This is a genomic window from Cupriavidus taiwanensis, from assembly GCF_900249755.1.
In the GTDB taxonomy this organism is placed as follows: Bacteria; Pseudomonadota; Gammaproteobacteria; order Burkholderiales; family Burkholderiaceae; genus Cupriavidus; species Cupriavidus taiwanensis_D.
In genome coordinates, this window is record NZ_LT976853.1 from 1,292,785 (window position 1) to 1,382,512 (window position 89,728).

An 89,728-nucleotide genomic window follows, 5' to 3' on the forward strand; every position below is an offset into this window, starting at 1 on the left:
GCGTTCGAGGCCTTCAACTGGCCTGCTGCACCGTTCACCCTCCGATATTCAGCAACGCCAGCACCCCCAGCACCAGGAAGATCCCCGCCGCAATCTTGTGCACCAGCGCGATCGGCATCTTGTTGGCGAACCTGTCGCCCAGCAGCACAGCCGGTGCATTGGCGATCATCATGCCGAAGGTGGTGCCCATCACCACCGCCAGCACCGCATCGCTGAAGCGCGCCGCCAGCGCCACCGTGGCGATCTGGGTCTTGTCGCCCATCTCGGCAAAGAAGAAGGCGACCAGCGTGGTGCCGAGGATGCCGATGAAGCCCTTGACGGGCCTGGCCTGGTCGGCGTCGTCGAGCTTGTCGGGGATCAGCATCCATGCGGCCATCGCGATAAAGCCCAGGCCCAGGATCCAGCGCAGCAGGCTTTCGCCGACTACGTGCGTGATCCAGCCGCCGAGCGCGCCGGCAAAGCCGTGGTTGAACAGCGTGGCGATCAGGATGCCGAGGATGATGGGCACCGGCCTGCGGTAGCGCGCGGCCAGCACCAGCGACAGCAATTGCGTCTTGTCGCCCATTTCTGCAAGGGCGACGATGCCTGTGGAGACGAGGAAGGCTTCCATATTGGTCTTGTGGGGTAACCGGGCCGCAATGCATCGCGAGATGCCAATGACGCAACCCTTTCCCGGCCCGGCCAGAAAGGGATGGTCATCGGTCTCGCCAGGCATGGACGCTGCCTGGGCCGCGTGGCCAGGCGGGTCCGGAGCTGCGCACGCCATAACCGCAAGCGGTCAAGTCTGTTGACGTACGCCCCTGTCCCCCGGATTTCCGCATTGCGCGGCGCGGTGAGAGCAGGGCGGCTACTCCCCAATGGAAGCGGCGATTATAACCGCGGCGGCGGTGGATCGTCCACCGCCGCCGCGTTCGGCAGGCGATCAGGCCGGCACCGGCGCGTTGTCGCTGGTCTGGCGGCCGCGGAAATCGGTCCAGCACAGCGCCTTGAAGTCATAGAGCTTGCAGCGGCGCGCGGTGTCGAAGTACCAGCGCCACGAGAAGTTCTCGATGATGATGCGGCCCGGCAGCGCGTGCTCCAGCAGCGCCTGCGCGCGCTTGAGGCGGTACAGCGGCACGCTCATGTCGACGTGGTGCGCGGTGTGTTCCATGATGTGATGCAGCGCTGCGCCTATGCCGTGGCGGAAGCGCAGGTGCACGGTGGTCGAGACGAACGGCTGGGCCCGCGCCCACATCGCCTTGGTGTCGTACCAGGCGACGCTGGTGTGGGTATGGTGCACGTACAGCACGAAGCCGACGGTGACGTTCCATACCAGGAAGGGCAGCACGAAGCCGGCACCGATCAGCATCCAGACGGACTGCTCCGTGGCCAGCGCCAGGCCCGCCAGCGCGCCGATCCAGGCCAGCCCGAACGCCGCCACCAGCACGCAGTCGCCGGTGAAGATCGGGCGGCGCGTCGCCATCTGGCGCTTGCTGGGGAAGAACAGCTTGCACCACCAGATCTCCACCAGGTAATACAGGCCGGGGCCGAAGCCGGTGCGGTAGATGCGCTCCATCACGCGGCGCCAGCGCGGCAGCGCGTTGAATTCCTCGAGCGAATAGGGCGCCCAGACGAAGTCGAAGCCCTTCAGGTTGGTGTAGCCGTGGTGCACCACGTTGTGGCCGACTTCCCACAGGCTATAGGGCGTCAGCGACGGCAGGAAAGTCAGCCGGCCCAGCCACTTGTTCAGGCCGCGGCGCGGGGTCAGGCTCTGGTGGCAGGCATCGTGGCCGATGATAAACAGGCGCGCGATCACCAGCCCCGCCAGCACGCCCAGCGCCAGCTTGGCGGCCCAGTGCGGTGCCAGCACCACGCCGGCCAGCACGGCGCCGAACAACAGGTAATCGAAGGCGAACAGCATCAGCGCGCGCGGCGTGCTGCGCTGGCCCAGCGGGATCAGCCAGCCGCGGATGATCTTGCGCGAGGGCAGCGGCGCGTCTGGCGCGATCGGTTCCGGCAGGGGCGCGTCATGCGGGGCGTGGGGGTGCGCGCGGGGGTGCGCGGTGGCTTGCGGGGCGGCAGGCCCGGCGGGGGAATCTGCGGTGTGAGAGGCGGTCATGCAGAACCTTCTGATTGCGGTCGATGGGTATGGCTGCGCGGCAACGCAGAACGGCCGCGGCGGAACCGCAAGGTTAGAAGGCTTTGTCGAGGACAGTCTTGACGGTCGTCAAGCCGGTGGGATGGCGGAAGCGGTAAAGAAGCGCCCGCCGCAGGGCGGCGGGCGCTGGTGAGCAGTCGTGTGGCGGATCAGGCTGCCGGCACGCTGGCGGCCTCGCCCATCACGTAGACGCTGTCGATCACGCGGTCGTCGCCCAGCATGGCAAAGGCGAACAGCTCTTCTTCCAGCGTTTCCGAGCGGTTGCTGCGTCGTGCGATCAGCGGCGTGGCCTTGGGGTCGAGCACGATGAAGTCGGCCTCGCAGCCAACGCTGAAGCTGCCGACGCGGCCGGTCCAGCCCAGCGCCTCCGCCGCGGCGCGGGTGGCAAGGTAGAACATGCGCAGCGCGGTCAGGTAGTAGCCGCCCATGCGCGCCACCTTGTGCGCGGCGTTCATGGTGCGGAACATCGAGAACGAGGTGCCGCCGCCGACGTCGGTGGCCAGCGTCACGTTCAGGCGGTTGGCATCGGACTGGTGGAAGTCATAGAAGCCGCTGCCCAGGAACAGGTTGGAGGTGGGGCAGTGCGCCACCGCGGCGCCGCTGTCGGCCAGCCGGCGGCGGTCGTCCTGGTCCAGGTAGATGGCGTGGCCGTACATCGCACCCGGGCGCAGCAGGCCGTAGCGGTCGTAGACGTCCAGGTAGCTGCGCGCATCGGGGAACAGCTCGGCCACCCATTTGACCTCGTCGCGGTTTTCGGCCACGTGGGTCTGGATAAAGGCGTCGGGGTAGGCCCGCGCCAGCTCGCCGCACGCGGCCAGCTGCGCCTCGGTCGAGGTGGGGGCGAAGCGCGGCGTGATGGCGTACGACAGGCGTCCCTTGTTATGCCAGCGCGACAGCAGGTCGGCGGAGTCCTGCGCGCCGCTCTCGGCGGTGTCGCGCAGGAATTCGGGGCAGTTGCGGTCCATCATCACCTTGCCGGTGACCATGCGCAGGTTGCGCGCCTCGCTTTCGGCAAAGAGCGCGTCGGCCGAGGCCTTGTGCACCGTGCTCCAGACCACCGCGCTGGTGGTGCCGTTGCGCAGCAGTTCCTCGGTGAAGAAGCCGGCGACGCCGCGCGCGTAGTCGGGGTCGGCGAAGCGGCGCTCTTCGGGGAAGGTGTAGGTGTCGAGCCAGTGCAGCAGGCCCGGCGACGGCGACGCGATCATGTCGGTCTGCGGGTAGTGCACGTGGGTGTCGATAAAGCCGGGCACGATCAGCTTGCCGCGATGGTCGACGACCTCGGCGCCGGCCGGAATGCGCTCCGCCAGCTCGGTGTAGTCGCCGGCGGCGGCGATGCGCCCTTCGGTGACGATCAGCACCCCGTCGTCCCAGTACTGATACGCGTCCTCATGGAATTGCGGGTCGCGCAGGAAATGCAGCACGCGGCCGCGAATGGCACGGGTACGGGAGTCAGTGGTGGGGTGGGTCGTCATGGCTTGTCTCTCGTGACCGGCCCGCGCGGCACCGCGAAGGGTGCAAGCAGCAGGCCGGGCTATTGGCATGCGCCGCGCTCAGGCCGCGGGGGCCGTTGCGGGCGGGGACTTGGGCGGAGCGGACCAGAAGTGGTCGACTTCCGCCAGGAACTCGGCCTTCTGCATGGCAGGCAGGAAGGCCGCTTCAAAACTGTTGCGCGCCAGCTTGTGCGCATCGGCCGCATCCAGCGGCAGCGCGTCGAAGGTGGCTTCCCAGTTCGCATTCATATAGCCGCCGAAGTAGGCCGGGTCGTCCGAATGCAGCGTGACCGCCACGCCCGCATCCAGCATGCGCTTGAGCGGGTGGTCGCGCAGGTCGGGGTAGACCTTGAGCTTGACGTTCGACAGCGGGCACACCGTCAGCGCCACGCGCTCGCGCGCCAGGCGCGCAACCAGCGCGGGATCGTCGATGGCGCGCACGCCGTGGTCGATGCGCTCGGCCTTCAGGATGTCGAGGGCATCGGCGACGTACTGCGCCGGGCCTTCCTCGCCCGCGTGCGCGACCAGGTGCAGGCCCAGCTCGCGCGCCCGGGCGAACACGCGCGCGAATTTCTCGGGCGGGTTGCCTTGTTCCGACGAATCGAGCCCGACGCCGACGAAGCGGTCGCGGTACGGCAGCGCCGCGTCCAGCGTGGCGAACGCGTCTTCTTCCGGCAAATGGCGCAGGAAGCACAGGATCAGGCTGCTGGAGAAGTCGTACTCGGTGCGGGCCTGCGCCAGGGCATCGGCAATGCCGTCGATCACCACGCCGATCGGCACGCCGCGCGCGGTATGGGTCTGCGGATCGAAGAAGATCTCGGCGTGGCGGACGTTGTCGGCGACGGCGCGCTTGACGTAGTCCATCGTCATGTCGAAGAAATCTTCCTCGGTCAGCAGCACGCTGGCGCCGGCGTAGTAAATGTCCAGGAACGACTGCAGGTCGGTGAAGGCGTAGGCGGCGCGCAGCGCCTCGACGCTGGGGTAGGGCAGCGCCACCTGGTTGCGCTGCGCCAGCCGGAAGATCAGTTCCGGCTCGAGCGTGCCTTCGATATGCACATGCAGTTCGGCCTTGGGGGTGCGGCGGATCTGGTCCGCCAGCGCGGCATCGATGGTCATGGGGGCCTCGTGTTCTCTATGCCCGCCGGCCAGGGCCGGCGGCACGGGTTCTCAGGGATGCACCGCCTCCGGCAGGCCTGCACGCAGCGCGGCCAGGCGCTGTTCGCGGACCTGCAGCAGCTGGGCGACGATAGCAACCGCAATCATAGCCGGTGCCTTGTCGGTTATCCCGGGAACCCCCATGGGGCATGTCATTTCCGCAAACCTGGCCGGGTCGATGCCGTGTTCGGCCATGCGGTGTTCAAAGCGCGCGCGCTTGGTCTTGGAGCCGATCAGCCCGAAGTAGGCGAAATCGGTGCGCTTCAGGATTTCTTCGCACAGGGTCTGGTCGAGCGCATGGCTGTGCGTCATCACCAGGAAGTAGCTGCCCGCGGGCGCCTGCGCGACCACGGCCTCGGGCGTGTCGCTGGCCTCGGCCTCGACGTTATCCGGCAGCCCGCCGGGGAACAGCGTGTCGCGCTCGTCGACCCAGTGCACGCGGCACGGCAGCGTGGCCAGCACCTTGACCAGCGCATGGCCGACATGGCCCGCGCCGAACAGCACGACGTGCATGGTGTCGGGCACCAGCGTATCGGTCCAGCTGCCGTCGGCGTGCAGCGTTACGCCGGGGATCACGGCATGGCTGTCGCCATGGGTGATCGCGCCGCTGGCCGGCACCTGCCGCTGCAGTGCCTTGCCGGCAGTGAAATTGCATTCGATCGCGTCGAGCCAGTGCAGGTCGGCTGCGCCCAGCACCTCGAACGCAAGCTGCACCACGCCGCCGCAGCACTGCCCCAGCGCCGGCCCGAGCGGAATGCGCTCGATCCGGCGTTGTTCACCGCGCACCAGCATCTCGCGCGCGATGTCCATGCCGCGCCATTCCAGGTGGCCGCCGCCGATGGTGCCGACCAGGTCGTCGGCGCTGACCAGCATGCGGATGCCGGCCTCGCGCGGCGCCGAGCCCTTGACCTCGACGATGGTGACCATCGCCACCGGCACGCCGGCACGCACCATGCGGGCGGCGTCGGCGAAGCGGAAGGGTTTGAGCGGTGCGTCCTGCATGGTCGGGGGCCTTGTGGTGATGCGTGGTATCGCTGGTGTGATCGCTGGTGTGATCGCTGGCGTCAGGGGTGGCGCGCGCCTGCTTCTGCCACCGGCCCCTCGCCTGTCAACGCAGTCGAGGGGGGAAAGTCCGGGGCTTCCGCAGGCGCGCGCTTCCTTGCCACCTTTCAGGCCGCCGGAGCAGCCACCTGAGCAGCCACCTGAGCAGCCCCTTGCGCCACCGCCGCGCGCACGGCGTCTGCCGCGTCGAGGATTGCCTCGCTGGTGGCCGGGGCCTTCAGCGGCGGGTTGATGCGGTAGTCGCCCAGCGCGGCCACGGCGTCGCGGATCGCGAAGAACACCGAGAACGGCAGCAGCAGCGGCGGCTCGCCGACGGCCTTGGAGCGGTGGATGCTGTCCTCGACATTGCGGTTGTGGAACAGGCGTACGTTGAAGGCCTCCGGGCAGTCGTTGACCGTCGGGATCTTGTACGTCGACGGGGCGTGCGTCATCAGCTTGCCGTCCTTGTTCCACCACAGTTCCTCGGTGGTCAGCCAGCCCATGCCCTGGATGAAGGCGCCTTCGACCTGGCCGATGTCGATCGCCGGGTTCAGCGAGCGGCCGGCGTCGTGCAGCGCGTCGGCGCGCAGCAGCTTCCATTCGCCGGTGAGCGTGTCGACCAGCACCTCGGAGCACGCGGCGCCGTAGGCGAAGTAGTAGAACGGGCGGCCCTGCAGCGTCTTCTGGTCCCAGTGCAGCTTGGGCGTGGTGTAGAAGCCGTCGGACCACAGCTGCACGCGCGCCACGTAGGCTTCGCGCGTTAGCTCGCCGAACGACAGCCGCAGTTCGCCGGCGCTGACCAGGTCATCGTTGAAGCGCACCTCGGACGGCGCCACGCCGGCCTTGCGCGCGGCAAACTCGGCCAGGCGCTCGCGGATCTGGCGCGCCGCGTCCTGCGCGGCCTTGCCGTTCAGGTCGGCGCCGGTCGATGCCGCGGTGGCCGAGGTGTTGGCCACCTTGCTGGTGTCGGTCGCGGTCACGCGCACGCGCTCCATGCGGATGCCGAGTTCGTGCGCCACCACCATCGCCACCTTGGTGTTCAGGCCCTGGCCCATCTCGGTGCCGCCGTGGTTGACCAGCACCGAGCCGTCGTTGTAGACGTGCACCAGCGCGCCGGCCTGGTTGAAGTGGGCCACGTTGAACGAGATGCCGAACTTCACCGGGGTGATGGCGATGCCCTTCTTCAGCACCGGGCTGGCGGCGTTGAACGCGCGCGTGGCCTCGCGGCGGGCGCGGTATTCGCTGCTGGCTACCAGTTCGTCGATCAGCTCGTGGATGACGTTGTCTTCCACGGTCTGGCCGTAGGGCGTGACGTTGTTCTCGGTCTTGCCGTAGAAGTTGGCGCGGCGCACGTCCAGCGAATCCTTGCCGACCGCGCGGGCGACGTTGTCCAGGATGTACTCGACCGCGAACGCGCCCTGCGGACCGCCGAAGCCGCGGAACGCGGTGTTGCTCTGCGTGTTGGTCTTGCCGCAGTAGCCGTCGATCTGCACGTTCGGCAGCCAGTAGGCGTTGTCGAAGTGGCAGATGGCGCGGGTCATCACCGGGCCCGACAGGTCGGCCGAGAAGCCGGCGCGCGACACCATCTCGACCTTGACGCCTTCGATATGGCCCTCGTCGTCGTGGCCGACGCTGTAGTCGAACACGAAGTCATGGCGCTTGCCGGTGATCATCATGTCGTCGTCGCGGTCCGGGCGCAGCTTGACCGGGCACATCAGCTTCCACGCCGCCAGCGCGGCGCAGCAGGCGAACAGCGCCGACTGCGATTCCTTGCCGCCGAAGCCGCCGCCCATGCGCCGGCATTCGACCAGCACCTGGTGCGCGTGCCAGCCCAGCATGTGCGCGACCGCGTGCTGCATCTCGGTCGGGTGCTGGGTCGAGCACCACACATGCATGCCGTCGTTCTCGCGCGGCGCGGCGTACGAGATCTGGCCTTCCAGGTAGAACTGCTCCTGGCCGCCGAGGTGGATCGTGCCGCTGTCCTGGTGGGCCGCGCCGGCAATGCGCGCGGCGGGCTCGCCGCGAGTCAGGTGCATCGGTGGCAGCACGTAGCTGCCGGCCTCGTGCGCGGCCTGCGGCGACAGCACCGGCGGCAGGTCTTCGTAGTCGATCACGCCAAGGCGGGCGGCGCGGCGGGCGGCGTCATGCGAGGTCGCCACCACGATGAAGACCGGCTGGCCGATGAACTGCACCACGCCGCGCGCCAGGATCGGGTCGTCGTGGATGATCGGGCCGCAGTCATTGGTGCCGGGAATGTCGTCCACGGTCAGTACGTCGACCACGCCGGGCGCGGCGCGCACCTTGTCAAGCGAGACCGACTTGATGCGCGCGTGCGCGCGGCTGCTCATGCCGAGCGCGGCGTGCAGCGTGCCGGCCAGCTCGGGGATGTCGTCGGTGTAGGTGGCGGTGCCGGCCACGTGCAGGTGGGCCGATTCGTGCGGACGCGAGATGCCGACCTGCGGTACCTGTTCGGCGGCGGCGTCGAGCAGGAAGGGTTCGGTTTGCTTGTTCATGCCGATGCTTTCCTTGTTCTGTGGCTCAGGCCGTGGCGGTTGCGGCTGCGGTTTCAGTGGTGCCGGCGCCAGGGGCGCGGACATTGACGGCTGCGGCGGGCAGTGCGTCGGCGTTGGTTTCCAGCCAGAACCGGTACAGCAGGTTGGCGGCGCCGCGGCTGCGGTACGACGCGGTCGCGCGCATGTCGGACAGCGGCGTGTAGTCCTGCGCCAGCGCGGCCATGCCGGCACGCGCGGTGGCTTCGTTCCACGGCTGGCCGGTCAGCGCGGCCTCGGTGGCGGGGGCGCGCTTGGGCGTCGCGGCCATGCCGCCGAAGGCGATGCGGGCCTGCGTGACGATGCCGTCCTGCACCGTGATGCCGAACGCGGCGCACACCGCGGAAATATCCTCGTCAAAGCGTTTGGACAGCTTGTAGGTGCGGAAGTGCTGCGGGCCGGCGACCGGCACGCGCAGCGCGGCGACGAACTCGCCCAGCTGCATCGCGGTCTTCTGGTACGCCAGGTACAGGTCTTCCAGCGGCAGCGTGCGACGCGTCTCGCCGTGCTGCAGCACCACTTCCGCGCCCAGCGCGATCAGCGCCGGCATCGAGTCGCCGATCGGCGAGCCGTTGGCGATATTGCCGCCCAGCGTGCCGGCATTGCGGATCGGCAGCGAGGCAAAGCGCTTCCACAGTTCTTCCAGCTCGGGATGCGCGGCGTTGAGTGCGGCGTAGGCCTTTTCCAGCGTCACGGCGGCGCCGATCTCGACCATGCCGTCGCGTTGCTCGATGTGGTTCAGGTCTTCCACCTGGCCCACATAGAGCAGGTTGCCCAGCTCGCGGAATTGCTTGGTGACCCACAGGCCCACGTCGGTGCTGCCGGCCAGGATGCGGATATCGGGCTGCGCCGCCTTGATCGCGCCGAACTCGGCCGCGGTGCGCGGGGCCAGGAACTCCTGGCCCTGGGCGCGGTAGCGGAAGGTCTCGCCGCGCTTCAGGTTGCGCAGGGTGTCGGCGATCTGCTTCGGGTTGAGCTTGTCGGCGCTGGGGGCGGGCAGGGCCATCATGCGCTCGCCGGCATCGATGATCGGGCGGTAGCCGGTGCAGCGGCACAGGTTGCCGGTCAGCGCGTCGCAGATGGTCTGGCGCGAGGGGGCTTCGCCGCCCGGGGTGTGCTGCTGGTACAGCGCCCACAGCGACATCACGAAGCCGGGGGTGCAGAAGCCGCACTGCGAGCCGTGGCACTCGACCATGGCTTCCTGCACCGGGTGCAGGTTGCCGTCGGCCTGGCGCAGGTCCTCGACCGTGATCAGGGCCTTGCCGTCGAGCGTGGGCAGGAACTGGATGCAGGCGTTGACCGCCTTGAATTCGACGTCGCCGCCGTCCTGCAGCTCGCCGACCACGACGGTGCAGGCGCCGCAGTCGCCTTCGGCGCAGCCTTCCTTGGTGCCGGTGCAGCGCGCGTCTTCACGCAGGTACTGCAGCACGGTGCGGGTAATGGGGGCGTCGGATACTTCCTTGACCTGGCCGCGGTGGAAAAAGCGGATGGTTTGCGTCTCCATGGTCTTCTCTCTCTTGGGGATGGCGGAAACATAGCATCGCTACGTTTCATGCAATATTCGACCCAGGTGATATGCGCCATCAGCGGGCATGCCCGTCGGTGCCCGTCCGCACCGAGCGGTATGCGGATTTGACCGATTGTGGGGTGCCTGTCATACACTATGCGCCGTTCCCATCCCCCACGCCACCCATCCGGCCCCCGCCGGAGGGCCGCCATCGCCATGCACGGACGCGACCATCTCGATACCTATTTGCTGCGGGTGCTCCATACCCTGCTCACCGAGCAGAGCGTGACCCGCACCGCCGTGCGCCTAGGCCAGTCCCAGCCCGCCATCAGCAACACCCTGAAGCGCCTGCGCGAGATCACCGGCGACGCCATTTTGGTGCGGGGCAAAAACGGCATGGTGCCCACCGAGCGCGGCCGCGAACTGCTGGCGCTGGCCGAGCAGAGCCTGGCGGCGATGGACCGCATCGCGCGCCCGCCGCAGCAGTTCGACCCGGCCACCACCACGCGCACCTTCCACCTCGGCGCGCCCGACTACCTGGACGCCTTCTTCCTGCCCAATATCGTCGAGCGCGTGCGCCGGCTGGCGCCGGGCGCCAAGCTGTTCGTGCATCCGATGACGTCGTCGTCGGACTTCCTCGACGACCTGGAACAGGGGCAGCTGGATATCGTGGTCGGCAACTGGCTGTCGCCGCCGGAGCACCTGCATATCTCGCCACTGTTCGACGACGAGGTGGTGTGCATGCTGGGCGCGCAGCACCCGCTGGCGCGCAAGGGACTGACGCTCAAGCATTACCTGGAAATGCCGCACCTGGCGCCGGCGCCCTATGCGTCGATGCAGCGCAGCATGATCGACCAGGCGCTCGCCGAGCAGGGCTACAAGCGCAATATCCAGGTCACGCTGCCGTACTTCGGGCTGGTGCCGTATGTGCTGATGAAGACCGACATGGTCTTCACCACCGGCCGGCAGTTTGCCGCGCACTATGCGCAGTACCTGCCGATCCGGATGGTGCCGTCGCCGGTGTCGTTCCCGCGCATGCGCTTCTACCAGCTATGGCACGAGCGCTGCCACGCCGCGCCGGACGTGATGTGGATCCGGCGCATGATCGCGGAGGTGGCGGCGGATCTGCCGCAGTTGCCGAGGCTGGAGGCGGAGGCGGGGTGAGCCGCGACGCGGGCGGCTGGTGCTACTTTGACTGGGAAGTGGGGAAGAACAGCCGCTCCCCCTCCACCTTGTACCCCGCGATCGCGTCCTGTCCTTCCTTCGACGTGATCCACTCCACCAGCTTCATCGCATCCTTGTAGTTGGTGCCCGGATGCCGGGCGGGGTTGACCGCGATGATCCCGTACGGGTTGAACATCTTCGGGTCGCCTTCGATGGCGATCGCCAGCCCGGTCTTGGCCCGGTAAGCGCCGTAGGTGGCGCGGTCCGACAGCGTGTAGGCCGGCATCTGCGCCGCCATGGTCAGCACTTCGCCCATGCCCAGGCCGGCGTTGACGTACCACGGCTGGCCCCTGGGCTCGATGCCGAGCTGCTTCCAGTAGTCCTTTTCCATCACGTCGGTGCCGGAGTTGTCGCCGCGCGAGATGAACTTGCTGCCGCTGGCGGCGAGCTTGCGCAAGCCGGCCAGCACGTCCTTGCCGCCCTTGATGCCAGCCGGGTCGCTGGCCGGCCCGACCACGATGAAATCGTTGACCATCACGTCGCGCCGGTTCACGCCGTAGCCGGCGGCGACGAAGGCGTCTTCCATCTTGCGCGCGTGCACCAGCAGCACGTCGACATCGCCCATCTCGCCCATCTTCATGGCCTTGCCCGAGCCCACGGCGATCACCTTCACGGTGACGCCGGACTTTTGCTCGAAGCGCGGCAGCAGGTACTTCAGCAGGCCCGAGTTCTCGGTGCTGGTGGTGGTGGCCAGCTTCAGCTCGCCGGCATGCGCGGCGGACAGCAGGCCGATGCAAAGGAGCGCCATGGCGATGCGGCGCGCGTGGCGGCGCAAAGACTGGACAGGGCTTGGCATGTGGATCTCCTCGATGTTATGTTTTACTGAACATAATTGCTTTTGCCTTCCGATCTCATGGAGAATGCGGCAAAACAACATAAGAATGGGGTATTCATTGTGGTTCAGTCGAGTTCGACAAGTAAATATGTAGCGGAGAACCTATGACCTTCCGCTTCGACCTGTTTCCGGTGGTCGCCCCCGACGACAATCCGCGCGCCAATGCCAAGGTGTTCCAGCTGCTCAAGGCCGTGCGCGAGACCGGGTCGCTGCACCGCGCCGCGCGCGAGATCGGGCTGTCGTACCGCCACGCCTGGGGCGTGATGCGGTCGTGGGAAGAGATGCTCGGGCGCAGCGTGCTGGATATGGAGCGCGGGCGCGGCGCCTCGCTGACGCGCTTCGGCGAGCGCCTGCTGCGGGCCGAGCTGCGCCTGCGCGAATCGATCGAGCCGGCGGTGCAGCGCGCCATGGCGGAGTTCATCGCCGACCTCGATGACGCGCAGCAGCCGCAGGCATGCGTGCATTTCACGGGCAGCCATGATCCGGCGGTGGAGGTGCTGGCCACCGCGCTGGGCAACGCCGCCAGCCCGCTGCAGCTCGACACGGTGTTCTGCGGCAGCGTGGAAGGGCTGATCTGCCTGCAGGAGCGCCAGTCGGAACTGGCCGGATTCTATGTCTCGCCGGTGCAGACCGCGGGCTCGGTGGCGCACGTGACCTTGCGCAAGTGGCTGCGGCCTGGCTCGGTGCGGCTGCTGCGGCTGGCGTGGCGCGAGCAGGGGCTGATGCTGGCGCGCGAGGTGCACGACTTGCGCGGACTGGCGCGCAGCCAGGTGCGCTTCGTCAATCGGCAGCGCAGTTCGGGCACGCGCATGCTGTTCGACCAGCTGCTGGCGGCCGAAGGCCTGTATCCCGACCTGATCAACGGCTACGACGAAACCGAGTTCAGCAATGAAAAAGTGGCGGAAGCCGTGCACAGCGGCCGCGCCCAGGCCGGTTTCGGGCTGCGCATGAACGCCGAGGCCCATGGGCTGGCGTTCGTGCCGCTCACGCGCGAGGCCTATTACCTGGCGCTGCGCAAGAACGACCAGACCGCCGGCTGGATGGCCGCGCTGCTGGCGCTGCTGGCCGATCCGGCCTTTGCCCGGCGCATCGAGGCGCTGCCCGGCTACACCATGGCCGAGCCGGCGGGCATCCTGACCCCGCAAGAGGCGCTGCCGTGGTTCGGGCCGGACGGCAAGGAAGGGAGCTGAGCGCCGTCCGCCCCGTCCGCCCCGTCCGCCCCGTCCGTATTACACTCCCAGCCAGGGCGCGCCGATGTCTGCACCGGCCCGCGCCGGACCCTTGCAAGGAGCGCCATGCTGGAAACCGCCGCGCTGGCCGCGGGCATGTCCTGGGCCAGCGGCTTTCGCCTGTATCTTGCCGTGCTGGCCGCCGGGGTGCTGGCGCGGCTGGGCTGGCTGGAACTGCCGCCCGGGCTGCAGCCGCTCGAATCCTGGTGGGTGATCGGCGTGGCCGCGGTGCTGGCCGTGGCCGAGTTCGTCGCCGACAAGGTGCCGGCCTTCGATACCGTCTGGGACGGCATCCATACCTTTATCCGCATTCCCGCCGGCGCGATCCTGGCCGCGGCCGCGTTCGGCCAGCTCGATCCGCAGTGGGTGGTGGCGGCGGGCCTGATCGGCGGCACGCTGGCCGGCACCGCGCATGCGGTCAAGGCCGGCACGCGCGCACTGATCAACGTGTCGCCGGAACCGTTTTCCAACTGGACGGCCTCAGTCACTGAAGACCTGACCGCCACCGGCAGCCTGCTGCTGGCGTTCTTCGTGCCGGTGCTGTTCCTGGTGCTGCTGGCGATTTTCCTGGTGGCGTCGGTGTGGCTGCTGCCCAAGTTGTGGCGCGGCGTGCGCCGCCTCCATGCCAGCCTGCGCGGCGGCACCCGGCATGACGCGCCGCGCTAGCGCCGCGGGCCTTCCCGCCTGCTTTTCCGCATTGCCCGACTGACCCGAGGCGCAACGGCGCCAGCAACCAAGAACACACCAACCGATGCCCTCCGAGTCTGCCATCGACGTCCCCGCCACTGCCGCCCAACCCGCCGCACTGCACGCTGCCGCTGGCGGCAAATTCTCCGCCTGGCGCCAGGCGCTGCGCATGGCCCGGCGCGACTGGCTGGCGGGCGAGCTCTACCTGCTGCTGTTTGCGCTGGTGCTGGCCGTGGCCGCGCTGACCAGCGTGGGCTTCATGGCCGACCGCATGCGGCTGGGCCTGGAGCGCGATGCGCGCCAGATGATCGCATCCGACGTGCTGCTGGTGGCCGACCAGCCCTTCGATGCCGCCTTTGCCCGGCGCGCGCGCTCCGCCGGCCTGGCGGTGGCGCAGACCGTGACCTTCCCGAGCATGGCCACCGCCGAGGGCAAGGCCCAGGCCGGCGCCGAGCCCACCAGCCAGCTGGCCGCGCTCAAGGCGGTGACCGACGGCTATCCGCTGCGCGGCAAGCTCAGGGTGGCCGGCGCGCCGGGCGGGCCGGACGCGCCCGCCGCTGGCATTCCCGGGCCGGGCACGGTATGGGTCGACGAGGCGCTGCTGGGCGCGCTGGGCGTTGCGGTGGGCGACAGCCTGCGGCTGGGCAGCCGCAGCTTCCGCATCGACCGCATCATCACGCAGGAACTCGACCGCGGCACCGGCTTCATGAACTTCGCGCCGCGCGTGCTGATGCCGCTCGCGGAGCTGGACAGCACCGGGCTGATCGGCTGGGGCAGCCGCGTCACCTACCGGCTGCTGGTGGCCGGCCCCGACGCCGCCGGCGCGGCCTTCCAGAAGTGGGCGCAGGACGAGATCGAACGGCGCCAGCTGCGCAATACGCGGGTCGAGTCGCTGGAATCCGGCCAGCCGCAGATGCGCGCCACGCTGGACCGCGCCGAGCGCTTCCTGTCGCTGGTGGCGGTGCTGTCGTCGATGATCGCGGCGGTGGCGATCGCCATGTCGGCGCGCCGCTATATGCAGCGCCACACCGATGCCTGCGCGGTGTACAAGTGCCTGGGGCTGTCGCGCGGGCAGATCCTGCGCGCGTTCGGGCTGGAATTCCTGCTGGTCGGCGCGGCCGGCGCGCTGGCCGGCGTGCTGCTCGGCTACCTGGCGCACTATGGCCTGCTGCTGTCGCTGGGCGGGCTGCTCAAGGTGTCGCTGCCGCAGCCGTCGCTGCTGCCGGCGCTGGTGGGCGTGCTGGCCGGGCTGGTGCTGCTGGCCGGGTTCGCGCTGCCGCCGCTGCTGGCGCTGACGCGGGTCGCGCCGCTGCGGGTGCTGCGGCGCGATATCGGGCTGCCGCCGGTGTCGGCCTGGGTGGCCTACGCGCTGGGACTGGGCGCCTTTGTCGCGCTGCTGCTGGTGGCGGCGCGCGACCTGCGGCTGGGCCTGACCACCGCCGGCGGCTTTGTCGCCGCGGGCATCGTCTTCGGCGTGCTCGCGCTGGCCCTGCTGACGCTGCTGTCGCGGCTGCTGCGCGGACGACTGCGCGGGCGCGCGGCGGTGGGGTGGCGCTTTGCGCTGGCGGTGCTGGAGCGCCGCCGCGCGGTCACGGTGCTGCAGACCGTGGCGCTGGCGGTGGGACTGATGGCGCTGCTGCTGCTCGGCATGACGCGCAACGACCTGGTCGATTCCTGGCGCAGCGCCACGCCCGCCGACGCGCCCAACCGCTTCATCATCAATATCCAGCCGGACCAGCGCGAGCCGCTGCGCCAGATGCTGGCCGGCGCCGGCATCACGGACCTGCTCTACCCGATGGTGCGCGGGCGCCTGACCCATATCGGCGAGCGCGCCATCCGCGGCGACAGTTTCGAGGACGGGCGCGCGCGCAACCTGGTCGAGCGCGAGTTCAACCTGTCCTATACCGATGCGCTGCCCGAGGGCAACCGCGTCATCGCCGGGCGCTGGTCCAACGGCTCCGACGGCGCCGAGGCGGGCGCGTCGGTGGAAGAGGGCATTGCCAAGACCCTGGGCATCCGGCTCGGCGACACGCTGCGCTTCGACGTGGCCGGCCAGCCCGTGCAGGCGCGCGTGACCTCGCTGCGCAAGCTCGACTGGGGCTCGATGCGGGTCAACTTCTTCGTGATCCTGCCGCCGCGGGCGATGCAGGGCATGCCCGAGACCTACATCACGTCGTTCCACCTGCCGCCCGCCAGCGCCGCGCTGGGCAACCGGCTGACCGCGGCCTTTCCCAACATCACCGTGGTCAACACCGACATGATCCTGCGCCAGATCCAGGACATCCTGGACCAGGTGATCGCGGCGGTGGAGTTCCTGTTCGTCTTTACGCTGGCTGCCGGGGTCACCGTGCTGTACGCCGCGCTGTCCGGCGCGCGCGACGAGCGCATGCGCGACGCCGGCCTGCTCAAGGCGCTGGGCGCCTCCGCGGCGCTGGTGCGGCAGACGCAGTATGCCGAATTCCTGGTGGTGGGCGGGCTGGCCGGCCTGCTGGCCAGCATCGGGGCGATCGCGGTGGGCTGGGGGCTGTCGCAGTACGTGTTCGACTTCCCGTACCGCTTCAATGCGTGGATCGTGCCGGTCGGCGTGGTTTCTGGCATGCTGTGCGCTTTTGCCGGCGGCTGGCTGGGCCTGCGCGCAGTGCTGCGCCAGCCCGCGCTGGCGACCTTGCGCGATGCCTGAGTGGCTGCGCTGTTTGAGTGTGTAATGAGTACTGAATCCGACGACAAGCCCGGCAACGCCGAGGTCACTGCATTTGAACTGGTGGGCGGCGAGGCGCGCGTGCGCGAGCTGGTCGACCGCTTCTACGACCTGATGGACCTGGAACCGCAGTTCGCGGGGCTGCGCGCGCTGCACCCGCCGTCGCTGGACGGCTCGCGCGACAAGCTGTTCTGGTTCCTGTGCGGCTGGCTGGGCGGCCCCAACCACTTTATCGAGCGCTTCGGCCATCCGCGCCTGCGCGCGCGCCACATGCCGTTCGAGATCGGCGTCAGCGAGCGCGACCAGTGGATGCGCTGCATGGCGCTGGCGATGCAGGACATCGGCCTGCCCGAAGACCTGCAGCTGCGCCTGATGCAGGCCTTCTTCCAGACCGCCGACTGGATGCGCAACGTGGCGCGCTGAGGCGCCGCGGCTTCGGTTTTCACCTCGAGAGGTTTTCCGCATGACCGCCCAACTGCCTGAAGACGCGCAGCGTGTGCTGGATTTCTGGTTCGACCGGTCCGGCTCGGCCGCCTGGAATACCGCGCGGCCGCAATGGTTCACCAAGTCGGACGCATTCGACGCACAGATCCGCGCCAACTTCCTGTCCGACTGGCAGGTCGCGTGCGACGGCGCGCCCGACGACTGGTCGGTCACACCCGAGGGCGCCTGCGCGCGCGTTGTGCTGCTGGACCAGTTCCCGCGCAACATGTTCCGCAACGATCAGCGCAGCTTCGGCACCGATGCGCAGGCGCTGGCGCTGGCCAAACGCATCGTTGCCGCCGGCATGGACCGCGCGTTGCCGACCGACTTCCACCGCATGTTCTGCTACATGCCGTTCGAGCATTCCGAAGCGCTGGAAGACCAGGACGAGGCGGTGCGGCTGATGACGCAGCTGCGCGACGTGAGCGGCGGGAAAGTGGATGTGGTGGAGTGGGCCGAAAAGCACCGCGTGATCATCGCGCGCTATGGCCGCTTCCCGCATCGCAATGCGGTGCTGGGCCGCCAGAGTACGGCGCAGGAACTGGCGTTCCTGCGCGAGCCGGGCTCGTCGTTCTAGGCCAGTTGCACTGAACACGTCATTCCCGCTTTCGCGGGGACGACGGGCGCAACGCCGGATTCAGGTCTGCTCGCGCGCCTGCTGCCACTTGTCGACGCGCACGCGCGGCGCCGCCGCCAGTTGCGCCAGCAGCCCGGCGGGCGTGTCGCCCACGTGCAGCAGTTCTGCGTGCACCTGCTTCAGGAAGCCTTCGCGCACCGCGTGCGACAGGAAGCCCAGCATGCCGTCGTAGAAGCCGGCGACATTGAGCAGCCCCACCGGCTTGGCGTGATAGCCCAGCTGCAGCCAGGTGAAGGTCTCGAACAGTTCCTCGAAGGTGCCCACGCCGCCGGGCATGGCGACAAAGGCGTCGGCGCGGTCGGCCATCATCTGCTTGCGTTCGTGCATGTTGCGCACCACGTGCAGCTCGGTCAGCCCGCGGTGGCCGACCTCCTTCTGCATCAGCGCTTCCGGGATGATGCCGATGACACGGCCGCCATGTTCCAGCACGGCATCGGCGACGATGCCCATCAGGCCCACCTTGCCGCCGCCGTACACCAGCGCCAGCCCGCTTTCGGCCAGGGTGCGGCCGAGCAGGCGCGCGCCTTCGGCGTATTCGGGTCGGTTGCCGGGACTGGACCCGCAATACACGCAGACGGATTTCACTTCGTTTCCTTTGCCGCGCCGGCGGCCTTGGCGGCCGCGTAGTCGCGCGCCAGCTGGTCGAATGCCTCCCGCGCCCGGCCGCGCAGGTAAGGGGCCAGGATCGAGAAGATGTGGTAGCTCGAGCCGTGCAGGTAGCCGCGGATCTGCTCGGGATCGTTGTACTGGCGCGGATGCTGCACGAACTGGAACGACAGCCAGTAGGTGGCGACCACCACCATGTTGGTGCAGATGGCCTCGACCTGCTCGGGCGTGGCTTCCATCTCGCCGTCCTCGATGAACTGGCGGCAGATCTCGTGCGCAAAGCGCTGCTTCTGCTCGACGATGCGCTTGAAGTTGGTCTCCAGCATCCGGTTGCGCGCCAGCAGGTCGTTGATGTCGCGGTACAGGAAGCGGTAGTTCCACAGGAACTCGGACATGTACTGCAGGTAGCCCCAGCTTTCGTCGAGGGTGGCCTTGTGGTCGTCCGGCATCTTCAGGCGGCGCTCCATCTCCTGCTCGAAGCGCACGAAGATCGAGTTGATGATGTCGTCCTTGTTGCGGAAGTGGTAGTAGAGATTGCCGGGGCTGATCTCCATCGCTTCCGCGATCGTGGTGGTGGTGACGTTGGGCTCGCCGACTTCGTTGAACAGGCGCAGCGAGACGTCGAGGATGCGGTCCCTGGTGCGGCGGGGGCCGGTTTGCGGTTTCGGTTCCATGGGCGTCCGGGCGATCGGTGCGATCGGTAAGTCGGGGGGCAGGGTAGCGATTATAAGCAATCGGCCTGCCTGGCCCCATCCCGCCCGGACGGGGGCAGGTCTCGCGCCCGGCGCGGGTCAGCCGGCCAGCGCCCGCGCCCACCGCACCACGTGCGGCCCGGCAATGGTGGCCCAGGTGCCGCCGCACAGCACCAGCGCCAGCATCACCGCCGCGCTGCCGAAGTCCTTGGCGCGCTTGGACAGGCTGTGCCGTTCCAGCGAGATGCGGTCGACCGCGGCCTCGACGCTGGAGTTGAGCAGTTCCACGATCAGCACCACCAGCAGCGTGCCCAGCAGCAGGATGCGCTCCACCGCCGTCACCGGCAGCAGGAAGGCGCACGGCGTCAGGATCACCACCAGGGTCAGCTCCTGGCGGAACGCGCTTTCCTCGAGCACCGCATAGCGCAGCCCCGACAGCGAATTGATCGCCGCATGCCAGGCGCGCGCCAGGCCCCGGTTGCCCTTGTGCGGATTCTGGTCGACGGAGTAGTCAGCGCTCTGCATTGCCGGCGGCGGCCTCTGCATTGGCGGGTCGGACGGCAGTTCCGGATGCGGTTTCGGCATGGGTTTGCGGGGCGTGAGGCTGGGGTGTTGCCTGGTGTGTTGCCTGGTGTGTTCCAGATGGGGCCGCCGCGCCGCCCCGGCCTGGCCTGGCAGCGGCGAACGGCCGCAGGTGGGCCAGGAACTGCTCGGACGCGGCGCGCCACGAGAACCGCTCGGCATGGGCACGGGCGGTGGCGCGGTCGATGCGCAGCGCTTCCAGGCAGGCTTCGCGCAGGTCTTCGTGCATCACGCCGGCGGGGCTGTCGCCCAGCACGTCGATCGGTCCGGTGACCGGGTACGCGGCGACCGGCAGCCCGCTGGCGAGCGCTTCGAGCAGCACCAGTCCGAAGGTGTCGGTGCGGCTCGGGAACACGAACACGTCAGCGGAAGCATACACCCGCGCCAGCTCGGGCTGGCTCAGCACGCCCAGGTAGTTGGCGCCCGGATAGCGCGCGCGCAGCGCCGGCAGCGCCGGGCCGTCGCCGACCACCCATTTGGAGCCGGGCAGGTCCAGCGCCAGGAAGGCCTCGACGTTCTTCTCCACCGCGACGCGGCCCACGTACAGGAAGATCGGGTGGGCGGTGTTGAGCACATTGGCGCGCTGCGGCGTGAACACGTCCAGGTCTACGCCGCGTGTCCACAGCACGGCGTTGCCGATGCCGTAGCGGCGCAGGTCGTCCAGCACCACCGGTGTCGGCGCCATCACGGCCTGGGCGGGGCCATGGAACCACTTCAGGAAGCGATACGTCCACGCCAGCGGAATGCCGAAGCGGGCCTGCACGTATTCCGGGAAGCGCGTGTGGTAGGCGGTGGTGAAAGGCAGCTTGCGGCGCAGCGCATGGCCGCGCGCGGCCAGCCCCAGCGGGCCTTCGGTGGCGATGTGCAGCGCGTCCGGGCCGAACGCCGCGATGCGCTGCCGCACGCGTGCGCCCGGCAGCAGCGACAGCCGGATCTCGGGATAGGTCGGGCACGGCACCGTGCGGAATTCCAGCGGCGTGATCATGTCGACCGTGTGGCCCATTGCCTCCAGTTCACGGCGCGTTGACTTGAGCGTGCGCACCACGCCATTGACCTGCGGTTCCCAGGCATCGGTGACGATCAGGATCTTCATGCGGCCTCCTTGGGCGCGGTGGAAGGGCAATGCGGATGGCGCCAGGCGCGCGGCGACAAGCCAAGGGCGCAAACGTCCCGGCTCAGCCGGCCACGGCAGCGCGGCGCCGGCGGCGCATGGCGGGCGCGGGGGCGTCGAGCAGCTCGGTCCAGTAGACGATCTTCAGTTCGCCTTCCAGGGTTTCGACCAGCGCCGACAGGCTTTCGACCCAGTCGCCGTCGTTGCAGTAGAGCTGGCCGTTGACCTCGCGGATCTCGGCCTTGTGGATGTGGCCGCAGACCACGCCGTCGCAGCCGCGGCGGCGCGCCTCGTCGACCATCGCACTCTCGAACGCGCCGATGTAGTTGACCGCGTTCTTGACCTGGTGCTTCAGGTACTGAGACAGCGACCAGTACGGAAAGCCCAGGCGTGCACGCAGGCTGTTGAAGTGCCGGTTCAGCGCCAGGATCATCGTGTACAGCGAATCGCCGACATAGGCCAGCCAGCGCGCGTGCTGCACCACGCCGTCGAACAGGTCGCCATGCACCACCCACAGGCGGCGCCCGGTGGCGGTGACGTGGATCGCCTCTTCGCGCACGGTGATGTCGCCGAAGGCCATGCCGTCGAACTGGCGCGCGGCTTCGTCGTGGTTGCCGGGCACGTAGATCACCTCGGTGCCCTTGCGCGCCTTGCGCAGCAGCTTCTGCACCACGTCGTTGTGGCTTTGCGGCCAGTACCAGCCGCGGCGCAGCTGCCAGCCGTCGATGATGTCGCCGACCAGGTAGAGCTGGTCGGACTCGTTGTGCTTGAGGAAGTCCAGCAGGTAGTCGGCCTGGCAGCCGGGCGTTCCCAGGTGGATGTCGGACAGCCAGATGGCGCGGTAGCGCTGGATCGGGTGCGGCTCGGGCGGGTAGGTCTGCTGCGCTTCGTGCGGCGGCGCCAGCGTGGCGCCATCGAGCGCCGGGGCCATGAAGGCGGTCACCGGCGCGGCGGGGCCGCTGTCAGCGCTGCGGCGCAGCCACGGCGCCAGTTGCGAGGCCTTAGACAGATACCCGCGGGCAGATCGGATTGCTTGCACCATGCCAGTCCCGGTTGCGGCGATGGCTGCATTCAGCCAGCCCGCGGTGACGGCACGGTGACGAAAACATGACTGACATATGAATCGTTGCTGCCGCGGCACAGCGCGGGCAGGGCCGGGCTCAGCGGCCGCGCGCGGACAGCTCGGCCAGCGCGTCGAGCACGGCGCGCACCGCGGCCGGATGGCGCAGCAGCGACACATGGCCGATGCCGGACAGCGCGATATGGCCGGCGCCGTCGAGCCACCCGGTGCAGGGCGGCCCGGCGATCGAATCGTGCCAGCTGAAGATCGAGATCATGCGGGCGCGCAGCCGCGGGGTCTCTGCAGCCGCCAGCGCGCGCAGCCAGGGGCTGCCGCAACGCATCTGGCGCGCATTGTGGCCGCCGCCAAAGCGCGCCAGCGCGCTGCCGTGGTGCGGGCTGCCCAGCGTCACGATGCCGGCGCAGGCGTCTTCGTCGCCGGCCAGCCGCAGCGCGGCGCGCGCGGCCAGTCCGCCCATGCTGTGGCAGAGCAGCAGCGGCGCGCGCCCGCTTTCGGCGCGGATGCGCCGCATCGCCGCCAGCAGCGCGTGCGCGTAGTCGTCGATATCGCCGAACACGGGTTCCAGGTCGATGCCCTGGCAGCGGTAGCCGGCGGCGGCCAGCGCCGGCTGCATGTCGAGCCACACGGCCTGGCCGCAGGCATAGCCATGGACCAGCAGCACCGGCGGGGCATCGCGTCCGGGCCGGGCGTTGTCGGCCGGCGCGAACGGGGCCCGGGCGCGGAACGGCTGCAGCCAGTCGAACATGCGCAGCACCGCCAGGCATTCGGCGGCGTAGCAGCGCAAGGCCTCGGCCAGCCGCAGCGGCCGGCGGGTGGCGGCAAGTTCGGCGGGCGGCGCGGGCGGATGATTGCCGCGTCCGACCCACAGGCCGCGCCCGCTCAGCGCGAAGGCAAGGGCAATGCCGCTGGCGAAGCCGCCCAGGATCAGCCCCGCGCCCGCGGCGAGCGCCCCGGGCCACGGCCAGGCGGCGGTGCGCACCAGCGCCGCGGCAATGCCGAGCGCCGCGGCTGCCTGCACGGTCACCGCGACGCGGCGGATGCCGGCGGCGCCCAGGCTCATGGCTTGGTGCGCAGGTCGGTCAGGCGCGTGCCGGCCAGCCGGTCATGCAGGAACTGGCGGCGCGGATCGAGCCAGGCCAGCAGGATCCAGACCAGCAGGCCGGCGCACAGCACGCCGACGAACGGGCCCTTGACCAGCCCGAGCAGATGGCCGACGGCGGCCGACGGCGGCAGCCACAGCCACGCCAGCACGTAGCGCAGCGCCGCCTGCGGCCAGCGCGGCGGCACGCCCGCGGCGTTCTCGACGCGCATGCGCCAGGTCTGCATTGCCAGGGTCTGGCCGTTGCGCTGCCAGAACCAGGTGAAATACAGCCCCATCACCAGGAAGCTCCACAGCTGGATCACCAGCGGCCCGTCCACGCCCAGCTTCTGCAGCAGCGGCCGCAGCAGCAGGTAGGCGGCAGTGGAGGCGCTCAGCACGCCGAACAGCAGCACGCCTTCATAAAGCATGCAGGCGATGCGGCGGCGCAGCGGCGGGGCGGCCGGCGCGGCGGCGGGGGTGGCAGGGGGTGCGGGTTCGAGCGTGGCAGCGGGCATGGATGGCGGTCTGAACAGGGCGCCGGCGCGCGGCATGCGGATGCCGGTGCGGGCCTGGCGGAGCAGGCCCGCGTGCGCTGGCCGGCGTCAAACGGCCATTATGCCAAACGGCCTGCGAATGAATGGCTGCGAATTACTGACGCACGGTGGCGTCGGACGCCGCGGCCGCCGCTTCGGTGGGAGCGTGGGCGGCCGCGGAAGCCGGCGCGGCAGCGGCGGGGAGCGCTGCGCTCGCGGGCGTTGGCGGGGTCGCGGCAGGGGTGGCGACGGCAGGGGCGGAGCCGGCGGCCGCTGCCGCGGTGGCCGGCTGCGCCGCGACCTCGCTGGCAGGCGTGCCGGTGGGGTGGCCACCGTGGCCCGTGCCCGTCTTGTGCTCGTGGCGCAGCTGGCGGCCGGTGTCGCTGGGCAGGCGCTTGCCGCTGGGCAGCGCGCTGACCGCGCCGGGGCGGCGCGGCACGTGGTCGGCGGCGGCCAGCTTCTTCTTCTGTTCTTCGGAAAGCTGCTGGTACTTGTCCCAGGCCTCGGCCTTCTTCTGGGTCGGCAGCGAGCGCGTGATCTGGTAGTTCTCGCGCGCCAGCCGGCGTTGCTGCGGGGTCATCCTGACCCACTCCGCCATGCGCGCCTGCAGCCGTGCCTGCTCGGCCGGCGAGTATTTCGGATAGCGCGCGGCGATGCGCAGCCACTTGTGTCGGTTCAGCTCCGGCATGCTGTCCCACAGCGGCTGCAGCGGCGCCAGGATGCGCTGGTTGACGGGGCTCAGGTCGGCCCAGGCGGGCCTGGCGCTGACCGGCTGGGCCGGCTGGGCGGGAGGGCTGGTGGCGGCTCCGTCCACCGTGGATGCACCCTGTGCCTGGGCCGCGGCGGGAAGCAGCGCCCAGCATGCGGCTGCGCCGGCGCCGGCCAGCAAGGCGGCCAGCCGGCGGCGCAGGGCGTCGGGGCGGGGGAGCGGGCGCATCATGCTACTGCCCGTGTTTCAGGAACACGTGGAAGCCCTCGTCGGCATAGGCCGTGGGCGGCAGGTCGTCGAGCAGCATGGCGGCGTCGATATCGGCCAGCTCCTCGATGCGCTTCTGTTCCTGCCAGTGGTAGATGCCCACCAGGCCGGCGCCCAGCGCCACCAGCGTCCACACCAGGCCGAGCCGGCGCAGCCAGGCGCCGGCTCGGTGCAGCGGCGAGGCGTCGTCGTCGAACAGCGGCGCGTGCGCGCCCGGCATGGCCAGCTGCGGCACCAGCACGGGCGCCTCGGCCTTCTTGCGGGCGACCGCGATCCGGCGCGCGGCGGCGAGCCGTTCGGAAATGTCGGCCGGCAAGGCGTCGGCGCCGGCGTCGAGTGCCGCGCGAATCTCATGGGCAAAGCGGCGTTCGCGGATGTCTTTGTCGTTTCTGCTCATAGTCGGACCCCCCGTGCGCGCAGGGCCTGCGCAAGTGTGTGCGTGGCACGGGAACAGTGCGTCTTGACGCTGCCTTCGGAGCAGCCCATCACGGCCGCGGTTTCGGCGACGTCCATATCTTCCCAGTAACGCATCAGGAACGCCTGGCGTTGACGCGTGGGCAGGCGCTGGATCTCCTGCTCGATGATGTGCATGACCTGGGCGCGCTCGACCTTGTCGGCGCTGCTTTCGGCCGATGCGGAGCCGGCCTGTGCCTCGAGCGTCTCCAGCAGGTCGTTGTCGTCGCCGCCGTCGCGGTCGTCGCGCAGGCTGGAAAACAGCGAGACCCAGGTATTGCGCACCTTCTGGCGCCGGAACCAGTCATGGATGGTGTTCTGCAGGATGCGCTGGAACAGCGGCGCGAGTTCCGCGGCACCCTTGTCGCCATATTTCTCGGCCAGCTTGATCATGGCGTCCTGCACGATGTCGAGCGCGGCTTCGTCGTCGCGGACGGCGAACACGGCCTGCTTGAAGGCGCGCCGCTCGACGCTGGCAAGAAAGGCGGACAGTTCCTGGTCGGTGGCCATTCAGGCGGTTGGGGCTTGTTGCGCCGGGACCCGGGGCCCGGTTCTGGTGAATGTGCTTCCGGGGGCGCGCGGCGCCCCAATGTGCTGCGATGCTAGCAAAAATTCGCCGCGCTGTACCGTTTTGTATGGCGTGGCATACATGACGGCATGCAAACGAAATGACAAATCGGGGGAACTTCCGGGTACCGGCGCTACAAAGAACCGTAGACCGCGCTGGTGCATTGCAGTATCATCGTCGGTTCACACGACATCAGTGGTTGTCTCATCCGGCCGCTTATGAGGCGGTCTTCCATGCAGACGCGCACCGCTTGAACCCGAGCCACAAGCCCGGCAGAGAGCATCCAAACAATTTTTTGCCGAAAATTGCAAAGGACTGAAATGAACATGCCCAGCGCGGAATTCTCCCACGCCGACAGCAATTCATCTGCCGCACCCGAAATGATCGGGGCGGAAATTCTCGTTCACGCACTTGCCGAAGAAGGCGTCGAGTACGTCTGGGGCTACCCCGGCGGCGCAGTGCTGTACATCTACGACGAGCTCCACAAGCAAACCAAGTTCGAGCACATCCTGGTGCGCCACGAGCAGGCCGCGGTCCATGCCGCGGATGGCTACGCACGCGCAACCGGCAAGGTGGGCGTGGCGCTGGTGACCTCCGGTCCCGGCGTGACCAATGCCGTCACCGGTATCGCCACCGCGTACCTCGACTCGATCCCGATGGTGGTGATCACCGGCAACGTGCCGACCCACGCCATCGGCCAGGACGCCTTCCAGGAGTGCGACACCGTCGGCATCACCCGCCCGATCGTCAAGCACAACTTCCTGGTCAAGGACGTGCGCGACCTTGCCGCGACCATCAAGAAGGCATTCTTCATTGCCTCAACCGGCCGTCCCGGCCCGGTGGTGGTGGACATCCCCAAGGATGTCTCGCGCAATGCCTGCAAGTACGAGTACCCCAGGTCGATCGACATGCGCTCGTACAACCCGGTCAACAAGGGCCACTCGGGCCAGATCCGCAAGGCGGTGGCGCTGCTGCAGAATGCCGAGCGTCCGTACATCTACACCGGCGGCGGCGTGGTGCTGGCCAATGCCAGCGACGAGCTGCGCCAGCTGGCGGCGCTGACCGGCCACCCGGTGACCAACACGCTGATGGGCCTGGGCGCGTTCCCCGGCACCAGCAAGCAGTTCGTCGGCATGCTCGGCATGCACGGCACGTATGAAGCCAACATGGCGATGCAGAACTGCGACGTGCTGATCGCCATCGGTGCCCGCTTCGACGACCGCGTGATCGGCAACCCGTCGCACTTCACCTCGCAGGCGCGCAAGATCATCCATATCGACATCGACCCGTCGTCGATTTCCAAGCGCGTCAAGGTCGACATCCCCATCGTCGGCAACGTCAAGGACGTGCTGCAGGAACTGATCGCCCAGATCAAGGCCAGCGACATCAAGCCCAAGCGCGAGGCGCTGGCGAAGTGGTGGGAGCAGATCGAGCAATGGCGCTCGGTGGACTGCCTGAAGTACGACCGCAGCTCCGAGATCATCAAGCCGCAGTACGTGGTCGAAAAAATCTGGGAACTGACCAAGGGCGATGCCTTTATCTGCTCCGACGTCGGCCAGCACCAGATGTGGGCCGCGCAGTTCTACAAGTTCGACGAGCCGCGCCGCTGGATCAACTCCGGCGGCCTGGGCACGATGGGCGTGGGCCTGCCGTACGCGATGGGCATCAAGAAGGCATTCCCGGAAAAGGAAGTCGTCACCATCACCGGCGAGGGCTCGATCCAGATGTGCATCCAGGAACTGTCGACCTGCCTGCAGTACGACACCCCGGTGAAGATCTGCTCGCTCAACAATGGCTACCTGGGCATGGTGCGCCAGTGGCAGGAGATCGAGTACGACAACCGCTACTCGCATTCCTACATGGACGCGCTGCCTGATTTCGTCAAGCTGGCCGAGGCCTATGGCCACGTCGGCATGCGCGTCGAGAAGACCGCCGACGTCGAGCCGGCGCTGCGCGAGGCGTTCCGCCTGAAGGACCGTACCGTGTTCCTGGACTTCCAGACCGATCCCACCGAAAACGTCTGGCCGATGGTCCAGGCCGGCAAGGGCATTTCCGAAATGCTGCTCGGCGCGGAGGACCTGTAAATGCGACACATCATTTCGGTCCTGCTGGAAAACGAACCGGGCGCGCTGTCGCGCGTGGTGGGCCTGTTCTCGGCCCGCGGCTACAACATCGAGACGCTGACCGTGGCACCCACCGAGGATGCCTCGCTGTCGCGCATGACCATCGTCACCTCCGGCTCGGACGACGTGATCGAACAGATCACCAAGCACCTGAACCGGCTGGTGGAGGTGGTCAAGGTGGTCGACCTGACCGAAGGCGCGCACATCGAACGCGAGCTGATGCTCGTCAAGGTGCGCGCGGTGGGCAAGGAGCGCGAGGAAATGAAGCGCACCGCCGACATCTTCCGCGGCCGCATCATCGATGTCACCGAGAAGACCTACACCATCGAGCTGACCGGCAACGGCGTCAAGCTCGATGCGTTCCTGGACGCGATCGACCGCACCGCCATCCTGGAGACCGTCCGTACCGGCGGCTCGGGCATCGGCCGCGGCGAGCGCATCCTGAAGGTCTGACCGGCCCGGGCTCAACCGACGGCGCACCCGACGGCTTCACGCAGTATCCCCGGGGCGGCGCGATCCGGGCGCACACGATGCGCGCGAGGATGCCGCTCCTCTCATACAAAAGACAGAGATTGAAGGAATGATCATGAAAGTGTTTTACGACAAGGACGCCGACCTCTCCCTGATCAAGGGCAAGAACGTCACCATCATCGGCTATGGCTCGCAGGGCCATGCCCACGCGCTGAACCTGAAGGATTCGGGCGTCAACGTGACGGTCGGCCTGCGCAAGAGCGGCGCGTCGTGGAACAAGGCCGTCAACGCCGGCCTGCAGGTCAAGGAAGTGGCCGACGCCGTCAAGAACGCCGACGTGGTCATGATCCTGCTGCCGGACGAGCAGATCGCCGACGTGTACAAGAACGAAGTGCACGCCAACATCAAGGAAGGCGCCGCGCTGGCCTTCGCCCACGGCTTCAACGTGCACTACGGTGCAGTGATCCCGCGCGCCGACCTGGACGTGATCATGATCGCGCCGAAGGCCCCGGGCCACACCGTGCGCGCCACCTACACGCAAGGCGGCGGCGTGCCGCACCTGATCGCCGTGCACCAGAACAAGTCCGGCGCCGCCCGTGACATCGCGCTGTCGTACGCCACCGCCAACGGCGGCGGCCGTGCCGGCATCATCGAGACCAACTTCCGCGAAGAAACCGAAACCGACCTGTTCGGCGAGCAGGCCGTGCTGTGCGGCGGTACTGTCGAGCTGATCAAGGCCGGCTTCGAGACGCTGGTGGAAGCCGGCTACGCGCCGGAAATGGCCTACTTCGAGTGCCTGCACGAACTGAAGCTGATCGTCGACCTGATCTACGAAGGCGGCATCGCCAACATGAATTACTCGATCTCCAATAACGCCGAATATGGTGAATACGTCACCGGCCCGCGCGTGGTGACCGAGGAAACCAAGAAGGCGATGAAGCAGTGCCTGAAGGACATCCAGACCGGCGAATACGCCAAGAGCTTCCTGCTCGAGAACAAGGCCGGCGCCCCGACCCTGATCTCGCGCCGCCGCCTGAACGCCGAGCACGAGATCGAAGTGGTCGGCGAGAAGCTGCGCGCCATGATGCCGTGGATCGCCAAGAACAAGATGGTCGACCAGTCGAAGAACTAAGCTTTAGCGCTGCCTGATGGCCCGCGCCGCACGGCGGCGGGCCGAAGCCGTTCAGCGTTCCGTGCCTTGCCCTTCTATCATCGGAAGGGGATTGCCGGGACCTGAACGGCTTTTTGTTATCCTTGTCGAACTTTTTGGGCAAGGCGTGCCGCAGACTGCTCTCGCGGCACATGCGTGCCGCGGCGATGCCGCCTTGCCTTGGCCCGTATCCACCGAAACACGTACTGCATGAACTATCCTCATCCGCTGATCGCCCGTGAAGGCTGGCCGTTCCTGGCCGGCGCCTTTGTCATCTCGCTGCTGGTGCACGCCAGCGCGGGCTTCTGGTGGGCGTTGCCGCTGTGGATCATCACGGTGTTCGTGCTGCAGTTCTTCCGCGATCCGCCGCGTCCGATCCCGTCGCAGCCCAATGCCGTGCTCGCGCCGGCCGACGGCCGCATCGTCGTGGTCGAGAAGACCATGGACCCGTACGCCAACCGCGAGGCGCTGAAGATCAGCGTCTTTATGAACGTCTTCAACGTGCACTCGAACCGGGTCTCGGTCGACGGCGCGGTGGAGAAGGTCGAATACTTCCCCGGCAAGTTCGTCAATGCCGACCTCGACAAGGCGTCGACCGAGAACGAACGCAACGCCGTGCTGATCCGCCGCGCGGCCGACGGCCAGCTGGTGACGCTGGTGCAGGTGGCCGGCCTGGTGGCGCGCCGCATCCTGTGCTACACCAAGGTCGGCGACAATCTCTCGCGCGGCCAGCGCTACGGCTTTATCCGCTTCGGCTCGCGCGTCGACGTGTACCTGCCGCTCGATGCGCGCCCGCGCGTGACCATCGGCGAGAAGGTGTCGGCCTCGTCGACCATCCTCGCCGAACTCGACGTGCAGTGAGCCGCGGCCCGACCGGAGGACTGTGATGGTTGCCTTCCATCGACGTAACAAGCGCAGCAACAGCGGCAACGTGACCCACCTGCGGCCGTTCCGCCACAACCAGCTGCGCGGCGCCGACGACGACTTCGACGACGAAGCCGCCGACGACCACGACATCGTCTACCAGCGCCCGCGCCGGCGCGGCATCTACCTGCTGCCCAACGCCTTCACCACCGCGGCGCTGTTCGCCGGTTTCTTCGCCATCGTGCAGGCGATGAACATGCGCTTCGACGCCGCCGCCATCGCCATCTTCGCGGCCATGGTGCTCGATGGCATGGACGGGCGCGTGGCGCGCATCACCAATACGCAGAGCGCGTTCGGCGAGCAGTATGACTCGCTGTCGGACATGACCTCGTTCGGCGTCGCGCCGGCGCTGGTGATGTACGAATGGATCCTGCATGACCTGGGCAAGTGGGGCTGGATTGCAGCCTTTGTCTACTGCACGTGCGCGGCGCTGCGGCTGGCGCGCTTCAACGCCAATATCGGCGTGGTCGACAAGCGCTTCTTCCAGGGGCTGCCCAGCCCGGCGGCCGCCGCGCTGGTGGCCGGCTTCGTCTGGCTGGTGATCGACAACAAGCTGCCGGTCAAGGAGCTGTGGATGCCGTGGGTGGCGTTCGGCATCACGCTGTACGCCGGGCTGTCGATGGTGTCCAACGCGCCGTTCTACAGCGGCAAGGCGCTCGACGTGCGTTACCGCGTGCCGTTCGGCATGATGGTGGTGGTCCTGGTGCTGTTCGTGGTGGTCTCGACCGATCCGCCGGTGGCGCTGTTCGGGCTGTTCGTGGCCTACGCGATTTCCGGCTATGTGCTGTGGGCCTGGCGGGCCCTGCACGGCAAGCCGGCGATCGAGAAGAAGCCGCGCGAGTAAAACGCAGAAGGGCGCCCAGGCGCCCTTCATGCATTGCGGAATTCACCATTGTTTTCATGCTGCGGCCGTCCGGTCGTGGCACTCTGCAGTGTTTTTTCCACTCACCGTCAGGAGGATGTCATGGGCATGTTCGACTTCATCAAGGAAGCGGGAGAAAAGCTGTTCGGCACCGGCGAGGCCAAGGCCGCGCAGGCCGCGGCCGCGGCGGATGCATCGGCGGAGAAGGTCGATGCCGCCAATCGCGCCGCCGGCGACGCGATCGAGGCGTATATCAGGAAGATGGGGCTGGACGCGACCGGGCTGATGGTGCAGGTCGACGGCTCGCAGGGCCTGGTCACCGTGTTCGGCGTGGCGCCCGACCAGGCCACGCGCGAGAAGATCATCCTGTGCGCCGGCAATGTCGAGGGCGTCGACAAGGTCGAGGACAAGATGTCGGTCAACGTCGAGTCGGCCGAGTCGCAATGGCATACCGTGGTCAAGGGCGACACGCTGTGGGCGATCGCGCAGGCGGCCTACGGCAACGGCGCGGAATACAACAAGATCTTCGAGGCCAACAAGCCGATGCTGAGCCACCCGGACAAGATCTACCCGGGCCAGAAGCTGCGCATCCCGCCCAAGGGCTGAGGCAATTCCATTCCGCGGCCGGCGGCGCGTGCGGCAAAACCCTGTGTTGCACGCGCGCGCCAAGTCCGCTATAGTCGCAGCCATGATTTCGCGCCAAGTCCTAATCGCCCGCACCACCCTAGGTGGCCTACTAGGCCATCAGGTCGGGACGCGCGCGCGCTAAGGACGGACTTACCCCTTAGCGCGAAATCCGCAAGGAATTTTCCAACGCCCCGGCCTGCTCCATGCACGCCGGGGCGTTTTGCATTCCACAGCCGTGGAGCGCGGAACAGGCGGTAAAGCCCCGGACGCAGCATGCCGGGGACAGCACACGACAAGCAATCAGGAGCTCCACACCATGTCTGACAAACTCATCATTTTCGACACCACCTTGCGTGACGGCGAACAATCGCCCGGCGCGTCGATGACGCGCGAGGAAAAGATCCGCATCGCGCGCCAGCTGGAACGCCTGAAGGTCGATGTGATCGAGGCCGGTTTCGCGGCGAGCTCCAATGGCGACTTCGAAGCGATCCGCTCGATCGCGCAGGTGGTCAAGGACTCCACCATCTGCTCGCTGGCCCGCGCCAACGACAAGGACATCGCCCGAGCCGCCGAGGCGCTCAAGCCCGCCAACTCGTTCCGCATCCACACCTTCATCGCCACCTCGGCGCTGCACATGGAGAAGAAGCTGCGCATGACGCCGGACCAGGTGTACGAGCAGGCCCGCCTGGCGGTGCGCTTTGCGCGCCAGTTCACCGACGATATCGAGTTCTCGCCGGAAGACGGCAGCCGCTCGGACATGGACTTCCTGTGCCGCGTGCTCGAAGGCGTGATCGCCGAGGGCGCGACCACCATCAACCTGCCCGATACCGTGGGCTACGCCGTGCCGGAAGGCTATGCCGCGCTGATCCGCTCGGTGCGCGAGCGCATTCCCAACTCGGACAAGGCGGTGTGGTCGGTGCACTGCCATAACGACCTGGGCATGGCGGTGGCCAACTCGCTGGCGGCGGTCAAGATGGCCGGCGCGCGCCAGATCGAATGCACCATCAATGGCCTGGGCGAACGGGCCGGCAACACCAGCCTGGAAGAAGTGGTGATGGCGGTCAAGACCCGCCGCGACTACTTCAACCTGGACCTCGGCATCGACACCACGCAGATCGTGCCGGCGTCGAAGCTGGTATCGCAGATCACCGGCTTCGCGGTGCAGCCGAACAAGGCCGTGGTCGGCGCCAACGCCTTCGCGCATGCCTCGGGTATCCACCAGGACGGCGTGCTCAAGGCGCGCGATACCTACGAGATCATGCGCGCGGAAGATGTAGGCTGGACCGCCAACAAGATCGTGCTGGGCAAGCTGTCGGGCCGCAACGCCTTCAAGCAGCGCCTGCAGGAACTGGGCATCGAGCTGGAGAGCGAGACCGAGGTCAACGCCGCCTTCACGCGCTTCAAGGAGCTGGCCGACCAGAAGTCCGAGATCTTCGACGAAGACATCATGGCCATCGTCTCGAACGAGGCCCAGCATGACGCCAACGAACACTTCCGCTTTATCTCGCTGTCGCAGCGCTCCGAGACCGGCGAGCGCCCGCATGCGCGCGTGGTGTTCAGCATGGACGGGCAGGAGCAGAGCGGCGAGGGCGAGGGCAACGGCCCGGTCGACGCCACGCTGCACGCGATCGAGTCGCGCGTGGCCAGCGGCGCCGAGATGGTGCTGTACTCGGTGAACGCCATCACCGGCGGCACCGAGGCCCAGGGCGAAGTGACCGTGCGCCTGTCCAAGGCCGGACGCATCGTCAACGGCGTCGGTACCGACCCGGATATCGTCGCGGCCTCGGCCAAGGCCTACCTGGCCGCGCTGAACAAGCTGCACGACAAGGCCGTGCAGAAGATCAACCCGCAGATCTGACCCAGGCTCCAGCGCAGACGACGGAAGGCCTACCCGGCCTGAACGTACGGACCAGGCCCGCCATGCCCAACCCGGGGATGGCGGGCTTTTTCATGTGCGGGCCGGCGGCGCATCAGAAAAGGCGGCGCTCGTCGGGGTCGTAGAGCGGATCGGGCGTGATCTGGGTCCGGCGCAGCACGCCGGCATCGTCGAAATAGAAATGGAACAGCGACGGCCAGACGTCTTCGTGGCGGAAACGGTAGGACCAGACCTCGTTGCGCATGCGCGGGTAGTAGCTGACCGGCAGCCGCGTCATGCCGAAATGCTCGGCCACGTCGCGCTTGGTCCAGGTGTTGACCTGCGCCTTGTACAGCTCCGGGGTCGACAGCATGTTGCGGAACGCGGTCAGGTTGCCGTTGCGGTCGAAGTCGGCGCCATAGGCATACTGGCCCATCGGCTGCTTCGAGTAGATCCAGCGCGTGGTGCCGTCGCGCAGCGGGAACACATCGGTGGGCGGCCCGAACATCGCCTGCACCGCGGCTTGCGGCTGGCCTACCAGGCGGCTGCCTTCCTGCTCCGGCATCAGCGTGGCGCAGGCGGACAGCAGGGCAACGCCCAGCGCCAGCACGAGACGGCGCACCCCCTTGGCGATGACGGAATTCATGGCTGGACCTCGTTCGATGTCTTGGGTGTCGATACCGCAAGTGTAGTGCCGCGGCGGGCGGTGTGTGCGCCAGACGCTGCTTTCGTGCGGATCTTCCGATAAAAGGGGCGGTTCTCCGTGGAACCGGCGGCGCAGCAGCGGGCGGCGCCGGGGTTTGCCCGCAACCGGACGCTGCCGTACCATCCAGCGCTTTCCAGGAGAGACGAATGACGGTTGCGGCGTGGTGGCGGGGGTGGCTGGGCGGGTTGTTGCTGGCGGCAGCGGCGGGCGCATCGGCGCAGGAGCCGATCCGGCTGGGCATGATCGACGGCCTGTCCGGCCCGTTCGCCAATGCCGGCGAAGCGGTGGCGCGCAACCTGCGCCTGGCGATCGAGCGCATCAATGCGCGCGGCGGCGTGAAGACCGCCGAGGGCGCGCGGCCGCTGGAGCTGGTCACCTTCGACAGCAAGGGCAATGTCGATGAAAGCCTGATCCAGTTGCGCGCGCTGACCGACAAGCGCATTCCCTTTGTGCTGCAGGGCAACAGCTCGGCGGTGGCGGGTGCGCTGGTGTCGGCGATCAACCGCCACAACGCGCGCCAGCCGGACGCGCGCGTGCTGTTCCTGAACTATTCGGCGGTCGATCCCAGCCTGACCAACGAGAACTGCAGCTTCTGGCATTTCCGATTCGATGCCAGCGCCGACATGCGCATGCAGGCGCTGACCGAGGTCATCCGCCAGGACCAGTCCGTGCGCCGCGTGTACCTGATCGACCAGGACTACAGCTTCGGCCACCAGGTGGCGCGCTCGGCGCGCGAGATGCTGGCGGCGCGGCGGCCCGATATCCAGATCGTCGGCGACGAGTTCCACCCGATCGGCAAGATCAAGGACTTCGCGCCGTATATCGCCAAGATCAAGGGCAGCGGCGCCGACGCGGTCATCACCGGCAACTGGGGCAACGACCTGACGCTGATGGTCAAGGCCGCGCGCGAGGGCGGGCTGCGGGCCAAGTTCTATACCTTCTACGGCAACGGTCTGGGCGCGCCGGCGGCCATGGGCGATGCCGGGGTCGGGCGCGTGATGGCGGTGGCGGAATGGCATCCCAACGTGGGCGGGGCGGCTTCCGACGCGTTCTACCAGGAATTCCGCGCGCGCTACCCCGAGCCGAAGGACGACTATGTCCACCTGCGCATGCAGATGATGGTCGAGATGCTGGCGCGCGCGATCACGCAGGCCGGCTCCACCGATGCGGTGAAGGTGGCGCGCGCGCTGGAGCACATGCGCTACGTCAACGACTTCCACGAGGCCACCGTGCGGGCCGACGACCACCAGGTGCTGCAGCCGCTGTACGTGTCGGTGATGGAGCGCCAGGGTGGCGCGGTGCGCTTCGACAACGAGGGCTCGGGCTACGGCTTCCGCACCGTGCGCAAGCTCAAGGCCGCGCAGACCACGCTGCCGACCACCTGCAGGATGGAGCGTCCGTGAGCGGCGGGGCGGCGGGTACTCCTGCGCCGGCTTTTCGGCTATAATCCGCGGCTGTCGTCGTCTGGCCCCGGCCCGGTGGCGGCAGCAGCCAGTCATTAATGGCACGACGCATGCGGCGCATCCCGCGCTGTGGCGTTCGCAAGTGAAAGGAAATCATCATGGCAGTCGCCGATATCAACAAGTCCGAAGTCATCAAGCAGTTCGCACGTGGCGCCAACGACACTGGCAGCCCCGAAGTGCAAGTGGCCCTGCTGACCACCCGCATCAACGAACTGACCCCGCACTTCAAGGCCAACATGAAGGACCACCACAGCCGCCGCGGCCTGCTGCGCATGGTGAGCCGCCGTCGCCGCCTGCTGGACTACCTCAAGTCGAACGATGCCGACCGTTACCGCGCCCTGATCGAAAAGCTGGGTCTGCGCAAGTAAGGTTGCGTCCGATGGCAGCGCGATTCCTGGGTTTGCACGGTTTCGCGTGAGGCCTCGATGCCTGCTTCAGCATTGCTGGGCAGGCATTTTGCATTTCTGGCGGGGCGAATCCGCTGCGCCGGCAATGCAGGCTGTACCTGGAGTGATTTTCGCTTCACGCCGCCCGGCCATTTCGATGGTGCGGGCGCCGTTGCGGCAAGCTGCGCAACGGAGTAAGTTGTTCTTTTTATTCAACACCCCGGATCGGGCAAGGAAACAGGGCTTTGTGTCATTCCAGCACGGCATCGGCAACGCCGGTGCCGCGCTGGAATGGCATAGCACTTCCCTGAGACTGCGACCGGCAACCCGGCAGTTTGCCTGCGGCTGAGAACGCAGGCGTCGCAGGCCGCGCGCGTGTCATTGCGTGAATCGCGCGGCCAGCATGCAAGTCAAGGAATGCTCATGTCCATGTTCAACAAGGTCGTCAAGGAATTCCAGTGGGGCCAGCACACGGTCCGCATGGAAACCGGCGAAATCGCCCGCCAGGCCGGCGGTGCCGTGCTGGTCGATGTGGAAGACACCGTGGTGCTGGCGACCGTGGTCGCCGCCAAGAACCCGAAGCCGGGCCAGGACTTCTTCCCGCTGACCGTCGACTACATCGAGAAGACCTACGCCGCCGGCAAGATCCCCGGCGGCTTCTTCAAGCGCGAAGGCCGTCCGTCGGAAAACGAGACCCTGACCTCGCGCCTGATCGACCGTCCGCTGCGTCCGCTGTTCCCGGAAGGCTTCTATAACGAGGTCCAGGTGGTGGTCCACGTGGTCTCGCTGAACCCGGACGTGCCCGCCGACATCCCCGCGCTGATCGGCGCCTCGGCCGCGCTGGCCGTGTCGGGCATCCCGTTCAGCGGTCCGGTCGGCGCCGCGCGCGTCGGCTACAAGGACGGCCAGTACCTGCTGAACCCGACCCGCTCGCAGCTCGCCACGTCCGACCTGGACCTGATCGTCGCCGGCACCGAGCGCGCCGTGCTGATGGTGGAATCGGAAGCCAACCAGCTGTCCGAAGACGTGATGCTGGGCGCCGTGGTCTACGGCCACGAGCAGATGCAGGTCGCCATCAACGCCATCCATGACCTGGTGCGCGAAGGCGGCAAGCCGGAGTGGGACTGGGCCCCGGCGGCCAAGAACGAGCCGCTGATCGCCAAGGTCACCGAAGTCGCGCTGCCGCTGCTGCAGGAAGCCTACCAGCTGCGCCAGAAGTCGGCGCGCAGCCAGAAGCTGAAGGAAGTGTCGGCCAGCGTCGCCGCCGCACTGGCCGAAGCCGGCGTCGAAGCCGACAAGGTGGAAGTCGGCAACATCATGTTCGACCTGGAAGCCAAGATTGTGCGCGGCCAGATCCTGAACGGCGAGCCGCGCATCGACGGCCGCGACACCCGCACCGTGCGCCCGATCGAGATCCGTTCGTCGGTGCTGCCGCGCGCGCACGGCTCGGCGCTGTTCACCCGTGGTGAAACGCAGGCGCTGGTGGTGGCCACGCTGGGCACCAAGAGCGACGAGCAGATCATCGACGCGCTGGCCGGCGAGTACCGCGACCGCTTCATGCTCCACTACAACATGCCTCCGTTCGCCACCGGCGAGACCGGCCGCGTGGGCAGCCCGAAGCGCCGTGAAATCGGCCATGGCCGCCTGGCCAAGCGCGCACTGATCCCGGTGCTGCCGAAGGACGATGAGTTCGCCTACACCATCCGCCTGGTTTCGGAAATCACCGAATCGAACGGCTCGTCGTCGATGGCTTCGGTCTGCGGCGGCTGCCTGGCGCTGATGGACGCCGGCGTTCCGGTCAAGGCGCACGTGGCCGGCGTGGCCATGGGCCTGATCCTGGAAGGCAACAAGTTTGCCGTGCTGACCGACATCCTGGGCGATGAAGACCACCTGGGCGACATGGACTTCAAGGTGGCGGGTACCGACAACGGCATCACCGCGCTGCAGATGGACATCAAGGTCCAGGGCATCACCAAGGAGATCATGCAGGTCGCGCTGGCGCAGGCCAAGGAAGGCCGCCTGCATATCCTGTCGAACATGCAGGAAGCGATGGGCCACGCCCGAACCGAGCTGTCGGCGCACGCGCCGCGCATGATCACCATGAAGATCCATCCGGACAAGATCCGCGAAGTGATCGGCAAGGGCGGCTCGACCATCCAGGCGCTGACCAAGGAAACCGGCACCACCATCGACATCCAGGAAGACGGCACCATCACCATCGCCTCGACCTCGACCGACGGCATGGCCGAAGCCAAGCGCCGCATCGAGGGCATCACCGCGGAAGCCGAAGTGGGCAAGATCTACGCCGGCACCGTGCTGAAGCTGCTGGACTTTGGCGCCATCGTCAACATCCTGCCGGGCAAGGACGGCCTGCTGCACATCTCGGAAATCGTCAACGAGCGTGTCAAGGACATCAAGGACTGGCTGAAGGAAGGCCAGCAGGTCCGCGTCAAGCTGATCCAGGCCGACGAGAAGGGCCGCCTGCGCCTGTCGCTGAAGGCCGCGCTGGCCGAAGAGGGCGGCAGCATCAGCCCGATCAACGCCGGCGAAGCCGCCGCGCCGGCAGCGCCGGCCGGTGGTTCGGAACAGCAGTAAGCCCACGGGCAGTGTTGCCCGACGGCGCCTCCGGACGGGGGCGCCACCAGAAAACGGCTGGATCATGTCCAGCCGTTTTTTTGTTTACACTGCCGGCACCCCTATCGAGCGCAAGCTCACACCGACCCGACAGAAGACAAGGAGCAGCAAGCATGCAAGCCATCGAGATCCGCGAATACGGTGCCCCCGAAGTCCTACAGCTGACCGAGCGTCCCGACCCGGTGCCGGGCGCGGGCGAGATCCTGATCCGCGTGGCTGCCGCCGGCGTCAACCGTCCGGATGTGTTCCAGCGCACCGGCAACTACCCGGTGCCGCCGGGCGCGTCGGACCTGCCTGGCCTCGAAGTGGCGGGCGTGGTGGTGGGCGGCGACCTGGACCATGCCGACAACCGCTTCGGCCTGAAGGCCGGCGACCGCGTCTGCGCGCTGGTGCAGGGCGGCGGCTACGCGCAGCTGTGCACGGCGCCGCTGGCGCAGGTCCTGCCCGCGCCGCAAGGCCTGAGCGATATCGAGGCCGCGGCGCTGCCCGAGACCTTCTTCACCGTGTGGAGCAATGTGTTCGACCGCGGCTACCTGGGCCAGGGCCCGCGCGGCAAGGACGAGACCCTGCTGATCCAGGGCGGCTCGAGCGGCATCGGCACCACCGCGATCCAGATCGCCAAGGCGCTGGGCTTCAAGGTGTTCGTCACCGCCGGCACCGACGAAAAGTGCAAGGCCTGCGAAGACCTCGGCGCCGATCGCGCGATCAACTACAAGACCCAGGACTTCGTTGCCGAAGTCGCCGCGCTGACCGGCGGCAAGGGTGTCGACGTGATCCTCGACATGGTCGCCGGCCCGTACCTGGCGCGCGAGCTCAAGTGCATCGCCGACGATGGCCGCATCGTCATCATCGCGCTGCTGGGCGGCGCCAAGGCCGAAATTCCGCTGGGCGATATCCTGCGTCGGCGCATCACCGTGACCGGCTCGACGCTGCGCCCGCGCCCGGCATCGTTCAAGGGCAGGATCGCCGCGGCGCTGCACGAGCAGGTGTGGCCGCTGCTGGCGGCCGGCAAGATCAAGCCGGTGATCCACCAGGTGTTCCCGGCCGCGCAGGCGGCCGACGCGCACCGGCTGATGGAGTCGAGCGAGCATATCGGCAAGATCGTGCTGACCTGGTAAACCGGCGGGCGTAGCGCCTTGCCCCTGCCACACGCTACAATAGCGGGTTTGATTTGGGAGGGGCACCTCGTGAGACAAAAGCTCGTCATCGGCAATTGGAAGATGCACGGCAGCCTGGCTGCCAACGCGGCGCTGCTGGAAGGCATCCAGGCTGGCGCTGGTGTGACCGGCGCGACGCTGGCGGTCTGCGCGCCATTCCCCTATCTTGCACAATGCCAGGCGCTGCTGAATGGCTCCAGGGTGGCCTGGGGGGCACAAGACGTATCGGCGGAGGCGCGCGGCGCCTTCACCGGCGAAGTCGCGGCATCGATGCTGGGCGAATTCGGCTGCACCTACGTGCTGGTCGGCCACTCCGAGCGCCGCACCTACCATGGCGAGACCGACCAGGCCGTCGCCGCCAAGGCGCTGCGCGCGCTCGAGTTCGGCATCGTCCCGGTGGTTTGCGTGGGCGAGACCCTGGCCCAGCGCGAGGCGGGCGAGACCGAGGCGGTGGTCGGCAGGCAGCTGCAGGCCGTGCTGGACACGCTGACGGTGGAGCAGCTGGGCCGCGTGGTGCTGGCCTACGAGCCGGTGTGGGCCATCGGTACCGGCAAGACCGCGACCAGCGCGCAGGCGCAGGCGGTGCATGCCTTCCTGCGCGGCCAGGTGGCCGCGCGCGATGCCGGCGTGGCCGGGCGCATGGCGATTTTGTACGGCGGCAGCGTCAAGCCTGACAATGCGGCCGAACTGTTTTCGATGACCGATATCGACGGGGGCCTGATTGGTGGCGCCTCGCTGAAGTCGGAAGATTTTCTCGCGATCGGCAACGCCTGAATGCCGGCCGTTCCGATCGACCGATCAGGCAAGTAAGCTTATTTAAATCAAATGGCAATCTTCAAGACTTTGTTGGTGGTGCTGCAGGTGTTGTCGGCGCTGGGCGTAATCGGCCTGGTGCTGATCCAGCATGGCAAGGGCGCCGATGTGGGCGCGGCCTTCGGCTCGGGCGCCTCCGGCAGCCTGTTCGGCGCCACCGGCTCGGCAAACTTCCTGTCGCGCACCACCGCCGTGCTGGCCACACTGTTCTTTGTCTGCACGCTGGCGCTGACGCTGCTGGGCAACTACAAGCCCGCGGCATCGCTGGGCGTGATGGGCGCGGCGCCGGCATCGGCGCCCGCCGTCGCCGGTGCCTCGGCGCCTGCCGCAGCTCCGGCCGCGGACGCGTCGGCGCCGGCAGCCCCTGCCGTTCCGAAATAATCCGATTGCCTTGCGGCGGATTCCTGAGTTTTTTTGCAGTTGTGCGTTGAACAAAGCAAGAAATTTGGGTTAGAATGCAAGGCTTGAAACGATTCCCCAGCGATGGGTTCCACGCAAAGACGTAAGCCTTTGCAACGGACCTGAAGGGCCTGAAAACCCGGCGCCAGGCAATATTGTTTCTCCCCCAGCCGACGTGGTGAAATTGGTAGACACGCTATCTTGAGGGGGTAGTGGCGAAAGCTGTGCGAGTTCGAGTCTCGCCGTCGGCACCAAACAACTTGATCGGAGTCCCTGGCCGGGCAATGCACCCGCGCATGGGGCTCCGGCAGTCCGCAAGGCGGCGCGCCATGATTCTCATGGCTTAGCGCCTGGGGTGGGCAACAGGACGCCGCTTCAGCTGGTGCTGTTGACAACATTCCAGATAAGGCTGGCCGTACCTTGAATCTCGAAGCCTACTTCCCCGTTCTCATCTTCATCATCTTCGGTGTCGTGCTTGGCGTGGCACTGATGTCGATCGGTCGGATCCTCGGTCCGAACAAGCCCGATCCCGCGAAGCTGTCGCCGTACGAGTGCGGCTTCGAAGCGTTCGAGGACGCGCGCATGAAGTTCGACGTGCGCTACTACCTCATCGCCATCCTGTTTATCCTGTTCGATCTCGAAACCGCCTTCCTGTTTCCGTGGGGTGTCGCCCTGCGGGATATCGGCTGGCCGGGTTTCATCGCCATGGGCGTGTTTCTGCTGGAATTCATCGTGGGCTTCGTCTACATCTGGAAAAAGGGCGCGCTCGATTGGGAGTGATGTGAAATGGCAATCGAAGGCGTTCTCAACGAAGGCTTTGTCACGACTACCGCTGACAAGCTGATCAACTGGACCCGCACCGGGTCGCTGTGGCCGATGACCTTCGGCCTGGCCTGCTGTGCCGTGGAAATGATGCATGCCGGCGCCGCGCGCTACGACATGGACCGCTTCGGCGTGATTTTCCGCCCGTCGCCGCGCCAGTCGGACGTGATGATCGTGGCCGGCACGCTGTGCAACAAGATGGCCCCCGCGCTGCGCAAGGTCTACGACCAGATGGCGGAACCGCGCTGGGTGATCTCGATGGGCTCGTGCGCCAACGGCGGCGGCTACTACCACTACTCGTATTCGGTGGTGCGTGGCTGCGACCGGATCGTGCCGGTGGATATCTACGTGCCGGGCTGCCCGCCCACGGCCGAGGCGCTGATCTACGGCGTGATCCAGCTGCAGAACAAGATCAAGCGTACCAACACCATCGCGCGCAAGGGCTGAAATGGCGAAGCTCGATACCCTGAAGGCCGCGCTCGAGAAAGCTCTCGGCAAGCGCGTGCAGAAACTGGTTGAAGCGACCGGCGAACTGACGCTGGTCGTCAAGGCCGACGACTACCTGGAAGTGGCGCAGATCCTGCGCGACGACCCCTCGCTGCGCTTCGAGCAGCTGATCGACCTGTGCGGCGTCGATTATTCCGAGTACGGCGACGGCGCATGGGACGGCCTGCGCTTTGCCGCGGTCTCGCAGCTGCTGTCGGTCACGTACAACTGGCGCCTGCGCCTGCGCGCGTTCGCCAGCGACGATGACTTCCCGGTGCTGCCGTCGCTGATCAACGTGTGGAACTCGGTCAACTGGTTCGAGCGCGAAGCCTTCGATTTCTACGGCATCGTGTTCGACGGCCATCCGGACCTGCGCCGCATCCTGACCGACTACGGTTTCGTCGGCCACCCGTTCCGCAAGGACTTCCCGGTTTCCGGCTTTGTCGAGATGCGCTACGACCCCGACCAGAAGCGGGTCATCTACCAGCCGGTCACGATCGAGCCGCGCGAACTCACGCCGCGCGTGATTCGCGAGGACAAGTACGGCGGCGTGGAGTACTGAGAACGCGTCATGGCAGATATCAAGAATTACACCCTGAACTTCGGCCCGCAGCACCCGGCCGCGCACGGCGTGCTGCGCCTGGTGCTGGAACTGGACGGCGAAGTCATCCAGCGCGCCGACCCGCATATCGGCCTGCTGCACCGTGCCACCGAAAAGCTGGCCGAGCAGAAGACCTGGATCCAGAGCGTGCCGTACATGGACCGCCTCGACTACGTGTCGATGATGGTCAACGAGCACGCCTACGTGATGGCGATCGAGCGGCTGCTGGGCCTGGAAGTGCCGGTGCGCGCGCAGTACATCCGCGTGATGTTCGACGAGATCACCCGCCTGCTGAACCACCTGATGTGGATCGGTTCGCACGCGCTCGACGTTGGCGCGATGGCGGTGTTCCTGTACGCCTTCCGCGAACGCGAGGACATGTTCGACATGTACGAGGCGGTGTCGGGCGCGCGCATGCACGCGGCCTACTACCGTCCGGGCGGCGTGTACCGTGACCTGCCTGACACGATGCCGCAATATCGTGCGTCCAAGGTACACAACGAGCGCGCCATCAAGGCCATGAACGAGGCCCGTTCGGGCTCGCTGCTGGACTTTATCGAAGATTTCACCAACCGCTTCCCGAAGTACGTCGACGAATACGAGACGCTGCTGACCGACAACCGGATCTGGAAGCAGCGCCTGGTGGATATCGGCGTGGTCAGCCCGGAACGCGCGCTGCAGATGGGCTTTACCGGCCCGATGCTGCGCGGCTCGGGCATCGAGTGGGACCTGCGCAAGAAGCAGCCGTACGAGGTGTACGACAAGCTGGACTTCGACGTGCCGGTGGGCGTGGGCGGCGACTGCTACGCGCGCTACCTGGTGCGCGTGGAAGAGATGCGCCAGTCCAACCGCATCATCCGGCAGTGCGTGGACTGGCTGCGCCGCAACCCGGGCCCGGTGATCACCGGGAACCACAAGGTGGCGCCGCCCTCGCGCGTGGACATGAAGTCCAACATGGAAGAACTGATCCACCACTTCAAGCTCTTCACCGAAGGCATCCACGTGCCCGAAGGCGAAGCGTACGCGGCGGTGGAACACCCCAAGGGCGAGTTCGGCATCTACGCGATCTCGGACGGCGCGAACAAGCCGTACCGCCTGAAGATCCGTGCCCCCGGCTTCCCCCACCTGGCCGCGCTGGACGAAATGGCCAAGGGACACATGATTGCTGACGCGGTAACGATCATCGGCACGCAAGACATCGTCTTCGGCGAGATCGACCGCTAATCACGGACCGCCGGCCCGGACGACGATCCGGGCGCTTTCCGAGGGGCTGCGCCGGGCGCAGCCGCCCGGAAGACCCGCGGCGGACCGGCAAGGCCTAAGGCCCGCCGGCGGAACGGCAGCGACGGCTGCAAACCTGCGGAGAGACGCCCGGTGGCGCTGTCTCCGGCGTTTTACTGCAATGACCATGCTATCAGCAGAAGCTCTCAAGGAAATCGATCGCGCGATCGCGAAGTATCCGGCCGACCAGAAGCAGTCGGCCGTGATGGCGGCGCTTGCCGTGGCGCAGGGCGAGGTGGGCTGGGTTTCCCCCGAAGTCATGCAGTTCGTCGCCAACTACCTCGAGATGCCGCCCGTGTGGGTGGAAGAGGTGGCGACCTTCTACAACATGTATGACACCAAGCCGGTGGGCAAGTACAAGCTCACGGTCTGCACCAACCTGCCGTGCGCGCTGTCGGGCGGCGAGCGGGCTGGCGATTACCTGAAGCGCAAGCTCGGCATCGACTACAACGAGACCACCGCGGATGGCTGCTTCACGCTGAAGGAAGGCGAGTGCATGGGCGCTTGCGGCGATGCGCCGGTGATGATCGTCAACAACACCCGCATGTGCAGCTGGATGAGCGACGACAAGCTCGACGCCCTGGTCGAAGAGCTCAGGGCCGAGGCCGCCAAGGGGGGCAAGTAACATGACCTGTCTGCACGACCGCCATATCCAGCCGCTGATCCTGGCCGGCCTGGACGGCAACAACTGGCACCTGGAAGACTACGTCAAGCGCGGCGGCTACCAGCAGCTCAAGCGCATCCTGACCGAGAAGATCCCGCCCGAGCAGGTGATCGCCGACGTCAAGGCCTCGGGCCTGCGCGGCCGCGGCGGCGCGGGCTTCCCGACCGGCCTGAAGTGGAGCTTCATGCCGCGCACCTTCCCGGGTCAGAAATACCTGGTCTGCAACACCGATGAGGGCGAGCCCGGCACGTTCAAGGACCGCGACATCATCCGCTACAACCCGCATGCGCTGATCGAGGGCATGGCCATCGGCGCGTACGCGATGGGCATCACCGTGGGCTACAACTACATCCACGGCGAGATCTGGAACGAATACAAGATCTTCGAGCAGGCACTGGAAGAGGCGCGCGCCGCCGGCTTCCTGGGCGACAACATCCTGGGCTCGGGCTTCAGCTTCCAGCTGCATGCCCACCACGGCTATGGCGCCTATATCTGCGGCGAGGAAACCGCGCTGCTCGAATCGCTGGAAGGCAAGAAGGGCCAGCCGCGCTTCAAGCCGCCTTTCCCTGCCAGCTTCGGCCTGTACGGCAAGCCCACCACCATCAACAACACCGAGACCTTCGCCGCGGTGCCGTTCCTGCTGGCCGTGGGCCCCGAGAACTACCTGAAGATGGGCAAGCCGAACAACGGCGGCACCAAGATCTTCTCGATCTCGGGCGACGTCGAACGCCCCGGCAACTACGAGATCCCGCTGGGCACGCCGTTCGCCAAGCTGCTGGAACTGGCCGGCGGCATGCGCGGCGGCAAGCGCATCAAGGCGGTGATCCCGGGCGGCTCGTCCGCGCCGGTGGTGCCGGGCGACCTGATGATGGCGTCCGACATGGACTACGACTCGATCGCCAAGGCCGGCTCGATGCTGGGCTCGGGCGCGGTGATCGTGATGGACGAGACGCGCTGCATGGTCCGCTCGCTGCTGCGCCTGTCGTACTTCTATTTTGAGGAATCGTGCGGCCAGTGCACGCCGTGCCGCGAAGGCACCGGCTGGCTCTACCGCATGGTCAATCGCATCGAACACGGAGAGGGGCGCCAGGAAGACCTGGACCTGCTCAACAACGTCGCGGAAAACATCATGGGCCGCACCATCTGCGCGCTCGGCGATGCCGCGGCGATGCCGGTCCGCGGCATGCTCAAGCACTACTGGAAAGAGTTCGAGTATCACGTCGAACACAAGCAGTGCATGGTTCCGGCCTACATCTAAGCGTGGCAGAACATGGTTGAACTAGAGATCGACGGCAAGAAGGTTGAGGTTGCTGAGGGCAGCCTGGTGATGGAAGCCGCCCGCAAGCTGGGCACCTACATCCCGCACTTCTGCTACCACCGCAAACTGTCCATCGCGGCCAACTGCCGCATGTGCCTGGTCGAGGTCGAGAAGGCCCCGAAGGCACTGCCTGCCTGCGCCACGCCGGTGACCCCCGGCATGAAGGTCTTCACCAACTCGGAGAAGGCGGTCAAGGCGCAGAAGTCGGTGATGGAATTCCTGCTGATCAACCACCCGCTGGATTGCCCGATCTGCGATCAGGGCGGCGAGTGCCAGCTGCAGGACCTGGCCGTGGGCTACGGTGCCTCGGAGTCGCGCTACAAGGAAGAGAAGCGCGTGGTGTTCCACAAGAACGTGGGCCCGCTGATCTCCATGGAGGAGATGACCCGCTGCATCCATTGCACCCGCTGCGTGCGCTTCGGCCAGGAAGTGGCCGGCGTGATGGAGCTGGGCATGCTCAACCGCGGCGAGCATTCGGAAATCACCACCTTCGTCGGCAAGACCGTCGATTCGGAACTGTCGGGCAACATGATCGACCTGTGCCCGGTCGGCGCGCTGACCAGCAAGCCGTTCCGCTACTCGGCCCGCACCTGGGAGCTGGCCCGCCGCAAGTCGGTGTCGCCGCACGACGGCCTGGGCGCCAACCTGGTGGTGCAGACCAAGAACCAGCGCGTGATGCGCGTGCTGCCGCTGGAAAACGAAGACATCAACGAGTGCTGGATCTCCGACAAGGACCGCTTCTCGTATGAAGGCCTGAACAGCGCCGACCGCCTGACCCGCCCACTGCTGAAGCAGGGCGGCGAATGGATGGAAACCGACTGGCAGACCGCGCTGGAATACGTCGCCAACGGCCTCGCCGGCATCAAGCGCGAGCACGGCGCCGACCAGATCGCCGCGCTGGCCAGCCCGCACAGCACGCTGGAAGAACTGTTCCTGCTGGGCAAGCTGATGCGCGGCCTGGGCAGCGACAACGTCGACTTCCGCCTGCGCCAGACCGACTTCTCGGCCGCGCTGAAGGGCACGCCGTGGCTCGGCATGCCGGTGGCCGACGTGACCACGCTGCAACGCGCGCTGGTGATCGGCTCGTCGCTGCGCAAGGACCATCCGCTGCTGGCCTCGCGCCTGCGCCAGGCGACCAAGAAGGGCGCCCGCGTGACCGTGCTGGGTGCCGGCGGTGAAGACCTGCTGATGCCCGCCACGCGTATCGACGTGGCCCCGTCGGGCTGGACCGCCGCACTGGCCGGCGTGGCCCGTGCCGTCGCCACCGCCAAGGGCGTGGCCGCCCCGGCCGGCACCGAAGGCTTCGACGGCGGCGACGCCGCCGCCAAGGCTGCCGAAGCGCTGCTGTCGGGCGAGCGCCGCGCCGTGTTCCTCGGCAACGAGGCCGTGCGCCATCCGCAGTTCTCGGCGCTGCACGCGCTGGCGCAGTGGATCGCTACCGAAACCGGCGCCACGCTGGGCTTCCTGACCGAAGCCGCCAACACCGTCGGCGGCTACGTCGCCGGCGCGCTGCCGAAGCAGGGCGGCGCCAATGCGCAGGCCATGCTCGACACGCCGCGCAAGGCCTACATCCTGCTGAACACCGAACCCGAGTTCGACGCCGCCGACCCGCGCAAGGCGCTGGCCGCGCTGGCGCAGGCCGGCACGGTGGTGGTGCTGTCGCCGTTCCGTTCGGAAGCGGCGATGCAGTACGCCGACGTGATCCTGCCGGTGACGCCGTTCACGGAAACCTCCGGCACCTTCGTCAACTGCGAAGGCAAGCCGCAGAGCTTCAACGGCGTGGTGCGCGCGCTGGGCGAAGCGCGTCCGGGCTGGAAGGTGCTGCGCGTGCTGGGCAACCTGCTCGACGTGACCGGCTTCGACTACGAGACCGCCGAATCGGTGCGCGCCGAGGTGCTGTCGGCCCCGGTCGACGGCCAGCTGGACAACGCTACCGACGCGCCGATCCGCGTTTCGGCCGCGGCCTCGAACGGCATCGAGCGCATCGCCGATGTACCGATCTACCATGCCGACCCGATCGTGCGCCGCGCCGAGTCGCTGCAGCTGAGCGCCGCCGCGCGCCGCGCCATGCAGATCGCGCTGCCGGCCGACCTGTTCGCCAGCCTGGGCATCCAGTCGGGCGATCCGGTGCGGGTCACGCAGGGGCAGGGCAGCGTGGTGCTGCCGGCCGTGCTCGAAGCCACGCTGCCGGCCAACACCGTGCGCGTGCCGGCGGCGACGCCGGCGGCCATGAGCCTGGGCGCGATGTTCGGCACGGTCACCGTAGAGAAGGCCATTGACCTGGCGCCGGCCACCGGCACCGTGGCCACGGCGTAAGAACAAGAGCGAGAACAAGACATGATTGACTGGATTACCTCGCAAGGGCACGGTCTGCTGGGCGCGTACTGGACGCCGCTGTGGATCCTGATCCGCGCCGTGATCATCGTGGTGCCGCTGCTGCTGTGCGTGGCTTACCTGATCCTGTGGGAGCGCAAGCTGATCGGCTGGATGCACGTTCGCATCGGGCCGAACCGCGTGGGCCCGCTGGGCCTGCTGCAGCCGATCGCCGACGTGCTGAAGCTGCTGCTCAAGGAAGTCATGATGCCCACGCAGGTCAGCCGGGGCATGTACCTGATTGCCCCGCTGATGGTGCTGATGCCCGCCGTGGCGGTCTGGGCCGTGATTCCGTTCCAGGCTGAAGTGGTGCTGGCGGATGTGAACGCCGGCCTGCTGTACGTGATGGCGATCAGCTCGGTGGGCGTGTACGGCGTGATCCTGGCCGGCTGGGCCTCGAACTCCAAGTACGCCTTCATCGGCGCCATGCGTGCCGCGGCCCAGATGGTGTCGTATGAAATCGCCATGGGCTTCGCGCTGGTGACGGTGCTGATGGTTGCCGGCAGCCTGAACCTGTCGGCCATCGTCAACGGCCAGAACACCGGCTACTTCGCCGACATGGGCATCAACATCCTGTCGTGGAACTGGCTGCCGCTGCTGCCGATGTTCGGCGTGTACTTCATCTCGGGCGTGGCCGAAACCAACCGCCACCCGTTCGACGTGGTGGAAGGCGAGTCGGAAATCGTCGCCGGCCACATGATCGAGTATTCGGGCATGGGCTTCGCGCTGTTCTTCCTGGCCGAGTACATCAACATGATCATCATCTCGACGATGACCGCGCTGATGTTCCTGGGCGGCTGGGCGCCCCCGATCGACAGCGTGGTGACCAACGCGATCCCCGGCTTCTTCTGGCTGGTGATCAAGGTATTCCTGCTGCTGTCCGTGTTCATCTGGATTCGTGCCTCGTTCCCGCGCTACCGCTATGACCAGATCATGCGCCTGGGCTGGAAGGTGTTCATCCCCCTGACCGTGGCCTGGCTGATCATCGTGGCGATCTGGATCAAGTCGCCGTGGAACATCTGGCACTGAACGGCCAAACGACGGTGCGCCTGCCGCAATCCGCAGCGCGCACCGTGTGGAAATACTAGGAAGCATCATGCTGCTCGCCATCAAGGACTTCTTCAACAGCCTGCTCCTGAAGGAACTCTTCAAGGGCATGGCCCTGACCGGCCGCTATCTCTTCGCGCGCAAGATCACGGTCCAGTTCCCGGAAGAGAAGACGCCGATCTCGCCGCGCTTTCGCGGGCTGCACGCGCTGCGCCGCTATCCCAACGGGGAAGAGCGCTGCATCGCCTGCAAGCTGTGCGAGGCGGTGTGCCCGGCGCTGGCCATCACGATCGAGTCCGACGCGCGCGCCGACGGCACGCGCCGCACGACCCGCTATGACATCGACCTGACCAAGTGCATCTTCTGCGGCTTCTGCGAAGAGGCCTGCCCGGTCGACGCCATCGTGGAAACGCAGATCCTGGAATACCACGGCGAAAAGCGCGGCGACCTGTACTTCACCAAGGACATGCTGCTGGCCGTGGGCGACCGCTACGAGCCGCAGATCGCCGCGGCCAAGGCGGCCGACGCGAAGTACCGCTGAGCCGGATGCCGGCCGGAAGTCCCGGCCACCGAAGTAACGCCGGTTGGCGGCTGCCGCGAGCAGCAGACCTGGCAGCCGCCGCCACCGAATTTGAATGCGGCCCCTGCAATGCAAGGGGCCAATGCAAGGATGCCGCAGGAGCGGGCCACCCGAGGGGGTGGCTTGTGCCGGACGGCCCAGAGAGGATCCGATAGGGACCATGGAACTCACGACCACCATCTTCTACGTCTTTGCGCTGGTGCTGGTGCTCTCCGCACTGAAAGTCATCACTGCGAAGAACCCGGTGCACTCCGCACTGTTCCTCGTGCTGTCGTTCTTCACGGCCGCGGCGATCTGGATGCTGCTGCAGGCGGAATTCCTCGCCATCCTGCTGGTGCTGGTCTATGTCGGCGCGGTGATGGTGCTGTTCCTGTTCGTGGTGATGATGATCGATATCGATATCGAGCACCTGCGCCGCGACTTCTGGACCTACGTGCCGATGGCGTCGATCGTCGGCGCGCTGATCATCGCCGAGATGGCGATCGTGCTGGTGCGCAACTTCATCGGCACCACCACGCCGGTGGCGGCCAGCGGCTCGCAGGAGCCGGGCTACTCGAACACCGCCGCGCTGGGCAAGCTGATCTACACCGACTATATCTACGCCTTCGAAGTGGCCGGCATCATCCTGCTGGTGGCGATCATCGCCGCGGTCGCGCTGACGCTGCGCCGCCGCAAGGACGTCAAGGCCCAGGACGTGTCGGCGCAGCTGCGCACCCGCCGCGACGACCGCGTGCGCCTGGTGCCGATGACCGCCGAAGACCAGACCCAGCAGACGGAAGCCGCGGCTGCCGCCAATAAGAACTAAAGCCCGGAGAAATCGCTGTGCTCTCTCTCGCTCATTTCCTCGTGCTCGGTGCGATCCTGTTTGCGATCAGCATCGTCGGCATCTTCCTGAACCGCAAGAACGTGATCGTGCTGCTGATGGCGATCGAACTGATGCTGCTTGCGGTGAACATGAACTTCGTCGCCTTCTCGCATTACCTGGGCGACCTGGCTGGTCAGGTTTTCGTTTTCTTCATCCTCACGGTGGCCGCCGCCGAGTCGGCAATCGGTCTGGCAATCCTGGTGGTGCTGTTCCGCAACCTGGATACGATCAACGTGGACGACATGGACACCCTGAAGTACTGATCCATGCCGTACTACGTAGACACCCAAGACTCACCGACCGCACACCACTAAGCGTCCTATGGCAACCACGCTCAACCCCAACCTGCTGCTTGCGATTCCGCTGGCGCCGCTAGTCGGCTCCGCGATCGCCGGCCTGTTCGGTACCAAGTTCTTTGACCTGTTTTCCTCGGAGTCGCGCGGCGGCCGGATCGTGGCCCACACCTCGACGATTCTGGGCGTGGCCATTGCCTGCGTGCTGTCGGTGATGGTGCTGCTCGATGTGATGAACGGCGCCGGCTACAACGGCACCGTCTACGAGTGGATGGCCATCGGCAGCCTGAAGATGGAGGTCGGCTTCCTGGTCGACTCGCTGACCGCGATGATGATGGTGGTGGTGACCTTCGTCTCGCTGATGGTGCACATCTACACCGTCGGCTACATGGACGGGGACCCCGGCTACAACCGTTTCTTCGCCTACATCTCGCTGTTCACCTTCTCGATGCTGATGCTGGTGATGAGCAACAACTTCCTGCAGCTGTTCTTCGGCTGGGAAGCGGTGGGCCTGGTGTCGTACCTGCTGATCGGCTTCTGGTACACCCGCCCGACGGCGATCTTCGCCAACCTGAAGGCATTCCTGGTCAACCGCGTCGGCGACTTCGGCTTTATCCTGGGCATCGGCCTGCTGCTGGCCTACGCCGGCAGCATGAACTACACCGAGGTGTTCGCCGCGCGCGACCAGCTCGCCACCGTGATCTTCCCGGGCACCGACTGGATGATGATCACCGTGGCCTGCATCTGCCTGTTCATCGGCGCGATGGGCAAGTCGGCGCAGTTCCCGCTGCACGTCTGGCTGCCTGACTCGATGGAAGGCCCGACCCCGATCTCCGCGCTGATCCACGCCGCCACCATGGTGACGGCCGGCATCTTCATGGTCGCGCGCATGTCGCCGCTGTTCGAGCTGTCGGACACCGCGCTGTCGTTCGTGCTGGTGATCGGCGCCATTACCGCGCTGTTCATGGGCTTCCTGGGCATCATCCAGAACGACATCAAGCGCGTGGTGGCTTACTCGACGCTGTCGCAGCTGGGCTACATGACCGTGGCGCTGGGCGCCTCGGCCTACTCGGTGGCGGTGTTCCACCTGATGACGCACGCGTTCTTCAAGGCGCTGCTGTTCCTGGGCGCGGGCTCGGTCATCATCGGCATGCACCACGACCAGGACATCCGCAACATGGGCGGCCTGCGCAAGTACATGCCGATCACCTGGATCACGTCGCTGGTGGGTTCGCTGGCGCTGATCGGCACGCCGTTCTTCGCCGGCTTCTACTCCAAGGACTCGATCATCGAGGCCGTGGCCGAGTCGCACATCGCCGGTTCGGGCTTTGCCTACTTCGCCGTGCTGGCGGGGGTGTTCGTCACCGCGTTCTACTCGTTCCGCATGTACTTCCTGGTCTTCCACGGCAAGGAGCGCTGGGGCCAGAACCATGCCCACCAGCACCATGAGGGCGACCACGAGGACGAGGAAGTCTCGCACGACCATCATCACGGCCTGGCCGCCGGCGACAAGCCGCACGAGTCGCCGTGGGTGGTGACGCTGCCGCTGGTGCTGCTGGCGATCCCGTCGGTGGTGATCGGCGCGATCGCGATCGAGCCGATGCTGTTCGGCAACTTCTTCAAGATGGGCATCGCCTTCAAGGACGTGATCTTCGTCGGCGAGAACCACCACGCCATGGCCGAGCTGAAGGAAGCGTTCCACGGCTGGGTGCCGATGGCGATCCACTCGCTGACCACGCCGGTGCTGTGGCTGGCGATCGCCGGGGTGGTGCTGTCGTGGTTCTTCTACATGAAGCGCCCGGACATTCCGGAAGCGATCAAGAACCGCTTCTCGGGCCTGTACACGCTGCTCGACAACAAGTACTACATGGACGCCATCAACCAGGCCGTGTTCGCCCGCGGCGCACGCCTGCTCGGTACCGGGCTGTGGAAGGGCGGCGACCAGAGCCTGATCGACGGCCTGTTCGTCAACGGCGCGGCGCGCGTGGTGGCATCGTTTGCTTCGGCCAGCCGCTACCTGCAGTCGGGCTATATCTACCACTACGCGTTCGCGATGATCGTCGGCATGCTGGTGCTGCTGACGCTGACGATCACGGGCGTGATCGGCACCAAGTGATAGGCACCAAGTAAGGAAAACAAAGAAATGGTTCTGTCTTTCTCAATCTGGCTGCCTGTCTTTTTCGGCCTGCTGATCCTGGCCTTCGGCTCGGACCGCAGCCCTGGCTTCGTGCGGTGGATGTCGCTGTTCGGCTCGATCGCCAGCTTCGTCGTGACGCTGCCGCTGGTATTGCACTTCGACCGCGCCACCGCGGCCATGCAGTTCGTCGAGAAGGCGAGCTGGATCGAGCGCTTCAACATCCACTACCTGCTGGGTGTCGACGGCCTGTCGATGTGGTTCGTGGTGCTGACCGCCTTCATCACGGTGATCGTGGTGATCTCGGCCTGGGAAGTGATCACCGAGCGCGTGGCCGAGTACATGGCATCGTTCCTGATCCTGTCGGGCCTGATGGTCGGCGTGTTCTGCGCGCTCGACGGCATGCTGTTCTACGTGTTCTTCGAAGCCACGCTGATCCCGATGTACATCATCATCGGCGTCTGGGGCGGCCCGAACCGTGTCTACGCGGCGTTCAAGTTCTTCCTGTACACGCTGCTGGGCTCGCTGCTGACCCTGATCGCGCTGCTGTACCTGTACAACAAGACCGGCACGTTCGAGATCCTGCAATGGCACCAGGCCAAGCTGTCGATGAACGAGCAGATCGCGATCTTCATCGCCTTCTTCGTCGCCTTCGCGGTCAAGGTGCCGATGTGGCCGGTGCATACCTGGCTGCCCGACGCCCACGTCGAAGCCCCCACCGGCGGCTCGGTGGTGCTGGCCGCGATCATGCTGAAGCTGGGCGCCTACGGCTTCCTGCGCTTCTCGCTGCCGATCGCGCCTGACGCCAGCCACTACCTGGCCCCGTTCATCATCACCATCTCGCTGATCGCGGTGATCTACATCGGCCTGGTCGCGCTGGTGCAGGCCGACATGAAGAAGCTGGTGGCGTATTCGTCGATCGCCCACATGGGCTTCGTCACGCTGGGCTTCTTTATCTTCAGCGACATCGGCGTCGAAGGCGGCATCGTGCAGATGATCTCGCACGGCTTTATCTCCGGCGCGATGTTCCTGTGCATCGGCGTGCTGTACGACCGCGTGCACTCGCGCCAGATCGCCGACTACGGCGGCGTGGTCAACACCATGCCGAAGTTCGCGGCGCTGTCGGTGTTCTTCGCCATGGCCAACTGCGGCCTGCCGGCCACTTCCGGCTTCGTCGGCGAGTTCATGGTGATCCTGGGCGCGGTCAAGTTCAACTTCTGGATCGGCCTGCTGGCCGCCACCGCGCTGATCCTGGGCGCCGCCTACTCGCTGTGGATGGTCAAGCGCGTCATCTTCGGAGACGTCGTGCACCAGCACGTGCGCGAGCTGGCCGACCTGAACAAGCGTGAGTTCGTCATGCTCGGCCTGCTGGCCATCATGACGCTGTACATGGGCCTGCACCCGAAGCCCTTTACCGACGTGATGCACCCGTCCGTGGTCAACCTGCTGCAGCACGCGGCGCAGTCCAAGCTGTAATCGGGGAGAGATATCAACATGCAACCGTCCTCGACACTCGCCCCCGTGGCGCCGATCATCTTCCTGGCGATCGCCATCGCCGCGGTCAACTGGATCGACCTTGCGCGCGGCAAGGGCAAGCAAAGCGTGGCCTATCCGCTGTCGCTGCTGACCACGCTGGTGCTGACGGTGTGGTTCGGCCTGAACGCCGCCGCCGGCGAGACGCACTACGCGTTCTCCAACCTGGTGGTGATCGACCCGATGGCCAACGTGCTGTCGGCATTCTGTGCCGCCGGCCTGTTCATCACGCTGGTCTACACCCGCCGCTACCTGGCCGAGCGCGACATGTTCGCCGGCGAGTTCTACATGCTGGCGCTGTTCACGCTGGGCGGCCAGATCGTGATGATCACCGGCAACAACTTCCTGACCCTGTACCTGGGCCTGGAACTGCTGTCGCTGTCGTCGTACGCGCTGGTGGCGCTGCGCCGCGAGTCGCGCGTGACCTCCGAATCGGCGATGAAGTACTTCGTGCTGGGCGCGCTGGCTTCGGGCTTCCTGCTGTACGGCATCTCGATGATGTACGGCGCCACCGGTTCGCTGAACCTGGGCGAGGTGTTCCGCGCGGTCGAGTCCGGCCGCATCAACACCACCATGCTGGCCTTCGGCGTGGTCTTCATCGTCGCCGGCCTGTCGTTCAAGCTGGGCGCCGCGCCGTTCCACATGTGGATCCCGGACATCTACCAGGGCTCGCCGACCGCCGTGACGCTGCTGATCGCCGGCGGCCCCAAGGTGGCGGCGTTCGCGCTGTTCATCCGCGTGCTGGTCGAAGGCCTGCTGCCGCTGGCCAGCGACTGGCAGATGATGCTGGTGGTGCTGTCGATCATCTCGCTGGCGATCGGCAACCTGACCGCCATCGTGCAGAGCAACCTGAAGCGGATGCTGGCGTACTCGACCATCTCGCACATGGGCTTCGTGCTGCTGGGCCTGCTCTCGGGCGTGGTCGCCAACAAGGCGGACGGCGCCGCCGATGCCTACAGCTCGGCGATGTTCTACTCGGTGACCTACCTGCTGACCACGCTGGGCACCTTCGGCATCATCCTGCTGCGCACCAGCAAGGGCTTCGAGGCCGAGACCCTGGAAGACCTGAAGGGCATGTCGCGCCGCAACCCGTGGTTCGCCTTCCTGATGCTGGTGATGATGTTCTCGCTGGCCGGCATTCCGCCGACCGTGGGCTTCTACGCCAAGCTGGCGGTGCTGGATGCGGTGGTCAAGGCCGGCATGACCTGGCTGGCGGTGGTGGCGGTGCTGTTCTCGCTGATCGGCGCGTTCTACTACCTGCGCATCGTCAAGCTGATGTACTTCGATGCCCCCGTTGGCGAAGAACAGCTGGAAGCCACCTTTGGCCTGCGTTCGATGCTGAGCGTGAACGGCGCCGCGGTGATCCTGCTGGGCCTGTTCCCGGCCGCGCTGATGAACCTGTGCTACCAGGCCATCCGCTCGAGCCTGGGTTCCTGACCGTTCACGCCACATGAGCGCCTCCGCAAGCGGCTGGTTTGTCATCCTGCTGGCACTGGTCTGTGCGAACCTGCCGTTCGTGAACCAGCGCCTGTTCGTGGTGATCCCGCTGCGGCAGGCGCGCAAGCCGCTGTGGCTGCGCCTGCTGGAACTGGTGGTCTGGTTCGCGGTGGCGGGCGCCGCCGGCTTCGCCGCCGAAGCCAACCTGGGCGGCACCTTCAGCCAGGGCTGGCAGTTCTACGCCATCACGGCCTGCATGATGCTGGTGTTTGCCTTCCCCGGCTTCACCTGGCAATACCTCGTCAAACACCGCACGGCCTGAAGCCGGTCTTGTCGGCGCCGGGCCCTGCCTGATCCGGAGCGTCCATGACCGACAAGATTCAACGCGGCACCCCAACTACCGCCGAACCCACCGGCAACGACGACGCACTGAAGGAAGTGTGCGTCGCCTCGGCGACGGTCCATCGCGGCAAGTTCCTTACCCTCAAGCAAGACATCGTCAGGCTCCCTGACGGCAAGCAGACCGGGCGCGAGTACGTGGTCCATCCCGGCGCGGTGATGATGATCCCGCTGTTCGACGACGGCACCGTGCTGATGGAGCGCCAGTTCCGCTATCCGGTGGGCGAGGTGATGATGGAATTCCCCGCCGGCAAGCTCGACCCCGAAGAGGGCGCGCAGCGCTGCGGCGAACGCGAGCTGCTGGAGGAAACCGGCTACCGGGCCGCACGCTGGGACTACCTGACCCGCATCCATCCCGTGATTTCATATTCGACCGAGTTTATCGATATCCTGCTGGCGCGCGACCTGACGCATGGCGAGGCGCAGCTCGACGACGGCGAATTCCTGGAGACGTTCATCGCGCCGGCGGGGCAGGTGATCGACTGGGTGCGCAGCGGCCGCATCACCGATGTGAAGACCATCATCGGGGCATTCTGGCTGGAAAAAGTGCTGTCCGGAGCCTGGCAGCCGGGCGAACAACCGATGCCTGCGTATGGCGCAGCACAACGATGAGCGGTGCGGCGACGACGCCGCAGCGCAGTTCCGAACGGTCGTTCGAAAAAATTTAGCACGACCGTTCACAAAATTTGGATTCGCGGATAATATAGCTTTTGACGGGCTGGAAAGATCATGAAGGTGCTCGACCTGCGCTGCGCGCATGACCATCGTTTCGAGGGCTGGTTTGCCTCGGAGGAAGAGGCGCAGTCGCAAATCTCGCGTGACCTCGTCCAATGCCCGGTCTGTGGCGACCACGCCGTGACCCGGCTGCCCAGCGCGCCGCGCCTGAACCTGTCCGGCGCGACCGCGCCCGAGGGCAAGGCCAGGGCGGCGCAGCCGGCAGCCGTACCGGTGACACTGCAAGCGCTCTATCTAAAGGCAGTGAAGCAGGTGCTGGCACAGACCGAGGATGTTGGCGACCGCTTTGCCGAGGAGGCAAGGCGCATGCACTATGACGAGGCGCCGGAACGCGGCATCCGCGGTTCGGCCTCGCCGGAGGAAGTGCAGGCGCTGGCCGACGAGGGCATCGAGACTTTCCCGCTCGTGGTGCCGGATGCGCTGAAGCAGACGGCTCACTGAATTGCGTCCTGTGCCCGTTGCTGTCGGCGCATGACGCGCAGGCAGAACAAACCGCCGGCGGCCCGCGCCATGCCGGCACCACTGGAGACGGGCATGGATCTCAACTACTCGGCGTCCGACGACGCCTTCCGCAAGGAAGTGCGTAGCTGGCTCGAAGCCAACTTGCCGGCGGACATCCGCAGCAAGATTCTCAACCACCGCCGTCCGAACCGCGACGACCTGGTGCGCTGGCACAAGCTGCTCGCCGGCAAGGGCTGGTCGGCCCCGCACTGGCCGGTGCAGTACGGCGGCACCGGCTGGAACGCCACCCAGCGCCATATCTGGGACGAAGAGAATGCCCGCGTCGGCGCGCCCGGCGTGCTGCCGTTCGGCGTGGCGATGGTCGCGCCGGTGATCATGAAGTACGGCAACGAGCAGCAGAAGTCGTACTACCTGCCGCGCATCCTGGACTGCACCGACTGGTGGTGCCAGGGCTATTCGGAACCGGGCTCGGGCTCGGACCTGGCCTCGCTGAAGACCCGCGCCGAGCTGACTACCGACGGCAAGCACTACATCGTCAACGGCCAGAAGACCTGGACCACGCTCGGCCAGCACGCCGACATGATCTTCTGCCTGGTGCGCACCGATCCCGAAGCCAAGAAGCAAGAGGGCATCTCGTTCCTGCTGATCGACATGAAGACCCCGGGCATCACCGTGCGCCCGATCATCATGCTCGACGAAGAGCATGAGGTGAACGAAGTATTCTTCGACAACGTCAAGGTGCCGGTCGAGAACCGCGTCGGCGAAGAGAACAAGGGCTGGACCTACGCCAAGTACCTGCTCGGCCACGAGCGTACCGGCATTGCCCGCGTCGGCAATTCCAAGCGCGAGCTGGGCTTCCTCAAGCGCGTCGCGCGCCAGCAGCAGAAGAACGGCAAGCCGCTGCTAGAAGATCCGGTGTTCGGCGCCAAGGTGGCCGCGCTGGAGATCGAGCTGATGGCGCTGGAGATCACCGTGCTGCGCGTGGTGTCGAGCGAAGCGGCGGGCAAGGGCCCCGGCCCCGAGGCCTCGATGCTGAAGATCAAGGGCACCGAGATCCAGCAGCTGCTGACCGAGCTGATGGTCGAGGCGGTCGGCCCGTACGCGCAGCCGTTCGACACCGCCTACCTGGAGTGCGAGACCGAGCACGCCGTGACCGGCTACGACGACGCCGCGCCGCTGGCCGCGTACTACTTCAACTATCGCAAGACCTCCATCTACGGCGGGTCCAACGAAATTCAGAAGAACATCATCAGCCAGATGATTCTGGGGCTGTGAGGAGACACGCATCATGAACTTCAATCTCAGCGACGAACAGAAGCAGCTGGCCGACGCCGTCCGCCGTTTCATCGACAAGGACTACGGCTTCGAAGAGCGCAAGAAGCGCTACGAGAGCGCCGCCGGCTACGGCGAATCCGCATGGAGCGCGCTGGCCGAGCTCGGCCTGACCGCGCTGCCGGTGCCGGAAGCGCAGGGCGGTTTCGCCGGCAAGGCCCTGGACATGATGGTGGTCCAGCAGGAACTGGGCCGCGGCCTGATCGTCGAGCCGTACCTGGCCACGGTGGTGGGCGCCTATGCGCTGGGCCTGGCCGGCGGCCAGGACGCGCTGCTGGAGCAGGTGGCCGGCGGCGAGCTGAAGCTGGCGGTGGCGTTCAACGAGCCGCAGGCGCGCTATGAACTGAACCAAGTGCGCGTCAGCGCCCGCGATGGCAAGCTCAACGGCCGCAAGACCGTGGTGGTGCACGGCGCGCAGGCCGACCAGCTGGTCGTTTCGGCGCGCAGCAGTGGCGGCGAGGCCGAGCAGGATGGCATCTCGCTGTTCCTGGTCGACGCAAAGGGCGCGGGCGTCAGCATCAAGGACTACCGCACCATCGACAACCTGCGCGCGGCCGATATCACCTTCCAGGATGCGCCCGCGCAGCTGCTGGGTGAAGCGGGCAAGGCCTTCGCGCTGGTCGAGCAGGTCGCCGACTACGCCGCCGTGCTGCTGTGCGCCGAGGCCGTGGGCGTGATGGACACGCTCAACGCCGCGACGCTGGAATACGCCAAGACGCGCCAGCAGTTCGGCGTGCCGATCGCGCGCTTCCAGGCGCTGCAGCACCGCATGGTCGAGATGTTCATCCACGCCGAGCAGTCGCGCTCGATCACGCTGCTGGCCGCGGCGCGCTTCGAGGAAGCCACGCCGGAAGAGCGCCGCCGCTACGTCTCCGCCGCCAAGGCGCGCGTCGGGCAGGCCGCGCGCACGGTGGGGCAGGAGGCGGTGCAGATCCACGGCGGCATGGGCGTGACCAACGAACTGCCGGCCGCGCACATGTTCAAGCGGCTGACCATGATCAACACCACGTTTGGCGACGTGGATCACCACCTGGGCCGGTTTGCCGCCCAGCCGGGGTTCCAGGAAGCTGCCTGATCCCGCTAGTCCAGTCAAAACCGCGCTGTAGTCCAGGCGCGGTTTTTTTTCTTTGTGCGCTGTTAGGGGCGGGTTCGGCAAATACGGACGCGCGCGCCGGCCCGCCATGCGATCATCGTGCGGACAAGTCAACCGCATTCACAACGGAGACGCCCCCATGCTGTATTTCGAGGATTTTGAAGTCGGCAGCCGCCGAGAACTGGGCTCCTACCTCGTCACCGAGGAAGAGATCCTGGCGTTCGCGCGCCAGTACGATCCGCAGCCGTTCCATATCGACAAGGAAGCCGCTGCCAACAGCATCTACGGCGGGCTGATCTCGAGCGGCTGGATGACGTGCTCGATCATGATGCGCCTGCTGGTGCTGAGCACCACCGGCAAGTCGGCCAGCATGGGCTCGCCAGGCGTCGACGAGATCCGCTGGCTCAATCCGGTCTATGCCGGCGACACGCTGACGGTCGTGCTCAACGTGCTCGACACCCGTGCGTCGCAGTCCAAGCCGGACCGCGGCATCGTGCATACCCAGTGGGAAGCGACCAACCAGCGCGGCGAGCTGGTCTGCACCGTCAAGGGCATGGGCATGTACGGCCGCCGGCCGGCGTAACCACACTTAACCGTCAACGAGGAGACGATCGACATGCGTACCATCGCAACGCTGGAAGAACTGGAAGGGCTGCAGGGCCAGGAAGTCGCGGTCAGCGACTGGATCGAGGTGACCCAGCAGCAGGTCAACCAGTTCGCCGACGCCACCGGCGACCACCAGTGGATCCACATCGACGTGGAGCGCGCGAAAAAGGAATCGCCCTATGGCGGCCCGATCGCGCATGGCTTCCTGACGCTGTCGCTGCTGCCCAAGTTCATGCACAACGCGCTGAGCATGCCGTCGAAGATCGGCGTCAACTACGGGCTGAACCGGGTGCGCTTCACGGCACCGGTGCCGGTGGGCAGCAAGCTGCGCGCGCGCATCAAGCTGCTGAAGGTCGAACGCCTGGATCCGCTGCCGAAATCGCCCGAGCTGGTCGGTGCGCAGTCGACATGGGAAGTCACGGTGGAGCGCGAGGGCAGCGAGCGCCCGGTGTGCATCGCCGAGTCCATTACCCGCCGCTACGGCTAGTCCGCGGCGCCGCTTGCGGCACTGCGACAATATGCCACAGCGCTGTGTCGCACCCCGGAGAGCCGCGCAAAGCGCGGCTTTCTGCATATTTACCTGCGTTTTTGTGATGTTGACGTGGATCAAGCGCAGCGCAGTGCATCAAGCCGGCGATTGTCCGTTTAAATGAACAGTGTGTTCCGAAGCGTTGGGTTTACCCCTAATGTTGCGTTGCGGTACAGTCGCGCCCACGATGTTTTACGTGTTGCGCTCCCCGACCGAAAACCGCGCCTGCCCTGACGGCAGGTCTGTCGGGAGGCGCAAAAGCCTCGTATTCCAACGCTACCCGGCCGCTGTACTGAGCCGGGACCGTTCGCGGTTTCGGCCAGGTGCCGCAGCGCCGGCAAGGTCCCACAGGGCCTGCAGCGCGCGCAGTCAGTCCTTCCGTGTTCATGGCGTTGCCAGGCCGCATGGTCCCCGGGCGCAGGATCCGCCCCCAGACCGCAACGCCAGCTAAGGACACGTCCTTCCGGTTTTCCCTCAGCCCCACGCCTCTTGCGCAAGCATCAGGCGGTTTAGCCGCGCTTTTGCCCGAAGCGCGGTGTAACCAAACCAGTCGTGACATGAAGAAACCCATACTGCCGCGGTGGACGCGGTTCCTGCCCTGCCTTGGCCTGCTCCTGCTCGCCGGCTGCAACATGACGCTGCTCGACCCGAAAGGGCAGGTCGGCGTCGACATCAAAGGCATCATCCTGATCGCCACCTGGCTGATGCTGCTGGTGGTGGTGCCGGTGATCGTGCTGACGCTGGTGTTCGCCTGGAAGTATCGCGCCAGCAATACCTCGGCACGCTATGAACCCGACTGGTCGCACTCGACCGCGATCGAAGTGGTGGTGTGGCTGATCCCGTGCCTGATCATCATCGCGCTGGGCATCATCACCTGGAAGTCCTCGCACGACCTGGACCCGTACAAGCCGCTCGAATCCAGCAAGAAGCCGGTCACGGTCGAGGTGGTGGCGCTGAACTGGAAGTGGCTGTTCATCTATCCGGAACTGAAGATCGCCACCGTCAACCAGATCGCCTTCCCGGTCGACACCCCGGTGAACTTCAAGATCACCTCGGATTCGATCATGAATTCGTTCTTCATCCCGCAACTGGGCAGCCAGGTGTACGCCATGGCCGGGATGGAGACCAAGCTCCACCTGATCGCCAATGAAGCCGGCTCTTACGACGGCGTGTCCGCCAACTACAGCGGCGGCGGCTTTTCGGGCATGAAGTTCAAGGCGGTCGCCATGTCGAACTACGAGTTCGACCAGTGGGTCGCCAAGGTTCGCGCCTCGTCCACCGAACTGGGCGTTGAAGGCTACAAGACGCTGGCACAACCCAGCGAGAAGGAGCCGGTCACGTACTACGGCAAGGTGGAAGACCAGCTGTTCCGCCACATCCTGCACAAGTACATGGGCCACAGCGGCGCCGCACTGGCTGCCGACGGGTTCAAGGGCGGCCCGATCTGCACGTCGCGCAACACCCTCGGTGAAGAGCAGCTGTCCTTGACCACGCCGGCCGCGCTGCCGGCGGGCGCGTAATCCTGGGAGCAATGATGTTTGGCAAGTTGAGTTTGTCGGCGATTCCGTTTCATGAGCCGATCATCATGGTCGTGCTGGCCGGTGTCGCCATAGGCGGGGCCGCGCTGCTGGGCGCGATCACCTATTTCAAGAAGTGGGGCTACCTGTGGAACGAGTGGTTCACCTCGGTCGACCACAAGAAGATCGGCGTGATGTACTGCCTGGTGGCGCTGATCATGCTGCTGCGCGGCTTTGCCGACGCGGTCATGATGCGCACCCAGCTGGCGCTGGCCACCAACGGCGCGACCGGCGTGCTGCCGCCCGAGCACTACGACCAGATCTTCACCGCCCACGGCGTGATCATGATCTTCTTCGTGGCCATGCCGCTGATGACCGGCCTGATGAATCTGGTCGTGCCGCTGCAGATCGGCGCGCGCGACGTGGCCTTCCCGTTCCTGAACACGCTGTCGTTCTGGCTGTTCGTGGCGGGCGCCATGCTGGTCAACATCTCGCTGGGCGTCGGTGAATTCGCCAAGACCGGCTGGCTGGCCTACCCGCCGCTGTCGGGACTGGACTACAGCCCGGGCGTAGGGGTGGACTATTACCTCTGGAGCTTGCAGATCTCAGGCCTGGGCACCTTGCTGACCGGCGTGAACTTCCTGGTGACGATCCTGCGCATGCGCGCGCCTGGCATGACGCTGATGCGCATGCCGGTGTTCACCTGGACCGCGCTGTGCACCAACGTGCTGATCGTCGCCGCCTTCCCGGTGCTGACCGTGACGCTGGCGCTGCTGGGCCTGGACCGCTATCTCGGCATGCACTTCTTCACGAACGACGGTGGCGGCAACGCCATGATGTACGTGAACCTGATCTGGATCTGGGGCCACCCCGAGGTGTACATCCTGATCCTGCCGGCGTTCGGCATCTTCTCTGAAGTCATCGCCACGTTCTCGGGCAAGAAGCTGTTCGGCTACAAGGGCATGGTGTACGCGACCGCCGCGATCATGGTGCTGTCGTTCATCGTGTGGCTGCACCACTTCTTCACGATGGGCTCGGGCGCCAACGTCAACGCGTTCTTCGGCATCACCACCATGATCATCTCCATCCCGACCGGGGTGAAGATCTTCAACTGGCTGTTCACCATGTACCGCGGCCGCGTGCAGATGACCTCGCCGGTGCTGTGGACGCTGGGTTTCATGATCACCTTCGTGATCGGCGGCATGACCGGTGTGCTGATGGCCGTGCCGGCGGCCGACTTCGTGCTGCACAACAGCCTGTTCCTGATCGCCCACTTCCACAACGTGATCATCGGCGGCGTGCTGTTCGGCTACCTGGCCGGCATCACCTACTGGTGGCCGAAGGCGTTCGGCTTCAAGCTGAACGAGCGCCTGGGCAAGTGCGCCTTCTGGTGCTGGCTGGTGGGCTTCTACTTCGCCTTCATGCCGCTGTACGTGCTGGGCCTGATGGGCATGACCCGCCGCCTGAACCACACCGACAACCCGGCCTGGACGCCGTGGCTGTACCTGGCCGTGGTCGGCGTGGTGTTCGTCGCGCTGGGCATCTTCTTCCAGGTGCTGCAGATCGTGGTGTCGATCCGCGACCGCAAGAAACTGGCCGACGTGACCGGCGACCCGTGGGGCGGCCGCACGCTGGAATGGGCCACCTCGTCGCCGCCGCCGTTCTACAACTTCGCGCACACCCCGGTGGTGCGTGACCTGGACGCGTTCGCCGACATGAAGGCCCGCGGCGAGACCCTGCCGACCGAAGGCTACGAGAAGATCCACATGCCCAAGAACACGGGCGCGGGCTTCATCATCGGCGCCTTCAGCCTGGTGTTCGGCTTCGCCCTGACCTGGCATATCTGGTGGCTGGCCATCGTTGGCCTGGTGGGCATGATCTGGGCGTTCATCCACCGCAGCAACGACGACCATATCGACTACTACGTGCCGGCCACCGAGGTCGAGCAGATCGAAACGCGCCATCTGCAGCGCATTGCTTCGCAAGCCTGAGAACCATGTCGACCCAAGTCCTAGACCGCATCCCCGCGCAGGCCGGCGCACCGGCCAAAGCCGACGCGCACGGCCATGACCATGCGCACCACGATACCAGTGCCAATACGGTGTATGGCTTCTGGATCTACCTGATGAGCGACTGCATCATCTTCGCCGGACTGTTCGCGGCCTTCGCCGTGCTGCGCGGCGAACTGGCAGGCGGCCCGTCGGCGAAGGAGCTGTTCGAGCTCAACTACGTGCTGGTGGAGACCTTCATCCTGCTGTTCTCCTCGATCACGTACGGCATGGCGATGATCTCGCTGCAGAACCGCAGCCTCAAGCACGTGCAGACCTGGCTCGGCATCACCTTCCTGCTGGGCCTGGCGTTCATGGCGATGGAAATCAACGAGTTCCACCACCTGATCGCCGAAGGCGCGGGCCCGGGCCGCAGCGCGTTCCTGTCGTCGTTCTTCACGCTGGTCGGCACCCACGGCCTGCACGTCGCCAGCGGCATGCTGTGGATGATCGTGCTGATGTGGCAGCTGGGCAAGAAGGGCATCACGCCGACGCTGAGCAAGCGCCTGATGTGCCTGTCGCTGTTCTGGCACTTCCTGGACGTGGTCTGGATCGGCGTGTTTACCGTGGTCTACCTGATGGGACATCTGTGATGGCACAACACAACGCACCGGCGGCGCACGGCGCCCACGACTCGCACGCGCACGACAGCCACGCTGGCGGCCACGCCAGCTTCAAGGGCTACGCGATCGGCTTTATCCTGGCCGTGATCCTGACGGTGATCCCGTTCAAGATCGTGATGGACGGCACCATGGACAAGGGCACCATCCTCTGGATCATCCTGGGCACGGCCGTGGTCCAGATGATCGTGCACCTGAAGTACTTCCTGCACCTGGACTCGTCGTCCGAACAGCGCAGCAACGTGATTGCGCTGCTGTTCACGGCGCTGATCCTGGTGATCGTGGTGGCGGGTTCGCTGTGGATCATGCACAACCTGAACGCCAACATGATGGTGATGTAAGGACTGGCGTCCTGGCATCGAGAAACGGGGCCCTGCGGGGCCCCGTTTTTATTTGTTGGCGAGATCGCGTCCTTGCCGGCGGTTTGCTCCCCTCTCCCGCTTGCGGGAGAGGGGAGAACACATCGCGGTTCGGGCGTTTGCCGCTACGGCTTGAACGTATCCCCCAGCACCACCCCCTCGCGCCGCGGATCCGCGCCGCCCACCAGCACCGCCGAGCCGCCGATGGTGGTGCGGATGATCGCGGAGAGCCCGCTCGACTGCGCCGCCGTATTGACGGTGTGGCCCAGGTTGCGCAGGCCCCTGACCAGCGGGTCGTTGTCGCCCGGCAGGCCGCCGGCCGGCGTGCTGGTGTCGACGTTGGGATGCTCGCCGCCGACGATCATGGCCGAGCCGGCGCCGTTGGAGCCGCCGAAATCGATCATCGAGACCGCCTGCTGCGCATCCAGGCCCCAGTCCAGCGAAGCGACCAGGGTCTTGGCCACGAACTGGATGATGGTGGCGCCGCCCGGCGAGCCGGTGGTCATGTAGAAGTCCCCGCGCGAGCCATCGGTATTGCGCCTGAACACCAGCGTCGGCGCCATCGAGCTGCGCGGGCGCTTGCCCGGCTGCAGCCGGTTGGCCACCAGCACGCCGCCCGGCGCCGGATCGGCATTGAAGTCGGTCAGCTCGTTGTTGAGCAGGAAGCCGTTGGTCATGTGGTACGAGCCCAGGCCGGCCTCGATCGTGGTCGTCATCGCCACCACGTTGCCGTACTTGTCATGCAGCGACAGGTGCGTGGTGCCGCGTTCTTCCACCATCGACGGCGCAAGCGGCACGTCGCCGAGGTTGCCCGCCGCGACCGGCGTCACCATCGAGCCGGTGGTGCTGATCAGGCTGGCGCGCTGGCTCAGGTAGGGCTTGTTCAGCATGGTGTCCCAGGTGCCGCCGGGCAAGGGGACGAAGTCGGTGTCGGCCACGTACTTGTTGCGGTCGGCATAGGCCAGGTGGCCGGCCTCGCCCATCAGGTGGGCGCCCAGCACGCTCGGCCGCCCGCCGTTCTGGTCGACCAGCGTCGGCTTCTGCGCCGCCATGTCGAAGTTCTCGACGATGCCCAGGATCTGCGCCACCGCGATGCCGCCCGACGACGGCGGCGGCATGCCGCACACCTCGTACTGCCGGTAGCTGGTGCACACCGGCGTGCGCTTCCTGGCCTGGTAGCCGGCCAGGTCATCGAGCGTGGTCACGCCCGGCGTGGTGTTGCCGTCGTAGGTGGTCTGGATCTTGGCGACGATGGCCTGGGCGATCGGGCCGTTCTTGTAGAAGGCGTCGGCGCCGCCGGCGGCGACCGCGGTGAACACCGTTGCCAGCGCCGGGTTGCGCAGCAGGGTGTTGACCGCGCGCGGGGTGCCGTCGGGATTCAGGAAGTAGGCGGCCATCTCCGGATCGCGCTTGATATTGGCCACGGTGGCGCTGCTCGAGATCGCCGCGGCCATGCGCGGCGGGATCGCGAAGCCGTCGGTGGCGAGCTTGATCGCCGGCGCGAACAGTTCCTTCCACGCGGTCTTGCCGTAGTCGCGGTGGGCCATCTCCAGCACGCGCAGCGTGCCGGGGGTGCCGATCGAGCGGCCGCTGCGCACGGCGTTGGGCAGCGGCTCGGTCGGGTCGGTCGCGGACTTCCAGCGCAGGTAGTTCCCGTCGGCGGCGGCCGGCGCGGTCTCGCGGCCGTCGTAGGCGGTGACCTGCCGGGTTGCCGCGTCGTAGTGCAGGATGAAGGCGCCGCCGCCGATGCCGGACGATTGCGGCTCGACCAGGTTCAGCACCATCTGCGCCGCCACGGCGGCGTCGATGGCGGTGCCGCCGGCCTTCAGCACGTCGCACGCGGCCTTGGTCGAGACCGGGTTGTTGGTCACCGCCATATAGGTCTTGCTGTAGACCGTGACCTTGGGCGCATAGCCGGTTGCCTGCTCCGGCGCGTTGGGGTCGCCCGGCAGCACCACGGCCTGGCCGCCGGTGCTGCCGTCCAGCTCGCAGCCCGCGGTCGGCGTGACCGGCGGTGGCGGGGGCGGCGGCGGGGGATCGTCGCCGCCGCCGCACGCGCCCAGGGTCAGCGCCAGTGCCGCCAGCGCCAGCTTGCCGCGGCGCTGGCGCCAGGGCGGGGTGGCGCGCCGCGGCTGCGGCTCGGCGGAGGATGCGTGGGGATCGGCAGCGTGCGGCATGATTTTTCCTTCCTTTGGTGTGGGTCCGGGGGAAATGCCATGGCCGGGTCGCGCGGGCGGGACACGGCCAGCTTTCACCGTAGTGCCGCGCCGCGCCGGTCCTAATCATCGAATGTACGGATTTACATGCATTCGAATCCGGGTTCCAGCGCTTGCTTGATCAGGCCCGGCTCCCGAGCCGGAACGCCGGCGCTTGCCAACGGCGCCAAGGTGGCGCAAGCCGAGGTCCGGCGCTGGGCACCATGCACCGGCATCGCACGTGATGGCTGACGCGCACTGTCACAGTGCGCGGTTTCGTTGCACGACGATGGTGCGCGCGCGGCCGCCAAGCATCGCCGGGCCGCACGCGCCGCCTGTGGCCGCGCCGCGTGCGGCTGATCGCCGTGGCACGCTAGTTGCAGATGCATCACCCCGGGGAGCGTAGTCCCTGACCAACACCATAAACGGGAGCTGCAAATGCAACGACGTGACATGCTGAAGCTGTCGGCGATAGCCGCCGCGGCGATGATCGGTACCAGCCCGCTGGCGCTGGCGCAGTCCAAGGAGCCGATCAAGGTCGGCATCCTGCATTCGCTGTCCGGCACCATGGCGATCTCGGAAACGTCGCTGAAGGACGTGGCCCTGATGACCATCGACGAGATCAACAAGAGTGGCGGCGTGCTCGGGCGCAAGCTGGAGCCGGTGGTGGTGGACCCGGCGTCGAACTGGCCGCTGTTCGCCGAGAAGGCGCGCCAGCTGGTCAGCAAGGACAAGGTGGCGGTGACCTTCGGCTGCTGGACCTCGGTGTCGCGCAAGTCGGTGCTGCCGGTCTATGAAGAACTCAACTCGCTGCTGTTCTACCCGGTGCAGTATGAAGGCGAGGAGATGTCGAAGAACGTCTTCTACACCGGCGCCGCGCCCAACCAGCAGGCCATCCCCGCGGTGGAATACCTGATGAGCAAGGAGGGCGGCGGCGCCAGGCGCTTCTTCCTGCTCGGCACCGACTACGTCTACCCGCGCACCACCAACAAGATCCTGCGCGCCTTCCTGAAGAGCAAGGGCGTCGCCGACAAGGATATCGAAGAGGTCTACACCCCGTTCGGCCACAGCGACTACCAGACCATCGTCGCCAATATCAAGAAGTTCTCGCAGGGCGGCAAGACCGCGGTGGTGTCCACCATCAACGGCGATTCCAACGTGCCGTTCTACAAGGAACTGGGCAACGCCGGGCTCAAGGCCAAGGACGTGCCGGTGGTGGCGTTCTCGGTCGGCGAAGAAGAGCTGCGCGGCATCGACACCAGGCCGCTGGTGGGGCACCTGGCTGCGTGGAACTACTTCATGTCGGTCAAGAACCCCGAGAACGACGCCTTCCGCAAGCAGTGGGCGGCCTGGGTCAAGGCCAACAACCTGCCCGGCGGCGACAAGCGCGTGACCAACGACCCGATGGAAGCCACCTACGTCGGCATCCACATGTGGGCCCAGGCCGTGAAGAAGGCCGGCAGCCCCGATACCAACAAGGTGCGCGCCGCCATGTACGGCCAGACCTTCAAGGCCCCGGACGGCTTCACGCTGACCATGGGCGAGAACCACCACCTGTACAAGCCGGTGATGATCGGCGAAGTGAAGGGCGACGGCCAGTTCTCGGTGGTGTGGAAGACGCCGAAGGCGGTGCGCGCGCAGCCGTGGAGCCCGTTCATCGCGGGCAATGAAGGGAAGCCGGACAAGGCGATGTAAGGCTCGTTCGCCTGCCACTACGCGGCTCCCTCTCCCGCTTGCGGGAGAGGGGAGTGGTCCCCTGGTTTGCCAACACCATCGCACTTGCCAGCCCTTATGCGCTATCCCATAACCCTTCCCGCCATGCCCTGGCTGCGCGCCCTGCTGGCAGCGCTGCTGCTGGCCGCGGCGCCCTGGGCCGCGGCGCTGACGCAGGCCGACCTGAAGCCGCTGGCCGAAGACGACTTCGACGCCAAGACCGCGGCGCTGTCAGCCCTGGCCAAGGCCGCGCCCGCCGAAGCGGCGCCGATCCTGAAGGCGCTGCAGGACGATGCCCTGCAATACGCACCGTCGGTCGGCATGGTGCGCCAGCACGGCGACAAGGTGGTCGATGCGATCACCGACAAGCCCGTCACGGTCAAGCCCGACGAACTCGAGTCGCTGACCCTGAACAACAGCCTGCGCGCGCTGGTCGACAGCGCCGCCAGCAGCCTGCTGCTGCAGTCGCCCGACATCGCCGTGCGCGCGCAGGCGGTGGCCACGCTGCGCGACCAGCCCGAGAGCGCGTCGCTGGCGGCGGTGGAAGCCGCGCGCAAGACCGAGGCCGATGCCGGCCTGCGCGCCAGCCTGGACGTGATCTGGGCCAACCTGGTGCTGGCCGAAGCGCCCGCTTCCGACGCGCTCGCCGCGCGCGAGGCGCGGCTCGAAGCCATCCGCATCCTGGCCAAGGACAGCAACCCGCACAGCCGCCAGAAGCTGGCGCCGCTGGTGGAGCGCGACAGCGCCGGCCGCTACCGCGAGCCCGATGGCGGCGTGCGCCTGGCCGCGCAGCAGGCGCTGGAAACGCTGCAGGGCGACCAGCGCCGCGCCGAGGTGTTCGGCAACCTGTTCGCCGGGCTGAGCCTGGGCAGCGTGCTGCTGCTGGCCGCGCTGGGGCTGGCCATCACCTATGGCCTGATCGGCGTGATCAACATGGCGCACGGCGAATTCCTGATGATCGGCGCCTATGCCACCTACGTGGTGCAGTCGCTGTTCCGCGCTTACGCGCCGGACGCGTTCGACTGGTACCTGCCCGCGGCGCTGCCGGCCTCGTTCCTGGCGGCCGCGTCGGTGGGCTTCGTGCTGGAGCGGCTGGTGCTGCGCCACCTGTACGGCCGCCCGCTGGAGACGCTGCTGGCCACCTTCGGCGTGAGCCTGCTGCTGATGCAGGCGGTGCGCACGCTGTTCGGCGCGCAGAACGTGGAGGTGGCCAACCCCGCGTGGATGAGCGGCGGCATCGAATGGATGCCGGGCCTGGTGATTCCCTACAACCGCATCGTGATCGTGCTGTTCGCGCTGGCGGTGGTGGCGGTGGCGTGGGCGGTGCTGAACCGCACGCGGCTCGGGCTGTTCGTGCGCGCCACCACGCAGAACCGCACCATGGCGGCGTGCGTGGGCGTGCGCACCTGGCAGGTCGACAGCTACGCCTTTGCCTTCGGCGCCGGCATCGCCGGGCTCGGCGGCTGCGCGCTGTCGCAGATCGGCAATGTCGGTCCGGACCTGGGCCAGGCCTACATCATCGACTCGTTCATGGTGGTGGTGCTGGGCGGGGTGGGGCAGCTGGCCGGCACCATCGTCGGCGCGTTCGGGCTGGGCGTCCTCAACAAGTTCATCGAGCCCTTCTATGGCGCGGTGCTGGCCAAGATCCTGGTCCTGGTGCTGATCGTGCTGTTTATCCAGAAGCGGCCACAGGGACTGTTCGCGCTCAAGGGGCGCAGCGCGGAGGCATGATGCAGCGATTCCAATCGATTTCTTCCACGCCGTTCCGGCTGGCGGTGCCCGAGCGCCAGTCGCTGTTCTCTGCGCGCGGCTGGATGGTGCTGGTGGCGCTGACGGTGATCGTCGGCATCGGCGTGCCGGTGTGCGCGCTGGTATTGCCCGAGGGCCATCCGCTGCACCTGTCGGCGTATGCGCTGACGCTGGTCGGCAAGATCATGTGCTTTGCGCTGGCGGCGATCGCGCTCGACCTGGTGTGGGGCTACTGCGGCATCCTCAGCCTCGGCCATGGACTGTTCTTCGCGCTGGGCGGCTATGCCATGGGCATGTACCTGATGCGTTCGATCGGTCGCGAGGGCGTGTACCAGAGCGAGCTGCCGGACTTCATGGTGTTCCTCGACTGGAAGGAACTGCCGTGGTTCTGGCACGGCACTGACCACCTTGGCTATGCGCTGTTGCTGGTGGTGCTGGTGCCGGGCGTGCTGGCGTGGCTGTTCGGCTTCTTTGCCTTCCGCTCGCGCATCAAGGGCGTGTACCTGTCGATCATCACGCAGGCGATGACGTATGCGGCGATGCTGCTGTTCTTCCGCAACGAGACCGGCTTCGGCGGCAACAACGGCTTCACCGACTTCAAGCGCATCGCCGGCTTTGCCATCGCCGCGCCGCAGACGCGCACGGCGCTGTTCGTGCTGACCTTCCTGGCGCTGCTGGCCGGCTTCATCGCCTGCCGCTACATCGTCACCTCCAAGCTCGGCCGCGTGGTCACGGCGGTGCGCGACGCCGAGATGCGCGTGATGTTCTCCGGCTACAACCCGCTCGGCTACAAGCTGTTCGTGTGGACCTTCTCGGCGGTGCTGTGCGGCATCGCCGGCGCGCTCTACGTGCCGCAGGTGGGCATCATCAACCCGGGCGAGATGTCGCCCGCCAATTCGATCGAGATGGCGGTGTGGGTCGCCGTGGGCGGGCGCGGCACGCTGGTCGGGCCGGTGATCGGCGCGTTCCTGGTCAATGGCGCCAAGACCCTGTTCACCGCGCACTTCGCCGAATACTGGCTGTTCCTGCTGGGCGCGATGTTCGTGCTGGTGACGCTGTACCTGCCCGACGGCGTGACCGGCCTGTGGCAGCGCTGGCGCGAGCGCCGCGCGCAAGCCCCCGCATCTGTGACGACCGAAGCGGTGTCCGCGCCGGCGGTCACCGCCCGCACCGGAGGTGAAGCATGAATGCCGCGCTGGAACACGGCCAGGCCGAAAGCGGCGATGCCACCGGCCTGGGCCGCGTGCTCGAGCCGGGCACCATCGATGTGTCGCACGGGCCGATCCTCTACCTGGAAGACGTCACCGTGCAGTTCGACGGCTTCCGCGCGCTCAACCAGCTGAACCTGTCGATCGACCACGGCGAGCTGCGCTGCGTGATCGGCCCCAACGGCGCCGGCAAGACCACCATGATGGATGTCATCACCGGCAAGACCGGGCCGCGCAACGCCAGTGTCAGCGGGCGCGTGTTCCTGGGCCAGACCATCGACCTGATGCGGATGACCGAGCCGCGCATCGCGCAGGTGGGCATCGGCCGCAAGTTCCAGAAGCCGACCGTGTTCGAGCAGCACGCGGTGTGGGAGAACCTGGAGCTGGCGATGAAGGCCGACAAGCGCTGGTGGTCGTCGCTGCGCGCGCGGCTGACCGCCGATGGCCATCGCCGCATCGAGGAAACGCTGGCGCTCACGGGCCTGGAGGCGGAAGCCTACCGGCCCGCCGGCCTGCTGTCGCACGGGCAGAAGCAGCGGCTGGAGATCGGCATGCTGCTGATGCAGCAGCCGCAGCTGTTGCTGCTCGACGAACCGGTGGCCGGCATGACCGATGAAGAGACCATGCAGCTCGCCAGCCTGCTCAACGGGCTGCGCGGCAGCTGCTCGATGATGGTGGTCGAGCACGACATGGAGTTCGTCGCCGCGCTGGCGGGAGAGACCGGCAAGGTCACGGTGCTGGCCGAGGGCAGCGTGCTGGCCGAAGGCACGCTCGACAGCGTCAAGCGCGACGAACGCGTGATCGAATCCTACCTGGGAAGATAAGCATGCTGCAGGTCAACGCACTGAACCAGTTCTACGGCGGCAGCCATATCCTGCGCAACGTCAGTTTCGAGGTGCCGGCGGGCAGGCTGACCACGCTGCTCGGGCGCAACGGCGTCGGCAAGAGCACGCTGCTGAAATGCCTGATGGGCGTGGTGCCGACGCGCAGCGGCAGCATCCACTGGGACGGCAAGCCGCTGGAGAAGAAGCCGCCGTACGAGCGCGTCTCGGCCGGGCTGGCCTATGTGCCGCAGGGGCGCGAGATCTTCCCGCGGCTGACGGTCGAAGAGAACCTGCTGATCGGCGCCGCCAGCCGCGCGCGGCCAGCCGGCGTGCCGGAGCGCATCTACCAGCTGTTCCCGGTGCTGCGCACCATGCGCCTGCGCCGCGGCGGCGACCTGTCCGGCGGGCAGCAGCAGCAACTGGCGATCGGGCGCGCGCTGATGAGCGAGCCGCAACTGCTGATCCTCGACGAGCCGACCGAGGGCATCCAGCCCTCGATCATCCAGGACATCGGCCGCGCGCTGCGGCTGCTGGTCGACGAGTTCGGCATGACGGTGCTGCTGGTCGAGCAGTACTACGAATTCGCGCGGCACATTGCCGACCACTATGTGGTGATGAGCCGCGGCGAAGTGGTCGCGCGCGGCGCCGGCGCCAGCATGGAGCAGGACGGCGTGCGCGAGCTGATTGCCGTGTAGGGCGCTCGCAAGCCCCATTCGCGCCCCCCGATGCGACACCCCGATTTCCCTTCGTCCCTCGCCATGCCGGCGGCCTGGCAGGCCACGCTGCAGCTGCGCTTTGCGCGGCGCGGCGAGCGCACCGCGCTGACCGGGCGGCGCCACCAGGGTCCGCTGCTGGTGCAGAAGCCGCTGTACCCCGAAGGGGGCATCTGCCACGCGGTGATCCTGCATCCGCCGGCCGGCGTGGCCGGCGGCGACAGCCTGGACATCGACGTGACGGTGGAGGACGGCGCGCATGCGGTGCTGGCCACGCCGGGCGCCACCAAGTGGTACAAGTCGCTCGGCCGCGATGCGGCCCAGCGGGTGCGGCTGGCGGTGGGCGCGGGCGCGCGGCTGGACTGGCTGCCGCAGGAGAACATCGTCTTCGACGACGCGCGCGCGCGGATCTCGACCGTGCTCGACGTGGCGCCGGGCGGCAGCGCGATCGGCTGGGATGCCGTGGTGCTCGGCCGGCTGGCCTCGGGCGAGCAGTGGACGCGCGGCGCGCTGTGGCTGGATACGCGCATCGGCACCGGCGAGCGCGCGTTGTGGATCGAGCAAGCGCATCTCGAGGCGGCGTCGCCGCTGCGCACCGCGGTGGGCGGGCTCGACGGGCTCAACGTGCTGGGCACGCTGTGGGCGGTAGGCGAGGGCGCCACGCAGGAACTGGCCGAAGCGCTTGCCGAACGGCTGCCTTATACGCCGGCATTGCGCGCCGGCGTGACCTGCCTGTCCGCCAATGGCCAGCGGATGCTGTTGCTGCGCGTGCTGGGGCAGCAGATGGAAGCGGTGCGCCACGTCATGACCGACAGCTGGCAGGCGCTGCGCCTGCCGGTCCAAGGCGTCGCGGCGCGGCCGCTGCGGCTGTGGGCGACGTAGGCCGCCAGTGCGCAATCGAACACGAAACAGGAACGACAGATGGAACTGACGCCGCGAGAGAAAGACAAGCTGCTGATCTTCACCGCCGCGCTGCTGGCCGAGCGGCGCAAGGCCCGCGGGCTGAAGCTGAACTACCCGGAAGCGGTGGCGCTGATCACCGCCGCCATCATGGAGGGCGCGCGCGACGGCCGCACCGTGGCCGAGCTGATGCACGAGGGCACCACCGTGCTGAGCCGCGACGACGTGATGGACGGCATCGCCGAAATGATCCCCGAGATCCAGGTCGAGGCGACCTTCCCCGACGGCACCAAGCTGGTGACCGTGCACCATCCCATTGTCTGAAGACACCAATCCGAACCGATAACCCATTCGATCCGATGACCGCGATGACCCGTACCGCTTGCCTGCGCCTTGCCCTGGGCGCTTCCCTCACCGTTGCCGCCGGCGCCGCGCTGGCGCATCCCGGCCACGATGCCGCCACCGTCGGCGCCAGCCTGTGGGCCGGCCTGGCGCACCCGTTCACCGGCGCCGACCACCTGCTGGCGATGGCCGCGGTGGGCGTATGGAGCGCACTGGTGGCGCGCTCCGCCGCCGATACGCTGCGCCTGCCGCTGGCCTTCGTGGGCCTGATGCTGGTGGGCGCCGCGCTCGGTCTCGCCGGCATGGCGCTGCCCGCGGTCGAGCCGATGATCGCGGCTTCGCTGCTGGTGATCGGGCTGCTGCTGGCGCTGCGCGCGAAGCTGCCGGCATGGGCCGGCACGCTGCTGGTGGGGGGCTTTGCCGTGTTCCACGGCTTTGCGCACGGCGCGGAACTGCCCGCCAGCGCGGGCGCGCTGCCGGCGGTGCTGGCCTATGTGGGCGGCTTTGCCGCGGCCACCATGGCGCTGCATTTGCTGGGCATCGGCGCCGGCACGCTGCTGCGCCGCCGCGCCGGCTGGCTGGCGCGCGCGGCCGGCGCCGGCGTGGCGCTGTACGGCGCCGGCCTGCTGGTGGCCTGAGGAGGACCGCCATGATTCCCGGTGAACTGATGCCCGCCGACGGCGAGATCGAACTGAACGTCGGCCGCGCCACCGTCAGCGTGACGGTGGCCAATACCGGCGACCGGCCGATCCAGGTCGGCTCGCACTTCCACTTCTACGAGACCAACGCCGCGCTCGCGTTCGAGCGCGAGGCCGCGCGCGGCTTCCGCCTGAATATCGCCGCCGGCACCGCGGTGCGGTTCGAGCCCGGGCAGACGCGTACCGTGGAACTGGTGGCGCTGGCCGGCGACCGCATCGTCTACGGCTTCAACGGCAAGATCATGGGAGCGCTGTGATGGCATCGATCTCCAGGCAGGCCTATGCCGAGATGTTCGGCCCCACCACCGGCGACCGTCTTCGGCTGGCCGACACCGGCCTGATCATCGAAGTCGAGAAGGACTTCACCGTCTACGGCGAGGAAGTGAAGTTCGGTGGCGGCAAGGTGATCCGCGACGGCATGGGGCAGAGCCAGCGCATGGCGAAGGACTGCGTCGACACGGTGATCACCAATGCGCTGATCGTCGACCACTGGGGCATCGTCAAGGCCGATATCGGGCTGAAGCACGGGCGCATCGCGGCGATCGGCAAGGCCGGCAACCCCGACATCCAGCCGGGCGTCACTATCGTGGTCGGGCCGGGTACCGAGGTGATCGCGGCCGAGGGCATGATCGTCACCGCCGGCGGCATCGACAGCCATATCCATTTCATCTGCCCGCAGCAGATCGACGAGGCGCTGATGAGCGGCGTCACCACCATGATCGGCGGCGGCACCGGGCCCGCCACCGGCACCTTCGCCACCACGGTGACGCCGGGGCCGTGGTACATGGAGCGCATGCTGCAGGCGGCCGACGCCTATCCGATGAATATCGGGCTGCTCGGCAAGGGCAACGCCAGCCAGCCGGGGCCGATCCTGGAGCAGGTGGAAGCCGGCGCCATCGGCCTGAAGCTGCATGAAGACTGGGGCACCACGCCGGCGGCGATCGACACCTGCCTGTCGGTGGCGGACGCGACCGATACGCAGGTGGCGATCCACACCGATACGCTCAACGAAGCCGGCTTCGTCGAGGCCACCATCGCCGCGTTCAAGGGCCGCACCATCCATACGTACCACACCGAAGGCGCGGGCGGCGGCCATGCGCCGGACATCATCAAGGTGTGCGGCGAGTCGAACGTGCTGCCGTCGTCGACCAACCCGACGCGCCCGTACACCGTCAACACGCTGGACGAGCATCTCGACATGCTGATGGTGTGCCACCACCTGGACCCGTCGATCGCCGAGGACATCGCCTTCGCAGAAAGCCGCATCCGCCGCGAGACCATCGCCGCCGAGGACATCCTGCACGACCTCGGCGCGTTCTCGATGATCTCGAGCGATTCGCAGGCGATGGGTCGCGTCGGCGAGGTCATCATCCGCACCTGGCAGACCGCGCACAAAATGGCGGCGCAGCGCGGCAAGCTGCCGGGCGATCCGCACGACGCGCGCGGCGGGCACGACAACTTCCGCGTCCGCCGTTATGTCGCCAAGTACACCATCAACCCGGCGCTGACCCATGGCATCGCGCATGAAGTGGGCTCGGTCGAAGCCGGCAAGTGGGCCGACCTGGTGCTGTGGCGTCCCGCCTTCTTCGGCGTCAAGCCCAGCCTGATCCTGAAGGGCGGCATGATCGCCGCGGCGGCGATGGGGGACCCCAATGCCTCGATCCCGACGCCGCAGCCGGTGCACTACCGGCCCATGTTTGCTTCGGCCGGCGGCGCCTTGCATCGCTCCTCGCTGACCTTCGTCTCGCAGGCCGCGCTGGCGGCCGGCATCGGCGAACGCTACGGCCTGGCCAAGACGCTATCCGCCGTGCGCGGCACCCGCACCGTCAGCAAGCGCGACATGATCCACAACGACTGGCAGCCGCACGTCACGGTCGACCCGGAGACCTACCAGGTCGTCGCCGACGGCCAGCTGCTGACCTGCGAGCCCGCCACCGAGCTGCCGATGGCGCAGCGTTACTTCCTGTTCTGACCGGCCGCGGCGCGTGCCGCGGAAATGCCCATGCTGAAGATCGATAAACTCCTCGCCGCTCCGCACGGCATCGCCAGCGTGCTGGTGCGTCGCGCACCCAAGCTGGTACTGCCGTTCGGCGACCGCAGCAAGAGCCGCCTGCGCGCGGTACTCGACAACGGCGCCGACGCCGCGCTGTTCCTGCCGCGCGGCACCGTGCTGCGCGGCGGCGACCTGCTGGTGGCGCAGGACGGCAGCCTGGTCGAGGTGCGGGCCGCTGCGGAATCCGTGCTGGAGGTGCGCGCACAGGACCCGCACGCGCTGATGCGCGCGGCCTACCACCTCGGCAACCGCCACACGCCGGTCGAGATCGGGCGCGACTATCTGCGGCTGGAATATGACGCGGTGCTGGCCGACATGCTGCGGCGGTTGGGCGTGCGCGCGGAACGTGCCGAACTGCCGTTCGAGCCGGAGGCGGGGGCTTATGGGGGTGGGCACAAGCATGGACATGATGCGACGTTCGCCGAGGATTATGCGGCGGCGCAGGCGGTGTTTCGGGAGCATCATGGGCATGGGCATTCGCACGGGCATGAAGACGAGCATGTCCATGGGGAGCATTGCGGGCATCGGCACTGACGTGTTTAATCAGTGCAGGGAGGAGCGCGCGACCATGGCTGACGATATCGAGTTCAACTCGCCCATGCTGACGTCTTTCGCTCGCGGGGCTGCGGGTTCGCTCCCCTCTCCCGCCTGCGGGAGAGGGGCCGGGGGTGAGGGCAGGCGCTTGCATACCGCGGCGCATGACTTCGTTGACACGCCCGGCCCTCACCCCGGCCCTCTCCCGCAAGCGGGAGAGGGAGTACACAGGCGGCAAGCATCAGGCGCTGCGGTGCAGTCCAGCGCTGCGGGTTTGCTCCCCTCTCCCGCCTGCGGGAGAGGGGCAGGGGGTGAGGGCAGGCGCTTGCATACCATGGCGCATGACTTCGTTGACACGCCCGGCCCTCACCCCGGCCCTCTCCCGCAAGCGGGAGAGGGAGTACACAGGCGGCAAGCACCGGGCGCTGCGGTGCAGTCCAGCGCTGCGGGTTTGCTCCCCTCTCCCGCCTGCGGGAGAGGGGCAGGGGGTGAGGGCAGGCGCTTGCATACCGCGGCGCATGACTTCGTTGACACGCCCGGCCCTCACCCCGGCCTTCTCCCGCAAGCGGGAGAAGGAGTACACAGGCGGCAAGCATCGGGCGCTGCGGTGCAGTCCAGCGCTGCGGGTTTGCTCCCCTCTCCCGCTTGCGGGAGAGGGGCAGGGGGTGAGGGCGAGCGTATGCCGAAGCCAGCGTTCGCTCGCTTGCTGCGTGCAAACCAGACCAACGCGGAGCAGCGTCTTTGGTACCGGCTGCGCGACCGTCGCTTCATGGGGTTGAAGTTCAAGCGGCAGCACCCGGTGGGCCCGTTCATTGCCGACTTCGTCTGTATCGAAGCCATGCTGGTGATCGAAGCAGACGGAGGCCAGCATGGCGATGCCCGGGACGGAGCTCGCGATGCCTGGTTCCGGCAGCAAGGCTTCCACGTCTTGCGCTTCTGGAACTCCGAGGTGCTGGCTGAGACCGAAGCGGTGTTGGAAGAAGTTCGCCAATTCGTGCTGGAACGCACCGATCCGCCGAGGTGGCCATGACCCGCCTCCACCAACTCATCTCCCTTCTGCATCTCGCATCCCCCGCCTTGCCGATCGGCGGCTTCAGCTATTCGCAAGGGCTCGAGGCCGCGATCGATTGCGGCAGCGTGAGCGATGCGTCGACCGCCGAGCGCTGGATCTCCGACAACCTGAAGCATGTCCAGGCGCAATGCGAGGCACCGCTGTGGCTGCTGCTGCATCGCCACTGGCAGGCCGGCGACGCCGCACAGGTACGCAGCTGGAACGACTGGTTCCACGCCACCCGCGAGACCTCCGAGTTGCGGCTGGAGACCGAGCAGATGGGTTGGTCGCTGGCCCGGCTGATCGCGCAGATGGAGTGGGGCACGCCCGCATTGCGCGACACGCTGGCCACGCTGTCGCCCGTTTGCCTGCCGACCGCGTTCACCGCCGCCTGCGTCGCGCTGGAGATCGGCGCGCGCGACGGCCTGGCCGCCTATTGCTTCAACTGGGCGGAGAATCAGGTGGCCGCCGCGATCAAGGCGGTGCCGCTGGGGCAGGTGGCGGGGCAGCACATGCTGCGCCGCCTGCATGGCGCCGTGCTCGATACCGTCGACGAAGCCGAGCGCCGCGCCGATGCCACGCCGCCGCAACTGTCGACGTTTTCCCCGATGCTGGGCTTGCTGTGCGCACGCCACGAAACGCAGTACTCCCGGCTGTTCCGATCCTGAACCGATACCGCACCATGACCCACGCCCGTACCAAGACCAACCCTCCGCTGCGCGTCGGCGTCGGCGGCCCCGTCGGCTCCGGCAAGACCACGCTGCTGGAGATGCTGTGCAAGGCGATGCGCGACCGCTATGACCTGGTCGCGATCACCAACGACATCTACACCAAGGAAGACCAGCGCCTGCTGACCATCTCCGGCGCGCTGCCGGCCGAGCGCATCCTGGGCGTGGAGACCGGAGGCTGCCCCCACACCGCGATCCGCGAGGACGCTTCGATCAACCTGGAAGCGGTGGATCGCATGCTGTCGCGCTTCCCCGATGCCGACGTGGTCTTCATCGAGTCCGGCGGCGACAACCTGGCCGCGACCTTCAGCCCAGAACTTTCTGATTTGACGATCTACGTGATCGACGTCGCCGGCGGCGAGAAAATTCCCAGGAAAGGTGGGCCGGGCATTACCAAGTCGGACCTGCTGGTGATCAACAAGACCGACCTGGCGCCGTATGTGGGCGCATCGCTGCCGGTGATGGAAAGCGATGCGCGCAAGATGCGCGGCACCCGGCCGTTCGTGATGGGCAGCGTCAAGTCGGGGCAGGGCCTGGACGAGGTGATCCGCTTTATCGAACGGCAGGGCATGCTGGGGCTCTAGCCTTCCTGGCCGGGGTCGGCTTCGGGTGCGAGCCTTGCGGCGGGACTGCCGTGCCCCAGCGGCGGGCGGAAACTGCCCTTGCCGGCCAGCGCCCGCGCCACCGCGGCCACCAGGTTCAGCTCGGGCTCGCTCAGCTCGGCCATATGGTGCACGGTGGCCTCGATTGCCGCGCGCTGGCGGTTGCCGAACGGCGCGCGCGATTGTTCCACCTGCAGCTGGCTGGCGTCGTGGCGGCTGAAGTCGAGCATCTCGGCGGTGGGTACGGCCAGGGTCTCGGCCAGGCGGCAGATGTTGGCCAGCGCCAGGTTGCGCTTGCCGCTTTCGATGCCGCTCAGGTACGAGCGCGACAGCCCGCTTTCGAGCGAAAGGGTCTCCTGGGACCAGCCTCGTTGCTTGCGTAGCCAGGCGAGATGCAATCCGAAAAGTCTGAGATTTCGAGAGGTCATGGGATCAACAAAAGTTCGGAGTGGTCTGAGGCTAAGGGTTTGACCTTGAGGCCACGACAACTTATCCTCATCCTCACTATCGGTGTCCGATCCGCAAATTGAGGGACGCGCCAGGCAATGGCGCGGCACGATGGCATCAACCGGGCGGCCTCATCGCAGCGCCGCGCCAGACGGGTCATTGCGCAAGACCGAGCGTCACGCCGCCACGCGTGCGCCGTCTGCGCGGGCAGGCGCAGCGCGCCTGCCGCCCTGCAGGGGGATTGCCATGCAGATCTTCACGCTGTTCGAGGCGCGCATGCGCGCCATCGATGCCGACCGCTGCGCGCCGTCGGATTTCACTCCCGGATTCCAGCCACGCTTGCTTGCCGCCGCTGCCGGTCTCGGCTGCACCTGCGACTACGTCTTCCTCTGCGCCGGCGAGCGCCAGCCTGAATTTTCAGCGGATTGCCATGAATGGTGGGGCTGCCTGCGCGGCGGCCTGCGGCTGTATTCGCCCGGACGCGGCAGCCTGATGCTCGGCGGCGGCGAACTGTTCGCGCCCGCGCCGGGCGTGCCGATGCAGGTGCAGGCGGTGGCCGACACCATCCTGGTGCGCGCGGTGCCGCAAGGCCCGGCCGATGCCGCACGTCCCGTGGTCATGCCCGCGGGCGCGTGGCACTGCGCGCTGGGCGCGATCGCCCCGGCCGGCGCCGATGGCGGGGCGCAAGCGCATGCGTTGACTGACGTGCTGGAGGTGGATGAGCGGCTGGCGCAGCCGGGTATGCGCCCGGAGTTCGTCCAGCTGGATGAGTCGACGGATGACTGGGGCCGGCGGCTGCAGGCGCGCGGCTTGCGCTGGGCGCTGTGTTACCGGGGCGCCGTTGCCCTGCACTGGCATGGCGCGCTGGTGCGGGCCGGGGGCGACATGGCCTTCCTGCAGCCCGGCGCGCTCTACGCGCCGGACGCGCATGAGTCATGCCGGCTCGACGTGCTGGTGCCGGGCACCGGCCTGCTGTGCTGCTTCGGGCCGGGCGATGCCCCGCATGACGGCGCGGTTGCCCGCGGCGGCCGCCGCGCGGACGGGCAGGCGGTGGCGCGCGATGTGCTGGCGCTGGCCTGACCGCCCGCGTGCCCGCACACCGGCGCCATGCGCAAACGGCGCAGCCGCCGGCCGGCGCGCGGGGTTCAGTGATGCTTCAGTGACGCTTGTACTGCGTGGCGCCGAACAGCACTTCGCGCGCCTTGTCGTCCTGCAGCGCCTTGCGCGCGCTGGCCAGCACCTCGACGCCGCGCTTGACCGCGGGACGCTCGGCGATCTCGTTGAACCAGCGCTTCAGGTGAGGATAGTCGTCCAGCTCGACGCCCTGGTTCTGCCAGCTGCGCAGCCACGGGAAGGTGGCGATGTCGGCGATGGTGTACTGGTCGCCCGCCAGCCATTCGTGCTTCGACAACTGCGTGTCGATCACGCCGTACAGGCGCCTGGCTTCATTGGTGTAGCGGTTGACCGCGTATTCGATCTTCTCGGGCGCATAGATGCGGAAGTGGTGCGCCTGGCCCAGCATCGGGCCCACGCCGCCCATCTGGAACATCAGCCACTGCAGCGCCTCGTACTTGCCGCGCACGTCCCCGGGCAGGAACTTGCCGGTCTTGCCGGCCAGGTAGAGCAGGATGGCGCCCGATTCGAACAGCGAGATCGGCTTTCCATCGGGGCCCTCCGGGTCGACGATGGCGGGAATCTTGTTGTTGGGGCTGATCTTCAGGAAGTCTTCGCCGAACTGGTCGCCGGCGCCGATGTTGATCGGGTGGACCTTGTACTCCAGTCCGCATTCCTCCAGCATGATGTGGACTTTGTGGCCATTGGGCGTGGCCCAGCTGTAGACGTCGATCATTGCAGGGATCTCCTGGCTGCATTCATGGGAACGGCCACATCAACCACTGACGTGGCGAACCGCGCGATTTAAGCACAGAAGAAAAAAACGCGCAGCCAGGCTGCGCGTTTTCCATATTGCCGGCAGGGGCAGGCCCCGACGGCGCGTTGCGGCGCGCTCAGAAGCCGCGTGCCACCGGCATCTTGATGCTGTCCGGGTTGACGTTCATGTGCTTGGCCAGCTCCAGCTTGGCGATGGCGTTGCGGTGCACCTCGTCCGGGCCATCGGCCAGGCGCAGCGTGCGCTGGTGCGCCCACCAGTTGGCCAGCGGGAAGTCGCTGGAAACGCCGGCGGCGCCATGGACCTGGATGGCCCAGTCGATCACCTTCAGCGCCACGTTGGGCGCCACCACCTTGATCATGGCGATCTCGGCCTTGGCCACCTTGTTGCCGACCGTGTCCATCATGTAGGCGGCCTTGAGCGTCAGCAGGCGCGCCATCTCGATCTCGCAGCGGGCTTCGGCGATGCGCTCCTGCGTCACGCCCTGGCTCGACACCGGCTTGCCGAACGCGACGCGCGACAGCGCGCGCTTGCACAGCAGTTCCAGCGCGCGCTCGGCCACGCCGATGCTGCGCATGCAGTGGTGGATGCGGCCCGGGCCGAGGCGGCCCTGCGCGATCTCGAAGCCGCGGCCTTCGCCCAGCAGGATGTTCGAGACCGGCACGCGCACGTTCTTCAGCTCGATCTCCATATGGCCGTGCGGCGCGTCGTCATAGCCGAACACCGGCAGGAAGCGCTTGATGGTGATGCCCGGGGTATCGGCCGGCACCACCACCATCGACTGCTGCTCATGGCGGCCGGCGTCGGGATCGGTCTTGCCCATCACGATGTAGACCTTGCAGCGCGGGTCGCCGGCGCCCGACGACCACCACTTGGTGCCGTTGATCACGTAGTGGTCGCCATCGCGCTCGATGCGGCATTCGATATTGGTCGCATCCGACGAAGCCACGGCCGGCTCGGTCATCAGGAAGGCCGAGCGGATCTCGCCGGCCAGCAGCGGCTCCAGCCACTTGTCCTTCAGTTCTTCCGACGCGTAGCGCTCCAGCGTTTCCATGTTGCCGGTGTCCGGGGCGGCGCAGTTGAACACCTCGGGCGACCAGGGCACCCGGCCCATGATCTCGCACAGCGTGGCGTATTCCAGGTTCGACAGGCCCTGCGGGGCGCGCGGCGAGCGCGGCAGGAACAGGTTCCACAAGCCGGCGGCGCGCGCCAGCGGCTTCAGCTCCTCGATCACCTTGGTCGGGATCCAGGCGTTGCCGGCGCGGCGGTTGGCGTCGATCTCCTCGGCGAAGCGCTTTTCGTTCGGATAGATGTGCTGGTCGAAGAAGGCCAGCAGCTTGGCCTGCATCTCCTTGACCTTCGGGCTGTACTCGAAATCCATGTGGTCTCCTCGCTACGGGATCGGTGGGCGCCGGGTGTCACCGGCGCCGGTTTGGCTTCGTCTAAGGGCAATAACTCTGCCGATGGAATGCACTCTATCTGAAAGCCGGTAATTAGAAAAATGAATTTACTGGATTTGCCAGTATCAATTCCCTGCATTCCGTGCCAGAATCACCAGCATGCAGCTCTCCCGCATCGACCTCAACCTCTTCGTCGTGTTCGACGCCATCTACAGCGAAGGCAGCATCACCGCGGCCGCGCGCCAGCTCAACCTGACGCAGCCGGCGGTCAGCCACGCGCTGGGGCGGCTGCGCACGCTGTTCGACGATCCGCTGTTCGAGCGGCGCGGCCAGGGCATGGCGCCCACGCCGCTGGCCCGTTCGCTGGCGGCCGAGGTACGCAGCGCGCTGCAATCGTTCGCGCGCACGCTGCAGGACACGCCGCACTTCGACCCCACCAACACCGTGCGCCGCTTCACCATCGGCATGCGCGACGCGCTCGAGTCGACGCTGCTGCCGCCGCTGATGAGCCGCGTCACGGCGATGGCGCCGCAGGTGGAAATCGCGGCGATCCGCTTCGACCGGCGCGAGATGGAATCGGAACTGCTGGCCGGCACCATCGACGCCGCGCTCGATATCCTGCTGCCGGTGTCGCCGGCGATCCACCATGCGCCATTCATGGCCGACCCGATGGTGGTGCTGGCGCGGCGCGACCATCCGCTGGTGAAGAAGGAGCTGACGCTGGAGCGCTACCTGGCGGCCGAGCACGTGCACGTGTCGTCGCGGCGGCGCGGGGCCGGGCTGGAAGACCAGGCACTGCATCGCATGGGGCTGACCCGGCGCGTGCGGCTGCGCTGCCAGCATTACGCCGCGGCGTGCCGCGTGGTCAGCTGCACCGACCTGCTGGCCACGCTGCCGCTGCGCTATGCGCGCATCGCCAACGAGCCCTATGCCAACCGGCTACTGTCGCTGCCGTTCAAGGTGCCGTCGCTGGAGCTGCACCTGTACTGGCACGCGGGCGGCGAGAACGACGGCGCCAACCGCTGGCTGCGCGAGCAGCTGATGGCGGTGATGGCCTCGCTCGGCAGCGGCATGGCCGACGTGGCCGCGGCGGGCTGACGGCGCGCACTGGCACGGCGACAATCCGCCCGGGTGCGGCGCGCGCGGGTCACACGTAAGCAATTGTTCTCGGGCTAGACCCTCGCGGTCGCGGCCCATACCATCGTCCCGTCTTTCTGCCCCGGCGCCATCACAGCGAGCCCGTGCTGCACGGTGGCCCGCGATGGATGTCGCGCCGGCTGTCCGCGATCGCGGATCCCGCGGGCAGACCCATTCGCCGAACTCCACCACGACGACTCAGACCGATGACCGGGAAACGCTTGCCTGCCGATTGCCAATCGAACCCTCTGCGCCGCGCGCCGCGCACCACGCTGGCCCTGACCACGCTCTGTACCGCCGCCGCGCTGGCGCTGGCCGCCTGCGGCGGTGGCGATGGCGGTGACGGTGGCACGCCGGCAAGCGCCGCAGGCGGGTCCGCCCCGTCCGGCGCGCAAGCGGGCGCACAGGCGGGCGCGCCGGCTGGCGGCCAGGGCGCAGCCACGTCCCCGACATCGCCCACCGGCTCCACCACCAACACCACTACCACGGCCAGGGCCTGCTATACCGTCAGCGGTGCGGCGCCGGCCGCCGCGCCGGGCAGCGGCATCTCGCTGCTGCCGGCGCGCGGCAGCGCGGTCAGCAACTACCGCGTGCTGGAAGAGCCGCGCACCGCGGGCCTGTGCTACGCCAACTATCGCCGCGAGCAGGTGGGCCTGCCGCCGCTGGCCGCGCGCGACCCGCTCAATGCCGCCGCGCAGGCCCACACGGACTATATGCTGGCCAACGCCACGCTGACGCACGACGAAAGCAGCGGCAATCCGGGCTACACCGGCGCCACCGCCCACGAGCGCATCCAGGCCGCATATCCGACCGACGCCACCGCGGAAGTGGTGGCCGGCGCCAACCGCTGGACCTCGGTGGCCAATGCGCAGCTGTCGATGTCGCCCAAGGACGCGCTGGTGTCGGACCTGGTGGACGCGCCGTTCCACCGCGCCGCGCTGCTGGGCAGCTATGGCTCGGCCGGCAGCGGCTTTGCCGAGCGCGTCGGCGCCGACGGCAGCGGCACCTCGGCCAGCTACTACCAGACCGTCGACCTCGCCGACCGCGTCAAGGGCGGCAGCGACAGCCAGATGGTGGCCTATCCGTTCGATGGCCAGAACGACGTGCCGGTCAACTGGGTCAACACCGAAAGCCCCAACCCGGCGCCGGGCTATGAAAGCCGCACCATGGGCTACCCGGTGTCGCTGCAGGCGGTCAATACCTCGCTGCAGTTCGATGCCGACAACTTCGTCATTACCGATGCGCAGGGCGGCAACGTCAACTGCATCAAGGTCGACAGCCGTTCGTCGGGCCTGAGCAGCGCAGCGCGCGGCCTGGCGGTGTGCACGCCGGTGGCGCCGCTGGCGAGCCAGCAGCGCTATACCGTGCGGGTGACAGGCCGGCTCGGCGCGCAGCCGGTCGACCTGAGCTGGTCGTTCACCACGCGCTGACCCTTTCCGAGGGCAGGGCCGCCGCCAGGGCGGGATGTGGCGGGCGCCAGACTTCCGCCTCCCGGGATGCCCGGATCGACACTACAATCGTCTGATCCTGCTCCCGGAGATATCGCATGGCTCACCCTGACCTTACTTCGATGGCGTGGCGCGGCGCGCTGGCGCTGGCCCTGTCGGCGCTGCTCGGTGCCTGCGCCGCCCCGGGCGCAGGCCCGGCCACCGCGGACGCCACGGCTGCGCCCGCTGCCGCAACCCCGCCCGCGGCGCTGCCGCCTGCGCCGGAAGTGGCTTCGGGCTACCGCCCCGGCATGGCCACCGTCTTCGCGCAGCGCCATATGGCGGCCGCGGCCAATCCGCTCGCCACTGAGGCCGGGCGCGCGATGCTGCGCCAGGGCGGGTCGGCCATCGACGCCGCCATCGCCATGCAGGCGGTGCTGACGCTGGTCGAGCCGCAGGCCACCGGCATCGGCGGCGGCGCCTTCATCATGTACTGGGACGGCAAGAACGTGCAGGCCTTCGACGGCCGCGAGACCGCTCCCGCCGGCGCCACCGAGAACCTGTTCATGCGCCCGGACGGCAAGCCGATGGCATTCAGCGAGGCCCAGATCGGCGGGCGCTCGGTCGGCACGCCGGGGGTGATGCGCGCGTTGGAGATGGTCCACCGCAAGCACGGGCGCCTGCCCTGGGCCAGGCTGTTCCAGCCCGCCATCGAGCTGGCGGAGAAGGGCTTCCCGATCTCGCAGCGGCTCTACACGCAGGTCGCGGCCGACAAGTTCCTGGCCAGTTCGCCCGAGATGGCCGCGTACTTCCTCGATGCCCAGGGCAAGCCCAAGCCGGCCGGCACGGTGCTGAAGAACCCGAAGCTGGCGCAGACGCTGCGCGACATTGCCCGGCGCGGCGCGGGCGTGCTCTACGGCGGCCCGATCGCGCGCGATATCGTCGCCAGGGTGAACAGCGGCAGCAATGCCGGCTCGCTGTCGCTGGCCGACCTGGGCAGCTACCGCGCCAAGCAGCGCGTGCCGGTGTGCACCGACTACAAGCGCTGGAAGATCTGCGGCATGCCGCCGCCGTCGTCGGGCGGCATCGCCATCGCGCAGATCCTCGGCACGCTGCAGGCGCTGGAAACCAAGAACCCGAAATACGCGCTGGCGGCGCTCAAGCCGCAGCGCGTGAACACGCCGGCGCAGCTCGAAGCCCATCCTGACGCCGTCCATGCGATTGCCGAGGCCGATCGCCTGGCCTATGCCGACCGCGGCCTGTACGTCGCCGATACGGACTTCGTGCCGGTCGATGTCAGCGGCATGGTCAACCCGTCCTACCTCGCCGTGCGCGCCGAACTGATCGGCGACCAGAGCATGGGCAAGGCCCAGCCGGGCACGCCGCCGGGCGCAACAATGGCCTACGCGCCGGACCGCTCGCCGCCGCGCCTTTCCACCTCGCAGATCGTGGCCGTCGACGATCGCGGCGGCGCGATCTCGATGACCACCACGATCGAGTCGTACTTCGGCTCGCATCTGATGGTGCGCGGCTTCATGCTGAACAACCAGCTCACCGACTTCTCCTTCGTGCCCAGCGAAAACGGCAAGCCGGTGGCCAACCGCGTGCAGCCGGGCAAGCGCCCGCGTTCATCGATGGCGCCGACGCTGGTGTTCGACCGCCAGAGCGGCCAGCTGGTGGCAACGCTCGGCTCGCCGGGCGGCTCGCAGATCATCGAGTACGTATCCAAGGCGCTGGTCGGCATGCTCGACTGGAACCTGGACCCGCAGGCGGCGATCGGCATGGGCAACTTCGGCAGCCGCAACGGCCCCACCGAAGTCGAGCAGGGCCTGGTATCGCCTGGGCTGGTGCAGGCACTGCAGGCGCGCGGCCACCAGGTGACGGCGATCGAGATGACCAGCGGCACGCAGGCGATCGTGCGCCGCCAGGGGCCGGACGGGAAGACGGTGTGGGCCGGCGGGGCGGATCCGCGGCGGGAGGGGGTGGCGTTGGGGGATTGAGACGGAGGTTGGCTATCCGTCCCGGCACCGCCGGTTTGCTCCCCTCTCCCGCGTGCGGGA

The 89,728-nt window shown here is 67.3% G+C and carries 86 protein-coding genes, 1 tRNA gene and 1 riboswitch; of the genes, 64 read left to right on the forward strand and 23 right to left on the reverse strand.

Annotated elements, in window-relative coordinates; genetic code table 11:
• Positions 1 to 34: 34 nt before the first annotated feature.
• Together CBM2594_RS05920 and CBM2594_RS05925 are read right to left on the reverse strand one after the other, a co-directional pair.
• A complete protein-coding gene (locus CBM2594_RS05920) occupies positions 35 to 610 on the reverse strand; it encodes a TMEM165/GDT1 family protein (protein ID WP_116356022.1) in 576 nt (191 codons plus the stop codon).
• A gap of 27 nt (positions 611 to 637) precedes the next feature.
• A riboswitch (yybP-ykoY riboswitch) is annotated at positions 638 to 874 on the reverse strand.
• Positions 875 to 922: 48 nt separating this feature from the next.
• The gene (locus tag CBM2594_RS05925) at positions 923 to 2,098 is read right to left on the reverse strand and encodes a fatty acid desaturase (protein WP_232346570.1); all 1,176 of its coding nucleotides are present in this window, start codon (positions 2,096 to 2,098) and stop codon (positions 923 to 925) included.
• Between CBM2594_RS05925 and CBM2594_RS05930 the strand changes: the two genes are divergently transcribed.
• Entirely contained in the window at positions 2,097 to 2,270 is a 174-nt protein-coding gene (locus CBM2594_RS05930) for a hypothetical protein (protein WP_198048101.1), read from the forward strand. The genes CBM2594_RS05925 and CBM2594_RS05930 overlap by 2 nt on opposite strands.
• A 16-nt stretch (positions 2,271 to 2,286) precedes the next feature.
• Here CBM2594_RS05930 and guaD read toward each other — a convergent pair whose 3' ends face one another.
• The 5 genes from guaD to xdhA all read right to left on the reverse strand — a co-directional run bounded on the left by guaD (position 2,287) and on the right by xdhA (position 9,876).
• Positions 2,287 to 3,609 (reverse strand): guanine deaminase, encoded by a 1,323-nt coding sequence (gene guaD, locus CBM2594_RS05935; protein ID WP_116356023.1) that lies wholly within the window; start codon positions 3,607 to 3,609, stop codon positions 2,287 to 2,289.
• Positions 3,610 to 3,687: 78 nt separating this feature from the next.
• Entirely contained in the window at positions 3,688 to 4,743 is a 1,056-nt protein-coding gene (locus tag CBM2594_RS05940; protein ID WP_116356024.1) for an adenosine deaminase, read from the reverse strand.
• Positions 4,744 to 4,794: 51 nt separating this feature from the next.
• On the reverse strand, positions 4,795 to 5,784 hold the full coding sequence (gene xdhC / locus CBM2594_RS05945; protein WP_116356025.1) for a xanthine dehydrogenase accessory protein XdhC: 990 nt from the start codon (positions 5,782 to 5,784) through the stop codon (positions 4,795 to 4,797).
• A 167-nt stretch (positions 5,785 to 5,951) separates the two neighbouring features.
• Positions 5,952 to 8,336: a xanthine dehydrogenase molybdopterin binding subunit gene (gene xdhB, locus CBM2594_RS05950; protein WP_116356026.1), complete on the reverse strand. Its 2,385-nt coding sequence runs from the start codon at positions 8,334 to 8,336 to the stop codon at positions 5,952 to 5,954.
• 25 nt (positions 8,337 to 8,361) lie between these two features.
• Complete coding sequence (xdhA, locus tag CBM2594_RS05955; protein WP_116356027.1) at positions 8,362 to 9,876, reverse strand: xanthine dehydrogenase small subunit; 1,515 nt, start codon at positions 9,874 to 9,876, stop codon at positions 8,362 to 8,364.
• A 219-nt stretch (positions 9,877 to 10,095) separates the two neighbouring features.
• Here xdhA and CBM2594_RS05960 point away from each other — a divergent pair, with 219 nt between their 5' ends.
• Complete coding sequence (locus CBM2594_RS05960) at positions 10,096 to 11,043, forward strand: LysR substrate-binding domain-containing protein (RefSeq protein ID WP_010809162.1); 948 nt, start codon at positions 10,096 to 10,098, stop codon at positions 11,041 to 11,043.
• A 22-nt stretch (positions 11,044 to 11,065) separates the two neighbouring features.
• Here CBM2594_RS05960 and CBM2594_RS05965 read toward each other — a convergent pair whose 3' ends face one another.
• Entirely contained in the window at positions 11,066 to 11,851 is a 786-nt protein-coding gene (locus tag CBM2594_RS05965) for a substrate-binding domain-containing protein (protein ID WP_373457583.1), read from the reverse strand.
• 191 nt (positions 11,852 to 12,042) lie between these two features.
• On the opposite strand from CBM2594_RS05965, the gene CBM2594_RS05970 reads away from it, so the two are divergent.
• The 5 genes from CBM2594_RS05970 to CBM2594_RS05990 all read left to right on the forward strand — a co-directional run bounded on the left by CBM2594_RS05970 (position 12,043) and on the right by CBM2594_RS05990 (position 17,612).
• Positions 12,043 to 13,128, forward strand: a complete 1,086-nt coding sequence (locus CBM2594_RS05970) for a substrate-binding domain-containing protein (RefSeq protein WP_116356028.1) — start codon at positions 12,043 to 12,045, stop codon at positions 13,126 to 13,128.
• A 105-nt stretch (positions 13,129 to 13,233) separates the two neighbouring features.
• A complete protein-coding gene (locus CBM2594_RS05975; protein ID WP_116356029.1) occupies positions 13,234 to 13,833 on the forward strand; it encodes a DUF4126 domain-containing protein in 600 nt (199 codons plus the stop codon).
• Between the two features lie 85 nt (positions 13,834 to 13,918).
• On the forward strand, positions 13,919 to 16,534 hold the full coding sequence (locus CBM2594_RS05980) for an ABC transporter permease (RefSeq protein ID WP_116356030.1): 2,616 nt from the start codon (positions 13,919 to 13,921) through the stop codon (positions 16,532 to 16,534).
• A 24-nt stretch (positions 16,535 to 16,558) separates the two neighbouring features.
• A complete protein-coding gene (locus CBM2594_RS05985; protein WP_116356031.1) occupies positions 16,559 to 16,975 on the forward strand; it encodes a group II truncated hemoglobin in 417 nt (138 codons plus the stop codon).
• Between the two features lie 40 nt (positions 16,976 to 17,015).
• The gene (locus CBM2594_RS05990) at positions 17,016 to 17,612 is read left to right on the forward strand and encodes a DUF924 family protein (RefSeq protein ID WP_116356032.1); all 597 of its coding nucleotides are present in this window, start codon (positions 17,016 to 17,018) and stop codon (positions 17,610 to 17,612) included.
• Positions 17,613 to 17,672: 60 nt separating this feature from the next.
• Here the strand turns inward: CBM2594_RS05990 and CBM2594_RS05995 are convergent, their stop codons facing one another.
• From CBM2594_RS05995 to CBM2594_RS06040, 10 genes are all read right to left on the reverse strand, one after another.
• Positions 17,673 to 18,257, reverse strand: a complete 585-nt coding sequence (locus CBM2594_RS05995; RefSeq protein ID WP_116356033.1) for a TIGR00730 family Rossman fold protein — start codon at positions 18,255 to 18,257, stop codon at positions 17,673 to 17,675.
• On the reverse strand, positions 18,254 to 18,952 hold the full coding sequence (locus tag CBM2594_RS06000; protein ID WP_018005421.1) for a TetR/AcrR family transcriptional regulator: 699 nt from the start codon (positions 18,950 to 18,952) through the stop codon (positions 18,254 to 18,256). The genes CBM2594_RS05995 and CBM2594_RS06000 overlap by 4 nt, the downstream gene beginning before the upstream one ends.
• 117 nt (positions 18,953 to 19,069) lie before the next feature.
• Positions 19,070 to 19,555, reverse strand: a complete 486-nt coding sequence (locus tag CBM2594_RS06005) for a diacylglycerol kinase (RefSeq protein ID WP_116356034.1) — start codon at positions 19,553 to 19,555, stop codon at positions 19,070 to 19,072.
• Positions 19,482 to 20,645, reverse strand: a complete 1,164-nt coding sequence (locus CBM2594_RS06010) for a glycosyltransferase family 4 protein (protein ID WP_116356035.1) — start codon at positions 20,643 to 20,645, stop codon at positions 19,482 to 19,484. The genes CBM2594_RS06005 and CBM2594_RS06010 overlap by 74 nt, the downstream gene beginning before the upstream one ends.
• An 82-nt stretch (positions 20,646 to 20,727) precedes the next feature.
• On the reverse strand, positions 20,728 to 21,705 hold the full coding sequence (locus CBM2594_RS06015) for a UDP-2,3-diacylglucosamine diphosphatase (RefSeq protein WP_116356036.1): 978 nt from the start codon (positions 21,703 to 21,705) through the stop codon (positions 20,728 to 20,730).
• Positions 21,706 to 21,823: 118 nt separating this feature from the next.
• Entirely contained in the window at positions 21,824 to 22,804 is a 981-nt protein-coding gene (locus CBM2594_RS06020; RefSeq protein ID WP_116356037.1) for an esterase/lipase family protein, read from the reverse strand.
• Complete coding sequence (locus CBM2594_RS06025) at positions 22,801 to 23,340, reverse strand: RDD family protein (RefSeq protein ID WP_116357710.1); 540 nt, start codon at positions 23,338 to 23,340, stop codon at positions 22,801 to 22,803. The genes CBM2594_RS06020 and CBM2594_RS06025 overlap by 4 nt, the downstream gene beginning before the upstream one ends.
• Before the next feature lie 133 nt (positions 23,341 to 23,473).
• On the reverse strand, positions 23,474 to 24,298 hold the full coding sequence (locus CBM2594_RS06030; RefSeq protein ID WP_116356038.1) for a DUF3106 domain-containing protein: 825 nt from the start codon (positions 24,296 to 24,298) through the stop codon (positions 23,474 to 23,476).
• Between the two features lies 1 nt (position 24,299).
• On the reverse strand, positions 24,300 to 24,731 hold the full coding sequence (locus CBM2594_RS06035; RefSeq protein WP_116356039.1) for a DUF3619 family protein: 432 nt from the start codon (positions 24,729 to 24,731) through the stop codon (positions 24,300 to 24,302).
• Positions 24,728 to 25,297 carry an RNA polymerase sigma factor gene (locus CBM2594_RS06040; RefSeq protein WP_116356040.1) on the reverse strand — a complete coding sequence of 190 codons (570 nt, stop codon included), beginning with the start codon at positions 25,295 to 25,297 and terminating at the stop codon, positions 24,728 to 24,730. Before CBM2594_RS06040 ends, CBM2594_RS06035 begins: the two co-directional genes overlap by 4 nt.
• A gap of 378 nt (positions 25,298 to 25,675) precedes the next feature.
• Here CBM2594_RS06040 and CBM2594_RS06045 point away from each other — a divergent pair, with 378 nt between their 5' ends.
• From CBM2594_RS06045 to CBM2594_RS06075, 7 genes are all read left to right on the forward strand, one after another.
• Positions 25,676 to 27,439, forward strand: coding sequence for an acetolactate synthase 3 catalytic subunit (locus tag CBM2594_RS06045; protein ID WP_116356041.1), 1,764 nt, complete (start codon positions 25,676 to 25,678; stop codon positions 27,437 to 27,439).
• Positions 27,440 to 27,931 (forward strand): acetolactate synthase small subunit, encoded by a 492-nt coding sequence (gene ilvN, locus CBM2594_RS06050; protein WP_010809144.1) that lies wholly within the window; start codon positions 27,440 to 27,442, stop codon positions 27,929 to 27,931.
• Positions 27,932 to 28,064: 133 nt separating this feature from the next.
• Positions 28,065 to 29,081: a ketol-acid reductoisomerase gene (gene ilvC, locus CBM2594_RS06055; RefSeq protein WP_116357711.1), complete on the forward strand. Its 1,017-nt coding sequence runs from the start codon at positions 28,065 to 28,067 to the stop codon at positions 29,079 to 29,081.
• 228 nt (positions 29,082 to 29,309) lie between these two features.
• Positions 29,310 to 29,960: a phosphatidylserine decarboxylase gene (locus CBM2594_RS06060; protein ID WP_116356042.1), complete on the forward strand. Its 651-nt coding sequence runs from the start codon at positions 29,310 to 29,312 to the stop codon at positions 29,958 to 29,960.
• Between the two features lie 25 nt (positions 29,961 to 29,985).
• The gene (gene pssA, locus CBM2594_RS06065) at positions 29,986 to 30,867 is read left to right on the forward strand and encodes a CDP-diacylglycerol--serine O-phosphatidyltransferase (RefSeq protein WP_116356043.1); all 882 of its coding nucleotides are present in this window, start codon (positions 29,986 to 29,988) and stop codon (positions 30,865 to 30,867) included.
• 120 nt (positions 30,868 to 30,987) lie between these two features.
• Positions 30,988 to 31,491, forward strand: coding sequence for a peptidoglycan-binding protein LysM (gene lysM, locus CBM2594_RS06070; protein WP_062797740.1), 504 nt, complete (start codon positions 30,988 to 30,990; stop codon positions 31,489 to 31,491).
• Positions 31,492 to 31,828: 337 nt separating this feature from the next.
• The gene (locus CBM2594_RS06075; RefSeq protein WP_116356044.1) at positions 31,829 to 33,370 is read left to right on the forward strand and encodes a 2-isopropylmalate synthase; all 1,542 of its coding nucleotides are present in this window, start codon (positions 31,829 to 31,831) and stop codon (positions 33,368 to 33,370) included.
• 112 nt (positions 33,371 to 33,482) lie between these two features.
• On the opposite strand, the gene CBM2594_RS06080 is transcribed toward CBM2594_RS06075, so the two are convergent.
• On the reverse strand, positions 33,483 to 34,013 hold the full coding sequence (locus CBM2594_RS06080; RefSeq protein WP_116356045.1) for a hypothetical protein: 531 nt from the start codon (positions 34,011 to 34,013) through the stop codon (positions 33,483 to 33,485).
• Between the two features lie 206 nt (positions 34,014 to 34,219).
• On the opposite strand from CBM2594_RS06080, the gene CBM2594_RS06085 reads away from it, so the two are divergent.
• From CBM2594_RS06085 to cyoD, 32 genes are all read left to right on the forward strand, one after another.
• Positions 34,220 to 35,476, forward strand: coding sequence for a branched-chain amino acid ABC transporter substrate-binding protein (locus tag CBM2594_RS06085; RefSeq protein ID WP_116356046.1), 1,257 nt, complete (start codon positions 34,220 to 34,222; stop codon positions 35,474 to 35,476).
• Between the two features lie 158 nt (positions 35,477 to 35,634).
• The gene (gene rpsO / locus CBM2594_RS06090) at positions 35,635 to 35,904 is read left to right on the forward strand and encodes a 30S ribosomal protein S15 (RefSeq protein ID WP_010809136.1); all 270 of its coding nucleotides are present in this window, start codon (positions 35,635 to 35,637) and stop codon (positions 35,902 to 35,904) included.
• 441 nt (positions 35,905 to 36,345) lie between these two features.
• On the forward strand, positions 36,346 to 38,517 hold the full coding sequence (pnp, locus tag CBM2594_RS06095; protein WP_116356047.1) for a polyribonucleotide nucleotidyltransferase: 2,172 nt from the start codon (positions 36,346 to 36,348) through the stop codon (positions 38,515 to 38,517).
• Positions 38,518 to 38,669: 152 nt separating this feature from the next.
• Positions 38,670 to 39,674 (forward strand): NAD(P)H-quinone oxidoreductase, encoded by a 1,005-nt coding sequence (locus tag CBM2594_RS06100; protein ID WP_116356048.1) that lies wholly within the window; start codon positions 38,670 to 38,672, stop codon positions 39,672 to 39,674.
• A gap of 69 nt (positions 39,675 to 39,743) precedes the next feature.
• Positions 39,744 to 40,487 (forward strand): triose-phosphate isomerase, encoded by a 744-nt coding sequence (tpiA, locus tag CBM2594_RS06105; protein WP_116356049.1) that lies wholly within the window; start codon positions 39,744 to 39,746, stop codon positions 40,485 to 40,487.
• 51 nt (positions 40,488 to 40,538) lie between these two features.
• Positions 40,539 to 40,907, forward strand: a complete 369-nt coding sequence (secG, locus tag CBM2594_RS06110) for a preprotein translocase subunit SecG (RefSeq protein WP_116356050.1) — start codon at positions 40,539 to 40,541, stop codon at positions 40,905 to 40,907.
• A gap of 187 nt (positions 40,908 to 41,094) precedes the next feature.
• Positions 41,095 to 41,179 (forward strand) — tRNA-Leu (locus CBM2594_RS06115).
• A gap of 166 nt (positions 41,180 to 41,345) precedes the next feature.
• Positions 41,346 to 41,705 (forward strand): NADH-quinone oxidoreductase subunit A, encoded by a 360-nt coding sequence (locus tag CBM2594_RS06120; protein WP_010809131.1) that lies wholly within the window; start codon positions 41,346 to 41,348, stop codon positions 41,703 to 41,705.
• A gap of 6 nt (positions 41,706 to 41,711) precedes the next feature.
• Positions 41,712 to 42,194, forward strand: coding sequence for a NuoB/complex I 20 kDa subunit family protein (locus tag CBM2594_RS06125; RefSeq protein ID WP_008643342.1), 483 nt, complete (start codon positions 41,712 to 41,714; stop codon positions 42,192 to 42,194).
• Position 42,195: 1 nt separating this feature from the next.
• A complete protein-coding gene (locus CBM2594_RS06130) occupies positions 42,196 to 42,795 on the forward strand; it encodes an NADH-quinone oxidoreductase subunit C (protein ID WP_116356051.1) in 600 nt (199 codons plus the stop codon).
• Positions 42,796 to 42,804: 9 nt separating this feature from the next.
• Positions 42,805 to 44,058 (forward strand): NADH-quinone oxidoreductase subunit D, encoded by a 1,254-nt coding sequence (locus CBM2594_RS06135; RefSeq protein ID WP_116356052.1) that lies wholly within the window; start codon positions 42,805 to 42,807, stop codon positions 44,056 to 44,058.
• A gap of 184 nt (positions 44,059 to 44,242) precedes the next feature.
• Entirely contained in the window at positions 44,243 to 44,740 is a 498-nt protein-coding gene (gene nuoE / locus CBM2594_RS06140; protein WP_116357712.1) for an NADH-quinone oxidoreductase subunit NuoE, read from the forward strand.
• Between the two features lies 1 nt (position 44,741).
• Positions 44,742 to 46,037 (forward strand): NADH-quinone oxidoreductase subunit NuoF, encoded by a 1,296-nt coding sequence (gene nuoF / locus CBM2594_RS06145; RefSeq protein ID WP_062797760.1) that lies wholly within the window; start codon positions 44,742 to 44,744, stop codon positions 46,035 to 46,037.
• Positions 46,038 to 46,049: 12 nt separating this feature from the next.
• The gene (gene nuoG / locus CBM2594_RS06150) at positions 46,050 to 48,413 is read left to right on the forward strand and encodes an NADH-quinone oxidoreductase subunit NuoG (protein WP_116356053.1); all 2,364 of its coding nucleotides are present in this window, start codon (positions 46,050 to 46,052) and stop codon (positions 48,411 to 48,413) included.
• 21 nt (positions 48,414 to 48,434) lie between these two features.
• Positions 48,435 to 49,499: an NADH-quinone oxidoreductase subunit NuoH gene (gene nuoH, locus CBM2594_RS06155; protein ID WP_116356054.1), complete on the forward strand. Its 1,065-nt coding sequence runs from the start codon at positions 48,435 to 48,437 to the stop codon at positions 49,497 to 49,499.
• A gap of 67 nt (positions 49,500 to 49,566) precedes the next feature.
• On the forward strand, positions 49,567 to 50,058 hold the full coding sequence (gene nuoI / locus CBM2594_RS06160; protein ID WP_010809124.1) for an NADH-quinone oxidoreductase subunit NuoI: 492 nt from the start codon (positions 49,567 to 49,569) through the stop codon (positions 50,056 to 50,058).
• 199 nt (positions 50,059 to 50,257) lie between these two features.
• Positions 50,258 to 50,902: an NADH-quinone oxidoreductase subunit J gene (locus tag CBM2594_RS06165; RefSeq protein WP_116356055.1), complete on the forward strand. Its 645-nt coding sequence runs from the start codon at positions 50,258 to 50,260 to the stop codon at positions 50,900 to 50,902.
• 17 nt (positions 50,903 to 50,919) lie between these two features.
• On the forward strand, positions 50,920 to 51,225 hold the full coding sequence (gene nuoK, locus CBM2594_RS06170; RefSeq protein ID WP_116356056.1) for an NADH-quinone oxidoreductase subunit NuoK: 306 nt from the start codon (positions 50,920 to 50,922) through the stop codon (positions 51,223 to 51,225).
• 58 nt (positions 51,226 to 51,283) lie between these two features.
• Complete coding sequence (nuoL, locus tag CBM2594_RS06175) at positions 51,284 to 53,371, forward strand: NADH-quinone oxidoreductase subunit L (RefSeq protein WP_116356057.1); 2,088 nt, start codon at positions 51,284 to 51,286, stop codon at positions 53,369 to 53,371.
• 27 nt (positions 53,372 to 53,398) lie between these two features.
• On the forward strand, positions 53,399 to 54,865 hold the full coding sequence (locus CBM2594_RS06180; protein ID WP_116356058.1) for an NADH-quinone oxidoreductase subunit M: 1,467 nt from the start codon (positions 53,399 to 53,401) through the stop codon (positions 54,863 to 54,865).
• A gap of 18 nt (positions 54,866 to 54,883) precedes the next feature.
• Complete coding sequence (gene nuoN / locus CBM2594_RS06185; RefSeq protein WP_116356059.1) at positions 54,884 to 56,359, forward strand: NADH-quinone oxidoreductase subunit NuoN; 1,476 nt, start codon at positions 54,884 to 54,886, stop codon at positions 56,357 to 56,359.
• A 13-nt stretch (positions 56,360 to 56,372) separates the two neighbouring features.
• Positions 56,373 to 56,681 (forward strand): DUF2818 family protein, encoded by a 309-nt coding sequence (locus CBM2594_RS06190; RefSeq protein ID WP_116356060.1) that lies wholly within the window; start codon positions 56,373 to 56,375, stop codon positions 56,679 to 56,681.
• Between the two features lie 44 nt (positions 56,682 to 56,725).
• Complete coding sequence (locus CBM2594_RS06195) at positions 56,726 to 57,370, forward strand: NUDIX domain-containing protein (protein WP_116356061.1); 645 nt, start codon at positions 56,726 to 56,728, stop codon at positions 57,368 to 57,370.
• A gap of 117 nt (positions 57,371 to 57,487) precedes the next feature.
• A complete protein-coding gene (locus tag CBM2594_RS06200) occupies positions 57,488 to 57,934 on the forward strand; it encodes a DUF1178 family protein (protein WP_116356062.1) in 447 nt (148 codons plus the stop codon).
• Between the two features lie 93 nt (positions 57,935 to 58,027).
• On the forward strand, positions 58,028 to 59,230 hold the full coding sequence (locus CBM2594_RS06205; protein WP_116356063.1) for an acyl-CoA dehydrogenase family protein: 1,203 nt from the start codon (positions 58,028 to 58,030) through the stop codon (positions 59,228 to 59,230).
• A gap of 13 nt (positions 59,231 to 59,243) precedes the next feature.
• Complete coding sequence (locus CBM2594_RS06210) at positions 59,244 to 60,362, forward strand: acyl-CoA dehydrogenase family protein (RefSeq protein ID WP_116356064.1); 1,119 nt, start codon at positions 59,244 to 59,246, stop codon at positions 60,360 to 60,362.
• Positions 60,363 to 60,519: 157 nt separating this feature from the next.
• Positions 60,520 to 60,963, forward strand: coding sequence for a MaoC family dehydratase (locus CBM2594_RS06215; protein WP_116356065.1), 444 nt, complete (start codon positions 60,520 to 60,522; stop codon positions 60,961 to 60,963).
• 33 nt (positions 60,964 to 60,996) lie between these two features.
• On the forward strand, positions 60,997 to 61,473 hold the full coding sequence (locus CBM2594_RS06220) for a MaoC family dehydratase (RefSeq protein WP_116356066.1): 477 nt from the start codon (positions 60,997 to 60,999) through the stop codon (positions 61,471 to 61,473).
• Between the two features lie 599 nt (positions 61,474 to 62,072).
• Complete coding sequence (cyoA, locus tag CBM2594_RS06225; RefSeq protein ID WP_116356067.1) at positions 62,073 to 63,035, forward strand: ubiquinol oxidase subunit II; 963 nt, start codon at positions 62,073 to 62,075, stop codon at positions 63,033 to 63,035.
• A gap of 14 nt (positions 63,036 to 63,049) precedes the next feature.
• Positions 63,050 to 65,023 (forward strand): cytochrome o ubiquinol oxidase subunit I, encoded by a 1,974-nt coding sequence (gene cyoB / locus CBM2594_RS06230; protein ID WP_116357713.1) that lies wholly within the window; start codon positions 63,050 to 63,052, stop codon positions 65,021 to 65,023.
• A gap of 5 nt (positions 65,024 to 65,028) precedes the next feature.
• Positions 65,029 to 65,673 (forward strand): cytochrome o ubiquinol oxidase subunit III, encoded by a 645-nt coding sequence (cyoC, locus tag CBM2594_RS06235; RefSeq protein WP_115708793.1) that lies wholly within the window; start codon positions 65,029 to 65,031, stop codon positions 65,671 to 65,673.
• Positions 65,673 to 66,041: a cytochrome o ubiquinol oxidase subunit IV gene (cyoD, locus tag CBM2594_RS06240; protein WP_116356068.1), complete on the forward strand. Its 369-nt coding sequence runs from the start codon at positions 65,673 to 65,675 to the stop codon at positions 66,039 to 66,041. Before cyoC ends, cyoD begins: the two co-directional genes overlap by 1 nt.
• A gap of 143 nt (positions 66,042 to 66,184) precedes the next feature.
• Here the strand turns inward: cyoD and CBM2594_RS06245 are convergent, their stop codons facing one another.
• On the reverse strand, positions 66,185 to 68,236 hold the full coding sequence (locus CBM2594_RS06245; RefSeq protein ID WP_116356069.1) for a gamma-glutamyltransferase family protein: 2,052 nt from the start codon (positions 68,234 to 68,236) through the stop codon (positions 66,185 to 66,187).
• Positions 68,237 to 68,692: 456 nt separating this feature from the next.
• Here CBM2594_RS06245 and urtA point away from each other — a divergent pair, with 456 nt between their 5' ends.
• From urtA to ureG, 14 genes are all read left to right on the forward strand, one after another.
• On the forward strand, positions 68,693 to 69,949 hold the full coding sequence (gene urtA / locus CBM2594_RS06250; RefSeq protein ID WP_116356070.1) for an urea ABC transporter substrate-binding protein: 1,257 nt from the start codon (positions 68,693 to 68,695) through the stop codon (positions 69,947 to 69,949).
• A gap of 123 nt (positions 69,950 to 70,072) precedes the next feature.
• Positions 70,073 to 71,698 (forward strand): urea ABC transporter permease subunit UrtB, encoded by a 1,626-nt coding sequence (urtB, locus tag CBM2594_RS06255; protein ID WP_373457567.1) that lies wholly within the window; start codon positions 70,073 to 70,075, stop codon positions 71,696 to 71,698.
• Positions 71,698 to 72,903, forward strand: coding sequence for an urea ABC transporter permease subunit UrtC (gene urtC, locus CBM2594_RS06260; protein WP_116356072.1), 1,206 nt, complete (start codon positions 71,698 to 71,700; stop codon positions 72,901 to 72,903). Before urtB ends, urtC begins: the two co-directional genes overlap by 1 nt.
• Positions 72,900 to 73,748 carry an urea ABC transporter ATP-binding protein UrtD gene (gene urtD / locus CBM2594_RS06265; protein WP_116356073.1) on the forward strand — a complete coding sequence of 283 codons (849 nt, stop codon included), beginning with the start codon at positions 72,900 to 72,902 and terminating at the stop codon, positions 73,746 to 73,748. Before urtC ends, urtD begins: the two co-directional genes overlap by 4 nt.
• A gap of 2 nt (positions 73,749 to 73,750) precedes the next feature.
• Positions 73,751 to 74,443 (forward strand): urea ABC transporter ATP-binding subunit UrtE, encoded by a 693-nt coding sequence (gene urtE / locus CBM2594_RS06270; RefSeq protein WP_116356074.1) that lies wholly within the window; start codon positions 73,751 to 73,753, stop codon positions 74,441 to 74,443.
• A 30-nt stretch (positions 74,444 to 74,473) separates the two neighbouring features.
• Positions 74,474 to 75,343 (forward strand): urease accessory protein UreD, encoded by an 870-nt coding sequence (locus tag CBM2594_RS06275; protein WP_116356075.1) that lies wholly within the window; start codon positions 74,474 to 74,476, stop codon positions 75,341 to 75,343.
• Positions 75,344 to 75,382: 39 nt separating this feature from the next.
• Positions 75,383 to 75,685: an urease subunit gamma gene (locus tag CBM2594_RS06280; RefSeq protein WP_116356076.1), complete on the forward strand. Its 303-nt coding sequence runs from the start codon at positions 75,383 to 75,385 to the stop codon at positions 75,683 to 75,685.
• A 44-nt stretch (positions 75,686 to 75,729) separates the two neighbouring features.
• Positions 75,730 to 76,341: a HupE/UreJ family protein gene (locus CBM2594_RS06285; protein WP_116357714.1), complete on the forward strand. Its 612-nt coding sequence runs from the start codon at positions 75,730 to 75,732 to the stop codon at positions 76,339 to 76,341.
• A gap of 11 nt (positions 76,342 to 76,352) precedes the next feature.
• Entirely contained in the window at positions 76,353 to 76,658 is a 306-nt protein-coding gene (locus CBM2594_RS06290) for an urease subunit beta (RefSeq protein ID WP_025582391.1), read from the forward strand.
• Positions 76,658 to 78,373, forward strand: coding sequence for an urease subunit alpha (gene ureC, locus CBM2594_RS06295; protein WP_116356077.1), 1,716 nt, complete (start codon positions 76,658 to 76,660; stop codon positions 78,371 to 78,373). The genes CBM2594_RS06290 and ureC overlap by 1 nt, the downstream gene beginning before the upstream one ends.
• Positions 78,374 to 78,403: 30 nt before the next feature.
• Entirely contained in the window at positions 78,404 to 78,988 is a 585-nt protein-coding gene (gene ureE / locus CBM2594_RS06300; RefSeq protein ID WP_116356078.1) for an urease accessory protein UreE, read from the forward strand.
• 679 nt (positions 78,989 to 79,667) lie between these two features.
• Positions 79,668 to 80,018, forward strand: coding sequence for a DUF559 domain-containing protein (locus CBM2594_RS06305; RefSeq protein ID WP_116356080.1), 351 nt, complete (start codon positions 79,668 to 79,670; stop codon positions 80,016 to 80,018).
• Positions 80,015 to 80,707, forward strand: a complete 693-nt coding sequence (locus tag CBM2594_RS06310) for an urease accessory protein UreF (RefSeq protein WP_116356081.1) — start codon at positions 80,015 to 80,017, stop codon at positions 80,705 to 80,707. The genes CBM2594_RS06305 and CBM2594_RS06310 overlap by 4 nt, the downstream gene beginning before the upstream one ends.
• Positions 80,708 to 80,721: 14 nt before the next feature.
• Entirely contained in the window at positions 80,722 to 81,351 is a 630-nt protein-coding gene (gene ureG / locus CBM2594_RS06315; RefSeq protein WP_116356082.1) for an urease accessory protein UreG, read from the forward strand.
• Here the strand turns inward: ureG and CBM2594_RS06320 are convergent.
• Complete coding sequence (locus CBM2594_RS06320) at positions 81,348 to 81,767, reverse strand: helix-turn-helix domain-containing protein (RefSeq protein ID WP_232346572.1); 420 nt, start codon at positions 81,765 to 81,767, stop codon at positions 81,348 to 81,350. The two genes, ureG and CBM2594_RS06320, sit on opposite strands and share 4 nt — an antisense overlap.
• Before the next feature lie 295 nt (positions 81,768 to 82,062).
• Between CBM2594_RS06320 and CBM2594_RS06325 the strand changes: the two genes are divergently transcribed.
• Positions 82,063 to 82,896: a hypothetical protein gene (locus CBM2594_RS06325; RefSeq protein WP_116356084.1), complete on the forward strand. Its 834-nt coding sequence runs from the start codon at positions 82,063 to 82,065 to the stop codon at positions 82,894 to 82,896.
• Between the two features lie 76 nt (positions 82,897 to 82,972).
• On the opposite strand, the gene CBM2594_RS06330 is transcribed toward CBM2594_RS06325, so the two are convergent.
• Complete coding sequence (locus CBM2594_RS06330; RefSeq protein ID WP_116356085.1) at positions 82,973 to 83,665, reverse strand: glutathione binding-like protein; 693 nt, start codon at positions 83,663 to 83,665, stop codon at positions 82,973 to 82,975.
• A gap of 157 nt (positions 83,666 to 83,822) precedes the next feature.
• Positions 83,823 to 85,085 carry an acyl-CoA dehydrogenase family protein gene (locus CBM2594_RS06335; protein WP_116356086.1) on the reverse strand — a complete coding sequence of 421 codons (1,263 nt, stop codon included), beginning with the start codon at positions 85,083 to 85,085 and terminating at the stop codon, positions 83,823 to 83,825.
• Positions 85,086 to 85,263: 178 nt separating this feature from the next.
• Between CBM2594_RS06335 and CBM2594_RS06340 the strand changes: the two genes are divergently transcribed.
• The 3 genes from CBM2594_RS06340 (at position 85,264) to ggt (ending at position 89,668) form a co-directional block, all read left to right on the forward strand.
• A complete protein-coding gene (locus tag CBM2594_RS06340) occupies positions 85,264 to 86,202 on the forward strand; it encodes a LysR family transcriptional regulator (protein WP_116356087.1) in 939 nt (312 codons plus the stop codon).
• 245 nt (positions 86,203 to 86,447) lie between these two features.
• A complete protein-coding gene (locus CBM2594_RS06345; RefSeq protein WP_116356088.1) occupies positions 86,448 to 87,671 on the forward strand; it encodes a CAP domain-containing protein in 1,224 nt (407 codons plus the stop codon).
• A gap of 116 nt (positions 87,672 to 87,787) precedes the next feature.
• Positions 87,788 to 89,668 (forward strand): gamma-glutamyltransferase, encoded by a 1,881-nt coding sequence (gene ggt, locus CBM2594_RS06350; RefSeq protein ID WP_116356089.1) that lies wholly within the window; start codon positions 87,788 to 87,790, stop codon positions 89,666 to 89,668.
• The last annotated feature ends 60 nt before the right edge of the window (positions 89,669 to 89,728 follow it).

What these genes read in the sequence shown, in the direction of transcription:
- CBM2594_RS05920 (WP_116356022.1), bottom strand. Translation starts at nt 610, where the DNA reads ATGGAAGCCTTCCTCGTCTCCACAGGCATCGTCGCCCTTGCAGAAATG.
- CBM2594_RS05930 (WP_198048101.1), top strand. Translation starts at nt 2,097, where the DNA reads ATGCAGAACCTTCTGATTGCGGTCGATGGGTATGGCTGCGCGGCAACG.
- CBM2594_RS05925 (WP_232346570.1), bottom strand. Translation starts at nt 2,098, where the DNA reads ATGACCGCCTCTCACACCGCAGATTCCCCCGCCGGGCCTGCCGCCCCG.
- guaD (WP_116356023.1), bottom strand. Translation starts at nt 3,609, where the DNA reads ATGACGACCCACCCCACCACTGACTCCCGTACCCGTGCCATTCGCGGC.
- CBM2594_RS05940 (WP_116356024.1), bottom strand. Translation starts at nt 4,743, where the DNA reads ATGACCATCGATGCCGCGCTGGCGGACCAGATCCGCCGCACCCCCAAG.
- xdhC (WP_116356025.1), bottom strand. Translation starts at nt 5,784, where the DNA reads ATGCAGGACGCACCGCTCAAACCCTTCCGCTTCGCCGACGCCGCCCGC.
- xdhB (WP_116356026.1), bottom strand. Translation starts at nt 8,336, where the DNA reads ATGAACAAGCAAACCGAACCCTTCCTGCTCGACGCCGCCGCCGAACAG.
- xdhA (WP_116356027.1), bottom strand. Translation starts at nt 9,876, where the DNA reads ATGGAGACGCAAACCATCCGCTTTTTCCACCGCGGCCAGGTCAAGGAA.
- CBM2594_RS05960 (WP_010809162.1), top strand. Translation starts at nt 10,096, where the DNA reads ATGCACGGACGCGACCATCTCGATACCTATTTGCTGCGGGTGCTCCAT.
- CBM2594_RS05965 (WP_373457583.1), bottom strand. Translation starts at nt 11,851, where the DNA reads ATGGCGCTCCTTTGCATCGGCCTGCTGTCCGCCGCGCATGCCGGCGAG.
- CBM2594_RS05970 (WP_116356028.1), top strand. Translation starts at nt 12,043, where the DNA reads ATGACCTTCCGCTTCGACCTGTTTCCGGTGGTCGCCCCCGACGACAAT.
- CBM2594_RS05975 (WP_116356029.1), top strand. Translation starts at nt 13,234, where the DNA reads ATGCTGGAAACCGCCGCGCTGGCCGCGGGCATGTCCTGGGCCAGCGGC.
- CBM2594_RS05980 (WP_116356030.1), top strand. Translation starts at nt 13,919, where the DNA reads ATGCCCTCCGAGTCTGCCATCGACGTCCCCGCCACTGCCGCCCAACCC.
- CBM2594_RS05985 (WP_116356031.1), top strand. Translation starts at nt 16,559, where the DNA reads ATGAGTACTGAATCCGACGACAAGCCCGGCAACGCCGAGGTCACTGCA.
- CBM2594_RS05990 (WP_116356032.1), top strand. Translation starts at nt 17,016, where the DNA reads ATGACCGCCCAACTGCCTGAAGACGCGCAGCGTGTGCTGGATTTCTGG.
- CBM2594_RS06000 (WP_018005421.1), bottom strand. Translation starts at nt 18,952, where the DNA reads ATGGAACCGAAACCGCAAACCGGCCCCCGCCGCACCAGGGACCGCATC.
- CBM2594_RS06005 (WP_116356034.1), bottom strand. Translation starts at nt 19,555, where the DNA reads ATGCCGAAACCGCATCCGGAACTGCCGTCCGACCCGCCAATGCAGAGG.
- CBM2594_RS06010 (WP_116356035.1), bottom strand. Translation starts at nt 20,645, where the DNA reads ATGAAGATCCTGATCGTCACCGATGCCTGGGAACCGCAGGTCAATGGC.
- CBM2594_RS06015 (WP_116356036.1), bottom strand. Translation starts at nt 21,705, where the DNA reads ATGGTGCAAGCAATCCGATCTGCCCGCGGGTATCTGTCTAAGGCCTCG.
- CBM2594_RS06020 (WP_116356037.1), bottom strand. Translation starts at nt 22,804, where the DNA reads ATGAGCCTGGGCGCCGCCGGCATCCGCCGCGTCGCGGTGACCGTGCAG.
- CBM2594_RS06025 (WP_116357710.1), bottom strand. Translation starts at nt 23,340, where the DNA reads ATGCCCGCTGCCACGCTCGAACCCGCACCCCCTGCCACCCCCGCCGCC.
- CBM2594_RS06030 (WP_116356038.1), bottom strand. Translation starts at nt 24,298, where the DNA reads ATGATGCGCCCGCTCCCCCGCCCCGACGCCCTGCGCCGCCGGCTGGCC.
- CBM2594_RS06035 (WP_116356039.1), bottom strand. Translation starts at nt 24,731, where the DNA reads ATGAGCAGAAACGACAAAGACATCCGCGAACGCCGCTTTGCCCATGAG.
- CBM2594_RS06040 (WP_116356040.1), bottom strand. Translation starts at nt 25,297, where the DNA reads ATGGCCACCGACCAGGAACTGTCCGCCTTTCTTGCCAGCGTCGAGCGG.
- CBM2594_RS06045 (WP_116356041.1), top strand. Translation starts at nt 25,676, where the DNA reads ATGAACATGCCCAGCGCGGAATTCTCCCACGCCGACAGCAATTCATCT.
- ilvN (WP_010809144.1), top strand. Translation starts at nt 27,440, where the DNA reads ATGCGACACATCATTTCGGTCCTGCTGGAAAACGAACCGGGCGCGCTG.
- ilvC (WP_116357711.1), top strand. Translation starts at nt 28,065, where the DNA reads ATGAAAGTGTTTTACGACAAGGACGCCGACCTCTCCCTGATCAAGGGC.
- CBM2594_RS06060 (WP_116356042.1), top strand. Translation starts at nt 29,310, where the DNA reads ATGAACTATCCTCATCCGCTGATCGCCCGTGAAGGCTGGCCGTTCCTG.
- pssA (WP_116356043.1), top strand. Translation starts at nt 29,986, where the DNA reads ATGGTTGCCTTCCATCGACGTAACAAGCGCAGCAACAGCGGCAACGTG.
- lysM (WP_062797740.1), top strand. Translation starts at nt 30,988, where the DNA reads ATGGGCATGTTCGACTTCATCAAGGAAGCGGGAGAAAAGCTGTTCGGC.
- CBM2594_RS06075 (WP_116356044.1), top strand. Translation starts at nt 31,829, where the DNA reads ATGTCTGACAAACTCATCATTTTCGACACCACCTTGCGTGACGGCGAA.
- CBM2594_RS06080 (WP_116356045.1), bottom strand. Translation starts at nt 34,013, where the DNA reads ATGAATTCCGTCATCGCCAAGGGGGTGCGCCGTCTCGTGCTGGCGCTG.
- CBM2594_RS06085 (WP_116356046.1), top strand. Translation starts at nt 34,220, where the DNA reads ATGACGGTTGCGGCGTGGTGGCGGGGGTGGCTGGGCGGGTTGTTGCTG.
- rpsO (WP_010809136.1), top strand. Translation starts at nt 35,635, where the DNA reads ATGGCAGTCGCCGATATCAACAAGTCCGAAGTCATCAAGCAGTTCGCA.
- pnp (WP_116356047.1), top strand. Translation starts at nt 36,346, where the DNA reads ATGTCCATGTTCAACAAGGTCGTCAAGGAATTCCAGTGGGGCCAGCAC.
- CBM2594_RS06100 (WP_116356048.1), top strand. Translation starts at nt 38,670, where the DNA reads ATGCAAGCCATCGAGATCCGCGAATACGGTGCCCCCGAAGTCCTACAG.
- secG (WP_116356050.1), top strand. Translation starts at nt 40,539, where the DNA reads ATGGCAATCTTCAAGACTTTGTTGGTGGTGCTGCAGGTGTTGTCGGCG.
- CBM2594_RS06125 (WP_008643342.1), top strand. Translation starts at nt 41,712, where the DNA reads ATGGCAATCGAAGGCGTTCTCAACGAAGGCTTTGTCACGACTACCGCT.
- CBM2594_RS06130 (WP_116356051.1), top strand. Translation starts at nt 42,196, where the DNA reads ATGGCGAAGCTCGATACCCTGAAGGCCGCGCTCGAGAAAGCTCTCGGC.
- CBM2594_RS06135 (WP_116356052.1), top strand. Translation starts at nt 42,805, where the DNA reads ATGGCAGATATCAAGAATTACACCCTGAACTTCGGCCCGCAGCACCCG.
- nuoE (WP_116357712.1), top strand. Translation starts at nt 44,243, where the DNA reads ATGCTATCAGCAGAAGCTCTCAAGGAAATCGATCGCGCGATCGCGAAG.
- nuoF (WP_062797760.1), top strand. Translation starts at nt 44,742, where the DNA reads ATGACCTGTCTGCACGACCGCCATATCCAGCCGCTGATCCTGGCCGGC.
- nuoG (WP_116356053.1), top strand. Translation starts at nt 46,050, where the DNA reads ATGGTTGAACTAGAGATCGACGGCAAGAAGGTTGAGGTTGCTGAGGGC.
- nuoH (WP_116356054.1), top strand. Translation starts at nt 48,435, where the DNA reads ATGATTGACTGGATTACCTCGCAAGGGCACGGTCTGCTGGGCGCGTAC.
- nuoI (WP_010809124.1), top strand. Translation starts at nt 49,567, where the DNA reads ATGCTGCTCGCCATCAAGGACTTCTTCAACAGCCTGCTCCTGAAGGAA.
- CBM2594_RS06165 (WP_116356055.1), top strand. Translation starts at nt 50,258, where the DNA reads ATGGAACTCACGACCACCATCTTCTACGTCTTTGCGCTGGTGCTGGTG.
- nuoL (WP_116356057.1), top strand. Translation starts at nt 51,284, where the DNA reads ATGGCAACCACGCTCAACCCCAACCTGCTGCTTGCGATTCCGCTGGCG.
- CBM2594_RS06180 (WP_116356058.1), top strand. Translation starts at nt 53,399, where the DNA reads ATGGTTCTGTCTTTCTCAATCTGGCTGCCTGTCTTTTTCGGCCTGCTG.
- nuoN (WP_116356059.1), top strand. Translation starts at nt 54,884, where the DNA reads ATGCAACCGTCCTCGACACTCGCCCCCGTGGCGCCGATCATCTTCCTG.
- CBM2594_RS06190 (WP_116356060.1), top strand. Translation starts at nt 56,373, where the DNA reads ATGAGCGCCTCCGCAAGCGGCTGGTTTGTCATCCTGCTGGCACTGGTC.
- CBM2594_RS06195 (WP_116356061.1), top strand. Translation starts at nt 56,726, where the DNA reads ATGACCGACAAGATTCAACGCGGCACCCCAACTACCGCCGAACCCACC.
- CBM2594_RS06200 (WP_116356062.1), top strand. Translation starts at nt 57,488, where the DNA reads ATGAAGGTGCTCGACCTGCGCTGCGCGCATGACCATCGTTTCGAGGGC.
- CBM2594_RS06205 (WP_116356063.1), top strand. Translation starts at nt 58,028, where the DNA reads ATGGATCTCAACTACTCGGCGTCCGACGACGCCTTCCGCAAGGAAGTG.
- CBM2594_RS06210 (WP_116356064.1), top strand. Translation starts at nt 59,244, where the DNA reads ATGAACTTCAATCTCAGCGACGAACAGAAGCAGCTGGCCGACGCCGTC.
- CBM2594_RS06215 (WP_116356065.1), top strand. Translation starts at nt 60,520, where the DNA reads ATGCTGTATTTCGAGGATTTTGAAGTCGGCAGCCGCCGAGAACTGGGC.
- CBM2594_RS06220 (WP_116356066.1), top strand. Translation starts at nt 60,997, where the DNA reads ATGCGTACCATCGCAACGCTGGAAGAACTGGAAGGGCTGCAGGGCCAG.
- cyoA (WP_116356067.1), top strand. Translation starts at nt 62,073, where the DNA reads ATGAAGAAACCCATACTGCCGCGGTGGACGCGGTTCCTGCCCTGCCTT.
- cyoB (WP_116357713.1), top strand. Translation starts at nt 63,050, where the DNA reads ATGTTTGGCAAGTTGAGTTTGTCGGCGATTCCGTTTCATGAGCCGATC.
- cyoC (WP_115708793.1), top strand. Translation starts at nt 65,029, where the DNA reads ATGTCGACCCAAGTCCTAGACCGCATCCCCGCGCAGGCCGGCGCACCG.
- cyoD (WP_116356068.1), top strand. Translation starts at nt 65,673, where the DNA reads ATGGCACAACACAACGCACCGGCGGCGCACGGCGCCCACGACTCGCAC.
- CBM2594_RS06245 (WP_116356069.1), bottom strand. Translation starts at nt 68,236, where the DNA reads ATGCCGCACGCTGCCGATCCCCACGCATCCTCCGCCGAGCCGCAGCCG.
- urtA (WP_116356070.1), top strand. Translation starts at nt 68,693, where the DNA reads ATGCAACGACGTGACATGCTGAAGCTGTCGGCGATAGCCGCCGCGGCG.
- urtB (WP_373457567.1), top strand. Translation starts at nt 70,073, where the DNA reads ATGCCCTGGCTGCGCGCCCTGCTGGCAGCGCTGCTGCTGGCCGCGGCG.
- urtC (WP_116356072.1), top strand. Translation starts at nt 71,698, where the DNA reads ATGCAGCGATTCCAATCGATTTCTTCCACGCCGTTCCGGCTGGCGGTG.
- urtD (WP_116356073.1), top strand. Translation starts at nt 72,900, where the DNA reads ATGAATGCCGCGCTGGAACACGGCCAGGCCGAAAGCGGCGATGCCACC.
- urtE (WP_116356074.1), top strand. Translation starts at nt 73,751, where the DNA reads ATGCTGCAGGTCAACGCACTGAACCAGTTCTACGGCGGCAGCCATATC.
- CBM2594_RS06275 (WP_116356075.1), top strand. Translation starts at nt 74,474, where the DNA reads ATGCGACACCCCGATTTCCCTTCGTCCCTCGCCATGCCGGCGGCCTGG.
- CBM2594_RS06280 (WP_116356076.1), top strand. Translation starts at nt 75,383, where the DNA reads ATGGAACTGACGCCGCGAGAGAAAGACAAGCTGCTGATCTTCACCGCC.
- CBM2594_RS06285 (WP_116357714.1), top strand. Translation starts at nt 75,730, where the DNA reads ATGACCCGTACCGCTTGCCTGCGCCTTGCCCTGGGCGCTTCCCTCACC.
- CBM2594_RS06290 (WP_025582391.1), top strand. Translation starts at nt 76,353, where the DNA reads ATGATTCCCGGTGAACTGATGCCCGCCGACGGCGAGATCGAACTGAAC.
- ureC (WP_116356077.1), top strand. Translation starts at nt 76,658, where the DNA reads ATGGCATCGATCTCCAGGCAGGCCTATGCCGAGATGTTCGGCCCCACC.
- ureE (WP_116356078.1), top strand. Translation starts at nt 78,404, where the DNA reads ATGCTGAAGATCGATAAACTCCTCGCCGCTCCGCACGGCATCGCCAGC.
- CBM2594_RS06305 (WP_116356080.1), top strand. Translation starts at nt 79,668, where the DNA reads ATGCCGAAGCCAGCGTTCGCTCGCTTGCTGCGTGCAAACCAGACCAAC.
- CBM2594_RS06310 (WP_116356081.1), top strand. Translation starts at nt 80,015, where the DNA reads ATGACCCGCCTCCACCAACTCATCTCCCTTCTGCATCTCGCATCCCCC.
- ureG (WP_116356082.1), top strand. Translation starts at nt 80,722, where the DNA reads ATGACCCACGCCCGTACCAAGACCAACCCTCCGCTGCGCGTCGGCGTC.
- CBM2594_RS06325 (WP_116356084.1), top strand. Translation starts at nt 82,063, where the DNA reads ATGCAGATCTTCACGCTGTTCGAGGCGCGCATGCGCGCCATCGATGCC.
- CBM2594_RS06330 (WP_116356085.1), bottom strand. Translation starts at nt 83,665, where the DNA reads ATGATCGACGTCTACAGCTGGGCCACGCCCAATGGCCACAAAGTCCAC.
- CBM2594_RS06335 (WP_116356086.1), bottom strand. Translation starts at nt 85,085, where the DNA reads ATGGATTTCGAGTACAGCCCGAAGGTCAAGGAGATGCAGGCCAAGCTG.
- CBM2594_RS06340 (WP_116356087.1), top strand. Translation starts at nt 85,264, where the DNA reads ATGCAGCTCTCCCGCATCGACCTCAACCTCTTCGTCGTGTTCGACGCC.
- CBM2594_RS06345 (WP_116356088.1), top strand. Translation starts at nt 86,448, where the DNA reads ATGACCGGGAAACGCTTGCCTGCCGATTGCCAATCGAACCCTCTGCGC.
- ggt (WP_116356089.1), top strand. Translation starts at nt 87,788, where the DNA reads ATGGCTCACCCTGACCTTACTTCGATGGCGTGGCGCGGCGCGCTGGCG.